At 71.6% G+C, this 113248-nt stretch carries 108 protein-coding genes and 5 tRNA genes (1 of these 113 cut by a window edge); 73 read left to right on the top strand and 40 right to left on the bottom strand.

What is annotated here, in order from left to right; translation table 11 throughout:
• Positions 1–577, top strand: the 3' portion of a protein-coding gene (locus OG435_RS45970; RefSeq protein WP_266887385.1) for an aldo/keto reductase. Its footprint begins 428 nt before the window's first position; only the last 577 of its 1005 coding nucleotides appear in the window; its start codon lies off the left edge, out of view; the stop codon is at positions 575–577.
• 42 nt (positions 578–619) lie between these two features.
• Here the strand turns inward: OG435_RS45970 and OG435_RS45965 are convergent, their stop codons facing one another.
• The 5 genes from OG435_RS45965 to OG435_RS45945 all read right to left on the bottom strand — a co-directional run bounded on the left by OG435_RS45965 (position 620) and on the right by OG435_RS45945 (position 5498).
• Positions 620–1357 (bottom strand): 2'-5' RNA ligase family protein, encoded by a 738-nt coding sequence (locus tag OG435_RS45965; RefSeq protein ID WP_266887383.1) that lies wholly within the window; start codon positions 1355–1357, stop codon positions 620–622.
• Between the two features lie 15 nt (positions 1358–1372).
• Positions 1373–2719 (bottom strand): hypothetical protein, encoded by a 1347-nt coding sequence (locus OG435_RS45960; protein WP_266887381.1) that lies wholly within the window; start codon positions 2717–2719, stop codon positions 1373–1375.
• Positions 2720–2806: 87 nt separating this feature from the next.
• A complete protein-coding gene (locus OG435_RS45955) occupies positions 2807–3271 on the bottom strand; it encodes a PPC domain-containing DNA-binding protein (protein WP_266887379.1) in 465 nt (154 codons plus the stop codon).
• 27 nt (positions 3272–3298) lie between these two features.
• On the bottom strand, positions 3299–4303 hold the full coding sequence (locus tag OG435_RS45950) for an asparaginase (protein WP_266887377.1): 1005 nt from the start codon (positions 4301–4303) through the stop codon (positions 3299–3301).
• A 55-nt stretch (positions 4304–4358) separates the two neighbouring features.
• A complete protein-coding gene (locus OG435_RS45945) occupies positions 4359–5498 on the bottom strand; it encodes a transcriptional regulator, XRE family protein (protein ID WP_266887375.1) in 1140 nt (379 codons plus the stop codon).
• Positions 5499–6047: 549 nt separating this feature from the next.
• Between OG435_RS45945 and OG435_RS45940 the strand changes: the two genes are divergently transcribed.
• The gene (locus tag OG435_RS45940) at positions 6048–6953 is read left to right on the top strand and encodes a helix-turn-helix domain-containing protein (protein WP_266887373.1); all 906 of its coding nucleotides are present in this window, start codon (positions 6048–6050) and stop codon (positions 6951–6953) included.
• A complete protein-coding gene (locus tag OG435_RS45935; RefSeq protein ID WP_266887371.1) occupies positions 6953–7189 on the top strand; it encodes a DUF397 domain-containing protein in 237 nt (78 codons plus the stop codon). The genes OG435_RS45940 and OG435_RS45935 overlap by 1 nt, the downstream gene beginning before the upstream one ends.
• 200 nt (positions 7190–7389) lie before the next feature.
• Here OG435_RS45935 and OG435_RS45930 read toward each other — a convergent pair whose 3' ends face one another.
• From OG435_RS45930 to OG435_RS45915, 4 genes are read right to left on the bottom strand one after another with little or no spacing between them, the layout of a single operon-like run.
• A complete protein-coding gene (locus OG435_RS45930; RefSeq protein WP_266887369.1) occupies positions 7390–8958 on the bottom strand; it encodes an amidase family protein in 1569 nt (522 codons plus the stop codon).
• On the bottom strand, positions 8955–10178 hold the full coding sequence (locus tag OG435_RS45925) for an MAB_1171c family putative transporter (protein ID WP_266887367.1): 1224 nt from the start codon (positions 10176–10178) through the stop codon (positions 8955–8957). Before OG435_RS45925 ends, OG435_RS45930 begins: the two co-directional genes overlap by 4 nt.
• A 13-nt stretch (positions 10179–10191) precedes the next feature.
• Complete coding sequence (locus tag OG435_RS45920; RefSeq protein ID WP_266887365.1) at positions 10192–10749, bottom strand: hypothetical protein; 558 nt, start codon at positions 10747–10749, stop codon at positions 10192–10194.
• A gap of 57 nt (positions 10750–10806) precedes the next feature.
• Positions 10807–11412, bottom strand: coding sequence for a hypothetical protein (locus tag OG435_RS45915; RefSeq protein ID WP_266887363.1), 606 nt, complete (start codon positions 11410–11412; stop codon positions 10807–10809).
• A 1052-nt stretch (positions 11413–12464) separates the two neighbouring features.
• Between OG435_RS45915 and OG435_RS45910 the strand changes: the two genes are divergently transcribed.
• From OG435_RS45910 to OG435_RS45900, 3 genes are all read left to right on the top strand, one after another.
• On the top strand, positions 12465–12992 hold the full coding sequence (locus OG435_RS45910) for a hypothetical protein (protein ID WP_266887362.1): 528 nt from the start codon (positions 12465–12467) through the stop codon (positions 12990–12992).
• Positions 12993–13095: 103 nt separating this feature from the next.
• A complete protein-coding gene (locus OG435_RS45905; RefSeq protein WP_266887360.1) occupies positions 13096–14319 on the top strand; it encodes an MAB_1171c family putative transporter in 1224 nt (407 codons plus the stop codon).
• Positions 14320–14623: 304 nt separating this feature from the next.
• The gene (locus OG435_RS45900; RefSeq protein ID WP_266887358.1) at positions 14624–15274 is read left to right on the top strand and encodes an HAD-IA family hydrolase; all 651 of its coding nucleotides are present in this window, start codon (positions 14624–14626) and stop codon (positions 15272–15274) included.
• A gap of 144 nt (positions 15275–15418) precedes the next feature.
• Here OG435_RS45900 and OG435_RS45895 read toward each other — a convergent pair whose 3' ends face one another.
• Positions 15419–16300: a helix-turn-helix transcriptional regulator gene (locus OG435_RS45895; RefSeq protein WP_266887356.1), complete on the bottom strand. Its 882-nt coding sequence runs from the start codon at positions 16298–16300 to the stop codon at positions 15419–15421.
• Positions 16301–16653: 353 nt separating this feature from the next.
• Between OG435_RS45895 and OG435_RS45890 the strand changes: the two genes are divergently transcribed.
• The 12 genes from OG435_RS45890 to OG435_RS45835 all read left to right on the top strand — a co-directional run bounded on the left by OG435_RS45890 (position 16654) and on the right by OG435_RS45835 (position 25369).
• Positions 16654–17856 carry an MSCRAMM family protein gene (locus OG435_RS45890; protein WP_266887354.1) on the top strand — a complete coding sequence of 401 codons (1203 nt, stop codon included), beginning with the start codon at positions 16654–16656 and terminating at the stop codon, positions 17854–17856.
• A gap of 115 nt (positions 17857–17971) precedes the next feature.
• Entirely contained in the window at positions 17972–18814 is an 843-nt protein-coding gene (locus OG435_RS45885; protein WP_266887352.1) for a sortase, read from the top strand.
• Positions 18814–19380 carry a hypothetical protein gene (locus OG435_RS45880; RefSeq protein ID WP_266887349.1) on the top strand — a complete coding sequence of 189 codons (567 nt, stop codon included), beginning with the start codon at positions 18814–18816 and terminating at the stop codon, positions 19378–19380. Before OG435_RS45885 ends, OG435_RS45880 begins: the two co-directional genes overlap by 1 nt.
• 89 nt (positions 19381–19469) lie before the next feature.
• Positions 19470–20855, top strand: a complete 1386-nt coding sequence (locus OG435_RS45875) for a transcriptional regulator (protein WP_266887347.1) — start codon at positions 19470–19472, stop codon at positions 20853–20855.
• Positions 20852–21655: a DciA family protein gene (locus OG435_RS45870; RefSeq protein ID WP_266887345.1), complete on the top strand. Its 804-nt coding sequence runs from the start codon at positions 20852–20854 to the stop codon at positions 21653–21655. Before OG435_RS45875 ends, OG435_RS45870 begins: the two co-directional genes overlap by 4 nt.
• Positions 21652–21816 (top strand): hypothetical protein, encoded by a 165-nt coding sequence (locus OG435_RS45865; RefSeq protein WP_266887343.1) that lies wholly within the window; start codon positions 21652–21654, stop codon positions 21814–21816. Before OG435_RS45870 ends, OG435_RS45865 begins: the two co-directional genes overlap by 4 nt.
• Positions 21813–22142, top strand: a complete 330-nt coding sequence (locus tag OG435_RS45860) for a WhiB family transcriptional regulator (protein WP_266887341.1) — start codon at positions 21813–21815, stop codon at positions 22140–22142. Before OG435_RS45865 ends, OG435_RS45860 begins: the two co-directional genes overlap by 4 nt.
• An 84-nt stretch (positions 22143–22226) precedes the next feature.
• Positions 22227–22799 (top strand): hypothetical protein, encoded by a 573-nt coding sequence (locus tag OG435_RS45855; RefSeq protein ID WP_266887339.1) that lies wholly within the window; start codon positions 22227–22229, stop codon positions 22797–22799.
• Between the two features lie 132 nt (positions 22800–22931).
• Complete coding sequence (locus tag OG435_RS45850) at positions 22932–23204, top strand: hypothetical protein (RefSeq protein ID WP_266887337.1); 273 nt, start codon at positions 22932–22934, stop codon at positions 23202–23204.
• A complete protein-coding gene (locus tag OG435_RS45845; RefSeq protein ID WP_266887335.1) occupies positions 23201–23512 on the top strand; it encodes a hypothetical protein in 312 nt (103 codons plus the stop codon). Before OG435_RS45850 ends, OG435_RS45845 begins: the two co-directional genes overlap by 4 nt.
• 328 nt (positions 23513–23840) lie before the next feature.
• A complete protein-coding gene (locus tag OG435_RS45840; protein WP_266887333.1) occupies positions 23841–24374 on the top strand; it encodes a GNAT family N-acetyltransferase in 534 nt (177 codons plus the stop codon).
• Positions 24375–24376: 2 nt separating this feature from the next.
• On the top strand, positions 24377–25369 hold the full coding sequence (locus OG435_RS45835; RefSeq protein ID WP_266887331.1) for an alpha/beta fold hydrolase: 993 nt from the start codon (positions 24377–24379) through the stop codon (positions 25367–25369).
• Between the two features lie 108 nt (positions 25370–25477).
• On the opposite strand, the gene OG435_RS45830 is transcribed toward OG435_RS45835, so the two are convergent.
• On the bottom strand, positions 25478–26329 hold the full coding sequence (locus tag OG435_RS45830) for a DNA ligase (protein ID WP_266887329.1): 852 nt from the start codon (positions 26327–26329) through the stop codon (positions 25478–25480).
• A 259-nt stretch (positions 26330–26588) separates the two neighbouring features.
• On the opposite strand from OG435_RS45830, the gene OG435_RS45825 reads away from it, so the two are divergent.
• The 4 genes from OG435_RS45825 to lexA all read left to right on the top strand — a co-directional run bounded on the left by OG435_RS45825 (position 26589) and on the right by lexA (position 32352).
• Positions 26589–30008 (top strand): DNA polymerase III subunit alpha, encoded by a 3420-nt coding sequence (locus OG435_RS45825; RefSeq protein ID WP_266887328.1) that lies wholly within the window; start codon positions 26589–26591, stop codon positions 30006–30008.
• Positions 30009–30013: 5 nt separating this feature from the next.
• Positions 30014–31039, top strand: coding sequence for a DNA polymerase Y family protein (locus tag OG435_RS45820; RefSeq protein WP_266887327.1), 1026 nt, complete (start codon positions 30014–30016; stop codon positions 31037–31039).
• Between the two features lie 37 nt (positions 31040–31076).
• Positions 31077–31538: a hypothetical protein gene (locus tag OG435_RS45815; RefSeq protein ID WP_266887324.1), complete on the top strand. Its 462-nt coding sequence runs from the start codon at positions 31077–31079 to the stop codon at positions 31536–31538.
• Between the two features lie 103 nt (positions 31539–31641).
• Positions 31642–32352, top strand: a complete 711-nt coding sequence (gene lexA / locus OG435_RS45810; protein ID WP_266887323.1) for a transcriptional repressor LexA — start codon at positions 31642–31644, stop codon at positions 32350–32352.
• A 94-nt stretch (positions 32353–32446) separates the two neighbouring features.
• On the opposite strand, the gene OG435_RS45805 is transcribed toward lexA, so the two are convergent.
• Positions 32447–32947 carry a hypothetical protein gene (locus OG435_RS45805; protein WP_266887321.1) on the bottom strand — a complete coding sequence of 167 codons (501 nt, stop codon included), beginning with the start codon at positions 32945–32947 and terminating at the stop codon, positions 32447–32449.
• A 284-nt stretch (positions 32948–33231) separates the two neighbouring features.
• On the opposite strand from OG435_RS45805, the gene OG435_RS45800 reads away from it, so the two are divergent.
• The 6 genes from OG435_RS45800 to OG435_RS45775 all read left to right on the top strand — a co-directional run bounded on the left by OG435_RS45800 (position 33232) and on the right by OG435_RS45775 (position 38514).
• Complete coding sequence (locus tag OG435_RS45800; protein ID WP_266887319.1) at positions 33232–33615, top strand: SH3 domain-containing protein; 384 nt, start codon at positions 33232–33234, stop codon at positions 33613–33615.
• A gap of 240 nt (positions 33616–33855) precedes the next feature.
• Entirely contained in the window at positions 33856–35121 is a 1266-nt protein-coding gene (locus tag OG435_RS45795) for an MFS transporter (protein WP_266887317.1), read from the top strand.
• A 94-nt stretch (positions 35122–35215) separates the two neighbouring features.
• The gene (locus OG435_RS45790; protein WP_266887315.1) at positions 35216–36511 is read left to right on the top strand and encodes a PTS transporter subunit EIIC; all 1296 of its coding nucleotides are present in this window, start codon (positions 35216–35218) and stop codon (positions 36509–36511) included.
• Positions 36508–37257: a hypothetical protein gene (locus OG435_RS45785; protein ID WP_266887313.1), complete on the top strand. Its 750-nt coding sequence runs from the start codon at positions 36508–36510 to the stop codon at positions 37255–37257. Before OG435_RS45790 ends, OG435_RS45785 begins: the two co-directional genes overlap by 4 nt.
• Positions 37258–37316: 59 nt before the next feature.
• Positions 37317–37685 carry a hypothetical protein gene (locus OG435_RS45780; RefSeq protein ID WP_266887311.1) on the top strand — a complete coding sequence of 123 codons (369 nt, stop codon included), beginning with the start codon at positions 37317–37319 and terminating at the stop codon, positions 37683–37685.
• Positions 37686–37719: 34 nt separating this feature from the next.
• Positions 37720–38514, top strand: a complete 795-nt coding sequence (locus tag OG435_RS45775; protein WP_266887309.1) for a glycosyltransferase — start codon at positions 37720–37722, stop codon at positions 38512–38514.
• 450 nt (positions 38515–38964) lie between these two features.
• Here the strand turns inward: OG435_RS45775 and OG435_RS45770 are convergent, their stop codons facing one another.
• On the bottom strand, positions 38965–39753 hold the full coding sequence (locus OG435_RS45770) for a hypothetical protein (protein ID WP_266887307.1): 789 nt from the start codon (positions 39751–39753) through the stop codon (positions 38965–38967).
• Positions 39754–39993: 240 nt separating this feature from the next.
• Between OG435_RS45770 and OG435_RS45765 the strand changes: the two genes are divergently transcribed.
• The 7 genes from OG435_RS45765 to OG435_RS45735 all read left to right on the top strand — a co-directional run bounded on the left by OG435_RS45765 (position 39994) and on the right by OG435_RS45735 (position 45922).
• The gene (locus OG435_RS45765) at positions 39994–40719 is read left to right on the top strand and encodes a hypothetical protein (protein ID WP_266887304.1); all 726 of its coding nucleotides are present in this window, start codon (positions 39994–39996) and stop codon (positions 40717–40719) included.
• A gap of 394 nt (positions 40720–41113) precedes the next feature.
• Positions 41114–41428: a hypothetical protein gene (locus OG435_RS45760; RefSeq protein WP_266887302.1), complete on the top strand. Its 315-nt coding sequence runs from the start codon at positions 41114–41116 to the stop codon at positions 41426–41428.
• 196 nt (positions 41429–41624) lie between these two features.
• Complete coding sequence (locus OG435_RS45755) at positions 41625–42038, top strand: hypothetical protein (RefSeq protein ID WP_266887300.1); 414 nt, start codon at positions 41625–41627, stop codon at positions 42036–42038.
• Between the two features lie 259 nt (positions 42039–42297).
• Positions 42298–42822, top strand: coding sequence for a hypothetical protein (locus OG435_RS45750; RefSeq protein WP_266887298.1), 525 nt, complete (start codon positions 42298–42300; stop codon positions 42820–42822).
• Complete coding sequence (locus OG435_RS45745) at positions 42783–43733, top strand: hypothetical protein (protein WP_266887296.1); 951 nt, start codon at positions 42783–42785, stop codon at positions 43731–43733. The genes OG435_RS45750 and OG435_RS45745 overlap by 40 nt, the downstream gene beginning before the upstream one ends.
• Before the next feature lie 144 nt (positions 43734–43877).
• Entirely contained in the window at positions 43878–44627 is a 750-nt protein-coding gene (locus OG435_RS45740; RefSeq protein ID WP_266887294.1) for a nuclease-related domain-containing protein, read from the top strand.
• A gap of 62 nt (positions 44628–44689) precedes the next feature.
• Positions 44690–45922 (top strand): ATP-grasp domain-containing protein, encoded by a 1233-nt coding sequence (locus OG435_RS45735; protein WP_266887292.1) that lies wholly within the window; start codon positions 44690–44692, stop codon positions 45920–45922.
• Between the two features lie 315 nt (positions 45923–46237).
• On the opposite strand, the gene OG435_RS45730 is transcribed toward OG435_RS45735, so the two are convergent.
• From OG435_RS45730 to OG435_RS45710, 5 genes are all read right to left on the bottom strand, one after another.
• Complete coding sequence (locus OG435_RS45730; protein WP_266887290.1) at positions 46238–47494, bottom strand: hypothetical protein; 1257 nt, start codon at positions 47492–47494, stop codon at positions 46238–46240.
• A gap of 73 nt (positions 47495–47567) precedes the next feature.
• A complete protein-coding gene (locus OG435_RS45725) occupies positions 47568–48023 on the bottom strand; it encodes a hypothetical protein (RefSeq protein WP_266887288.1) in 456 nt (151 codons plus the stop codon).
• 76 nt (positions 48024–48099) lie between these two features.
• On the bottom strand, positions 48100–48705 hold the full coding sequence (locus OG435_RS45720) for a hypothetical protein (RefSeq protein ID WP_266887286.1): 606 nt from the start codon (positions 48703–48705) through the stop codon (positions 48100–48102).
• A 174-nt stretch (positions 48706–48879) separates the two neighbouring features.
• Positions 48880–49740, bottom strand: a complete 861-nt coding sequence (locus OG435_RS45715) for a hypothetical protein (RefSeq protein WP_266887283.1) — start codon at positions 49738–49740, stop codon at positions 48880–48882.
• Between the two features lie 256 nt (positions 49741–49996).
• Positions 49997–50473 carry a hypothetical protein gene (locus tag OG435_RS45710; RefSeq protein ID WP_266887281.1) on the bottom strand — a complete coding sequence of 159 codons (477 nt, stop codon included), beginning with the start codon at positions 50471–50473 and terminating at the stop codon, positions 49997–49999.
• 240 nt (positions 50474–50713) lie between these two features.
• Here OG435_RS45710 and OG435_RS45705 point away from each other — a divergent pair, with 240 nt between their 5' ends.
• The 5 genes from OG435_RS45705 (at position 50714) to OG435_RS45685 (ending at position 55253) form a co-directional block, all read left to right on the top strand.
• The gene (locus OG435_RS45705) at positions 50714–50995 is read left to right on the top strand and encodes an HU family DNA-binding protein (protein ID WP_266887279.1); all 282 of its coding nucleotides are present in this window, start codon (positions 50714–50716) and stop codon (positions 50993–50995) included.
• 177 nt (positions 50996–51172) lie between these two features.
• Positions 51173–51949: a hypothetical protein gene (locus tag OG435_RS45700; protein WP_266887277.1), complete on the top strand. Its 777-nt coding sequence runs from the start codon at positions 51173–51175 to the stop codon at positions 51947–51949.
• A gap of 39 nt (positions 51950–51988) precedes the next feature.
• Entirely contained in the window at positions 51989–54169 is a 2181-nt protein-coding gene (locus tag OG435_RS45695; RefSeq protein ID WP_266887275.1) for a hypothetical protein, read from the top strand.
• Positions 54166–54744 (top strand): hypothetical protein, encoded by a 579-nt coding sequence (locus OG435_RS45690; RefSeq protein WP_266887274.1) that lies wholly within the window; start codon positions 54166–54168, stop codon positions 54742–54744. The genes OG435_RS45695 and OG435_RS45690 overlap by 4 nt, the downstream gene beginning before the upstream one ends.
• 89 nt (positions 54745–54833) lie before the next feature.
• Positions 54834–55253, top strand: a complete 420-nt coding sequence (locus tag OG435_RS45685) for a hypothetical protein (RefSeq protein ID WP_266887273.1) — start codon at positions 54834–54836, stop codon at positions 55251–55253.
• Positions 55254–55344: 91 nt separating this feature from the next.
• On the opposite strand, the gene OG435_RS45680 is transcribed toward OG435_RS45685, so the two are convergent.
• The 7 genes from OG435_RS45680 to OG435_RS45650 form a co-directional block, all read right to left on the bottom strand.
• On the bottom strand, positions 55345–55758 hold the full coding sequence (locus OG435_RS45680) for a hypothetical protein (protein WP_266887272.1): 414 nt from the start codon (positions 55756–55758) through the stop codon (positions 55345–55347).
• Between the two features lie 573 nt (positions 55759–56331).
• Positions 56332–56640: a hypothetical protein gene (locus OG435_RS45675; protein WP_266887269.1), complete on the bottom strand. Its 309-nt coding sequence runs from the start codon at positions 56638–56640 to the stop codon at positions 56332–56334.
• A 205-nt stretch (positions 56641–56845) separates the two neighbouring features.
• Complete coding sequence (locus tag OG435_RS45670; RefSeq protein WP_266887266.1) at positions 56846–57328, bottom strand: GIY-YIG nuclease family protein; 483 nt, start codon at positions 57326–57328, stop codon at positions 56846–56848.
• A 140-nt stretch (positions 57329–57468) separates the two neighbouring features.
• Positions 57469–58134 (bottom strand): hypothetical protein, encoded by a 666-nt coding sequence (locus OG435_RS45665; protein ID WP_266887264.1) that lies wholly within the window; start codon positions 58132–58134, stop codon positions 57469–57471.
• A 105-nt stretch (positions 58135–58239) separates the two neighbouring features.
• Positions 58240–60039: a VWA domain-containing protein gene (locus OG435_RS45660; protein ID WP_266887262.1), complete on the bottom strand. Its 1800-nt coding sequence runs from the start codon at positions 60037–60039 to the stop codon at positions 58240–58242.
• The gene (locus OG435_RS45655; RefSeq protein WP_266887260.1) at positions 60036–61013 is read right to left on the bottom strand and encodes an AAA family ATPase; all 978 of its coding nucleotides are present in this window, start codon (positions 61011–61013) and stop codon (positions 60036–60038) included. Before OG435_RS45655 ends, OG435_RS45660 begins: the two co-directional genes overlap by 4 nt.
• A gap of 29 nt (positions 61014–61042) precedes the next feature.
• Positions 61043–61435, bottom strand: a complete 393-nt coding sequence (locus OG435_RS45650; protein WP_266887258.1) for a hypothetical protein — start codon at positions 61433–61435, stop codon at positions 61043–61045.
• A gap of 266 nt (positions 61436–61701) precedes the next feature.
• On the opposite strand from OG435_RS45650, the gene OG435_RS45645 reads away from it, so the two are divergent.
• Positions 61702–61875 (top strand): hypothetical protein, encoded by a 174-nt coding sequence (locus OG435_RS45645; RefSeq protein ID WP_266887255.1) that lies wholly within the window; start codon positions 61702–61704, stop codon positions 61873–61875.
• 95 nt (positions 61876–61970) lie between these two features.
• Positions 61971–62351 carry a hypothetical protein gene (locus tag OG435_RS45640; protein ID WP_266887253.1) on the top strand — a complete coding sequence of 127 codons (381 nt, stop codon included), beginning with the start codon at positions 61971–61973 and terminating at the stop codon, positions 62349–62351.
• 34 nt (positions 62352–62385) lie between these two features.
• On the opposite strand, the gene OG435_RS45635 is transcribed toward OG435_RS45640, so the two are convergent.
• From OG435_RS45635 to OG435_RS45605, 7 genes are all read right to left on the bottom strand, one after another.
• Positions 62386–62832 carry a hypothetical protein gene (locus tag OG435_RS45635; RefSeq protein ID WP_266887251.1) on the bottom strand — a complete coding sequence of 149 codons (447 nt, stop codon included), beginning with the start codon at positions 62830–62832 and terminating at the stop codon, positions 62386–62388.
• Positions 62833–62900: 68 nt separating this feature from the next.
• Positions 62901–63599: a DNA methylase gene (locus OG435_RS45630; protein ID WP_266887249.1), complete on the bottom strand. Its 699-nt coding sequence runs from the start codon at positions 63597–63599 to the stop codon at positions 62901–62903.
• A gap of 140 nt (positions 63600–63739) precedes the next feature.
• Positions 63740–64252, bottom strand: coding sequence for a hypothetical protein (locus OG435_RS45625; protein WP_266887247.1), 513 nt, complete (start codon positions 64250–64252; stop codon positions 63740–63742).
• 218 nt (positions 64253–64470) lie between these two features.
• On the bottom strand, positions 64471–65232 hold the full coding sequence (locus tag OG435_RS45620; protein WP_266887245.1) for a hypothetical protein: 762 nt from the start codon (positions 65230–65232) through the stop codon (positions 64471–64473).
• A 49-nt stretch (positions 65233–65281) separates the two neighbouring features.
• Positions 65282–65818: a hypothetical protein gene (locus tag OG435_RS45615; RefSeq protein WP_266887243.1), complete on the bottom strand. Its 537-nt coding sequence runs from the start codon at positions 65816–65818 to the stop codon at positions 65282–65284.
• 168 nt (positions 65819–65986) lie between these two features.
• Positions 65987–66409, bottom strand: a complete 423-nt coding sequence (locus OG435_RS45610; protein WP_430625862.1) for a hypothetical protein — start codon at positions 66407–66409, stop codon at positions 65987–65989.
• Positions 66410–66473: 64 nt separating this feature from the next.
• Positions 66474–66881, bottom strand: a complete 408-nt coding sequence (locus OG435_RS45605; RefSeq protein ID WP_266887239.1) for a hypothetical protein — start codon at positions 66879–66881, stop codon at positions 66474–66476.
• Positions 66882–67078: 197 nt separating this feature from the next.
• Between OG435_RS45605 and OG435_RS45600 the strand changes: the two genes are divergently transcribed.
• From OG435_RS45600 to OG435_RS45545, 12 genes are all read left to right on the top strand, one after another.
• On the top strand, positions 67079–67741 hold the full coding sequence (locus OG435_RS45600; RefSeq protein WP_266887237.1) for a hypothetical protein: 663 nt from the start codon (positions 67079–67081) through the stop codon (positions 67739–67741).
• Positions 67742–68133: 392 nt separating this feature from the next.
• Positions 68134–68349 carry a hypothetical protein gene (locus OG435_RS45595; RefSeq protein WP_266887234.1) on the top strand — a complete coding sequence of 72 codons (216 nt, stop codon included), beginning with the start codon at positions 68134–68136 and terminating at the stop codon, positions 68347–68349.
• A 55-nt stretch (positions 68350–68404) separates the two neighbouring features.
• Positions 68405–69679 carry a hypothetical protein gene (locus OG435_RS45590; RefSeq protein WP_266887232.1) on the top strand — a complete coding sequence of 425 codons (1275 nt, stop codon included), beginning with the start codon at positions 68405–68407 and terminating at the stop codon, positions 69677–69679.
• A gap of 448 nt (positions 69680–70127) precedes the next feature.
• Entirely contained in the window at positions 70128–71327 is a 1200-nt protein-coding gene (locus tag OG435_RS45585) for a hypothetical protein (protein WP_266887230.1), read from the top strand.
• 29 nt (positions 71328–71356) lie between these two features.
• Positions 71357–73162 (top strand): hypothetical protein, encoded by a 1806-nt coding sequence (locus OG435_RS45580; RefSeq protein WP_266887229.1) that lies wholly within the window; start codon positions 71357–71359, stop codon positions 73160–73162.
• A gap of 164 nt (positions 73163–73326) precedes the next feature.
• Positions 73327–73965 carry a hypothetical protein gene (locus OG435_RS45575; RefSeq protein WP_266887227.1) on the top strand — a complete coding sequence of 213 codons (639 nt, stop codon included), beginning with the start codon at positions 73327–73329 and terminating at the stop codon, positions 73963–73965.
• Positions 73966–74293: 328 nt separating this feature from the next.
• A tRNA-Ala gene (locus OG435_RS45570) sits at positions 74294–74367 on the top strand.
• Positions 74368–74731: 364 nt separating this feature from the next.
• Positions 74732–74807: transfer RNA gene (locus OG435_RS45565), tRNA-Glu, on the top strand.
• A gap of 227 nt (positions 74808–75034) precedes the next feature.
• Positions 75035–75331, top strand: coding sequence for a hypothetical protein (locus OG435_RS45560; RefSeq protein ID WP_266887225.1), 297 nt, complete (start codon positions 75035–75037; stop codon positions 75329–75331).
• Positions 75332–75407: 76 nt separating this feature from the next.
• Positions 75408–75752 carry a hypothetical protein gene (locus OG435_RS45555; RefSeq protein ID WP_266887223.1) on the top strand — a complete coding sequence of 115 codons (345 nt, stop codon included), beginning with the start codon at positions 75408–75410 and terminating at the stop codon, positions 75750–75752.
• A 60-nt stretch (positions 75753–75812) separates the two neighbouring features.
• The gene (locus OG435_RS45550; RefSeq protein WP_266887221.1) at positions 75813–76184 is read left to right on the top strand and encodes a hypothetical protein; all 372 of its coding nucleotides are present in this window, start codon (positions 75813–75815) and stop codon (positions 76182–76184) included.
• 395 nt (positions 76185–76579) lie between these two features.
• The gene (locus OG435_RS45545; protein WP_266887219.1) at positions 76580–76798 is read left to right on the top strand and encodes a hypothetical protein; all 219 of its coding nucleotides are present in this window, start codon (positions 76580–76582) and stop codon (positions 76796–76798) included.
• 1471 nt (positions 76799–78269) lie between these two features.
• Here the strand turns inward: OG435_RS45545 and OG435_RS45540 are convergent.
• Positions 78270–78407 (bottom strand): hypothetical protein, encoded by a 138-nt coding sequence (locus OG435_RS45540; protein ID WP_266887217.1) that lies wholly within the window; start codon positions 78405–78407, stop codon positions 78270–78272.
• 351 nt (positions 78408–78758) lie between these two features.
• Between OG435_RS45540 and OG435_RS45535 the strand changes: the two genes are divergently transcribed.
• From OG435_RS45535 to OG435_RS45525, 3 genes are all read left to right on the top strand, one after another.
• A complete protein-coding gene (locus tag OG435_RS45535; RefSeq protein WP_266887215.1) occupies positions 78759–79142 on the top strand; it encodes a hypothetical protein in 384 nt (127 codons plus the stop codon).
• A gap of 92 nt (positions 79143–79234) precedes the next feature.
• Entirely contained in the window at positions 79235–82993 is a 3759-nt protein-coding gene (locus OG435_RS45530; protein WP_266887213.1) for a hypothetical protein, read from the top strand.
• Positions 82990–83928, top strand: a complete 939-nt coding sequence (locus tag OG435_RS45525; protein WP_266887211.1) for a hypothetical protein — start codon at positions 82990–82992, stop codon at positions 83926–83928. The genes OG435_RS45530 and OG435_RS45525 overlap by 4 nt, the downstream gene beginning before the upstream one ends.
• A 158-nt stretch (positions 83929–84086) precedes the next feature.
• Here the strand turns inward: OG435_RS45525 and OG435_RS45520 are convergent, their stop codons facing one another.
• Positions 84087–84731, bottom strand: coding sequence for a hypothetical protein (locus OG435_RS45520; protein WP_266887209.1), 645 nt, complete (start codon positions 84729–84731; stop codon positions 84087–84089).
• Between the two features lie 414 nt (positions 84732–85145).
• Between OG435_RS45520 and OG435_RS45515 the strand changes: the two genes are divergently transcribed.
• The 3 genes from OG435_RS45515 (at position 85146) to OG435_RS45505 (ending at position 89232) form a co-directional block, all read left to right on the top strand.
• Complete coding sequence (locus tag OG435_RS45515; protein ID WP_266887207.1) at positions 85146–86510, top strand: hypothetical protein; 1365 nt, start codon at positions 85146–85148, stop codon at positions 86508–86510.
• A gap of 228 nt (positions 86511–86738) precedes the next feature.
• Positions 86739–87659: a hypothetical protein gene (locus OG435_RS45510; protein ID WP_266887205.1), complete on the top strand. Its 921-nt coding sequence runs from the start codon at positions 86739–86741 to the stop codon at positions 87657–87659.
• 229 nt (positions 87660–87888) lie between these two features.
• Positions 87889–89232, top strand: a complete 1344-nt coding sequence (locus OG435_RS45505) for a hypothetical protein (protein ID WP_266887203.1) — start codon at positions 87889–87891, stop codon at positions 89230–89232.
• Between the two features lie 253 nt (positions 89233–89485).
• Here the strand turns inward: OG435_RS45505 and OG435_RS45500 are convergent, their stop codons facing one another.
• Positions 89486–90985 carry an immunity 49 family protein gene (locus OG435_RS45500; protein WP_266887201.1) on the bottom strand — a complete coding sequence of 500 codons (1500 nt, stop codon included), beginning with the start codon at positions 90983–90985 and terminating at the stop codon, positions 89486–89488.
• Between the two features lie 798 nt (positions 90986–91783).
• On the opposite strand from OG435_RS45500, the gene OG435_RS45495 reads away from it, so the two are divergent.
• The 3 genes from OG435_RS45495 to OG435_RS45485 all read left to right on the top strand — a co-directional run bounded on the left by OG435_RS45495 (position 91784) and on the right by OG435_RS45485 (position 94668).
• On the top strand, positions 91784–92701 hold the full coding sequence (locus OG435_RS45495; protein WP_266887199.1) for a radical SAM protein: 918 nt from the start codon (positions 91784–91786) through the stop codon (positions 92699–92701).
• Positions 92702–92716: 15 nt separating this feature from the next.
• Positions 92717–93895: a methyltransferase domain-containing protein gene (locus OG435_RS45490; protein WP_266887197.1), complete on the top strand. Its 1179-nt coding sequence runs from the start codon at positions 92717–92719 to the stop codon at positions 93893–93895.
• A 260-nt stretch (positions 93896–94155) separates the two neighbouring features.
• Entirely contained in the window at positions 94156–94668 is a 513-nt protein-coding gene (locus OG435_RS45485) for a hypothetical protein (RefSeq protein ID WP_266887195.1), read from the top strand.
• A gap of 292 nt (positions 94669–94960) precedes the next feature.
• Here the strand turns inward: OG435_RS45485 and OG435_RS45480 are convergent, their stop codons facing one another.
• Positions 94961–95257: a hypothetical protein gene (locus OG435_RS45480; protein ID WP_266887193.1), complete on the bottom strand. Its 297-nt coding sequence runs from the start codon at positions 95255–95257 to the stop codon at positions 94961–94963.
• 234 nt (positions 95258–95491) lie between these two features.
• Positions 95492–95920, bottom strand: a complete 429-nt coding sequence (locus OG435_RS45475) for a hypothetical protein (protein ID WP_266887191.1) — start codon at positions 95918–95920, stop codon at positions 95492–95494.
• 771 nt (positions 95921–96691) lie between these two features.
• Here OG435_RS45475 and OG435_RS45470 point away from each other — a divergent pair.
• Positions 96692–97600: a hypothetical protein gene (locus tag OG435_RS45470; protein ID WP_266887188.1), complete on the top strand. Its 909-nt coding sequence runs from the start codon at positions 96692–96694 to the stop codon at positions 97598–97600.
• Positions 97601–98137: 537 nt separating this feature from the next.
• On the opposite strand, the gene OG435_RS45465 is transcribed toward OG435_RS45470, so the two are convergent.
• On the bottom strand, positions 98138–98548 hold the full coding sequence (locus tag OG435_RS45465; RefSeq protein ID WP_266887186.1) for a hypothetical protein: 411 nt from the start codon (positions 98546–98548) through the stop codon (positions 98138–98140).
• Between the two features lie 519 nt (positions 98549–99067).
• Between OG435_RS45465 and OG435_RS45460 the strand changes: the two genes are divergently transcribed.
• From OG435_RS45460 to OG435_RS45450, 3 genes are all read left to right on the top strand, one after another.
• Positions 99068–99144 (top strand) — tRNA-Ala (locus OG435_RS45460).
• 362 nt (positions 99145–99506) lie between these two features.
• A tRNA-Glu gene (locus OG435_RS45455) sits at positions 99507–99582 on the top strand.
• 26 nt (positions 99583–99608) lie between these two features.
• Positions 99609–99679, top strand: a tRNA-Asp gene (locus OG435_RS45450).
• Between the two features lie 833 nt (positions 99680–100512).
• Here the strand turns inward: OG435_RS45450 and OG435_RS45445 are convergent.
• The gene (locus OG435_RS45445) at positions 100513–100671 is read right to left on the bottom strand and encodes a hypothetical protein (protein ID WP_266887184.1); all 159 of its coding nucleotides are present in this window, start codon (positions 100669–100671) and stop codon (positions 100513–100515) included.
• A gap of 513 nt (positions 100672–101184) precedes the next feature.
• Here OG435_RS45445 and OG435_RS45440 point away from each other — a divergent pair.
• The 3 genes from OG435_RS45440 to OG435_RS45430 all read left to right on the top strand — a co-directional run bounded on the left by OG435_RS45440 (position 101185) and on the right by OG435_RS45430 (position 106567).
• A complete protein-coding gene (locus tag OG435_RS45440; protein ID WP_266887182.1) occupies positions 101185–104985 on the top strand; it encodes a hypothetical protein in 3801 nt (1266 codons plus the stop codon).
• A gap of 387 nt (positions 104986–105372) precedes the next feature.
• Complete coding sequence (locus tag OG435_RS45435; RefSeq protein ID WP_266887180.1) at positions 105373–105837, top strand: hypothetical protein; 465 nt, start codon at positions 105373–105375, stop codon at positions 105835–105837.
• A gap of 217 nt (positions 105838–106054) precedes the next feature.
• Positions 106055–106567, top strand: a complete 513-nt coding sequence (locus tag OG435_RS45430; protein ID WP_266887178.1) for a hypothetical protein — start codon at positions 106055–106057, stop codon at positions 106565–106567.
• A gap of 109 nt (positions 106568–106676) precedes the next feature.
• On the opposite strand, the gene OG435_RS45425 is transcribed toward OG435_RS45430, so the two are convergent.
• Positions 106677–107279 carry a hypothetical protein gene (locus OG435_RS45425; RefSeq protein ID WP_266887176.1) on the bottom strand — a complete coding sequence of 201 codons (603 nt, stop codon included), beginning with the start codon at positions 107277–107279 and terminating at the stop codon, positions 106677–106679.
• 928 nt (positions 107280–108207) lie between these two features.
• Here OG435_RS45425 and OG435_RS45420 point away from each other — a divergent pair.
• The 3 genes from OG435_RS45420 to OG435_RS45410 all read left to right on the top strand — a co-directional run bounded on the left by OG435_RS45420 (position 108208) and on the right by OG435_RS45410 (position 111842).
• Positions 108208–108918: a SpoIIE family protein phosphatase gene (locus OG435_RS45420; RefSeq protein ID WP_266887174.1), complete on the top strand. Its 711-nt coding sequence runs from the start codon at positions 108208–108210 to the stop codon at positions 108916–108918.
• An 831-nt stretch (positions 108919–109749) separates the two neighbouring features.
• A complete protein-coding gene (gene yidD / locus OG435_RS45415) occupies positions 109750–110187 on the top strand; it encodes a membrane protein insertion efficiency factor YidD (RefSeq protein WP_266887171.1) in 438 nt (145 codons plus the stop codon).
• A gap of 902 nt (positions 110188–111089) precedes the next feature.
• Positions 111090–111842 carry a hypothetical protein gene (locus OG435_RS45410; protein ID WP_266887169.1) on the top strand — a complete coding sequence of 251 codons (753 nt, stop codon included), beginning with the start codon at positions 111090–111092 and terminating at the stop codon, positions 111840–111842.
• Positions 111843–113248: the final 1406 nt, after the last annotated feature.

Below are 113248 nucleotides of genomic sequence, written 5' to 3'. Positions count from 1 at the left end.
CGATCAGATGCACACCCTGCGGGAAGTCGGCGCCATCAAGGCCATCGGAATGCAGGGGCCATACACGCCCGCCGCGGCGACGCCCGCCGAGCGCGCCGCCTGCGCCGAGCGATTCCTCCACCTCTTCCGGCTGATCAGACCGAACGTCCTCTGGACCCGATGCAACGCCCTCACGCCGGTGATCACGCTGGAAGGCGAAGACCTCTTCGCGTTCACGGCACGCCACGGGGTCGGCGTGATCCTCGCGGCGCCGAAAGCCCCGGGTCTTCGGGCCGGTCTCACTCCGTCCGGCGCCGAGACGGTACCCGGCGGGCTGGAGGAGCTGCACACTCGATTCGGTGACGCTCCAGGAACGCTGACCCGCCTCGCGCTGCTGTCCGGGGTCCAGCGCGCCGGCCACTGTGCCACGGTCGTCGGCTTCTCCAGCGAGACTCAGCTCGAAGAGAGCTTCGGGACTCTCTCCGGGCCAGTCCTCACCGCTGGCGAGCTGCGGACGCTCGACGACGCGTACGCCCGGGCCCGCGCGCAGATGCACCCGAAGCCGAAGGAGAGGCTCCCGGCCGGTACCGGCATGTGACGGGAGCGCGACGCCGCGCCGCCGACGTCATCGTGCGATCCATCAAGCAGACGGAGCCCGTGAGGGGCCGACGGAAGGCAGGGGAACCGACCGGATGGTTCGCCAGCGGTAGGCCCGGTCCTGGCGGCGGAGCTCCACGAGATCCACGGCCGTGAAGTGCAGCGGTACCGGCGGGAGAGACCGCAGAGGTGCGACGGCGTCGATGACCGCAGCCGCGGATCGCTCTCGGTTGCTGTAGGCGATGCCCAGATGCGGACGGAACGCCGTCGTCGGAGCGCCGCCGGGGACGCCGGCCTGCTTTCCCACGGCGTGAAGCGCGGCGTGGAGGCGGATCAGCGGCTTCCACGGCGTAAGGCTGTAACGGACAGCGCCCCGTGAGCCGGCCAGAGGGTGAGCGAGGACGTGGAAGGCGGTGACGGGCAGTTCCTGCGTCAGGTCGAGGAGATGCTCCAGCTGCGCGGTCGAAACCTGGTCGGCTGCGCCCACGCGCAGCACGGTCACGTGCAGACCGTCGGCGGGTACGGGGTCCATACCCAGATGCTGCAGTACGTGTTGGCAGTGTTCCGTCCGCTGCAGCAGCTCGCCGGGGTCCGGGAACGTGTGCATCCAGTAGTACGAGCGCTGCTCATCCGACCACCCGGGCCGGTCCCAGTGATTGGTCGTTCGCTCGACCTCCTGGAACGCGCGCCAGTCGTTCTCGACGATCACTTCGGGATCGTCGAGGCTGGCAGGCGGCGCGCTGGGAAACGCGCTGGGATCGGTGTCCAGCTCGGGTGACACGAAACTCCTCGGGGGTCAAGGTGCGAGCGACGGCGAGCCGACGGCGATCAGGCCGACCTGCGGTTGGGCCTGCCAGGTCCGCAGTTCCTCGGCATAGTCCCCCACGTCGGCTTCGTCGTGCCACCGCTCGGCGTTCTGGTAGAGCTCGACGGCCCTCTCCCAGACGGACTTGATCGGCCGGCCTGTACCGGATCTCAGGGCACGACGGCCACGCGCCATGGCGTGCTCGATCTCGGGCGAGCCCTGTTTCAGCAGCGCGGATGCCACATCCAGTCCGACCAGGGCACGGCTCCACTCGGACTGGGAGTGCTCGATCAGCTCTTCGATCTGGTCGGCGTGGGCCAGGACCTCCGCGGTGTCCCCGAGGGAGAGCCGGGTGGTGATGGCGTTGGCGAGGGAGCGTGCCATGGAGTAGGGCTCGAAGCTGATGCACGAGGTCAGGCCGTCAGGGAGTGACGTCTGGCGGTCGGAGAGTTCAAGGGCGTGCCCGATGGCTGTTTCGGCCCCGGCGCGATCGCCGGTGCGTGCGAGCGCCCGGGCGCGGCCGTTGACCAGCAGTCTGATGGCCTGGGGGTGGCTCGGGGCGAGGGCGATGCCGGCAGAAGCGGCGTCATCGGCGTCCGCGTACCGCTTCTGGTAGTACAGGCCGAGTGAGCGGGTGCCGTTCGCCCACATCTCCATCGCCACCTCGCCGACCTCCCGGGCCAAGGTCTCGGCTTCCGAGCAGTAGGCGTCGACCACCTCATAGCGGGCGCCGGCGTTGACGGCCATGTATCCGAGGAGTCCCGAGGCCTGCGATGCGAGCCGGAAGAGCTCCGTCCTCGTACGGGGAGGTTGGTGGCCGGCGAGGATGCCGTGCAGCGTCTCGCGGATGATCCTGGCCTCCCCCGCCAGATGCTGGGGCCCGAGCGTCTCGTAACGGGCCACGATGCTGGCGATCGTGCCCCTCACCATGCCGAGGATGGGGTCGTCGGCGTTGGAGCTGGTCAGCTTGTGCGTCTGGCCCACGATGGTCAGGGGGTCGTCGAATCCGAGGGGATCCGCGGGCACGGCAGGGCTGGCGTTGAGGTGGCCTGAGCTCCAGGAACCGGCATCGATGGGTTCGAAGAGCCGCTCGGGCGACATGTTGAACATGTGCTGAAGGACCAGGGCGGCATCACGGCGGGGGGTGCTCGTGATGGCGCCCTTGCGTCCCATCCAGCGGGCATAGGTGCTGCGGGCGATGTCGGTACGCGCGAGCCGCGGGTTGTTCTCCTTCTCGGCTGCTCGAGTCGCCGCGCTGGCGAAGCGGATACAGAAGACCTCGTAGGAGTCCCAGTGCCGTTCTTGCACCAGGAGAGCGAATCGGGTGGTGGTGTGCACCTGCCTCCCCCCCTTCAGGTGGGTTCCGGATGGATGCTTGTGTCCCGGGCCAGGTCCGGCGGCTCCGGCCGGCGCTGGCCGGGGTGTTCAGTCCGTCGGGCCGAACGTGAGCATGGGCACGTCGTACAGGCCGGGGTCGCGTGGGCGGGTCACCTCCGGGGCGGTCCACTCCTTGATGACGACCTCGGCGAGGAACTGCACGGTCGCGCCCAGCAGGTGGCTGGTGCGTCCGTCGGCGGAGTCCGCCTTGAGCCCTGCGGAGATGTGGATGTGGGGGGTGACTCGCTGCTGCTCGGGGTCCCAGGCGAGCGTCCCGCTCCCGAGGACCTCCAAGGTCTCGACTTCGACCTCTTTCCACAGCGGGCGCTCTGGGTGCTCCAAGGGCTCGCAGGTCCCCACCAGCCGGGCATGACTGAAGCCGCCGATGAAGGTGAGGTGGCCCGCCCGGACGCCGGCCTCGCGACAGAAGCCGTCCAGGGCCTCGTAGAAGTCCTCACCGTGCTCGAAGACGACGGCGAACGTCCGGCCGACGGTGATCTCGGTGGCGCGCATGATGATCCGATCGTGGGTCTCGGTGGGTCAGCGGTGCGCCGCGAACGCGGCCTGGATCGTGGGCTGATCGGCGCCGGAGCGCAGCAGCGCCAGCAGAAGCAGCCGGGCCTTCCGCGGCTCAAGCCGCCCGCCGTTGATCAGGCCACGGCCCAGGAGGTCGGTCTCGGAGCCCGGGCCGAAGTCGTAAGTGCCGGTAAGGACGCTGCCCGCCCCCGTCCTTGAGGTGAGGACGACCGGGAAACGGGATGCCAAGTCGCCCAGCCGCGGAGCCCACGTCCGGGGTACGTGGCCAGCGCCGAAGGCCGCGACGACCAGGCCGTCCAGGGAGCTCGCTGCGTCGAGGAAGGCGCCCTCACTTCCGAGCGTGGCTTCGATCACCTCGACGGAGGCGGGGCGGATCAGGGGCAGCTCGACGCGCGGCTGTCGCGGCAGGGTGAACTGGAACCGCGGCCGGCCTTCGATCAGGAATCCGACCGGGCCGGCACCGGGCGAGGAGAAGGCCGACGGGCTGGTGCTGTGAATCTTCTGGACGTGGCGGGCGGCGTGCAGTTCGTCGGAGAAAGCGACGAGGACACCCATCTCGCGCGCCTGGGGGCTGACGGCGGTGCGCACCGCGGCGAGGACGTTGGCCGGACCGTCGGCCCCCGCCATCTGCGCGTGGCGCATGGCGCCGGTAACCACGACGGGCGCCGCCCCCTCGTACAGCAGGTCGAGAAGGTAGGCAACCTCCTCCAGGGTGTCGGTCCCCTGGGTGATCACGAACCCGGTCGTCCCCGCCGCGGCCTGCTTGTTGAGCAGCTCGGCGACAGCGGCGATGTCGTCGATCTCCAACCACGCTCCGGGGATCTTTCGGAAGTCCCGCAGCTCCAGCTCGGCCTCCTCGGCGAGCTCCGGAACCGCGGCGACGAGGTCCTCGGCGGTCAACCGGGGCGCCACGCCGCCGTGTCCTGCTCCCGGGGCCGCCATCGCGATAGTGCCGCCAAGGGAGAGAACCAGAGCGGAGGGGAGCTGGGCCCGAGGGCTGGGGTCCATGAGGGCAACCTTTCGAAGAAGCGGATCAAGGAGTGCGGAAGCAGCGTCGGACTTCTCAGCGGTCCGGGGCAAGAGAGGCGAGGAAGGCGAACACCTCGTCGAGGGATTCCACGGTCAGGTGCCGGCTGCGCGGGCGGACGATGCTCGCCGTGCCGCATTCGCTCATCTCACGGGACCGCTCGACCAGCCACACCCAGTCGATGTCCAGGTATCCGGCCATGGAGCGGAGCCGGACTTCCGGGTCGGGGCCCTGCATCACGCTGTGCTCCCGCGCTTCGCCGAGGGCCTCGCTGTACTCCCGCAGGGCCGGCCGCCGAGTGACGGTGTCGACAGCCCAGATCTCCTCGTCCGTCCGCGCCCAGTTGGCCACCACGGCTCGCTGCCCGGGGACGAGGACGAAGCCGTCGACGTGGGAGTACTCGGGCTTGGTCAGCACATCCACACGGACCCCGTGCAGTTCCATGAGCGCGATCGCCAGCAGCAAAAGGATCCGCTCGTACCTGCCGCTGCGGCTCACCTCGATCTCGGGGATGCAGAAGGCGCGGGAGAGCGGGGCGGAGCCGGCATAGCGCGCCGAGACGGCCTTGAGGTAGTCAGCCTTGTGCCTGAGCCAGAGCCAGGTGGAGGCCTGCTCGCCCGTTTGCTCACGGGTCCAGAAGGCCGGGGGATCCGTCAGGCCGTCCAGCCGCCGCATGATGTGGCGGGCGCAGTAGGTGGATCCGAGCCACTGGGCGCCTGCCTTCGTGAGGTCAGGAACGGTCCTGCGGCTGGGGGCCGATCGCGGGAGATCGAGGTACGTTTCCAGCACCTTCTGCTCTTGCTCCAGAGCGAAGTCGTCGGCCAGGAGGCCGTCGTCCAACTGGACGAGGGACCACACCAAGCCGTACGTGAGGTCGTCCAGTAAGTGAGCTTTCGGCAGGGCTGACGCACTTTGGCCAGCCGATGCCGCTCTTTCACGGCGGGCGATCGCGGCGTCGACGACGAACAGCTGTGGGGACTCCCGGCCGTCGACGCCGATGAGAAAGCCGCGACGGGCTGGTCGGAGGAACTCATCCAGCGCTCCCGCGTCGCCGGCGTCCAGGTGGGCGAGGCAACCTGCAGCTGTGGCGGCGCGGAAGGCAACAGCCGCTGTCGTGCCGTCCAGGGCCTGCCGACCGGCCAACTCCCACCCGCCGACCGCTTCTCCGGGCCCCATGAAGAACCGGCTCGTAGGCCACTGCTCTGCGACAAGTACGGAGGCGCTCAAGGCTCCGCCCTCGGGAGCGCTTGCCGACGCAGGAGCCGGTGCCGGGCTGAACAGGTCGGCTGCCGGGACCTTGAAGAGATGTTCGAGGATCAGAGCGGTGTCCGGCCAGGGCCGTCCGTACCAGTCGCCCTTCGCCCACCGGTGGAAACTCTTCCGCGACACAGTGACACTGGCCAGCCTCGGTCTGCCCAGCTCCCGCGCCAGATCACGGGCGGCTCGCTCGAACCGAAGGCAGAACGAGCTCCATTGGTCCCACCGGCGCTCCACGAGTAAGACGTGGAACAAGCTGGGGTGGGGCATCAACACGGCCCTCCTCGAACAGCTACGGAGCGCGGCTCTCACGGTGGAGCGGACACATCCCACACGGCGCGACACCAACAACACAGATCGTGACCTCGGTCAGGATGCTCCTCCATCTGTGCCCTGCGCAACACAACCTAGAAATTTTCTTCATAGAATTGGTTGTCGCAAGCCGGACCGACCGCCACACTGGCCACCATGGCGGATGCGAACGAGGCCCCCTGGTCACTCACGCACAGCGAAGTGGGCAGTCGGCTGGAGGAGTTGAGAGAGCGCCGCGACCTGACTCAGGGCGCGACCGTCGAACTCCTCATGCGAGAACGCAGCATCAGGACCAACGTCTCCACGTTGAGCAAGATCGAGAACGGCAGGCAGAAGACACTGCCGAGCGAACTCGTAGAGGCCCTGCTCGACCTGTACGGGGCCGAACCCGAGACGCGACGGTACGTGCTCGGCTTGCTGAGCGTGGACACGACTCCAGCCGGCCGCCGACGTCGGCCGGCGCTTTGGCGACGCCACGCAGCGCTACTCGGACCGATGAAGTTCGAGGGGTACCTCCAACTGGAGAGGCGCGCGTCGCGGATCCGGAACTATCAACCGCACCTGACGCCGGGTCTTGTCCAAACGGATCTCTACGCACGACATGCCATCGCGAGCATGCGCCCCGAACTCAGTGCAGCGGATGTCCGCGGTCTCGTCGACGTCCGGATGGATCGGCAACAGCAGGTCTTCGGCGGGAGTCCGCTTCGCGAGTTCCAGGCATTGCTCGAACAGGGAGCGTTGCGTCGCAAGGTGGGCGACGAAGAGGTCCGGCACGGGCAGCTCGAGCGCCTCCTGCGTGTGTCGCAGGAGGAGAAGATTGAAATCCGCGTGCTGCCGGACAGTATCGGGAGCCACCCAGGCCTTGCTGGGCCGTTCGTTCTAATGGGGTTCGACGAGGCGTCCAGGGACGTTGTCTGGTGCGAGCTCGCGAAGAGGTCGGTCTACTTCGACCAACCCGATGACGTGGCCTACTACGACGAAGTATTCACCGATCTATGGAAGCGGGCTCTGAGCTCTGCTGACACGCGCGTCCTCATCGAGGAAATGATCAAGGAGAAGTAGTGAGCAAGAGCAAGCCCGCCCCCTCCGAGTTCGATCTGTCGGCCGTGGAGTGGGTGGTGTCCTCGCACAGCGGTGGCGGGGGCGACTGCGTCAGGGTCGGCACGCAGGACGGCTTCGTCCTGGTAGGCGATTCGAAGAACCCGGATCGCCTCCCGCACGTCTACACCCCCGGCGAGGCCAAGGCCTGGCTGCTGGGGGTGAAGGACGGCGAGTTCGACTTCGTGCTCGACCTGTGACTCGCGGGGCGACCCGCTGAGCACGAGGCCGCTGCCACGACCGTCTGCGTAGTTCCGCAGTACCTAGCTAGTTAGAGCACTCGGCCCCGTGGTCCTCAGCTGAGGACCACGGGGCCTTGTGTGGCATTTCCAGGCAGGCCGGAAGTATCTGGATGAAGCGCTCGGCAAGTCACTCGACCGCCGTCCGCGAGGTTTGTGCGCTACCTCTTCCGCGCGGGCGTCTGCACGGGAGGAAGCAGCTGGACGATTTGCCGGGCGGCTGCGATAACCGTTCGATCGCCCAGGTACGGGCCGACGATCTGGATGCTCAGCGGCAAGCCGTCCTCGGTCTGGCCGGCGGGGACGACAAGTGAGGGCAGGCCGATGGGACTGGTCAAGTTGAGCCAGCTGGTCTGCTCGTAGTAGCCGCGCTTCTGGCCGTCGACTCGGATCTCGCGCTGCGGCGCGGGGACGCTGGTCTGGTCCGGGACGGCTGCGGTCGGTGTGGCCGGGGTGATGAGGATGTCGTGCTCGGCGAAGTAGCTGGCCCACGCGGCGGCGAGCTGGCGGCGCTTCTCGTCGGCGACGAGCCAGTCGTGGTGGCGCATGGTGCGGGAGTGGAGGTACAGCCCGGCGGGGTCACCGGCGGGGATCTTGTTCGCGGCCTCGACGTCGGCTGCGAACGACTCCTCGGTCGCGGTGGCCGAGGCGGTCGCGTACATGAGCCGGGTGAACAGCAAGTCGCTGTCCTTGAAGTCGACGGGGCGGGACGCGTCGTCGATGCTGGCGCCGGCCTTGCGGAGTGCGGCGGCGACCTGGCCCATGAGGTCGCGGGTGCCGGCGTCGACGCGGCAGTACGCGTCGTCGGACCAGAGGCCGACGCGGTACTGTCCGATTTTCTTCTTCGCGGGGGCCGGCAGGGCGATCTTCCATCCGCTGCGGTCGGCGGGAGCGGGCTGGGCGAGGACGTCCAGGAGGAGGTCGAGGTCGTCGGCGGTGCGGGCGATCGGGCCGAGGGAGAGCATGTCGCTGCTGGTGGCCCAGCCGGGCAGGCGCGGGATGTGGCCGCGGGTCGGCACGATCGGACTGGTGCCGCGGGAGGTCCGCAGGGCGTAGACGCCGCAGTAGGCGGCCGGCAGCCGGAGTGATCCGGCGAGGTCGGATCCGACTTCGAGGGAGGAGAAGCCGGTGGCGACGGAGACGGCCGGGCCGCCGGAGGAGCCGCCTGCGGTCTTCGTGGAGTCGTAGGGGTTGCTGGTCTTACCGAAGAGCGGGTTCGACGTCTGGAGGTCCGCGCACATCGTCGGCACGTTGGTCTTGCCGATGATGATGGCGCCGGCGGCGCGCAGAAGCGCGACGGCGTCAGCGTCCTCGGCGGGGACGTGGTCCTTGAGGTCGGGGGACCCGCAGGTGGTGCGCATCCCCTTCGTCTCCAGGGCGTCCTTCACCGTCATCGGCAGGCCGTGGAGGGGGCCGATGGGCTTGCCGGTGTCGGCGAGATGGCGGTCGGCCTTGTCGGCGGCGGCGCGGGCCCCGGCGGCGTCGAGGGTGATCACGGCGTTCAGGGCCGGGTTGCCTGTCGCGATGTGCTGGAGGTACTGCTCCAGGAGATCACGGCTGCTGATCTTGCCCTGGCGAAGTGCGGCGACCTGCTCGCGCGCGGGCGCCATGTGGAGGGCTCCCAGTCGCTTGGGAGCACCGGTGCGGGATCGGGCCGCGGCGGGGGTAGTCATCACGGTCGCCGCGGCGAGGGCTGTGGAAGCGGCGAGGATGGTGCGGCGGAGGATCACGAACGGGCTCCTGTGGTGGTGGGGGAGTCGGAAGCGGCGGTGGTTTCCAGCCGGGGCGGGGTGAAGAACGTGGCGACCCGCTGGAGATGGCGCAGTTCGTCCTCGGTGGTGGGGAGCGGTAGTTCAGCGTCGGCGTAGGCGGCCGGGATTCCGACGACGGGGCTGTTCGCCCGGTGGCGGAGCAGGGCGTCGCGGATCTGGTCGGCGGTGACGGCCGCGGCCAGGCGCGCATCCGTAAGTCCCTCGGTTCCGCGTCGGCTCTCGGACTCGAGGCGGGTTGCCGGGTCGAGGTAGCGGCGCAGGAGTTTCTGGCCCTGACGAATCTCCGTACGCCGGCGCAGCAGGGGGAACCGGGCGCTGCGGCCGCGCAGGACGTCGGCGCGCTGCGGGGCCGGGCGTCGCAGGGTGATGCCGGGGTCGGCCTGGTCCAGCGCTGCCCAGAGGTGGCGCAGGCGGTGGTAGCGGATGTGTGCTGCTGTCCACTCGCGGAAGCTGGCGGTTCGGCGGGACAGGGTGGGCAGGAAGTACCCGATCTGCGTGAGGGTGGCGCCGATGTCGCCGCAGGCCCACGCGAACGCGTTGAGGTGTTCGACGGAGAACCCGACCTCGGCTCCGATGACGGCGCTGATGCGGATGCTGCTGTAGCCGAGGGTGATGAGGGCGCCGACGGTGATCAGGCGCAGGCCGATCGCGATGGACCGGTTCGTCGCGCTCTTGGCGTACTTCCAGCAGGACCGTGCGAGGTAGATCTCGGCGACGGTGTACGTGCCGAAGTACAGCAGGACGTAGGCCTGGTAGAAGGGGTCGTGCGCGTAGTACGTCGCGAAGTCTGAGGGACGTGTCGTCGCCGGCGTGAGCAGGGCGAACAGGATGGCCATCCCGGCGATGACGACGGCGGCCCCGATGAGGAGGTGCCGTGTTCGGCGTGCGGCTTCGGCCGGTGGCTTCGACCAGTAGGCCAGGACGCTCGCCTGGAGGGCGAAGACCAGGATCACGCAGCTCTGGGCGAGCGGGACGCTGATGTTGATGATCCCGAAGGTCCGGTCGATCAGCAGCCAGACCCAGGTGAGGGAGACGGCGTAGCTGAGGGCGCTGAAGCCGTAGGTGAAGGCCAGGGCGACCAGCGCGTGGTCGCGGCGGCTCTTGCCCAAGTCGCGGAGCAGGAAGAGGAACCCTGTGCCGGCGATCGCGAGGCACAGGGGGTGGAGTATGTCTTTCACGGGCCCTACTCGGTCAACGCAGCAGCGTGCGGGCTATGGGGTCGGATTCCTGGGAGGTGCGGCGTGAGACCGCGGCGCGAGAGGCGCTCACATGCTCCTGGAGGAGGGTGCCGAACATCTCGGCTTCGAACTCGTCGGGTTCGGTGAAGCGGCTCCGGCCGAGAACGAGCCGGACGGTGGACGGGTCGATGTCCGTGATCAGGCCGCCGAGGTTCTCGACGCTGAGCGAGGACTTCCTGTCGCGGTGCAGAAGCATGTGGGCGAACTCGTGGCCGGCGGTGATCTCGCTGTACGCGGGGCTGACGCCGTTGTCGAAGAACAGGAAGTCGGTGTCGTCCGTCGACATCAGCACCCCGCACGGGGACGACGGGTCCAGGGCATCGGGGTCCGAGCGGTCCGGCACGAAGGGCATGAGCTGGATGTCGCGCTGCATCCGCTCCGCCATGAACGGCAGCAGCTCCAGGACACTGTCGACTGGAGGAAGCTCCAGCTCCTTGATGAAGGCCCGGATGCGGCGCTCGACCTCGTCGGCTTCATCGACGGGCCTGCGCTCACGTCGGCTGTGCCACATGCGAGATCCTTTCGGGTGCCGGCTCAGGTGCCGCAGAAGATCGAGCGTAAACGCCGGTCACGGCAGGTCCCTGTCCGGGTCGTCCGGCAGGCCGTCGCGTTTCCGCACGTCATCGATCTTCTTCATAACCTCGCCCAGGCTCTGAGGGGAGAGACCGATCGCACGAAGTGCGATCTGTTTCACACCGGCCTGGCTCAGCTTCCTGAGGAACTCGAACTGAGATGTCACCCTTCGCGTCACTTCGTCCTCGACGAAGTAGCCGCCCTCCACACCGAAGAACCGGGCGAAGAGCGGGACGAGCGGAACCGTCGGGCTCCGCTGCCCCTTCCGCAGCAGGCCGATGTAGGCCGGAGTGACGCTGTCGTCGCCGTACGACGAGATGGTCCGGGCCACGTGGGCGTTGGTGTACTCGTCGGCCCCTGGGGGCCGGACCCGGTCGAAGAGGTAGTTGAGCCTGTCGGCGAACGGGGCCCCTGGGCCAGGTACGGGAACGGTGTGCGGTGGATCCTGCGTCCCGCTGTCCAGTGATTCGCCTGCTTGGGCCACGATGCGCTGCTCCTTGTTGGTGATGACTAAACTATAGTTGACGTTGTTTGATCGAAAAGTTAGGTTCGCGTCGGTAAGGAAGACGTAGAGAAGTGCCTGGACCTGCGCGAAGTCCACGACATGAGCACCGGGAAGCACCTGTGAAGATCACGCTGGCGGACTCGCGAGACCGCCGAGCCGGCCGGGGGAACGCCGGGCGGAGCATCCCGACATGCCGACGCCTCCACGCGGCGGGCGGCCGATCCGATTTCGGCCGTTCGACTACTGAGCGTCTCGGGCAGGCGGCAGGCAGCGGTCCCGGTCCGGACCAGGAGGGAAGTCGGGGTCGCAGCGCGGACCTCCACCTCCGGTGGGCGGGGCTGAGACCGGGACCCTCTGTCGGCGCAGACTCTTTCGGCGGGCCTCGATATGACGGGTCCGTCGCAGGACTCCATGTCGATAGGGCGCATGGAACCCTTCCTCGCGCATGGGTGTTAGTTGACTGCGGCAACAGGCTAAGGCATCCCCGTCATGCCTTATGACCTGCAAGTACTCTCTTTATGCGGCAGTCGGCGCGACGGTCGATAGATTCTCGTCCAGGGGGATCTGTAACCAGATTCGGCGTGATGTCCGAATAGCGCCGGACGGGGAGAAGCTCTGTTCGCGAGGCGGAAATTACCACGTGTGCATGGGCGGCGCGGGTGCGCGTAGTGCGACCCCTGGATGCCTCGTGACCTCGCTGTCCCGCAAGGCTGCGGCGTCGCCTCACGCCAGGCCGCGATCACGGAGGGTGATCAAGCCATGCGCGCCGGCGAACTGACTCGACGCAGTAATAGAACGTGTGTTTGTGTTGAACTGGGGGCGCCTGAAGATCGGCGCGATGGGGGAGGAGGACGGATGAAGTGGTGGGTGCCACGGCTGAACTACGTCGTCGCAGTGGGCGCGGGTGGTGTGGGTATTGCGTTGCGGTGACCTTCGCAGCACGTCCACGCTAGAGGGACTTGTCCTACTACTCAGTAAGATCGGCGGCCGGCGCTTGCGCCTCCTGGCCGGCGTGTACCTCGGGTCCGAGCCGTCGAAGGCTGGTGACCCTCGTGCAGGCGCCCGGTCGGGACACGGACGTCGAACAAGCAGTCCACTTCGAGGGAGCGATTATGCGTTGGCGTGGTGACCCTGCACGACGCGCGCTCATGAAGGAGTGCGAGAGGCTGCTCGCCGACCTGCCCATCCCGGCCCCCTTCAGCGTCGAGGCGCTGGTGCGCAACATGGAACACGCCCTGAGCCGCCAGATCCGCCTGCTGCCGCTGGACGATCCGGACGGGGGGCTCGGCTCGGCTTGCGGCCTTCGGCTCAAGACGCCGGAGTTCACGATCGTGCTCTACCGCCGGCGATCGAGTCGCAACCAGACCGAGCACATCATCCTCCACGAGCTCGCGCACGAGTGGCTGGACCACGGAACCTCGATGACGAGTGCGGAGATCGAGCGGTATGTGCCCGAGCACATTCGTCAGGAAGTGCTGAGGCGCTTCCCCGCAGCCCTGGTCCAAGGGCGGGTCAACTTCGACAGCCCGGAGGAGAAGCAGGCCGAGCTGTCGGCGTCCTTGATCAAGCGGCTGGCCCGGCGTCAGCCGATCGCGGGCGACGACATGGTCAGCCTCCTGGAATCGTCCCTGTCCCACCCCGTCGCCCCACCGCGGCGCGGCTTTCACCGCAGATGAGAAGCGGTCACCAAGGGCGGGGCTGCCAGCTCTGACGCTGTCGCCGCCCACGCCAATCAGCTGCCGACCACGGGTGCATCAACCGTGACCCCCAGGGGACTACGTGCTCGAGTTCTTCCAGTACCTCACCGCGACGGTGATGACCGTCATAGCCGTTTGGCGATTCCCGGCCGTCCGGTACGGCGACGCACACCGCCGAGCCCTCTGGGGCGGGTACGCCGGCTTCGCTGTCGCCCTGTGGCTCTACACGCCCGCAGCAGTGGTTGCAGCGGAGCGAATTCCTGTCGTCGACCTGACGACCCTGTTCCGTCACTTCGCCAGTACCGCCGCCGTCGTGGCGGTGTTGGCCTACGTCGCGATCAGTTATGGAAAAACTTCAGAGCCTGTCGTGCCTCGCCATGTCGCCGTCTCGCGCTGGATCTCCCGCGCTTCGTATAGGGCGGGCGCGATAGGTGTTGTTCTGCTTACGATCCTTTTCTTCACCGTGGTGAATCGGGACACGCCGAGCGAAAACTTCATAATTGATCACTCCGGCGAATGGGGCGCCGCGGTCTACATGACCGTCTTCTATTTCTTCCCATTCACCACGACTGCGGTCTGCGGCTATCAGTGGACGAGGGCCGCACGAACGGCCGAGAGAACCAGCATGCGCGTCGGGCTGGTCCTGATGGCCGTCTCGATGTGGATGGGGTTGGCCCACACCATGGCCCGCGTCGCCATCATCTGGACCGCGGTCGCGTTCCCGCTGCGTCCCTCGCTGATGGAGACGCTGATCAACGCCACGGTGATATGGATGGACGTTCTGTTCCTGATCGTTGCGGTAGGCGCGAGCATTCCCACCACCAGCGCCGCTGCCGCCCGCTGGAGGACCTGGCGCACCCTGTACAAGCTCCACCCGCTCTGGTTCGACCTGGTGGCGGCCTTTCCGGGGACGAGCCTGTACGAGCCCGGATCGCGGCTGACCGAACTCGCCCACATGCGTGTCCCCAGCGACGTCCACCTGGACCGGTGGACTCAGGACATCGCGGACGCCTGCGAACAGCTGCGGTACTACGCTCCGGAGGGGCTGCTGTTCGCTGCGGAGGACACGACTGCTTCACACCCTGATCCCGAGCCGGCGGCAGAGGCGTACTGGATCAAGGCGGCGCTCCGGGCCGCTGCCACCACCAAACCCAGCCAGCACGCTGCAGGGCCGCTGCAGGCGAAACCCTTCGTCGACACCGAAAGCGAAGCAGCCTGGCTCACGCGGGTGAGCGCGGTCTACGCCGGCATCACCACGGATCAGGTTCGCGACCTCCTGAATCAATCTGCAGAGCTGGAAGTTTGACCTGATGCGACAAGTCCCGGCTGCCAGGGAGAGATTTCCAGTCCCTTTAAGCCCGTGCCCGTCAGTAAGACTCGGCTTTCTCGTGATCTCGCTGTCAAGCGCACGGGGAGAGGCGGCGCAGGTGCCGTCTATGTCTTAACCGACTCGGGGCACTTCCGACCCGGCAAAAATGCGGATGATACCGTGTTGGAAGCTACGGGCGGTGCCCCTTGTCCCACCCGCAAGTTCCGCCGAATCCGGCACGCGACGCGCAGAGGATGTCTGATCTGAGCGCCGTCCAAATCCTCATTGATGGAGTTCCTGCATGTCTCAAGAAACCTCCGCCCCGGAAGCTCCCATCGGCCTCCTCCTCGACTTCGGAGGAGTTTTCACCTCGCCGCTCCTGCCTGCAGTGCTGGCTTTCGAGAAGCGCGAAGGACTGCCGAAGGGCGCGTGCATCGCGGCGCTGTACCAGGACGAGGAGGGCGTCCGGCTGACCAGTGATCTGGAGCGCGGCGCGATCAGCCAGACCGAGTGGAACGAGGCCGCGGCCGTGAAGCTCGGAGTCGCCCCGGACAACCTGATGGGCCGGATTTTCGCCGACCTGCGCCCGGAGCCGGTGATGATCGCCGCCGCTGCGGCGGCACAGCGGGCCGGGATCAAGGTCGGCATCCTGTCGAACAGCGTGGGCCTCGCCCCCTGGGACCTCTACGACGGCTACGAGCTCGAGGCGCTCTACGACAGCGTGGTGATCTCTGAGCACCACCGGATGCGCAAGCCGGACTCGGACCTCTTCCGGATCGCGCTGAAGGAGCTGGGCCTGACCGCCGAGGAGTGCGTGTTCGTCGACGACACCGAGGCGTACGTCAAGGCCGCGGAAGCGCTCGGTTTCGCCGGCGTGCACGCGACGGACCCGCAGCAGACCGTCGCCCAGCTCTCGAAGCTGTTCGGCGTGGAGCTCGCAGACGCCCATTGAGAGCGGCCCCCGAGGCGCAACGACGAAGCCCTGCCGGCCCGAAACTAGTTCGGGTCGGCAGGGCTTCGTCGTTGTGCCTGAGCACCGTACTCGGGTCGATGCGCAGGTAGTCGTCACGCCAGCGCGGCATCTCCGAGGCCGGCGTCATTCCCCGCTCTGCACGTCCGGCAGCTTGTGCTTCAGCTCCCCGACGACTTCGTTGATCTTGGCCATCATCCCGGGTGACAGGCCCGTGCTGTTGCCGCGGGCGGCCAGGCCGAGGATCTCCCTGCGGTGAATCGATCCGAGGAAGCGGAGGGCTTCGAGGAACTCGCGCGCCGCGGGGTTCACCTCCGCGTCGTCCTGGAAGAGGGCGGCGTCGACCTGGAGGGCATGGGCCAGTCCGGCCCGCACGGCGTCGGAGGCGTCGGTGACGGCGCCCGTGCGGAGCGCGAGGATGTCGCCGGCCGTGACGATCCTCTCGCTGGCATGTTCGTTGACGGCGCCGGCGATCTCTTCGTCAGAGGGCGGTGTCTGGCCGAGGTACCCGTGCCGGAGGAGATAGTTGATCTTCTCCTCGACGGTACGGGGAGCGGCCGACTGCGCGTCCGGGGCGGAGGGCTGTGACGGGCGGACGCCGAAGGAATGGTCCTGCGCGGTCAGCAACTCGGCTTCGGTCACCCCGTAGGCGTCCGCGAGCGGCTTCACGTAGGCATCGTTGAGCCTGCGACGGCCGGATTCGGCGTTGCTCAGGGGCACGCGGCTGGTGCTGATGACCGCGGCGGCCTGCGCCACGCTCAGGCCGGCGTCGCAGCGTAGGAGTTGCAGGTCCACCGGGCCGTCGTGGGGGAACAGGTCATCCAGCGGCTGGCCGAGCGAGGCGGCGAGCGCGGGGAGCTTCTCGCCCTTGGGGAAGTCCTGGCCGCTCTCCCACCGTGCGACGGCCGGGCCGCTGACGCCGTTCATCTCGCCCAGCTGCTTCTGGCTGAGCTCTTTACCCCGGCGGACAGCTCGGACGCGGCTGCCGTCGAACTGGCGTGGGGGCACATGAACTCCTGCGAGGTGGTGGTCTAGACAACCAGGGGCGGCGACTTGAGCACTGTAATAGACGGGCTTGATCGATTGCCGTATCTACCGTAAGTTTCAGTATCGCACCTGATGAACGGCTTCACCACTCGTCGCTCTGCGGTGTCCGCTTCTCGCCATGCGTACCCGCCAGACCCCGCGCGAAGCATGAACTGCCCGCTCCTGCCAGGGGCGGGTCCACCGGACCCAGCCACATGATGGCCTAGGAACCTGCATGGCCGGGTCCGGTGGGTTTCCCCGATACGGAGATCCGCATGAGTGTTGCAGAAGTTTCCGCCCGTCCGCATGTCCACCACAAATTTCGGTATCCGATCGTGCTTGGCACGGCGGTGGCGCTGGGCGCGGGCATCCTGCTGGCGCCGAACGCGGTCGCTGCGGACAAGTGGGGCCCGGGATACCTGATTCCGGACAGCACCGGCAAGCCGGACACCTCACACATCGGCGCCTACGGGGCGCCCGGCCACACCCTGCCCGGCGTCGACGGCCTGGCCTACTGCGCCGACCCCGAACTGGCCGGCCCCGACGCCGCCTCGGGATACGGGCCCGCCCGGCCGACCAGCACCTGGACGTCCAAGGCCACCGGCAAGACCGCGTCCGCCGAGGACGTCGCCCGAGCCGCCTACGTCCTGGGCAAGTACGGACAGACCACCAGCGACGAGCAGGCGGCCGCGGTCGACGCCGTCGTCTACACCTACCTCGAGGCGGGCTCCACCTACGCCCTGCCCAACGGCAAGCGCGCCCTCGAGCGCCTGGGCTACCCCAACGTCTCTCCGGACGCCAAGAAGTGGGCCACCGGATACCTCAACGAGGCGCAGCTCTTCGCCGGCCCCTACAAGATCAACATCAAGCCGGTCGACCGCCCCCTCAAGGCCGGCGTGAAGGCATCGGTCACCCTCGACGTCACCGCGGCCTCCGGCCGCAAGGTGCCGGGCATCCAGCTCGACCTCGACGTCTCCGGCGCCGCTGCCGGCGCGGCGAGCGTGACCACCAACGCCGACGGCGTCGCCACCGCGACCATCACCCCGGCCAAGGACGGCACGGTCGACTTCAAGGCGCTGGCCAAGTCGCTGCCCGCCACGCAGTTGCGCGCCCTCACCCCCAACGACCCGAAGGCCCAGCGGCTGCTCCTCGCCGGCGGCTCCTCGAGCGCCGAGGCCCGTGTGCAGCTCACGGCCGAGGGCCTCAAGGGCGGTCTGACGGTCACCAAGACGGCCTCGGACACGAAGAAGCCGCTCGCCGGTGTGGAGTTCGACGTCAAGGACACCTCCGGCAAGACGGTCGCCTCCGGGAAGACCGACGCCGAGGGGATCTGGAAGGTCACCGACCTCGCGCCGGGCACGTACACCGTGCACGAGGCGAAGGCCGTGGAGGGCTACCAGCTCGCAGCCGACCAGAAGGCCTCCGTCGCCGACGGCAAGACGGTCTCCGTCGCCGTCACGGACACCAAGATCCCCGAGCAGCCCAAGCCGAAGCCGAGGCCGGTCACCATCCCGGTCCTCCCGCAGACCGGCGCCTGACCCACGTCGCTCGCGGCATCCGCCTCCGCGGATCCGAGGCCGCGGTGGCGGCCCGCTCCCAGCCCGCCGCCACCGCGCCGCCCGGCACTCGCCGCTCTCACTCGCAGGAAAGCCCATGCGCAGCACGACCAGTACACCCGATCCGGACGACGACTTCTCCCGCGAGCCCACCACCTCCCGCCCCAGCCGCCGCCGGCTCGCCACCGCGACCGCAGCCGTAGCGGCGACAGGCCTCACCTTCGCCGCTCTCCTGTTCGTCCAGGCCGGCGCCGACTCCGACCAGCCCGCGGCCGCCACGCCGCGTTCCCACTCATCCGCCTCGGCCGCCCCGACCACGGCGTCCGCTCCGGACCCCCTGACCTCCTCCGCCGCGCCCACCAGCGCCGGCGAAAAGCCCGACGACCACACGGGCAAGGCCCGCACGGACGCCAGCCGTACCCTCGCCGACTGGCAGAGCGGCAACCCCGCCTCCCGCGGCAACCACGCCGTCGGCGGAGACAACGGCAGCGGCGCCGGCGGGCACATCACCGAGGTCCTGCGCATCCCCGCTCTCGGCCAGGACTGGGCACAGCCGGTGTACGACGGCGTCGGCGACCGGCAGCTGCGCGCGGGTGTCGGCCACTTCCCCGACACCGAACAGCCCGGCCAGATCGGGAACTTCGCGCTCGCCGGGCACCGCTCCGGCGTCGCCGACCCGGCCTTCCGCGACGTCGACCGGATCACCCCCGGTGCCGCGATCACGGTGACCACCGCGAACCGCATCACCTACACGTACACCGTCAGCCGAGTCCGTACGGTCGCGCCGACCGATGTGAACGTGATCGCCCAGGTCCCCGGCCAGCCGGACGCCACCCCCACCACGGCCAAGCTCACCCTCGTGACCTGCTGGCCGGCGGACGGCCACTCCAAGCGGGTCGTCGTCGAGGCGGACCTCGTCTCGTCCAGGGGCGGTGCCTGATGGACGACACCGACATCGCCCAGCACAACCAGGAACCGGAGAAGAAGAACACGAAGGTCACCATCCAGCCGGCACGCCCCCGTGCGGTCTACAACGTCCGCCGCCCCCGCGCCGAACTCATCCCGGACGACATCGCCGAGCCCGACGAGGAGCTGGAGGTGTTGGAGGGCCTGGACGAGGAACTGACGGACCCGGAGGACCAGGAGGAGACCAGCAACAAGGTCACCATCCAGCCGGCACGCCCCTGGCCGGTCTACAACGTCAGCCGCGCCCGCGCCGAGATCCTCGCCATCGAGATGCTCACCCAAGGCGCCTCCTACCAGCGGGTCCGGTACTCCACCGGCCTGTCGCCCAAGAACGTCCGCCGCCTGGCCCGCCTCGTAGCCGAAGAAGCGGCGAGCCCGGTCTCCCCCCGCATCGTGTGCCGCACCCCGGCCCGTCCGGGTTCCGCGGCCCGCCCCCGCGTCCGCACCACCCGCGCACCCGCGCCGGCCGCTCCTGAGCGGCCCGCCGCGCCGGGCGACTGCGCCGAGGCGCTGCAGATGACTTTCTCAATCGACTGCTGAGTCCGCGGCGCACCGAGCGCCGCCCCCTTCCCCAGGCCCGTGCCGCCACGGGCCTACTCCGCCACACCCAAATCCACCCAGGAAACACCGTGCCCACGCTCACCACACCACCCGCGGAGGCCCTGCGGGCCGCTCCGGACGGAGAGCTGTTCGTGCCCGAGGCCGCCCAGTGGATCGCCCGCACCACGGGCCGTCTGGCGCCCGACGCCTACTCGTGGATGCAGGCCGTCCACTGGTTTCACGACCACGGCCCCCGCACGCACAACCGCTCCCACGGACCGCTGCGGATCGGACGCACCACGATGCGCCTGGCCGTCGTGCTGGCACGCCTGAAGGAGTGCCGTCCCGGTGTGGACACCCTCGCGGCCTGGCTGAATGTCTCCGAGCGGACGATCCAGTACCACCTGGGCCTCCTGCGCGAGGCGGGCCTGCTCGCCTACCTCTCCAAGGGAACCCGTATCAGCGGAATCGGCGGCCGGGCCTCGGAGTTCGCCCGCACGGTCCCCCTCACCTTCGACGAGGCCCTCGGCCTGCGCACAGGGCCCTCCGAGGACTACATCCGAGCCGTCCACGGCATCGACGAGCCCCACCGCACGCTGATGGCCCGCCTCGGGAAGAAGGCCCGCCGCAGCCTCAAGAAGAATCCGACAAAGCGCACCAACCGCCCGATGAACTCCGTGATTTCGGCACCCGCTTCTTGCACCCCAAGGGGGGTAAGTACTTCTACGTCTTCTCCTACCGGTATCAATTCGCTTCCCCCTGAGAGCAAGCTCGAGGACGGGAAGCACAAGTCCCCCTCCCCGAAGAAGCCCACCACCCGGCGGAAGAAACTCAACGCCGTCGGCCGCCGCCACCAGCTCGCCTACGAGCTCGTCCAGCAGCTGCCCTGGCTGCACCGTGCGGCCGTACCCCGCATCGCCTGGATCGTCCGCCACGTCGCGGACGCCGGATGGACCGCCGCCGAGGTCATCGCCGTCGTCAGCCAGGAAGCCCCCGCCCGACACGTGAGCCGCCCCTCGGGCTTCCTCGCCTCCCGGCTCAACGGCGCCCATCTGCTGTACGACACCGAGACCAAGCGCCAGAAGATCGTGACCTGGTGGCGCGAGTCCCGCCGCGCCGAGCAGGACCGTCACGCCGAGTGGCTGGGCGACTGGCAGGCCCCCGCCAGCCGCGCCGTCGCCCGCCAGGTCGACGAGGTCTTCACCCAGCTGCAGGCGTCGGCTCACGACGGCCACGCCTTCGACGCCTTCGCCGCCGGCGACGACGGGATGGCCGATCTCGAACAGCTCACCCGGGACGAGGTCATCGACCTCCGGGCCGCCGCCCTGAAGGACCCCGGACTCATCCGCACCACCATCGCCGAGTGCGGCGAGCCCTACGCCCGCCGCCTGTTCACCCATCGCCTGGTCGACCAGCTCCAGCGTCTGCGCGGCACCGGCCGCCTGGTGCTGCACACCCAGTGGAGGCACTCATGAGCACCGACGAGCTCTCCGGCATCGACCTCGCCCGGGTCGCGCTCACCGCAGCCAAGGAGCGGGCCAAGCAGCTCGGCACCCGCAGCGGGCCGGCCACCCGCAAGCCCGCCAGGCGCAGCGGCACCGGCCGGCGCGACGGCCGCGACCCCATGGCCCTCGGCTCGGCGCTCGGCCGCCTGATGACCGAGCGCGGCTGGGAGCGGCCCGCGGCCGGCGGATCGGTCCTCAGCAGCTGGGAGCAGATCGCCGGCGGGGACGGATCCGACCTCGTCAACCACGTGCGGGCCGTGAGCTTCGATGAAGCCACCGGACAGCTCGACCTGGCCGCGGACTCCACCGCCTGGGCCACGCAGACCCGCCTCCTGGGACCCCAACTCGTCCAGCGGGCAAACCAGTTCCTCCAGCGGAACCGCCAGCCCGGCCAGCCGGCCGGGCAGGGGGAGGGCGAGCTCCAGGTGGTGCGGAGCATCATGGTCAAGCTTCAGGAGGCGGGTCCAGGCGCGGCCCGCCGCCCACAGGATGCGTCCATCCGGTCCGAACCCCCTCAGCCGCCGGCGAAGCCATACGTACGGGCTGAACCGCCGGCCGGGTACCGGCAGGCCAAAGCCCTCCTGGCCGCCAACAAGCTGCAACAGCACGGCGATCGGGACCTGGCCGAAGCGGCAGAACGCCTGGCAGGCAGCCGCCGCTTCCGTGAGCCCGACCAGGTCTTCGCCGACCTCATGGAACGCCACCGTCCGACCGGCCGGCCCTCACCCGGCGCTGGCACCCTGCCCGAACGAACGGACACCCCCCGATGAATCCGACGCCCACCGACGCCGAGGCGGCACCGACCGAAGAAGCAACCGTCCGCCACACCGCGTCGACCATCACCGACCCGGAACTCGAGAGGCTCTACGCCCAGCGTGACCTCCTCCTGCTCATCCTCGCCGCCGTCCGCTTCCCCGGAGACCCGAAGTGATCAAGCACCTGCCCCACAGGACCGACACCCTCGTGCCCTGCGCCACCACGGACCCCGAGATCTTCCACGGTGACGCAGCCCCCGAGACGGCCAAGAAGCTCTGCGCCGACTGCCCGCTCGCCCCGACGTGCCGCGCCGCCGCCCGCGCCTCCCGCGCGTGGGGGACCTGGGGAGGTGAGACCAGCGCGGAGCGGGCCGCGGCCGGCTTCCCGCCGAGCGCATGGCGCGCCCGGAGCTCCAGGACCGGCAAGGGGACGACTGCCGGCACCCCTCAGCGCCAGAAGTCCTCCCCGCAGGGGCGAAGCGCCTCGTCCTCCAAGCCGTAACCCGCCCACCGGGGCACCGCCGGACCTTCGGTAGGGTCGCGGCCAGATCGGCGGCCCGCGCCGCTGAGAGTGAGAAACGACGACATGCTCTTCAGAAGGCTGGAACCACCGCGTACCGCGGCGGGAGCCCCTGACTACCGACCGCCGGCCATGGTCTTCGCCGCCGTCATGGCGGTGGCGCTCATGGTCACGAGCTTCCACATGGTCCTCGCCTCACAGCTCTTCCACGACCACCGGCGAACGGCCTACGCCCTCGTGTGCGCCGCGACCATGGTTCCGTTCCTCGCGCTGTACGCGGTCGGCCACCGGATACTCGCCCGGTTCGGGCTCTACATGTGGCAGAGCCTCACCGTCGGCCTCCTCGCCCTCTGCATGATGTCCGCGGCTCCGAGCTGGGCCGAGGCGGTCTTCCCCCGCGCCCACGCCCGGTACGAGCGAGAACTCGGCGGCCCCGGACGGTGCCTCTACAACAGCCCCTATCGCCTCGACCGGACGCAGACCACCTACCCGGGGCCGGAGCGCAACCAGATGCTCATCGACCCGATCGAGGACGGCCACCCGAAGCTGCGCCTCGACAACGCGGTCGACGGCGGCCTGCGGCACCTCAAGCCCGCCGACGATTCCTCCCGACAGATTCTGACCGCCTACGGATGCTGACCGGGCGGCGCGATGCCGGGCCTGTCCGAAGGGCAGGCCACCTGACACGCGCCGAGCCCGGTGAGATGATGACCCCGGACGTCCTTCGCCAGCAACGGGCCCTCACGCCCACCGGCCAGAACAGGGAGCCACATGAGCGCCCAACCGAGCGAGCAGCCGACCGGCTACCCGTCCAAGACCCTGCGCGCCATCCGCGCGGCGGTCCCGGACGACCAGCGCGCCGCCTTCGAGGAAGGTCTCAGCTCCCTCGACCTCGGCGACCTGGGCGCCGTGGCCTCCTTCCGCGACAAGTGGTGGGGCCGGGCCGTGGCCGCGCGGGACTCCGAACTGGACTCCGACAGCCACGCCGCCATGGCCGGAGACCTTGAGCTCGGACAGCCCTGGGCCCTTGCGGGACGCCGGTGACCGACGCGACACACGCCGCCCCGGGCCCATGGCCCTGGGCACCGTCGAAGCGGGCGCAGCAGCAGTACGAGGAGCTCGCGAACCACCCGGTCGCCCCGGTCCCGCAGGACGAGGTCGACGCGATGATCCGGCGGATCACCACCGATCCCTACGGCGCCGGCTCCACCCGCGCCGAGCACGGCCCGGAATGGGACCGCGTCGCCGCCTTCGGCTCGACCGTGATTCCCTACCAGATTCACGACCCCGCCCAGAACCCGCAGGCACGACAACGCTTCGTCATCATCCTGCGGATCGTGTGGGCCGACTGACCCCTAGCCGCCGGCAGCTGACACCTTGAGATCCCAGGCCTTGGTCCGTGCATTCCGCACGGACCAAGGCCTTCGGCTTGTCCGGACGCTGGACGCCCTCCATCCGGTGGACGAAGTCCTCGCATCCCTGGTCCTGGTCTTCACCGCCGGGGCCGAAGCATCGTCAGCCCCCTGTCGGTTCCCCTGGCACCCCTTCTGACCCTGCCAAGCCCACAAGTGACCCGCCAGTAGCGGTCACCGGACTCTGTCCACAGGCCCAGAATTCCACCCTTCTCCCACCGGGCCGTCTCGGCCCCGGCGTGCCTTCGACGAGACAAGGAGCAGCGGATTGTTCACCCCGGGAACTGTCACGCACGCCCCGCCGGAACACCCTCCACTGACCACAGCACCGTTCATCACGCGCCGGGCGAATCTGGGCGACCTGGACCAGGTGAACGCCCTGCATCACCGCTGCTCACTCCACTCCCGCTTTGCCCGGTACGCCACCGGACGCCGGGAGTTGAAGGCTTCCGAGTTCGCCCGCCTTGTACATCCCGCGGCCGGCGCCAGCTGGCTCACCACCCTTCAGGACGACCCCGACACCGCAGTCGCCGTCACGCACCTGCTGAAGACCTGCAGCACCGGCATCTTCGAGCTCGCCGTCCTGATCGGTGACCCATGGCAAGGCCGTGGGCTGGGAGCCGAACTCACCGCGCAGGCCCTCGAATCGGCCGCCGACGACCCGAACTGCCGCACCGTCACCGCGATGTTCGGTGCCGGCAACCGACGGGCCCTGGCCATCCTGCGACGCCGCGGCATCACCGTCCCCGCCGCCAGCGACGGCGTCATCGACGTCGTACTTCCCCTGCCCGAAAGGAGCTGATCATGCCCGCGCTGCCCAAACCCCACACCACGCTCCAACGACCGGACGGGGCCCGCCTTGCCCTCTACATCGACGGCCCCAACGACCCCGACCTGGTCCTGATCATGGCCCACGGATGGCAGGCGGCCGCCTCCGTCTGGAACGAACACGTCCGGCAGCTTCCCCGCCCGCGCACCCGCATCGTCCGCTACGACCAGCGAGGGCACGGCAACTCCACCGCCGGCCGAGCTCTGCCCTCGATCCCGCTCCTCGCCGACGACCTCAAGGCCGTCATCACCGCCACCGCCCCCGGCCGGCTGCCCGTTCTCCTCACCGGGCACTCGATGGGGGGCATGGCCTGCCTCGCACTTGCCGCACAGCACCCGCACCTCATCGGCGACAAGGTCACCGCAGCTCTGCTTGCCGCCACCACCAGCGGCGGCCTCGACCTCTGGGGCCTTCAGCACCCGCCGTTGAAACGCCTGATCGGACTCTCCCGACACGCGATGGCCGCCCTGTGCATTCTCGCCCCCCTGCCGGCCCACCACATCCGAGAGATTGTCCGGCCCCGCGCGTACACCCAACCGCCAATCGACCACACCGCACACTGGTTCAAGGCCCTCATGCGGCACGACGTGGCCCAGCAACTCGACGCCCTCGGGCGCATCCCCGTGCACATCCTCGTCGGCGAGAGAGACCAGACCATCCCGCCGATCCACGCGCTGCGGCTCGCCGCGCAGATCCCCACCGCCCGGCTTCACGTCGTCGCCGGCGGCGGCCACCGACTACCCACCCAGCACCCGGAAGAATTCCTTGCCGCACTGGAGCGAGCATGCGCCGACGCCCTCCCGGCCGCCGGCCGCTGGAACCGCCGGCTCAGCCGCCGTGACCGCGGGACTGCACGAGGCAAGTCGGCCCAGGCCGTACTGCGGACCCCTACGTCTGCTGAACACCGTCCCGACCAAGGTGGACCCCCGGGGGTTGTCGGCAGAATCAACGACAGGACTGGCACGTGAACGACGTTGCGGACCGATGGCGCGCGCGGCCCCCGTGAGAGGGTGAACAGCCCGGTGCCTGGACTGCTCTGCAGCGGGCACAGCCGGGGACGCGGACGATGCGGCAGCTCAACGCAGCCGCGCCACCGTGACCGTCGCGTGCCTCGTCGTGCCGGCCAGTACCTCTGCGAGGAGCCCCGTCTCAACCGCCGTGTACGACTGGTCAGAGTCCGTCCGAGCGGTCTGTCCCGGACCCGCGGTGGCCAGACGCGCCGCCGCTTCCGTGGCCACCGGCGCGCTCACTGCCCGGGACAGGACGGTGCGGCCGTCCGGCAGGCGTACGGCGAGCGTCCGCGGCCGCCGTGGGGGACCGGTGTAGCCCACCACGGCCGCATCCACCGTTTCGGCATGCCGGAGCTTGCGCCAGATCCTGCTCGGGCGGTACGTCGACAAGGCCTGCTTCGCGACGAGACCCTCCACCCCCTGCTCCCGCAGCAACTCGTGCCACACCAGGGCGACCTCGCGGTCATCGGTCGCCGGCACCACCTGGAGCGGGGGGCCGAGACCCTCCAGTACCTCAAGCAGCAGTGCTCGTCGCTCGACGTACGGGCGGGCTCGCACGTCGCCCGCATCCGGGTGCGACAGGAGGTCCCACGCCGCGAACGACGCCGGCCACCGGGCGGCCAGCCGCGCCGCACGGGCGGGGGAGGAGGCGGCTCGGCCCTGCGCCGCGGAGAAGTCGATCCGGCCGTCGACGTAGATCACCGCCTCGCCGTCGACCACACTGCCGACGGGCAGCCGCAGGGCCGCGCGGGCGAGATCTGCCCACGCAGAGGTCACGTCGCGTCCAGCCCGGGACTGCAGGCGGACTCCTCCCTCCTCCCGCCACAGCACGGTTCTGTGGCCGTCCAGCTTCGGCTCGAACCACCACCCCTCCCCGCTCGGCAGCACCGAGACGGACTGGGCCAGGGCAACGGACACGGGGAACTCCATGCCCCCAGCCTGCGTCGGCCCCTCCGGCGCCGCGCGGCGGACCGGCGGCCCTGCGCCCGGGCCGGGGAGCTTGATGCCGACCGCAGGCCCGGCGGCGGGAGGCCAGTGCCCGGGACAATCCGGAGCGGATGCCCGGCGGCCCCTTTTCCGATCAGCGCTGCCGCACGCTACTGTGTTCGTACGAATGTTCGATAAGCGGAAGGGGCCGTGAGGAGAGCGATGACCAGGGGCATGATCGGAGGACGCTATGGAGGGCTTCGCCCACCTGCACGTCGCGTCCGGTTACTCGGCTCGCTACGGCGCCTCCGCACCTGACCAGCTCGTCGAAGCCGCGGCCTCCCGCGGCATGCACGCCCTCGCGCTCACCGACCGCGACACCGTCACCGGCTTCACCCGCTTCGCCAAGGCCTGCGAGAAGCACGGCGTGCGCCCCATCCTGGGCGCCGACGTCGCCGTCGCCTCTCTCGTCGCGTCGCGCGACGAACGCCGCCGGGTCCCGGCCCGCGGGGGCGCCCACGTGCGCGAGCCGAACCTGCGCGTCCAGCTGCTCGCCCAGAACCGAACCGGGTGGACGCGGCTGTGCCGACTGCTGTCGACGGCGCACGCCGAGCCGGCCGACGGCTTCCCGGTCGTGTCGTGGTCCTCGCTGCGCGAGCACGCCGGCCAAGACCTGACCGTGCTCCTCGGTCCGAACTCCGAGCCCGTCCGCGCCCTGACCGCCGGTCGCCCCGACCTCGCCGAGCAGCTGCTGCGCCCCTGGCGGGAAGACGTCGGCGCGGGCCTGCGCCTCGCGGCCCTCTGGCACGGGCAGTCCGGCACCGGGCCCGGCTCCCTGCGGCTGGCCGCCCGCACTGTCGGGCTCGCCGATCGGCTCGGCATCCCTGCGGTGCTCACCAACGCCGTCCGGTACGCGCATCCTGGCCAGCACCGGCTCGCCGACGTCCTCGACGCCGCACGACTCCTGCGCCCGATCGACCGGCGCCGCCTGGACTCCGGGGAGCGCTGGCTCAAGGGACCGCAGGAGATGACGGCGGCGGCCGAGCAGATCGCCCTCGCCGCGGGCGCCGGCCCGCGCCGCGCCCGCCAGCTGCTCGCGCAGACCGAAGCCGCCGCGCAGCAGTGCACGCTGGACCCGCGCGCCGACCTGGGACTGGGCCGGCCTCACCTGCCCGAGCCTCAGACGGCCGGTGCCGCGGACGCCGCCGACGCCGCCCGGGTGCTGCGTGAGCGGTGCGAGGCCGGCCTCATCCGCCGCGGCCTGGACCGCAGCGAAGACGCCCGCCACAGGCTCGACCACGAGCTCGCCATCATCCGGCGCCTGGAGTACGACACCTACTTCCTCACCGTGGCCCAGGTCGTCGACGACGTACGGGAGCTGGGCATCCGTGTCGCCGCCCGCGGCTCCGGGGCCGGCTCGATGACCAACCACCTGCTGGGCATCGCCGCCGCCAACCCCCTGGACCACCACCTCGTCTTCGAACGGTTCCTCTCGCTGCGCCGCACCGACCTGCCCGACATCGACCTGGACGTCGAGGCCGACCGCCGACTTGAGGTCTACGACAAGATCTTCGAGCGGTACGGCACCGGCCGGGTCGCAGTCGCCGCGATGCCTGAGACCTACCGGGCCCGGCACGCCCTGCGCGACACCGGCCTCGCCCTCGGCATCGCCCCGGGGGAGATCGACCGCGTCGCCAAGTCCTTCCCTCACATCCGCGCGTGCGACATCCGCTCCGCCCTGCACGAACTGCCCGAACTCAAGCCGCTCGCCGCCCAGCAGCACCGCTACGGGGCCCTGTTCGAGCTCGCTGAAGGCCTGGACGCCCTCCCACGCGGCATCGCCATGCACCCCTGCGGGGTCGTGATCTCCGACGCGTCGCTGCGCACCCGCCTGCCCGTACAGCCCACCCCCGGCAGGGGATTCGACATGCTCATGGCGGACAAAGAGGACATCGAGGACCTGGGCCTGATCAAGCTGGACGTCCTCGGCGTGCGGATGCAGAGCTCCATGGCCCACGCCGTGCACGAGATCAAGCGGACCACGGGCCAGGACCTCGACCTCGACACCGTCCCCCTCGACGACTACTTCAGCTTCAAGCTGCTGATGGACAGCGACACCATCGGCCTCTTCCAGCTCGAAAGCCCAGGTCAGATGGATCTGCTGGGCAGACTGCAGCCACGGAACGTCCAGGACGTCATCGCCGACATCTCCCTCTTCCGGCCGGGTCCGGTCGCCGGCGGCATGCCGGCGCAGTACATCGCTGCCCGGCACGGTGAGCCCCCGGTCTACCCACACCCGGACCTGGAGCCGATCCTGTCCGACACCCACGGCGTCCTCATCTGGCACGAGCAGATCATCAAGATCATCGCCCGTCTGACCGGTTGCGACGACGCGCTCGCCGAGCTCGCCCGCCGGGCGCTGGGCGACGCCGAGCGTGCGCTGCGAGTCCGGGACTGGTTCCGCCGCGCCGGCCGGTCCCGCGGCTACGACGACACGATGCTGGCCCAGGTGTGGGAGCAGCTCCAGGCCTTCGGGGCCTACGGATTCTGCCGGGCCCACGCGGTGGCATTTGCCGTTCCCGCCCTGCAATCTGCCTATTTGAAGGCGCACTTCCCGGCAGCCCTGTACGCCGGCCTCCTTCAGCACGACCCCGGTATGTGGGAAAAGCGGATCATCGTCGCGGACGCGCGCCGGCACGGCATCGAGGTCCGCAACGTCGACGTCAACCACTCCGCAGCCGCCCACCGCGTCGAGCCCGCCGGCGACGGCACCTGGGCCGTGCGCCTGTCCCTGGCCGAAGTCCGCGGCATCACCGACGAGCAGACCGAGCGGATCGTCGCCGGCCAGCCCTACGCCAGCCTCCAGGATCTGTGGCAGCGCGCCCGCCCCGCCCGCCCGGTCGCCGAGCACCTCGTGAACATCGGCGCCCTCGACACCCTGCGCGGCACCGCCAGCCGCCGCGACCTGCTCCTCCAGGTCGCCGAGCTGCACCGCCAGACCAGGGGCCGTCCCGTCGGCGACGGACAACTGCCGCTGGACCACGACACCTTCGCCGCCGCCCCCTCCGGCCTGCCGGAAATGACCTCACGCGAACGCCTCTCCGCCGAACTCGACGTCTTGGCCATCGACGTCTCCCAGCACCTCATGGAGCACCACCACCAGCTGCTGCGCGAACTCGGCGTGACCAGCGCCCGCCGCCTGCACACCCTGCGCCCCGGCCAGCCGGTCCTCGTCGCAGGGGTCCGCGCCGCCACGCAGACTCCCCCGATCCCCAGCGGCAAGCGGATCATCTTCACCTCACTCGACGACGGCAGCGGACTCGTCGACGTCGCCTTCTTCGACTCCAGCCACGAGAGGGCCGCCCGTACGGTCTTCCACAGCGCGCTCCTCCTGGTCCGCGGCAAGGTCCAGCGCCGGGGGCAGCGCGCGAGCGTGGTCGCCGAGATGGCCTGGGACCTCGAAGCCCTCGCCGTCACCCGCCGCGACCACGGTCCCGACGCCGTCCACCAGCTCCTGGGCCGAACGGCCGCCGCAGCCACCCCGTCGCCGCCGCCCCGGGTGCTGGAACTGCCCAACGGCGCCAAGCTCCACGCGTGGGCTGACCTGGCCCCCGCCGGTGACAGGACCGCAAACCTCCGGGCATACGCCAGCCCCGGATCGGCCGGGTGACCCTCATGCGCCAGCCCTACGTCCTGCGCGTCCACGCCCACCTTCCCCCCGGCGCCGGCGCGGAGCTCTACCCGGAGTTCCTCGAACTCCTGGAGACCATCACCCCCACCGTCCAGGCCCTCGACCCCGACGCCGCCGACGCCGAGATCAGCGGCGCCCTGCGCTTCTTCGACCGCAACGCCCACGAACTCGCCCAACTCCTGCGCCTGCGCGCCGCCGCCCTGCTGGGCCTGCGGCTGACCATCGGCGGCGGACGCTCGCGCATGATCGCCGCCATGGCCGCCGATGCCACCGCCGCCGGAGCGGTCACCTGCATCGACCCCGCCGACACGGCAGTCGCCGCGTTCCTGCGCCCGCGCCCGATCCCCGCCCTGTACGGCATCGGTCCTGCCACCGCCGCGACGCTCACCCGCTACGGACTCACCACCGTCGGCCAGCTCGCCGACACCCCACTGCTCACCGCCCAGCGGATCCTCGGCACCGCGACCGGCCGGCTCCTGCACGAACGCGCCAACGGGATCGACCACCGCCCGGTACTGCGCCAGCAGCCCGAACAGTCCTGCTCCGCCGCCCACGACTTCCCCCGTGACGAACTCGACCCCAGCCGGCACCGGCAGAGCATCCTCCACCTCGCCGAACAACTCGGCTTCCGCATGCGCGGCGAGGGCCGGGTCTGCCGCCGGCTGTCCCTGACCGTCCGTTACGCAGATCGCTCCACCACCCAGCGCAACCGCACCCTGACCGAGGCCACCAACCACACCCTGCAGCTCGCCCGGACCGCCCACGACCTGTACGAATCCCTCGGACTTCAGCGCGCCCGCGTCCGGGGCTTCGCACTCCGGGCCGAGGCACTCGGACCGGCCGAAGACGCCCACCGCCAGCTCACCTTCGACCCCTGCGACCACAACGCCCGCCGCCTGGAGGCCGCCGCGGACAAGGCGCGAAACCGCTTCGGCGCCGACGCCGTCCGCCCCGCCAGCCTCGCGGGCCTCGAGGCCGGGCGCGGCCGCCGTGTCAGACCCCCCGCCTAGTCTGCTCAGACACACGTTCGAAATAGAGGTGGAAACGGTGAGCCCAGAGCGGGTGCGGGAACTGTGCGTCGAGAACCTGACCAAGGGCCCCGACATCACGTCGGCGGAGGGCTGGGACGACAGCTCCCGTCCCTGCGGGCTGCTGATCGGATTCAGCAGTGGCGCACGCCTGTGGGTGGCCATCACCACGGCCGCCTCTGCCGCGAGCGCCGACCCCGCCCGGGCGGCCACCACCGCGAGCGCGCCGCTGCCGCAGCTCTTCGACCGCAACGGCAGGATCACCCCGCAGCGCGCGGAGTCATACCTGGCCGCCGTGCTCATGGACGCGCGAACTCCGCACATCGCCGCCGCGTACGCCTATTCGGCCTCGGCCGCGAAGCACCCGGGCATCGGACTCCACCTGACCGACGGCGGCCGCGCGTTCCTGCCCTTCGTCTACGCCGCCGCAGCCGGAAGCGCGCCGGCCCGGCGCCCGTTCTCCCTCGCCGACACCTTCTGACCGTTGCTCTCGTACTTTGCAAAGCACGAGAAGCAATATCGAATATCAGTACGCACCTGCCGGTATCAGCAGATACCGTCGGGAGATCACGAAAGGGGGCGCCATGGAGGCTGTCACGAGAGAAGGCCGCAGCGTGCGTCCGCCGGGGATCAGAACCGGTGGCGACGGACTCACCGACCGCCAGCGAGGCATCGTCGCCTGTATCGCCGAGTCGATAGCGGCCAGAGGATATCCGCCGTCGATGCGTGAGATCGGTAAGGCCGTGGGACTGGCCAGCACCTCCTCGGTCGCCCACCAGCTGCTCGCGCTCGAGAGGAAGGGCGCTGTCCGCCGGGACCCTCACCGCCCGCGTGCGTACGTCCTCGCCGGCGCCGGAGCGCACGAGCGCGACGGTGCGCCGGAGATGACGGACCCGAACATCGTGCACGCTCCGCTGCTCGGCCGGATCGCCGCCGGCACCCCGATCACCGCGGAACCGCACGTCGACGACGTACTTGCACTGCCCCGCGCCATCGTCGGGAGCGGCGACCTGTTCGTCCTGACCGTGATCGGCGACTCCATGATCGGCGCCCACATCACCACCGGCGACCAGGTCGTGGTCCGGGCCCAGCCCGACGCGGAGACCGGGGACATCGTCGCCGCGATGATCGACGGGGCGGCGACGGTCAAGCGATTCAAGCGAACCGACACCGGAGTGTGGCTGCTGCCGGAGAATGCCAACTATCAGCCGATCTGCGCCAACGAAGCCACGATCCTCGGCAAGGTCACCGCGGTCATGCGCCGCATCCAGGGCGGTCCGGCACCGCGCACCTGAACTCCGGGGCGGGAGGACAGATCCGTGACGGTCCCGCCCCGGCCCCACCGCCGCCAGAGCCGGCGCCCGTCCGCGCGAGACGGGCGCCGGCGGGCTAGTCCCTCGTGCCGGCCAGGTCCTGGACCACGCGCAGGATCGAAGGGCTCAGGCCCTCGGCTCGCGCCTCGTGGTGGACCTGGCGGGCGAAGCCGAGGGCGGCCCGGCGCGGGAGAATCCTCGTGTTGAACGCGGTGTAGGCGGAGAGCAATGCGGTGGTGAAGTCGTCGGCCCTGTCCTCCAGCTGCCGGCAAGTCCCGCCCCCGGAGACCAACACGAGGGCGCGGGCGCTGTCGGTGAGCCGCTGAAGTCCTGCCCGGACCTCGGACACCGCCTGCCAACCCTGATAGGCCACCAACGCGCCGACCGGCATCAGGGCGGCGATCCATTCATCGCTCCGCATCGACCTCGGATCGAGATCGAGCACCCACATGACGAGCGGGGACAGCGCGAGGACTATCAGGGGATATCCGGCCGCCGAGCCCCAGATTGCTGCGGAGAACCAGCGGCGTATGGAGCGCGCGGTCAGAGGTGGCAGAGTAACGACTTCCGTGGCCATATCCACCATCTTCTCCGCACCCGCTCGGCCTGCCGCACACCGGCGGCCCCCGCCTCAGCACCGGAAAGTCGGAATGCGCCTTTCGTGCGCTGATGTCCAGCGATGATCCGCGGCTGAGCCGGAATGCCGCAGGGGTCCGCCAAAATGCGCGGAACTTATCCACAGGGCAATTCTTCTAGCTTTTCGGACGTGCGCTTTCGCAGCCAGGCGGGAGATGTGTGTCCACCCCGCCTGCGCTGATGAAGGCCATTCAGAAATGGAGCCCAGAGCACAGGAGCTGAACAATGCAGAGCAAGTTGATAAGCCGCGCCGGCGTCACCGTCGCCACGATCGCGATGGGCGCAGCGGCCTCGCTGGCTGCGGCACCGACCGCGTTCGCCGCCAGCACGGGCGCGCCCACCCAGGCCCCGACCGTTCTCGCGGCAGCGAACACGTGCCCCACCTGGACCGTGACGGGCAACGGAGTCAACTTCCGCTCCGGGGCGGGAACGAAGTACCGGGCGATCGGCCAGCTGTACCGCAACGACTACGGCACGAAGATCGCGAGCAGCGGCTCCTGGATCAAGCTCAAGCTCGACAAGAAGTCCAAGAGCGGCCTCAAGGCCGGCACCACCGGCTGGGTGAGCAAGTCCTACCTCGACCAGTGCGTCTACATGAACCTGGACTGACCCCGGCCGCGGCGTAAGCCGCCCGCAGCGACACCACGAACCTCCCGGCCGAGCATCCCCCCGCCCGGCCGGGACCGGCCGGGAGTGCGCCCTTCACCCCCGAAGCGGCGCCCGGCCCGCTCCCCGTCCCCCCGAGAGCGGGCCCTCCCGGTCCCGGGGCGCCGCCCACCCTCCGGCGGCGCCCCCTCCCCCTTCTGCACGGCGCACGCCCACGGCGCCCGCACCCCAGCTGGAGTCTGTGTGTCCACCACTGCCGTGCCGGTCGGCCGACCGGACCAGGCTGCGAAGGGAACCCCGCGGCGATGGCCGACCGCGATCTGGACGCTGATGGCCGGCACCTTCCTCGTCAGGGGTCTCGGCTTCACGTACCCGTTCCTGCCGTACCACCTCACCGACCTGAACCTGAGCACCCGCAGCATCGGCACCTTCCTCGCCGTCTTCGGCGCCGGCTGGCTGCTCGGCTCAATCCTGAGCGGCTGGCTCGCCGACCGGATCGGCCACCGCACCACCCTCATCGCGGCCATGCTGCTCGCCACGGCCGTCCTCCCGCTGCTCGCGCAAGTTCCCACCGGGCCCGCTCTGTTCGCCGCGACCTTCACCGGCGGCATCGTCTACGACGCCTCCCGCCCGGTGTTCACCGCCGCGATCGCCCAGACCTTCCCCGACGACGCGGTCCGCGCCACGGTCAACGCGTGGCGGCACTTCGCCGTCAACTCCGGTGCGGCCGTGGCCGGGACCGCCGGCGGCATGCTCGCCGGCCCGTTCGGGATCCGCGCGCTCATCTGGACCAACGCCGCAGCCTGCCTCCTGTTCGCCCTCCTCGTGTGGCGTTTCATCCCTGCGAACGAGCGCCGCGCCCTAGGAACAGCCCCTCCTCGCAGCAACTACCGTGCCGCGGTGCGCGATCAAGGGCTGTGGCTGCTCCTGGCCGCCAGCCTCGCCGCGCTGACCTGCTGCGCGAGCTTGTTCTCATCCCTGCCGATGCTGATGGCCGACGACGGACTCCAGGCCGCGGACTACGGCTGGACGCAAACCGCGAACGCGGGCGCCGTACTCCTGCTGTCGCCGTTCCTGAACCACTGGCTCAGCCGGCGCGCCAAGCACCCGATGACGGGCCTGTTCGCCGTCAGCTCCCTCGTGCTCGGCACCAGCATGGGAGCCGCCGGGTTCGCCTCCACGACCCTCGGCTACAGCGCGGCCGCGGCCCTCGCCGTGCCCGGCGAGATCGTGGTCTTCGTCGCCGCCTCCGACATCCTCAACCGCATCTCGCCCCAGGACGCGCGCGGACTGTACGCGGGGGTCTGGGGCACGACGCTGGCCGGCGCCATCATCATCGCCCCCACCCTCGCCGGCTGGGCCCTCACCCACGGCGGAGACCTCCTGGCCGCCGCCACCACCTTCGCCGTCGGACTCCTCGGCGCCGCACTGTGCTGGCCGCTCGCCGCGTTCATCCGCCGTACGCACCCCGCCCCCGCTCGCCACCGACCGGAAGCCTCGCCGTCATGACCCAGCCCGACCACCCAACCCTCCTCGACCCGGGCCCCGGCACGTACGCCCCCGGGCGGGCAGAGCTCGGCACCGCACGTAAGAGGTCGATCACGTGGTGACTCTGCCCTTCGCGCGCTCCCGGGAGAAGGCGCCCCTCACCGAGACGGCGCCGCCCGAGGACCCGACCACGCTCATGGCGAGGCTGCGCCGCATGGGCCAGGGCCTCGCATTGCCGATCGCGGCCCTCCCCGCGGCCGGCCTCCTGCTCCGCCTGGGCCAGCCCGACCTCCTGGGCCGCTTCGAGGCGCTCCACCAGATTCCGGCGGTCATCTCCGGCGCGGGCGCGGCCATCCTCGACTACCTGCCGGCCCTCTTCGCGGTCGGGATCGCCCTGGGTCTCAACCGCGCCAAGGACGCCGCAGGGCCGGTCATCGCCTGCCTCACCTCGTACTTGATCCTGGCCAGGGTCGTCCTGGTCCTCAACCCGCTTCCCGACAGCCAACTGGACACCCCGCCGGCACGCTGGCCCTACGGCGCGCTCGCGGGCATCATCGGCGGCCTGCTGGCCATGGCGATCTGGAAGCGCGTCGCCGGTCGGCGCGGCATCCCCGCCTTCGCCGCGTACGGGATCATCGCCGTCGCCGCGATCCTCGCCGGCTCCCTCCTCGGAATCGCCTACCCGGCTGTCGACCGGGCGCTCACCGCCTCAGCGGCCACCGTCGCCGACCACGCCGTCATCGGCGGCGGCGCCTTCGGCTTCCTCAACCGCCTGTTGACCCCGATCGGGCTCCATCAGCCCTTGAACGCCGTTGTCTGGTACCTCACCGGGGACTGCGGAAACGGCATCAAGGGCGACATGCCCTGCTTCATCCAGGCGCACGACCCCGACGCCGGCGTCTTCATGGGGGGCTTCTTCCCCGTGTCCATGGCGGGCCTGCCGGCCGCCGCCCTCGCGATGTGGCGCAGCGCGCTGCCCGACCAGCGCCGACGTGTCGCGGCCCTGCTCCTCCCCGCAGCCGCGATCTCAGCCCTCGCTGGAGTCACCGAGCCCATCGAGCTGACCTTCGCCTTCATCGCGTTCCCGCTGTACCTGGTCCACGCCGTCCTCACCGGCCTCAGCCTGGCGCTGGTCAACCTGCTCGACATCCACGCGGGCTTCGTCTTCAGCGCCGGCGCCCTCGACTACGTCTTCAACTACTCCATCTCCACCAGACCGTTGCTGCTGCTGCCCATCGCCCTCGCCTACGGGGCGATCTACTACGCCCTCTTTCGCTTCGCGATCGTCCGCTTCAACCTCCGCACGCCCGGCCGTGAGCCGGCACCGGCAGGCCAGGACGAGGCGACGGCGCCCACGGCGCCCCCTGACCGCCACCCGCCCAGCCCGGCCACCAGGAGAACCGCACCATGAACCCCCGCTCCGCCACCCTGCGTGTGCCACTCGCTGCTCTCGCCTGCACCGCTGCCCTCATCGTGGTGACCGCCTGCGACAACGCCTCCACCTCCAGGGCGAAGTCCGGCGAGACCAAGCAGAACCGCTCCCAGAACCGCAGTGCCGCCCAGAAGCCGACGAACGGCATCGGTAAGGCACCGGGCCGCGAGATCTACGACAAGGCCATGCTCGCGAACGCCGCCGCGGGCTCCTTCCGCGAACGCATGGACCGCTCCGACACCACGACCGACCTTCGCCTGTCGGCCACCGAATGCGCCGGCACGGTCGACAAGAAGGACCACGGCTCGTTCGAGATCCGCGTCAGGGGCAACGACGTCTGGGCGAGCATCGACACGACGCTCGCCGAGGAACTCGGAAACCGGGTCCCCGCGAAGCAGTGGGTCCACGGCGCCCGCGACCACCCCCTGATGAACGCCCTGGCCAGCTACTGCCACATGGAACAGCTCACCCACCCCGACACCGCCCGGACCGCGCCGGACAAAGGCGCGCTCACGGAGAGGGACGGACGGCAGGCCATCCCGCTCCGGATGACCACCGGCGCCACCACGCTGACCTACCTGGTCGCGGCCACCGGCACACCCCACCTCCTCGCCGTGGACAGCTCCGACCACGCCGAAGCGGGGGCCATCACCTACTCCGACTTCGGCCGGCCCGTCGGCGCGCGGACACCGACGGCCGACGTCCTCGAAGTCCAGGGCCGCTGACCACCCCGCGCGGGACCGCCGCGCAGCAACCGACACACCACCCCGGAAAGGAGACCGAGTTGACGCTCAACGATGTCCAGGCCGCCAGCTACGGATTCGGAGCGATCTATCCCGTCGTGATCCTCGACGACGTCCACCGATGGCACCGGCCCACCCACCCCGGCCTGCCCGAGCAGCAGGGCGACGACGGCCACGGCATGCTCGTCCTGCGCTGGACGGGCCCGCACAACGAGAGAGCCCCAGCCCTCCTGGCCGCCGCGGCGGCGCGAGCTCCCGTATCCCCGCCCACCCGCCAGGCGCTCGAGACCTACCGGGCCACCCTGCCCGCCGGCCTGTACCTGATCACGCTTCGGTCCGAGAACGTGCTCGGGCCGTGGTCGCAACGGCCAGGCGCCGACAGCTCCGCCCCTGCTCGACATGCCGCGTGAGATCACCCCCCGCTCGTCCCCCCGGAAGGTCCTTGTGCCCCGTCACCCCGACGCCCAGGTCGCCGTCATCACCCCGACCCAACTCGACCCCCGCCGCCGCCACTACCTCACCGACCTGTACCGCAGCCTCACCCTGCAGAGCATCCCGTTCGAGTGGGTGATCGCGCCCAACGGGCCAGACGCAGACCCCGCGGTCATCCCCTCCCTCATCGCCAACGACCCGAGGGTCCGGATCCGGCCCCGACCGAGGCCTGGCGCGGCGCCTGCCCGCAACCTCGCCCTCAACGACGTGACCGCCCCGTACACATGCTTCGTCGACGACGACGACCTGCTGCCCCCCGATTCGCTGGCCGTCCGCTACCACCGCGCGGTGGAGACCGGCCTGGGGTGGGTGGCCGGATGGTCCGCCGATCTGCACCTGGACGGCACCCTCAGCACGTGGGTCTGCCCCACCCCGGTGGGGAGGCATGAGCCGGGCGACGTCTGGACGTACTGGCCCTCGCCCGCAAGTAAGCCGCCGCTCGGGCACACGATGCTGCTCGCTCGTACGGAACTCGCGCGGGCCTGCGGCGGACACGGAGGGCTCTGGAAGGGGGAGGACTACGTGTACGTAATGTCCATATCAGGCCGCAGTGCCGGCGAGCTGCTGCCGGTCGTCACGTACCACTACCGCGACCACGAACATCAGATGACCGAGGACACCGCGTACAGGGACGTGGACGAGCTCGCGGCGAGGACATTCGCGTTCCTGCAGGGAGAATCCGAGCGGGCGCTGCGACGCGCCGGGGCGAACGCCACGGAGGGACTCGCCTCAGCGGGCCGTTCCTGAACGAGGCGCCTGGGCACATGGGAAGGCCCCCGCGGCATCTCTTGCCGCAGGGGCTTCCCCTTCGCGAGCAGTGGGCGCCGACTACTCCGTGGGGGAGGGGCGCGGTTGACTTCGGGGCGGCCAGTGGTCCAGCTGGCCCTGGCGGTCGTAGTCCACGCCGAGCACCCGCGGGTCCCTGACGGCGTACTCCGGCGCGAGCGGTTGCGGGATCCCGTCCCAGCGCACGGGTTGGCCGCCACTGGTGATTCCATAGACGACTGGTGGGAACACGAAGCTGCCTACGAGGGCGGCTTCACCACCCCTCGCGCTGTCGGTCGGCGTCTGTACCTCGTTCGGGTCCGGCATAGGGTGCCTCCATCGGGGCGAGGGTGTGCGTTTCTATTGTCGCAAGCGGTGGACCGCTGGGTCGGTGTACCAGCGGAGTCGGGGTGCGGGTCGCCGGGAGTACGGCTACCGGGTCAGCGGGCGCTGGCGGTGTAGGGCGCTGCGGATTGTGACGCCGAAGTGCGTTCGCAGGCGCCGGAGTTCCCATACGGACAGCGCCGTCACCGAGAGCGGCGGGCCGATGAGGAAGAGGATGCGGACGGACGGCGGTGCGGCGACGGGTGAGCTGTCGAAGTACTGGACGCCGAACATCGCCCAGACCAGCAAGGGCGATATCAGGGGCGGCAGGACCTCGTGCACGTCCGCGGTGCGAAAGACGTAGTGGACGCAGAGCACTGCGGCTGTCAGTCCGAAGGGGACCACGAAGAGCACGGTCAGCAGGGCGAGGAGAAGGAAGACGATCTGGAAGGCGCCGAACTGCGCGGCGATTCGGGCTCCGCCGCTGTCCTGCAGCAGGAGGAACAGGGCGAGGACCGAGACGAACAGCGCGCCGAACCCGGTCAGGGGGCCCTTGAGCCGGCGTAGGTAGACGGCGCGAGCCGGGGTTCTCGCAGCGAGGACGAAGAGCGCCAGGATCAGCGGACCCGCGACGACCAGGACGCCGGCACTGATGAGGATCTCGGCGAACTTGTCCTTGGCGATCGCGGACGCCGATTCCTGCATGGGGTACGCGTAGATCATCCAGGCCGTGGCGGCGATCCCCACCGTCGTCCGAGCGATCTGAGCCGCCTCGATGGCCCCGTCGGTGATCCGCCCCGGGCGGGCCGGCCTGAACGCCCGGGAGGCCAGGACGAAGGGTGCGGCGAAGAAGCCGGGACGGGCACGCCGCGGTGCGTAGCGCGTGGTGGAAGTCATGTCATCCCCGTGGGTTCTGCCGGCTCCTGCCGGCGCGTCAGTGGAGTGGTGCTCTGCGATGTGCCCTCGAACGTGCATGGCGTCAGGCAGGTACGCCGGGTGCCGGAGAGGACCGCGAAGCAGGTCAATCTCCCAGACGTAGTGACGCGTAAAACTTGCCATGAGGTGGGATTGTAGCGTAAGCTATACGCGTAGGACGAGGGGGGTTATCCCGCTCGCCACCCGAACACCTGGAGCTTCATGACCCTGCCGCAGCTGCCGCTCGCCCAGGAAGTCGACAAGACCCCCTACAGCCCCCACGAATTCCACAACCGCGTGCGCAAGGCACTGCTGATCGCCGCCGGACTGCGGCTCTGGCAGTTCAGCGGCGTCCTCACCGCACGCGGAATCAACAGCCTCACGCGCGAGCAGATGGCCACCACGGCGCGCTCCATCGGCGAACGCGCCCCGGGCGTGACGGCCGCGGGCAGCCCGACCGAGGACCTGATCTCGCTGCTGCTCCACGCCATCCGGTCCGAGCAGCCGACGGGACGGACCCACAACCTCCAGAAGACCCAGTGGGTTCCGCAGTTCAACGACGAGCTCCACCAGGCGATCGCCATCGCCTTCGAGGCGTTCTGGAACAAGTTCGACGGGCGCCCCACTCAGGCCCTGATCGAAGGCCTGTCGGACAGGGAGCTCACCCAGCTCGCGCGCCGCGTCCAGCCCACGGGCCCGCCGATGCGGGTGACCCAGCGGACCGCTTCCCTGACCCGGCGGATCCTGGGTGCCATCTGGTCGGCACAGCCCGGCGGTCAGTTCACCGCCGACCAGACCCTCGCATCCCCGCACGCCTCGGCACCCGCGCTCGTCCACGCCCCCGCCCTCACCGACGAGGCAACCCTGACGAGTGCACTGACCGCAGCGGTGGCCGCCGCCAGGACCTCGGACAGCCCGACCATCGTCGTCCTGCATTTCCCGCAGTAGCCCCGGCAGGCCAGGTACGGCCCCCAGGCTGCACCCGGCCGACCCGCGGCGCGCACCGCGCGACCACCACCGCCTGGCGGCGAGGTGCGGGACGGACTTCTAGTCCCGCACCTCGCCGCCCGCACCGCGGCCCAGCGTCACGAGCGGGCGGAAGCCGCCCGCGAACCCGAGAAAGGCCCGAACCGTTCGCACGATCGCCCGCAACCACACCAGGATCCTCGCCCAGCTGCGCCAGGACCTGACCCTGGCCTCCCGCCACAGCGGGGCCCACGACATCACCGGGACCCCGGTCCCCGCTCTGGAGGCGTGGAACCACTACGACCACGGACCCGAACGCGGCCGATGGCCCCTCCTGCGCGAACTCGACCCGCGCGCCGGGACCTACGAGATCCGCGTGAGCGGCAAGCTCCGCTACGAGCTGCGCCGCCCCGTCGAGCAGCCCACCCAGCGGATCGACGTCGTCGTCGACCGTGACCCCGACAACGAGACCGGCGTCACCGTCTACCTGAACGGCACCAAGACCACCGGCGCGGCGATCGCCGTGCACATCATCGACCCCGGCGCCAGCGGCGCCCCCCACGAATGGCTCGAAGCGAGCACCGAGCACGACGAGGACGTCCCCGAAGCGGTATCCGCCGAGATCAACGGCCTCGTCAGCGACTATCACGCGCGACTCAACCACTGCCGCCGCAACACCTGCGACGGCTGACCACACCGGCACCCCGGCCGACACACGCCGACGGCACCGGGCGCACTGTCGCCCACGTCCAGGAGGCCTCGCCGCCCACCCGGACGTCTCAACCCGCCCACCCGAGCACCGTCATGACCCCGATGCAGCGCAGGTCGAACCGCCCTACGGCGATCCCAGACTCCACCCCGCCAGCACCGGCCGAAGGGACACCCCTATGAGCGCCACCGGCACCGAAGCCGCCATCCGTACCGCCCTGCACGAGGCACTGACCGCCTACCGCGCCACCAGCAGCGCAGCCGCCGACCACGCCCTTGCCGTGTACTCGTGCTCGCTCGCCGCCCACATCGTGCTGCGACACGACCCGCACGCCGTAGCCCTCGTGATCGGCGAGGGCGACTCCCCGAACTGGCGCAGCGCCCGCGGCGTCGTCGGCGCCGACGGCACCGTTCGCCCCCTGACCGACGACGAGGACGAAGACGTGGACCACGCCGAAGCCGTGCACCACCTGGTCGACGACAACGACGTGGTGTGGCGCCCGCTGTGCAGCAGCTTCGACCGCAGGTCCGGCGTCTACCACCTGGACCTCGTCAAGGCCCGCGACGCGGGAACCACCCTGCTCGCGAAGTAGCCCACCCCAGCCTCGGCCCGACTGCTCGGCCGGGCTGCGCGTGGCATTCACCCCTGAAGCGCCAACCCACGAGCACAGCTCCGCCGAGCACCCCGTGCTCCAGGAGACTCCGCCACCGGCAGCGTATGCGCGCTGCGGCCCCACACCGGGCCGCGGCGGCACGGCCCGCCGGCCGGCAGGCCCCGGATCACCCGATGCGCTACCTCCTGGCGGACGGCGCCCAGCCCCCGAATCTGTCGCCTTCGAAGGAACTTCACCTATGACGAACGACCTCACGGCCGCAATGGCCGGTCTCACCGTCGGCAGCCACATCACCGTCCACGGCGGTGACACCCGCGGATACGACGTCATCCGCGCCGGCTACCTCCTCGCGCCGCCCGACGCCAAGAAGATCACCTACAACGGCGCCTCCATCGCCGGATGGCGGGTACGTGTCGGCGCCCACGGCGCGGACCCTGATGACCGCGCAACCTGGGTCAGCCTGACCCCCGAGCGTGGCATCATCCGCCACACCCCTGAACCCGACATGAGCCAGTGGCAGCAGGGCCCGGTCACGACCGCCGGCGCTCGACGGGACCGCCACGACCTGCACATCGTGTTCGGCGGACAGGTCTACCGCGGCGCCACCGAACCCATCGAGGAGACGCCCGTGCTGGTCGTCTACACCGGGGAGAGCGTCTACGAATTCATCGACCCCAACACCCGGGAGCTGCACTTCAAGTGCCGCTCGGGTAAGGACATCTGGTGGCGCCCGCTGCGCCCGGCGCCGACCCCGAGCAACTGATGAAGACCGCCGTCCAGGAAACGCTGCCCCTGCTCGACCTGCCCGAGGTCCCTACCGCATCGGACTGGTGCCGCCGCTGGACGCACTTCAAGCCGTCCTGGAGGCACCGCAGTGACGGAGGCTTCGACGCCCGCCGCTTCGAGGTCCACCCGCTGCCGGAGAAGCCCGCCAAGGACTTCGTCCTCGCACACCACTACTCCGCCTCCTACCCGTCGGCCACACGGAGATACGGCCTGTACGACAACCTGGAGGGCGAACTGCGGCTGTGCGGGGTCGCCGTCTTCGGTGTTCCGGCTGGCTCGAAGGTGCTCACCAGCACCCTGCCCGACCTCCAGCCCAATACCGAATCCCTCCTCTGCTCGCGGTTCGTACTCACCGACGCCTGCCCGGGGAACTCCGAATCGTGGTTCCTGGCGCGCTGCTTCGAAGACCTGCTGGCGGCTGGCGTACGAGGGGTCGTGTCCTTCGCCGACCCCGTTCCCCGCCAGGACGCCTCCGGCACCTTGATCGCCGTTGGACACGTCGGCACGATCTACAAAGCGTCCAATGCCATCTACACCGGCCGGGCCCCAGCCCGGACCATCAAACTGCTGCCCGACGGCACCGTTCTCCACGACCGCGCAGCCCAGAAGGTCCGACGACAGGAACAGGGCCACCGCTACGTGGAGAACATGCTCATCTCGCTCGGAGCTCCCGCACCTCGCGCGGGCAGCGATCCTGGCACATGGCTGCGCGAGGCCCTGGCCGCGATCGGAACACGCGACCTCCGCCACCGCGGCGCCCACCGCTATGTCTTCCCGCTCGGCAAGAACCGCCGCGAGCGCGAGCTCATCCGGCTTGGCCGGCCACAGATCAGCCCGCCGCCCCGGCAACCGGACCAGCCCCAGCCAGCACACCCCAACTGCCGCTGACCGAGGGTCTCTCAGGGCCGCCGCTCGCCGCAGGACGGCCGGCCCAGCTCCCCCGGCGTGCCGACCCGCGGGCACCGGACTCTGTCCACAGGCTCAAGCCTCCACGCTGCCGATCTCCGTACGCACACCCTGAAGGAGATAGGGATGCCCACCAAGCGATCGAAACGCCGTGCCGGTGCGGGCGCGAGCGCCCAGGCCATGGCCGACACGATCCGCGCGGCCGAACGCCGCAAGCAACACCTCACCGCAGCCTGGGCCATCCCGCTGACCGTGATCCCGGCTTCCGCGGCCGGATACCTGGCGACGATCTACCTGGACTGGTACGGCGGCGCCGTCGTCCTCGCCGTCCTGCTCACCATCGCTCTGCGCCGCATCTACCGCAGCAAGGGCAGCTCCTGGGCCACCGGCGCGGCCGGCGAGCGGCGCACCGGACGCATCCTCATCCCGCTCGTCCTGTTCGGGCTCGGCCGGTGGGCGGTCCTCCACGACCGACAGATCCCAAGATCATCAGCGAACCTCGATCACCTGATCATCGGACGGTGCGGGCCCGCCTACGTGGATACCAAGACCTGGCGATCCAAGACCTCCAAGGTGCGCGTCGACGCTCGGGGGCAGCTCTGGTACGGCCGCTACTCCCAGCAGCGCGCCGTGGAGACCGTGATCTGGGAAGCCCAGCGAGCAGCCGAGGCGCTCGGCCACCCCGTCCGGCCCATCATCGCCGTTCACCACGCCGCCATACCGCCCGGAGGACTCGTCAGCGGCGGCGTCACCATCGTCCAGGCCACCGAACTGCGACGGCACCTGCGCTCGCTCCCGAAGGAGCCCGGCTGGAACCGGGTCCGGATCCGCCAAGCAGCGCACCTCGCAAACCAACGGCTGCGCCCAGCGGTCTGACCCCGACAGCCCTCCCTCTCCGACGGGCCCCGCGGCCCCTCGCCCGATACAAGGAACGAACGATGACAATCGCGATCGTCGACGGTTACTCGACCGGCGCCGCCCTGGCCCGGCGCCTCCAGAAGCAGGGCGCGCAATGCGTCCACCTTCAGAGCCGTCCCGAGGTCAACGCCTTCCTGGGCCAGTCCTTCGAGGCCGGCGCGTACAGCATCGACCTCGGATACATAGCCGACCTGCGCACCGTCACGGACCGGCTCACCGAGCTCGGCGTCACCCGGGTTACGGCCGGCTCGGAATCCGGCGTCACCCTGGCCGAGACCCTCGCCCACCGCCTCGGCCTTCCCACCAACTCCGCCACTCAGCGCGGCGCCCGCCGCGACAAACACCTGATGGCCCAGGCCGTGGCCTCCGCTGGCCTCGCCACCCCGCTGGCCACCCTGGCGCACACCCCTGACAGCGCCGCTACCTGGTTCGAGACGTCCAAGGTGCGGGAGGCGGTGGTCAAACCCATCGCCTCGGCCGGCACCGACAACGTCCGGTTCTGCCGCAACCCCCACGAAGTGAAGGCCGCCGCTGCCGCCATCCTGGGCGCCCGGACCGTCTTCGGGGAGGCCAACCACGCCGTCTTGGTCCAAGAGCGGCTGCACGGCACCGAGTTCTACATCAACACCGTCTCCCACGAAGGCCACCACCGCGTCGCAGAGATGTGGCGCTACACCAAGCAGCTCGGCGAGAAGTCCATCCCGGTGTACGACTACGAGGAGCCAGTCGCGACCACCACCGAGGAAGGCCGCACCCTGCGGCAATTCACGGTCGCTGTTCTCGACGCGCTCGGCATCCGATCGTCTCCCGCTCACACCGAGGTCATGCTCACGGACAGCGGGCCCGTGCTCATCGAATCGGGAGCACGACTCGGCGGAGCCACCGACCCGGACGTCGTCGAGCGGTACTGCGGCATCTCCCAGACCGGCCTCGCCGCTCAAGCCCTGATCGACCCGCAGGCCCTGGTGGACTTCGACGACACCCAGACCACGTGGACCGGCACCGTACGCAACGTCGAGTTCGTCAACCACCGAAGCGGCCGTGCCGACGGCACTGCCCCAGCCCGGGTAAACGACCTCCCCAGCGCCGTATCGGTCCACTTCGCCGTCGCCCCCGGCGAACTCCTTCCACCCACCGGCGACCTGCTCAGCTCACCGGGATACGCCTACCTCGCGGCCAGCGACCGGTGCGTGGTCGAGCGCGACTACGAGCTGCTGCGCATCTGGGAACGCGAAGGGCTCCACACGGTCTGAGGTCGCCACCGCGAGTGCCCTGCGAAGATCGTCGTGGCGAAAAGTCACTGGCCATCGGGCCCGGCAGGGCAATACGCTGAAGGAGTACGCCCCGGGTAGCAGTCACTGCAACCCCCCGCACACTGTCCGGGGCACAGCCTGCGAGCCCCGGTGTCCGCCTCTTCCCTTCGGGAAGGCGGCCCGGGGCTCCGCCGTGTGCCCCGCCCGACCGCCCGCCGTTGCCGCCGGAGGCACAGGCCGGCGCCGGACCGGCCCGCAACGGGTGGCGCCAAGCGGAGCTCCCGCCAGCGGCGGGCCAGAGCGGGCGTGCCAGGCTCAGGCGAGAAGCGCGCAGTACTGCCGCTGCCGGCGCCGATGCCGGGCGGCACGGGACTCCTTCTCCCGCTGGAGGGAGCGCAGTTCCCTCAGCCGCTCCCGGCACTGGCCCTGCTGGGCCGCTGCTTCCCCCTTGGCCGCGGCGAGCTGCAGCGCCTCGACGTCGGGCCGGGCCAGATAGCGAAGCGCCAGTGCGCGCAGGACCCCGGACGCGCGCCGCTCAGTGGCCCAGGACGCGGAGATTCCCGCCCTGACGCCGGTACGCGCCCGGGCCGAAAGAGAGGCCGGGGCCGTCGGGGTGATGCCCCCGGTCGTTCCGGTGTCCCAGAGCCCGGAGATCCGCACGCCGTTGACGGTCGGCTCGTCCTCGTGCTCGTAGTCGTACGGGCTGGTTGAGCGAACGTGTCCGAAGGTCGTACGCAGGCCCACGGGCAAGGGCAGCGGGCGGAACCGGTCTCGGCCGACCGTGACCCGGCCGTGGACCCGGGCGCCCTCCACTTCGTACACGACGGTCCCGGGAAGCGCCTCGTTCACGGCGACTTCCCGGACGGTCAGGACCCCCATTGACTCGCCCTTGTCGTCGACGATCGGGACGCTCACGGGCGCAGGGTCGGCCGCCCGGATGGGCAGGGGGCGCCGCCGGACCACGCCGAGGACGGCATTGAGGCGGGCGCGTGCCTGCCGGCGCTGCTCCTTGAGCTCGGCGGCCTCGGCCTCGAGGGCGGAGGCCTTCTCGTCCTCGTGCTCAGCCAGGGACACCGCCTTGTGGCGCGCCGCGGCCGTGATGAGTTCGAGACGCTGATCGAGGGCGGCCCAGTGCGCGACGATCGCCCGGAGCACCGTTTCGGTCCGGCGTCGTACTCCGGTGCTCAGTTCGCGGTTGACGCCGTTGTCGCGCAGGCAGGTTGCGTACCGGCCGAGGAAGTAGCCCGAGGGCGGGTCGTCGGGGTTGATATCGCTGGTCCACCCGTGCAGGCGGACGTTGTAGATGACCGGTTCGTCGGGCCGGTGCGTCGAGTAGTAGGTCATGTCGTTGTCGCTCGGGTCGGCATCGTCGCCGTACTGCACCCTCACCGTGCTCGGCAGGACCGTGCCGTCGTGCAGGGCCTCGGGGATGACGACGAAGGTGCCGCGAATGTGCGGTCCGCGGACGATGTAGCGGACGTGTCCCCGTTCCAGGACCGTCACGCGCATCGCCAGGGGACCGGTGCCCGGGACGTCCAGGTCATGGCGGGAGGTGGTGCGACGGGCAGTCAAGGGCACCTCCTGTGAGGGTGGGTGGGTGTGGGCTGGCTTTCTGGCGGGGTGGGTGCTCGGTACGCGGGGGCGGTCAGGACAGGTCGGGGTCGTGGGCGTGGATCGTGCGGGTGCGCCCCACGGCGTCGGTCACCGTCCAGATCGACTCGGTGATGCCGGGGTCGAGCTGACGGCCCCGGGCTTCGCCGGCGGCCTCCTCGGCGTCGGCGACGTCGTCGATGGCGATACGCCAGGTCGCGATGTACTCACCCGGAGCGGTCGTCGCCGGGGGGACGTCGGGGATGAGGACCAGAGCGGTGAGATCCAATGCGTTAACCCAGCCGGCCCGGCGGAGGGTCTCGGCGAAGGCGGTGGATCGCTCTTCTTCCAGGTGCCAGGTGTCGGAGCTGTACGGGTTGAACCGGACGACGATGTGGTCTGCACCCGGATCAGGGCGGAAGACCCTCAGCTCGCCGAGTTCATGGCCGGCGGAGTCGAGGGCGGTACGGATCGCGGAGACGGCCGGATCGGCCTGTGAGTTCGTGGGCATGGCGTGTCGGCTCCCTTGGGCATGCCGCGGTCTGCACCGCGGGGGTGATGGGCGGGTGGGGGCGGGGGAGCGAGGTCTAGGCGCTGATCAGGTCGCGCAGTTCGAGGACACGTCGCTCGGCGTCGGCCACGGCCGTGCGGGCGAGAATCAGGCGTTCGCGGCGACCTTCGAGCTGGGAGTTGTAGGTGTCCAGGAAGCTCAGCGCTGCCTGTCGACGGGCGGCGGTCGTGAGCGCGTCGATGTCGCAGTGTTTGAGCCAGTGCCTGACGACCACGTCGAGAACGGCCAGGGCGTGAACGTGAGTACGGCGTGGGAGCCATTCGTGGCGCCCCGTCTTGCCCTTGCGCAGCGGCCGGAAGGCGGCCATCTCGCCCGGGGCCGTGCGTACCGGACCGGTCAGGCGGATGTTGTTGATGGACAGCGGACGCGGGTCGAGGGCGGCGAAGGACGGTGCGAACTTGTCGGGGCTAACGAGCAGGTCGTCAGGCCCCTCGACGGGCTTGGTGGGGTCGTCGCCGACGGCGGCAGGGGTCAGCATCACGCAGCCGCGTACGTGGGGTGCGTCGAGGCGGTAGAGGGCGCTCCCCGAGTGGCTGTCGGTGAAGGTGACAATGTTCAGCCGGCCGTAGCAGCCGAGATCGCGGGCGGTCCGGTCCTCGTGCAATCCGGGGAACGCAGGCAAAACGGCTCCTTTCGCCAGTCATGGGGCGACGGGCCCGCCCGGGGGGATGGGCGGGCCCGTCGGAGGAAGCCGCCCGGCGGTGCAGGGGCACCGGGCGGCGGGTATCGGCAGCAAGGCCGGGGGAGGGAGCCCCCTAACGCCTTCTGACGCTATTAGCTTACCGAATGGCGGGCTCTATGGCAAGTTATACGCGCCAAAGGGGCGCGCCACCTCTCCCCGCAGCGCCGCAGACAGGCGGCCGAGCTGCGGCGGCGCCGTCACGAGCTCCCCAGGGCCGCCGGCAACGGGCGTGGTCGTGGCCACCACCTCGCCGGGGATCGTGCGTACGGCGGGTCCCAGCTCCCTGCGCGCAGGACCGACCTCGCGAGGCGCGATCGTTCCCTCCAGAACCCTGTGCGGGTCGAGCAAGGCCAGGATCTGGAGCGCGAGTCCCGCGGGCACGTTGGAGAGCTTCACGTCCATCGTCTGCGCGTTGTGGTTGAGGGTTACCTGCCCGGAGGCGATCGCAGGCAGCGGCGCCAGGCTGTCGAGGCCGCCGGACCAGTAGGTGGTCCGGCGTCCGCTGGCCTCGTGAGGAGAGACGGGGCCATGAGAAATGTTGGGCAGCACCCGTGCGATGCGACGGTTCATCGCGATCCGCGCCTGCTCCTCCCGCTCCGCGTCCGCGGCCGCCGCGAGCGCCTCGCCGATTTTGGCGAGGTAGCCGGGGAGGAATCGGCGGACAATGTCCTTGGCCATCAGCGCCGGAGGACGATGCAGGCCAACCGTGATGCCCTCCGGCCGCAGTCCGGCATATCCGTGAGGGAACACGCCCTCCACGGTCAACCGCTTTCCCGCCTCTCCCTTCCGGTAGGCGTAGCGCTGCCACAACCCGATCCCGAGACCTGAGGGATGCAGCAGCTTCAGCTTGCCGTAGGCGGCCCGTTCCGTTTCGTGGGTCCAGCCCCCTCCCTCGACGTTCTCGGCGTTGAACGATTCGGCCAGGGCGCGGCCCAGGCCGTCGAACTGGGCCTGTCGGGATTCCAGTTCAGACATGAGGTTTCCTCCTCGGCGGGGGGTGGGGTCGATGACTGTCGCGAGCGTCGTCCCGGCGAGTGGCCGGGGGCGGGGTGGGGCGCCGCATGCACAACCTGGTCGACCGGAGTCACGGCGCCGCGACGCCCCAGGCCGACGTCACTCTGCTGCGCGGGGCGCCCGGATTCCGGTGACCAGCGTGCTGCGCTTCGTCCGATCCGGCGGGCGCAGGGAGGCCGGAGGTGCTCACGTGCCGCCTCCTGGCGTTCGGTCGGGCTCAGGCCGCGGTCCGGTAGAACTGCCGGTCCCGCCGGAACCGCTGAAGCAGGGGAAGTGTGGCGTCGAGCTGGAAGAGAGGGGGGAGCTTCGCCGACGCCGGATCGCCGTCGGCGATCGTCCGGGCGTACTTGATGGCCTCCTGGAATGCCTCGAAGTACGGCTTCAGGTCGCCGACTTCGCGCCGACGGCGCCCGCGGTCGCGTCGGCTCAGCGCCTCGTCGATGTAACGCTCGTTGCGCTCGTGGAGCCGCTGGAGCAGGAAGTGCCCCGCCACCAGGGATGCAGCCGCGCGGTGGCCGGCGGCGATGCCGGGCAGGCCCCGCACGCTCAGCGGGAGCACCTCCGCGTCCGCGGAGTCGACACCGGAGGCGATCACCTTCCAGACGTCGTCCTCGGGAGCCCTCCGGTCGGCTACGGGGAAGCGGGGTGACCGGAAGAGCCGGGAGGAGAGACTGGATAGCGCGGACGAGTTCATGGGATCCCTTTCTGGGGCAGACCGGCGGCCGGGAGGTGGGTAGCCGTCGTGGGAGGGCGAGGTGAGGAAGGCCGACCAAGGGCGACGCGTAAAACTTATTCACGCCGGGCTTGCGCGTCAAGTTTCACGCGGCTATGGTTCGGGTGTCGCTCACCGGGTCGCCGACCCAGGACTGTCAGTGGGAACTGGCAGCATGGTGTGACATCAGCCGAACAGGCACAAAGAAGACGGAGTGCACATATGAACCGCAGCGAGCTGGTGGCCGCGCTGGCCGACCGCGCCGAAGTGACCCGGAAGGACGCGGACGCCGTACTTTCCGCCCTGGCCGAGACGATCGGCGAGGTCGTCGCCAAGGGGGATGAGAAGGTGACCATCCCGGGCTTCCTCGCGTTCCAGCGCACCCCCCGCGCCGCGCGCACCGCACGTAATCCGAAGACCGGTGCCACGATCGAGGTCGCGGCGGGCTACGGCGTGAAGGTGTCCGCCGGCAGCAAGCTCAAGGAAGCCGCCAAGGGCAACTGACCACCACCCCTCCAGCCGCGTCAACGTGGTGAGGAGGAACGCCCCGTGGGGGCGGATGCCGGTAGAGGCATCCGCCCCCACGGGCTTGTCGCACCCTCGGGTCGTACTTCATTCCACTCATTTGGAAAACCATGGAAAACCATGGAAAACCATGGAGGAGTGCGGTAAGTTGGCGTCGTGGACAACGCCCTGAAAGCGATCGAGGACGAGATCTCACGGCTTCGCCGCGAGATGCGCGGCGCTGCGGCAGGCGACGATCCCACCCAGGTCGACGAACTCCGCCTGCAACTGCAGCAAGCCGAGAAGGCCTGGGACGCACTGTTCGAGGGCCGCGAAGAGCCCCGTGCACCCCAGGCGGCCGCGCAGCGGGCCATGAAGCCGGCTCGGGAAATGACCCTGCAGACGCTGGACCTGATCGGCGCTCCAGCCTCCGGGCAGTACATCCGCGCCGTCCACAACGCCTTCTTCGGCGCCACCCTGGAGGCATCCCGGATGGCGAGTCTGCGCCGCGACGAAGAGCGCAGCTACCAGATCAGGGGCGACGGGCGCATCTACGTGTGCCCCGCCTTGACCGCAGGGTCCTTCCGCCCGGCACGCTCCGTCCTCGCCTCCTCCGCATGGCCCCTGGAACGCCGGCTGCTGGCCTCCGGCTCGGGGCAGGTGAACTACCTGATCATGGCGGCGCGCCTTGCTGAAGCAGCAGCACAAGCCGACGCAGGCGACGGTGCGGACCGCTCTGCGGTGGAGGACCTGCTGCACCGCCTGGCCCTCAACATCCCCGGCCTCGCGGGCGATCGACGGGTGGCCCCCGACCGGATACACCGCGCCGCGAGCACCGCGCTCGACCGGCTCCTTCCCGACGACCGGGCCGCTCGTACCGCCGCAGCACGGGCCTGCCAGCTTGACACCGTTCACCAGCTGTTCGGCGCGCCCGTGGCCCGCCAGGACCGCTGAGGCAACCGCAGCAACGACGAGTACGAAGGGCAGGACACGATGACGGAAGTACGCCTGGCCGGCTGCGCCAGCTGCATCGGCTGGGACCGCCCCGGATACGTCGTCGAGTGGTACGAGGACGGCGCCGTCATGCGCTCGCGGTACAAGCGCTGCCCGGAGAGGTGCACCCCGGCCTCCCGGGCCGCGACGATCGAACGGCAGAAGCGCCGGCAGGCCGAGCAGCAGACCCTCGCTGCTCAGCCGGCCACCGCCGACAGCTCACCCCCGCCCGTACAGCCCGCGGCACCCACACGTCCCGCCCCGGCTCAGGAGCCGCCCGTGCGCCACCCCGCCAGCCCCAGGCCCACACCCGCCTACCGCGGCCGTTCCGAAGGAGGAGCCGCGCGCCCGGCATCACGGCGCCCCCCGGCAGCCGCCGCTCAACCCGCCAACTCCGCGACCAGCGGCCCGCGCCGGTGGCCAGCGGTGGCGCTCGAGAGCGGACCCGACGGCTGGAGCCTCGACGTCGAACAGGTCCCCCGCCCCGCCGGCCCCAAGACCACCGACTGGTTCGCATGGCTCGGCACCGGCCTGCCCCTGCGCATCGACCGCATCCACGACGCGGGCCGGACCAGCGACGGGATGGTGTGCCTGTCCTCCTCCGCCCTGCAGACCCTCGGCCTGCCCGCAGCCCTCCCGACCACCGACAAGGCGCTGGCCGCGCTCAAGAAGAAGCTGACGACCGCAGCGGCGAGCGTCGGCATGGAACTCTCCGAGGAGATCGGCCCCATCTTCCACGCCTTCCGCCGCGCGGGAGCGCCCGGAGGCCCCAAGACCTCGGTGCGCGTCGTGGTCACCCCCTGGCTCGGCCAGGGCAACGAGAAGCAGCAGACCACGGGCGAAATGATCGCCCAGCTCGCCACCACGCTCGACGGCCAGCTGGACGCGACCACGCTCGCCCGCCGCATCCGGATCTACGTCACCGACCTCGGCATCGCCCCGGGCATCACCCCGGCCACCACCAGCAAGCTGCTGCTGGACGCCGTCCGCCCCCGGTTCGAACCGTTCCAGGACGAGCAGGGCAACTGGCGCTCGCGCCCGCGCGAAGGCGCTCTGCCCGACGGCGACACCGCCGTCCCCCCGGCCGCCGGCGCCCGCCACCCCCTCACACGGGAACTCATCGAGCGCAAGGAGGCCGTGTGCGAAGAAGAGGACTACAAGTGGTGGGCGCGGCCCCTCACCGCAGCTGAATCGGCCATGCCCTACGCCGTCGCCTGCGACGTCTGCGCCTCCTACCTCTCGGTGACCATGTCCCTGCGGCTGCCCGTCGGCCCGCTGGAGCACGTCACCGAACCCGCATGGGACACCAAGGCCGCCCCGGCAGGCCTGTGGTGGTGCGACTTCACGGGTCTCGAAGTCAACCCGCTGCTGCCGCACCCGGCGACCTTCCACGGCATGGCACCCGCCGGCCCCGGCTGGTACGCCACCCCGACCGTCGCCTTCATGGTCACCGAGTACGACTTCGACCCCACCACGATCACCGAGGCCTACCTCTCCACCCTCACCGTGCCGATCCTCAAGGAATGGACGACCCGGCTCCGCGAGGCCTACAAGCGCGTCTACAGCGTGCTCGGGCTCCGCGACGGCCAGGACCCGGAGGAGTTCCTCGCCGCGTACGCCACCCACGAGCAGCTCGACGACGGCGACATCGAACGCGGAGACGCCCTGGCACTCGCCCCCCTCTACAAGGCGAACTACAAGGGCGGCATCGGAAAGTGGGCCGACTCCGCACGCCACCTGGACGACGAGACCTGGCTGGAGAGGATCGTCACGGACTGGTCCTACCGGCCCGAGATGCGCTTCACCATCATCTCCGCAGCCCGGATCGGCAACCACCGGCGCATGCTCAAGACCCTCAACAAGTCCGGACGGGCGCCCTTCGCCGTGAACGTCGACTCCTTCATGTACGCCACCGAAGAGCCGTCCCCGCTGGAGCTCCTGACGCCTCCGGAGAACGGCAAGCCAGTGCTCGGCGTCCTGCGGCTGGGCATCGGCCCGGGCCAGTTCAAGCATGAGGCGAGCATCCCGATGAGCCGTGTGAAGGAGCTGATGGACGCGGAGAAGCCCGAGGACAGGAAGCACCCGTCCCGCCTCACCGACCACTTCGGCACCGACGGCACCGCCCTTCCCGACGAAGACGCCAGCGGCGGCACCAAGGAGCAGGAGGACGCGCGCGCATGAGCGCCGACGATGAGACCTCGGACCCTGGGGTCAACGCAAGGGTCAAGGAGATCCTGTTCCCCTCCCGCAAGGCACCGGCCAGGAGCACCACGCAGGCCGAGCACGTCCGCGACCGCAAGTACGGGGGGAACACCGGGGCCATGGCCGCCGCCTACAACGTCTCACCCCGTACGGTGCAGCGGTGGATCGACGGCACCCGCAAGCCCACCAAGCACGCGGGCCAGCTGAAGCGGGAAGCAACCGAAGTGCAGACCACGGAACGTGGGCGCGAGCGACGCGCACGCGAGATGGAGAAGCGGGCCAGCGAGGGCATCGCCTCCGGCGTCGATGCCACGGTCAGCCGGGTCAGCACCTTCGAGATCCGCGGATCCAACGCGACACGCAGCCGGGACATCCCGATCTCACTGTCCAGCGGCCAGGTGGCCAGGCTGGCCCGCACCATGGACGAACGAGAGATCGAGGGAATCATCGCCGAGGGCATCGCGGCCTACATGAACGGGGGCAGCGTCTACGGCGGATTCGCCGCCGGGGACTTCAACTTCAACATCGGCGACGTCACCTTCAAGAGCAGGTGACCACGGCTGGCGCCCACGCTGGCGGCTGCCCGCCCCCGGCGTCGGGCCCGAGGGTGCTCGATGTCAGTGACCCCCGGCAGACTGACGCCATGGAGACTGCTCCGGCTGCGCACGGGCCGATACCGAGGATCCTGCCGGCGCTGCCCGAAACCGATCCGGACGTAGGAACGATCCGATGGGATCCCTGGGAACCGGCCCTCCAGATCACCCACCTTGACCCGTCCTGCCCGACCTGCGCCTTCCCCGGACCGCTGTCGACGGCCTGCGGATCGACCTGGTACACCCCCGAGCCGACCCTGGCCCGAGTCGCACGTTCCCGTCCCGGCGAGCGGTCGAAGTGGATACGGACGCAGGCCAAACCCTACTGGTGCAACACCCACTGGGCGGTGCGATGCCCGCAGTGCGACGAGATGCACGTCTACCGGCGCAGCGACTGGGAGCAGATCCACTACCGGCCGCCCACCACCGAACGCGCCGTGCCGCCGACCGACGACAACGTCTTGTTCTGACGCGGGGTCGCCCCCACCTACACCGCCGCGGCGGCCCGTCCGGTCTGTCCGGCGGCGTGGTCCTCCTTGCCGCCGGCTCAACTAGGCGTCCTCAGTCCGCGATACCCGCCGTGAGGTCGGACGCATGCCGGAGACCGCGCCTCAGACCCGCACGGTAGATCTCCCCGACGGTGGTCACGCTCGCGGCGAGACGCTCGTACTCCGCCAAGGGGCCCGTCCACTCGCCGGGCCTGCCCGGGACCTGACGCGGGACCTCGATGTCAGGATGCTCGTCCCGCCAGTCGCGAAGCCCGCGGATGGACTCGGCCGACGTATGCCAGCAAGCGGCCAGCACCCGGTCCGCGAGCTCGCTCGGCAGCCGCAGAGGGATGCTCTCCGGGTACCCGCCGTCCCTCGACCCCGGCCACCTGCCGCCCAGGCTCCGCGCTTCCTCAGGCACCTCCGGCCATACCCCGTCCCAGCCGCGGGCCCCGAGTTCGGCCTTGATCCCGTGCGTAGCGAGCACATCGACGGTGTCGAGGAGCTCACCGCCCTCACGCAGCCGACAGACCTCCCGCCTCCATCGGACTCGGACATCAGCAGCGGCACTCCGAGACAATCCGTGACACTGCCACTCATCCGCCGAGGACAGGATGCGGCGCCGTCGCTTCTCCTGCTCGAGTACGTCCGTCATCCGTTGCCTCGTGCCGGGTGGCACCCAGGCCGTCGCCGCCGTCGTGCCCATGGTCGCCAACTCGCCCTCCCATAACCTCGTACTTTGCATAGAACAGTGCGTCACGCTACTGGCGTCGAGACGGCAGGGGCCCGTCAGGACCGGCAAGGCGCTGCGGGATCTCAACTACCCGCAAACCGGAGAGCTGTGAACCGAAGGACCGCGTTCGCCGTGCGACCTGGGAGTCGACACATGACCAGCAGCGCCGGCGTTCGGCGACGAGTCATCACGGAGGTGCGCGACCCTCCGGCCCGCGACGACCACGACGGGGCCCAAGGTCCGACAGCCAGGTCACCTCAACGGCAGCGGCCCTGTGCCGGAGCTGCACGCAGCACCGGCACGGGGCCTTCCTGTTTTCGGGGATCGTCAGCACACCCGGCGCTGGCGGACCTTGTCCGCGACGGTGCGTACGACGACTCCGATCAGCATGCCGATCCCGAGGACGACGAGGACCCCGAACAGCCGCTCGACGAGCAACTGCGAGCCCACCAGCGGCTGCCAGACCAGCGGAACACCGAGCATCAGGACACGGACCGGACGCAACCTCATTCGGGGCGCGCCCAACCGAGTCGCCGGCCGCATGATGAGCCCCTCCTTCGGGGTCTCGTAGGTGATCGAGGCGCCCGTCAGCAGCGGAACGAGGACGGTCAGGAAGAGGTCGAGGACGGCGAGCACCGAAGCACGCTCCTTGTGGTCAGCGGTGGATCACGATGGAAGGAGCCCCGCACTCGGCTGCGAGGCCGCGGTCGCCCGATCGCGGGCAGCATGACCAGCGTTCGGGGACTCCACGGAGCTTCGACCCTCGGACCTGTGGACAGAGTCCGGACCCGTGGCGCACTGCTACCGAGGCCCGCGGCTCGCCCGGCCGACCGGCGGGAACTTAAGCGCGGTCACCGCTCCGCCACAGCTCCTGCGCCCAGAGCTGCGCGCGCTCGCGCAGGCTGGCCTTCTTGGCTTCCCAGCCCACGGCCGGCGGGGCGCTGCCCGTCTGGACACGGTGCCATTCGATCAGCCGACGCTCGAGCGCCCTGGCGTCAGCCAGGTCTACAGCCTCCACCCACCAGACCTCTGACGTGTGGCTCTTGAGCATGTGGATCACGCTGACGGCCCATGTCTCCGCCGGCTCGTACTGGGTAACCCAGGCACGCTCAGACCCCAACCGGCGGCGGAGACTGGCGGCTGAGCCGATGTAGATGACGGCGCCGCGCGGATCTGCCCACACGTATACGCCGGGAGCACCCGGAGGGACCGGGCATCGACTGAATTCCGGTGTACAGGCCTGGGGAGGTGCGGCGAAGTGAGCGTTCAGTGCCGGGGTGAGTTCGGGGACGGTGAGGACGGCGATGGTCAGGTCTATCGGCATGAGAATGAGGGATACCTGCTGCTCGCCGCCCGCGCCAGCAGTCAGTGGCTTGGCCGGCTCACCGCGCCCCTGCGGTGGCCCGATGCAGGCCCACTTGGTCGTTGGGGCCGTCACTAGCAGGGATCCGGTTGCCGCCTTCCTTACAGTCCGTCGTGATCGGCCGACGCGGTGCAGTTCTTGCGGCTGCCGAGTGCGTCGGCGACCGCGCGGACGCACGCCTGGGTGTCGTCGTAGTAGTCGTTGACCGGCGTCTGCGGGTAGCCGGGCGACTCGTATACCGGCTGCATGCCGTCGGGCGTGACCAGCCGGGCCCGCCAGCCACGGTGAAGGCGGACGGCGTGTTCGATGTTGTTCAGGTGGTCGATACGTACGTACAGCGCCGTGTCCGGCGTGTAGCTGTCGTAGTGGCCGGCCAGGACGCACACCGGCCGCTTCAGCTTCTGCGACACGCTCGTCTGCTGGGGAACCCGCGCCTCGGAGAGCAGGTGCCGAAGGAGCCGGTCGGCCCGGCAGTCGCACACCGAGGGAGCACAGCGCTGGACGTCCACCCATGCGCCCAGGTCCCGAAGCGAACGGCTGATCTCGGCCATCTCGTGCTGCCCCCTCTCCATGAGAGCGTCGGCCGGGCCGTCCTCCATGTGGAGCATGGCCTCGGTCGCCTGGCTCTCCCGCAGCAGTGCCTGGATGCGGAGGCGGAGCCGCGCGAAGCAGTCGGGTACGCGTCCGACGGCGAGATCGCCGAGCGGACCGGCCTTGTCGAAGCCGAGAGCGGCGGCCGCGGCCTGTTCCTGGGTGGCGATGGGCAAGGGGATCTCCGTGAGGATGCGTCGTCGTGCCGGCCGGTGGCCGGTTCGTGTGGAAGCGGTTGGGCGGGACGCGCGGGCAGGCGCCCTGCCCGGTCGCGGGGAGGATCAGGAGTGGCGCAGGGCCGTGATGAGGGCACCGCTCAGGGCCGTGGGGATGTCCGCGACGCTGCGGATGGACAGCCGCTGCGCTCCGGGCAGGACTTCCGATCGCGGATCGAGGCAGAACCACAGCACATGCACTCCGGCGGTCACCAGCCTCTTGACCAGCCGCTCGCCGCCGCGCCGCTCGGCAGGCTCCCAGTGGCCGTCGGAGACGATCACCAGGACACGTGCTCCGACAGGGCGCGCCAGCCCCAGGGCGCCGTCCAGGGCATTGACCGCCTCCGTGAACCGGTGCGAGGCGTCGTCAGCCGTGAACGTGCTGACCTGGGTGGGCGGCCGCCCGGGGGAGACGACCGGGGTGACCGCCGAGCCGAAGGCCACCGTGGCAGCAGTCCCGGAGATCTCCTGCGTTCCGTGGGCGAATGTCCACGCGGTCGAGGCGAGGACCGACGTGTATGCCTTCATCGACCCGGAGACGTCCACGGCCACTCCCACGGCAACCGGCGGCTCCTCGCTGTGCTGGCGCACCGTGGCCCGGAAGGGGCGAGCCGTCACGGGGAGGCCCATGGAACGCTGGGCGGCGCCGAGCATCGCATCGCGGCCGGACAGGCGCCCCGGAGGCGCGAACGAGGGGACACGGGTCCGGGTGGGATCGCGGAACTGCGCCTTGAGCAGCGCGGCACCCAACCGCCGCGCCGCGACCCGTTCCTGCGGCGTCGGATGCCGGTGCCCGGAAACGGGGTTCCGTGCCCGCGCCCGCGCGGAGGACGGTGCTGGCGCGAACACGCGGCGCGCGGAAGCCTCGGCGGCACTGCGCGCGGACTCCTCCGCACGGGCGCGGCTGTTCCGGAGAGCAGCCTCCTCCTCGTTGCGGCGAGTCTCCTCCGGATCGATCAGCGCGCCCGTGGAGATCTGCGCCGCGATCGAGACGGCAGCGGTGACCGACGAGACCGCCACGCCGAGCGGATCGGCGTCCGCTCCGCCGGGCGCTGAAGCGCCCTCACCGGCGGGTTCCGGAGTTCCGGCGGCGCAGCCGACTCCCGGAAAGTCGTCGTCCTCCTGCGCTCCCACGAGCTCGACCCACCGACGTGCTACATCCAGCAGGCCGTCCTGGTCGCCGTCGGCCAGCGCCAGAACCTCCAGCCACAGCTTCCGTGCCTTGGCCAGGTCCAGAGCGCCGAGAACGGCCTTGACGGCCACGCGTACCGGCTCCGCGTCAGCGGGCGTCAGGACCCCCGCATCGACGCGGCCCAGAACGAGAGCGGCGGCGGCTGCGGCACGCCAGCGCTGGGCGACCGCCGAGGGGGCGCTCTGCGGGGGCAGGACGATGTTCCGGGCGCAGGCCCGGAGGAATACCCGGTCTCCTGGGCGTTCCTGGAGGTGGCGTGCCTCGATGCGCGGCTCCTCCAGCAGGACGGCCGCCTTGATCACGGCGGGTCCGGCGGCTGAGCGCCAGGCGTTCCACCGGGTGCTCCGGGCGTGGGCGGCCTCGTGGGCGGACATGCCGATGATGACGGGATGGCGCAGCCGCCCGGAGACGGTGAGCGGGTCGACGTCGTCGGGGTGGGTGTCCTGGTCCAGTGCGACGGCTCCGTTGACGGTGACGGCGATGAGCTCTGAGTCGAACCAGGCGGCGTCGGCGCTGTCGGAGCGGTCCCACACCATGTCGAGGAGCACGTCGGTGCGATCCGCGAGGGAGTTGATGATGGTGGCCAGACGGCGCCCGAGGGCGTCCCGGGCCTCGGCCAGATCGGCGTCCGCCAACTCGTCGCGGCTGTCGTCCGCGGTCGTCGTGGAGTTCATCGGCGCACCATGCGGACCCGCGCGCCCAGTGCCAGCGGCTTGGCCTCCTTGAGCGAGGTCTTCTTCAGAGCGGCCGAGAACTCATGCCGGTCCTGGGGCGGGCACTTGCGCATCAGGTTGGCCACGGCGAACGGCTCCCCGTAGCGGGCGGCGGATTCCGCGAAGGCGAGCGCGTCACGCAGCTGGGGAATCCATCCGTCGTAGGTCGGGGTCGGCAGAAGCCGGCGGGTCTCCAGGTTCTGGGCGAGCGTGATGAGTCCCATCGGCACACCGAGGTCGGCGGCCAGGTCCCAGTCGGTGGTCACCTCGACGTGGTGGTGGAAGCGGCTGAGGAGGGCCTCGCTGAGGCGCGCGCCGGGCGCGTCCGGGTTGCAGGCGCCGATCAGGGCCCAGCCGGAGCCAACCTTGAGCGGCGGCAGCAACGGGTTCATCGGGATGTGGAGCTCGCCACGTCCGTCCATCAGCGGGTACAGCACGGTCAGCACCCCGGGGCTGATCACGGCGATCTCGTCGACGAGGAGGGGAACGTCGTGCAGGACGCTGCGCATCAGCGGGCCGGGCGCCCACTCGAAGGCCTTGCTGACCGGGTCCTGGACCCAGGTGCCGACGAAGTCGCCCACCTCGGTGTCGGCGGTGCCCACGATGGTCTCCAGGCCGGTGTGCCGGGCCGTGGCGTCCGAGACGAAGGCCGCCTCGCACAGCGCCGTCTTGCCGGTGCCCGGGGGGCCGGTGAGCAGGACGTGCTCGCCGTGCGCACGGGCGTCGCGGAGGAAGGCGAGATCTTCGAGATCGTCCAGGAGGCGCGGGTGGTAGGACTGCCCGTTCGGGCGGGTCTGCATACCGAGCGGGGTGAGGCGGGCGGAGGCGGGTCCCGGGGCGCTGCGCGCTGACGTGGAGGGCTGCGGGCGGGGCGCCGCGAGCTTGGCCAGTTCCTCGTTCAGGTGGTCGTTCATCTGCTCGGCAGGGGTGCTCAAGGGTCTCCCGATCTTGGAAGTCGGAGTGGTCAGAGAGTCTGCGGAATGCGCGAGGCGGTGGGTTCCTCGGTGCTCTGGCGAGCGGCGGCCTGGCCGAAGTAGGCGCCGATGGTGTGGGCGTTGGCCCTCAGGACGCCGGGTTCCGAGAGGGCGGTGGGGACTTCGAAGGAGGTGAAGCGGCGGCTGAGGGAGTAGCGCTTCTGCTTGTCCCGGGTCTTGCTGATCGCGGCGCGGATGACGGTCTTCGGGTCGTCGTCGGCGGTCAGGAGACCGATGCTGCCGTTCTTGCCGCTGGCGCCGTGGATGCCGATAACGGCAGGTGAGGGCGTGAGGGTGACGAGGAGGCGGTAGAACTTGTCGCTGTTGCCGTCGAAGCAGTGGAGCTCCCAGCCGAACCACTGGACGTTGTCTGGCGCAGGCAATGGGAACCCTCTCAGTAGGTACAGTTTTACGCGTCAGGCGTGCCGGGTGGCACCCCTGGGTGAAGGTGGTGGGCATTCGCGGCGGTCCGAGCTGGCCGCGGCGCAGTCACTAATTTACCTCCGAAGCCGCTTGGAGTCAAGTTATACGCGCCATGTGTGGGAGCTGTGTTCCGCCTGCGTCATGGGCCTGTCGGGGGGCGTGCTGGCGTTCTTCCCGGCCCCGTACACTCACAAGCCGTTTCCATCACAGGGGGAGTGAACAGGCCATGACCGAGCAGACGGCCGCCGGCGCGACGGCGCTGAGTGACGCCCCGATCTACGCAGACCTCGTTCAGGAACGCGGCGATGTCCTGGCAGCTGTTCGCCGTACGGCGGAACAGACCCACCGAACCGCGGACCGGGCACTCAACTTCGGATTCCCGCACACCAAGGCTGCCTGACCCGGCCTTGTGGCCGGCCCCTCAGGCAGATGCCGGCACCGACTGCGGGGGCCGTGCCAACGGCCAGGCTCTGCCGGCAGGCCTAGGATTTGCGCATGACCGCCGCCGTGACCGGATGCCCTGATCCCGACCCGCGCGTACGCCTGACTCGGCTCGCCGACCGGGCCGAGCTGCTGGTCGACGTCGAGGAGAAGACCGAGGAGGTAGCGCACCGCCTTGAGGGAGTGCTGTACCCGGGGCCCGGGCCCGAGGTCGTCGCCGCTCGGGAAGCGGCTCGCGGGCTGACGCGCCTGGCCGCTCTGCACGCTGACGATGAACTGACCGACCCCGACGCCCTGGCCGAGCTCGAGGAGTCGCTGACGACGGCGACGACGGTAGTGCAAGCGATCGAGACGATGAGCGAGCTGGCTGACGCGCGAGCAGCCGGCGATGCCCGCGCGGACGCCGCTTCGGGCCCGGGCGTCCTCCCCACCTGATAGCCGAGTCGGGGCCGGAGCCGGGGCAGGCGATCTACGTCGTCAGCTCCGCATCGGGGCTCCCGGCGTTCGGCGAGCACTGCGGGGAGGTACCGGAGAGACAGATGGTCTCGATCAGAAGCATCTGCCCAGACGCCTTCTCGTCCCATTCGCATCGGCGTTCCTCGCTGACCCGATTCAGATCGCGGCCGACAGGGATGAACGGGGAGCCGGCGCCGCCCGGCCATCGGTTCCCGCTCACGGGGTCGTAGTTCATGTTCCGGTAGCCGACCCAGTGTTCGTGGTGCAGGGCGCACAGCTCCCTCGGCGGCCGTACCGAGTAGCGCTGGTCGGGCGGGAAGAGGTTGTTGGTGCCCATGTGCCTCATGCGGCGCCACTCGGCGCCCTCCCACCGGAACCAGAGGTCCTGGATGCGCTCCGGCACTTTGACGTCCAGGTAGAGGTCGGGCACGTGCGCCCTGGAGGATGCGGACTTCGTCAAGATGCTCCAATACGTGGGTGGTGGGCAGCGGCCCCGCGCTGCCGGGAAGGCAGCAGCAGAGCGACTGGTCAGACGAGGATGAGACGCCCCTCGGGACTGTGCTTCAGGTAAGGGCGGATGATCTCCGGGATGGGCGCGGTGTCGGGCTCACCGCGCGCGGCCGCTCCCCAGCCCCCGGTCGTCTGGAACTCCCGGCCGATGTACTCGGTGTACGCGGGCGGGATCGCCTCGGTGAGCTCCTCGTGCACGTCGGTCCACGTGATGTCCATGGCGGCCTGCATTTCGCGCACGCTGCCCTTGCCGCCGCCCTTCCCGTACGCGGCGATGTACGGGCCGTCACGCCACACGCCGTGCCGCAGTCCGCGGACGTATCCGCGGTGCGGCTGGTGCGGACGCTGATTGGCCGGCCAGTAGTCGATCTCGAAGTAGCGGTGGCGCAGGACACCGAGGCCGAACATCTCTCCGCACAAGGTGAGATCCCGCCTCAGGGAGGACCCTTGGACGTTCTCGATGACGGACGGCACGCCGTACCAGGCGAACAGCTCCCGCGTCTGCGGGATCAGGTCGATGTACTCGCGTCCCTGATTGGTTCCCTTGGTGAGAGTGCAGGAGTGTTGGCAGGGCGGAGAGGCGTGCACCAGGTCGAATTCCTGGACGTGCTCGTGCGCGAACTGCAAGGCGTCCGCCTGGTGGAACTCGAACGGGTAGTTGGGCCTCGGCCGTATGTCGACACCCACGACGTCGAATCCGGCCCGGTGATAACCCATCCCGGCACCACCGGCGCAGCAGAAGAGGTCCAGGACCCGGGGGCGGCGGAGCAGGGGCCCTTCCCTCGGGAACGAGCACGGCTCTCGCCGGCCCGGCACTCGGGCGCGGGCCGGCGAAGAGGTCACGTGCTGGGGGCTGGTCACTGGGACGCCGCGCGTCGACGGCGGTCCGCCTCACGCTGGTGGTCGTCGAACCGCTCGTCGGCGTCCGGCCGCTGCCAGAACTCCTCCACGGCCCCCTGGCGGCTATCGACCAGAGCCTCCATCGCCAAGGGATCCGCGGCCAGGGCGCGAGCGTCCGGGCTCTCGAACCTCGGCCCGTACTCCCTCCACGCGTACCAGAACTCCTCGTTGTTGCACTTGGTGGTGAACGCGACGAGTTCCAGGAAGTCGAAGTCGGACAGGACCAGGGGTTCCTGCTCCTTCACTGCCTCGCCGTACGCGGGCGGGTCGAGGTGACGGAGAGCCCCGCTGATGGCGTTCAGCAGGTCGGAGTTGATGAACAGCTCTTCGGAGAAGACGCTGAGCACGGCGGCCGGAGGCATCTCGTCCACCTGATCGAGGAGCTGATGCTCATCCTCGCTCGTGGCATTCCGGCGCGCCTCGTCGACCAGCGCGAAGTACAGGGTGCGGGCCAGAAGTTCGGGATTCACAGTCAAGAGGGAGAGGTCCCATCGGTATGCACCCGGGGTGCGGGCGGCGGATATCGGGGAGGGAGTCGCAAACCGCGACGACACCCACTAATTTACTCGTTGCCTTCTATTGCGTCAAGTTTTACGCGTCACTCTGTGCAAGAGGGGCCCGGCGTTCCTCATTCCCGGCGGCCGCCGGACCCGCACCCGGCGTGGCGGAGGCCGAAGCCCCGACCGAGTCAGCGCCGTACGCGCAGCGTCTGACCGCCCGGCCCGTACTCCACCCACCCCTCCGCCCCCGACTCCAGCGAACGACACCACAGCCGGCGCATGGAACGCCCGAAGCGGTCGGCGAACTCCGCCGGCTCGCCCAGCACCACCGCACGGCGCCCGTCCCCGTAGCCACGCACCACGACGTCGCCGACCGCGAGGTCCTCGAACGGCACGAACTCGGTGTCTGCCAGCTCCTGATCACAGTGAGCGTCCTCGGCCGCGCGAGCCGCAGCCTCGGCCGCGCGCTCGGCAGGGCTCTTGTACGGCGCAAGCACGATCGCGGTGCTCTCACGCCGCAGCACCAGGCCCTCCTCCTCCCAGGCGTGGGAAGCGCCTCCGGTCAACTCGGAAGCAACGAGCTCCACAGCGGCACTGCGCCCGATCGGCGCTCCCTCCGCGGGAGGCGCGCCCAGGCGCTCCCACTGGCCGAACGCCGCCGGTACCAACTCCTGCGCGAGCACCAGGGCGCGAGCGGACTCGATCTCCTGTGTGCAGCGGAGCTCGGCGAAGCTTTCACGGGGAGCGCGCTGGCGGCACTCGCGGCACTCGTACAGCCTGGTCGTGGTCGTGGTCGTGGTCGTGGTCGTGGTCGAGCTCGGCCCGGCCGCCCCGACGATGGTGGATCCGGCCGCCCGTACGGCGTGTGCCCCTGCCCGCAGAACTTCGACGGGTCGCTCGGCGGCGCGCAGATTGCGTGCCGCGGAACCATGGGGGGAGTGCGTCTGCATGAGGGAGGCCTCCCGTTGTCGCGATAGAAGGAACCGTGTCCTGTCGAAGTCAGGGCCGGTCGAATCGGGCGCTCAGCAGCTTGAGCGCGGCCTTGCGCTGTGCCGAGGTGTAGTCGTTCTCGTATGCGAGTTCAGCGGCTGAGGGCGTCACCCAGAGCGGGCCGACGACGGCGGCGATCTCGCGGGCGGCGGCCAGCCAGTGGAAGTCGGCGTCCTCGGGCATCTCGAAGATCGGCAGGCTGGGACTCGGCGGATACGGATCGCCGTTCAGATCGCCGGGTGCCGCAGCGAGTTCTTCTGCGCGGGGGCGAAGAGCCTCGGCCGGGCAGGTGCCGGTCAGCCGCTCCGAGGGCAGCTCGACTCCGAGGGACGTGTACAGCTCGACTTCCTCCGGAGTGGCCCGCCGTCGCAGGTGCGCCTCGGCGCAAGTGCGGTCGTCGGGAGCGCGGTGGACCAGAAGGCCGCCCCGCCACTCCATGCCGTTGCCCAGGACGATCAGGGCCTGGTGGAGCGCCTGGGTGCGATTGCGGAAGAGGCAGGGGTACGCACGGATCTTTTCGGCCAGGAGGGCGTCTACCGGGCTCATCGTTTCCACTCTTCTAGGCAGTAGGGCGAGGGTCTGGACCCCTCGCCGTCGCTCACTAATTTACTCGACACAGACCTCTTGGTCAAGTTTTACGCGCCGTTGATGAGGTGCCCGCACACATGGGTGCACGGCGTCGATCCGCTTCCCGAAGGCCGAGTGGCAGATTACTCAGATGGACTGGGCCGCGCCGTGGACCGGCAGGAGTGCCTCGGAGGCCGGGCGCTCTGACGGACTCGTCGGCTCTAGCGTCACGATCCGTGGGGCAAGTCGATGAGCCACCTGGTGAATCCGGCGCTCGAACGCCCATTCCTCCACGGTCAGCGCCGGCTCGTCGCCGACCGCTTCCGGCGGCACCGGAACCTCGAAGCGACTGCAACTCGCGCACCCCGGGACAGGGCCCGGGTTCGCCTCGTGTGCGTCGATCTGGTGCTCGCACCAGTTGACCAGGGCCACCAGCACCGACGCGTAGGTGGTGCGCGCCTCTCCGGACACCTTCAGCGCGACCTCGTGGCGGCTCCTGGCCCGCGCGAAGGCCATCTGGACCACCAGGCCCATCGCGCAACACGGGGCCATCACCTCGGACTGGTACATGAACACCTACCGAGCGTACGGAGCGCACCCCGGCAGTGTCCGTGCCTCCGCAAACTCTTCAGCGTCAGCCGGAGCGACGACCGATGCCCCCGCCAGTCTCCTGGCGTGCCACGGCGCTCCGCACCCGGCGGTAGCGGGAGATCAGCCCGGACAGCTCATCGTCGAACCCCTCAGCTTCCTGCAGCGCGGCTTCAGGCAGTACGTCCTCGGGACCGAAGCCTGGTGCCGGCTGCCCATCAAGGTGCCCGACCAGCATCGTCAGGTGCTCCAGAAGCATCGCCTGCCGGGCCTGACCAGCGTTCAAGGACTGCCACCAGACGAAACGGGCGTGAGCACCGTCCGGGTGCTGCGGGAGCGTGCCGCGCAAACCCTCGGCGCGATCACTCAACTTGTTCCGGACCAGAAGAAGGAGCGGACCCTGCAGGCTGCTGAGCAGCGGGTCCGGCGCGGTCGCGGTCATGGTGACGGCCATGGCACCCACTGTGCCAGCGCCCACTGACACCCCCCGGAAGGTCACGTGACAGGAGCGCGTGTCGCAGGAGCATCCCCGCGGGAATCGCTGGCCTCTGTCCACAGGGCTATCGCCCGAGCATCCCTGTACGGCTCAGCGCCGTACCGGCGCGCCTGCTCGTCCTACGAGGCGGGGGTGCAACCAACTGGGAGGTTCGAATGGGCAGGTTCAAGGCGAAGAGGCAGCGGCAGCAGAGCGGCCGCTTCAACATCGATGGCCATGTCGTGAACGAAGCGGCGATGCACAGTGAGTTCGCTGCGATTGCCGGCACGGTCGATGATCACGGACGAGTGGCGTTCTGGAACGACCCTGCGCTGCAGCTCGGCGAGATCGCCTCTGGGGTGGACCCGGTCACCGGCCAGGTGACCGCCGAGCGCGGCGCCAGCGGGCAACTGCCGGTCGCCCTCTTCGAGCCCGCCCGCGCCCTGATGACGAGGATGCCCGGCCAGCCCCCGCGCGAACAGCAAGCCGACCAGGCCATCGCCCTTGGCTTGTCCAGGTTCGGGCGAGGATTCGCACAGCTCGGACCGGCCGACGGCTGGCAGCTGCACCGCCTCGTCGACGACCGGCTCGAACTGCGCACGCCCGACGGCGGCGTGTACTCACGGATAGCAGTCCCCTTCGACCCGGCCTGGATCTCCGCTGTCGTGTCCACCGGGTTCGCTCTGTGCCTGTACGGCATTCAGCTCGGCGTGCGCACCCCGCCGGGTGTGCCCGACGACGAGTACACCGACCGGGCGCGGCTCGATGAGTTCCGCCGAGGCCGCGCGCTGGGCTTCACCGCGGCCGGCCTCGTGCCGTACGTCAACAACCGCGGGTGAACTCACGCGGACGGGAACGTCGCAGAACCCGTCAATGAAGTTGCCCAGCCGATGCAGCCGATGCCCCCCGCAGGCTGCTTCGCACGCCTGGCGGCGCCCGCGTCCGCGCGGGCGCTCCTGCGTGCAGGCAGGCCCCGGAGGACCCCCTGGGCGAAGAAGCGGCGTCGAGATGGGCGCGTATAACTTGACGCAGAGGGTCAAGGTGGGCTAACTTTTACGTGTAGGCCGAGAGTGTCCGCGGGTCGCTGGAGGCCCCTTCGGCGGCGAAGGCGCGAGGGCACGAGAACCACCCCCGCCACCGGCAACGGTGAACGGACACGACCCACCAGGCCTGCCACATCCATCTCTTCCCCGCGCCGGCAGACCGGCGCCGTCACGACGAGGGACTCCTCATGGCTCAGTACAGCGTGCCGCTGACAACGGCAGCGAACACCGCGGTCATCGTCGAGACCGACGAGACCGACCCCGACAAGATCGCAGCCCTTGCCGTCGAAGTGGCGGAGGCAGAACGGGAACTGTGCCGTCAGTGCGGCGACGAGGTCGACCTCGGCGATGACTGGCGGCCGGTCCTCATCGACAGCACTCCGACGATGACCAAGCTCACGTAGAGGCGAGGCCAGCTTGAGGAGCCGCCAGAGGGCCGTCGACGAGGACACCACAACCATGCTCCCGAGGAGCTCCGAAGCACTGCAGCTCACGGTGGCCGGCCTCCCAGCCATCTCCGTCACCACACAGGTCCTCCAGCACGGACAGACTCGGTACATCGTGAGCGGCCGCAGACTGCGCGGCACGTTCGTCGTGGTGCCCGTCTTTCCCCTCGATGCTCCCCTCGGCAGCCACATGATTCGTGTCCACCTCGGCGACGGCCCCGACCAGGTCCGACCGTTCACCCCCCGCCCCGACGAGCCAGTAGTCAACGGCGTCCGCATCCACGGCGCCAGCGAGCTCTTCGACCCCGACCGGCCACCTGCCCACGTCTTGGCCTCCCGCATATCCGTGCTCCTGAGCGACTTCGCCACCCGCCGCATTCCCGACGGTGCGCGCACGGTGCTCGAGGCCGTGATCCCGGCCATCGTCCGCCACTGGAGCAAGCGTCCCGACCGAAACGCCCTCGTACGAGCAGCGAGGGCACGTGACGCCGAGAGCCACATCGCCCATGAGACCCGTGCGATCGAGAAGCTGGAGGGGAAGCTCGCCGCCGCACGCATCGAGCGCACCGACAAGCGCCGACGCAGCGCGCAGATCAACGGTCTCATCCGGCGCCACCAGCCCCCGGTGCGGCCTGTGCTGGGCGAGCCCGTGCAGCTGCCGATGACCGCGAGCGACGGAAGGGGACTCGGTCTGCTCACCGTGCGCGAGGTAGAGGTCAACACCCACCCCGGGCGCGTCGTCTACGCCGTGAACGGACCGCGAGTCCGTGGGCTCTTCACGGTCGGCCCCGACCGGTACGGCAGCCAGGTCATTCCCCAGGGCCTGTACGTTTCGTACGGGCGCTCCACCACCAGCGACCCCTACCGCCGACACCGAGAGGGAATGCCGCAGATCAACGGGGTCACCGTGCACGGTGGCTGGAACCATGCCGGCACCACCGTGATCACTCCGACGGAGCCGCCACGCCTTCCGGCCCGAGTGCCCGTCGCGCGAGACCAGTTCGCCTCGGCACCATCAGCCACAACGGAGCGGGCCTCCGCCGTGCTCCGCGCCGTTGCCCTGTACTACTTGGACCGGCCCGACCTCGATGCCCTGCGCATCGCAGTCGGCAAGCAGACGGCCGCCGCGCGACGCCAGACCGTACGCGACGACCTGGCGAAACTCCGCGGCGTCGAAGCCGCCCTCCAGAGCTCGCTGTCCAGCCACCTCAAGCGCCTCCACTACTTCGCCAGCTCGGTCCCTCCAGTCCCTCCGGCTCATCGCGCCGAAACGCCCCACGCCGGCTGAGCCACGAACGGGCTCGTCGCCCCCGCGCGCCGAGGAGAGGACCTCACGGACGTCTCCCGCCCGCCACCCGCCCCACGACCACCTCCGTGCCCGACCGCGAGTCTGGACACCGGGGGCGCCGGGTTCGCAGAAGTCGCCTGACACCTCGACGAAGGGCCCTCCACGCACTCGGCAGCCCCGCTCGCCCGATGCGGCGTTCGGGCGACACTCACGACCGCGACCCCGACGCCCGCCCTACCACGGGCCGGGGTTTCACCGGAGCCGGTTGCCCGGCACGGGACCCGCACGCTACGGTCAGTGCGGCGTTTGTGACCGCCTGAATCCGATGCTGTAGGCCCCCACGTGGCCAGCGGCGCCGGCGGACAAGGTTCTGTCGAATCTCACTGTGACCACCTGCGCTTGGACTCCGAAGTGCGGGACGTGGGACCGCACGGGATGACGAGCACCCATGACCCGAAACCGTAAGAAGAAGCTGGCCGTGCGCGCCGAGGCAGGCGAAGGCAGCCACGCCCGCGCTGCCCGGATCCACGCGTCCGAGCCCAGGGACATCTTGACGGCCGATATCCAGCAAGGACTGGTCCGGTCCTTCGGGGCCGCTGGTTGGCCGGTGGAGCATGACGGTTTCCCCGAAGGCGGTGTCTGGACCGGCTGGCTCGGCCCGGTGCAGTCCCTGCTCTCCCGCCCAGGAGCAGCGGACAGCGAAGCGGATCCCGACGACGCGGACCAGTACGACCTCACGGTCGTGCCTGAGCTGTGCTTCATCTCCCCCAAGATCCCCACCTCGCGGGAAGCGATGGTCCTCGAGCTCCCCGGCACCACCCCTGGCGCCGACCTGGTCCGCCAGGTGAGCGAGCAGCTCGCGCTGGCCCGCGCTGCCGAGGTCTCCAAGCTGATCAACAGCGCGACGTGCGCACTGTGTGGTGACAGCTACCCCTCGGCCCACCTGCTTCCGCCGACCGAGTCCGACCGCCTCCTGGTCTGTCCCTTCTGCGTCTTCGACGGCGACATCCTCGGCGGCCACCCCCTGCGCCTGGCCTACGCCATCGACGCGATGACCGACAACGACCTCGCCGCGCCCGCCGGCTGGTCGGCGGTGACGGCCCTCCTGGCCTGCGCGGGGGGCCCGGCACTCGAAGAGCGCCTCAAGGGCGCAGGCGGCTTCCGCTGGCCGCTACCGCACTGGTCCGACCCGGATCAGGTGTGGGTGTGGCTTCCCCCCGGCGACCTGCCTCCGGCGCTTGAGGGCCTCGCGCCCGGCACCAGCTTGGCCACGCTCGTAGCAGCCGTGGAACGGGCCCATCCCGACCTGCGCGACCACTACCGCACGGAGTTGGCCGCCAGCCTGGAGCTGGACGAGGACGAGGGGGAAGAGGAAGGGGCCACCAGGGGCCACCGGGATTACCTGGTGGAGCAGTTGTGGCCGGCGGCGATCTGCTATGCCGTCACCGCAGCCACCCAGGAACGCGAGCGCCCCGCGGGCCGCTCGCCGTGGAACCTCCTGGAAGACGGCTTCGAAGAGGGCACCCTGGCCGACCACTTCGACCAGGTGGGCAGCACCCTGGACGCCGACGCCCTGGGCCCGGTGTTCACCCTGTCGATCGGTGTACCGGTCATCGCCAGGGCGCTCGGCTGGAACCCCACTCCGTGAACACGCACCACCGGACGAGGAGAGCCGCCGTGGCCACCGACGACGACCAGGCCCCTCGCAGGGCCCCCGGAGAGAACGACGACTCGTTCACCGGCGGACTCCTCGGCATCTTGAAGGAGGTGGCGACCAAGTACGCGCGCGAGGACCAGGGCCCTGCCCTGGCTCCGCTCGGCGGCATCGGCCGGTTCGAGGGAGAGGTCTTCGTCGACCTGGCCGAGACCCGGTTCGGCCGGCCGCTGCGGGTGACCCGCGACCTTCTCAAACGCGGCGACTCCTGGGGGCTGCAGGTACGGGACGTCGAACGCCTCGCACAGGTCAGCACGATCGACGCCGAGCACTACCTCAAGCAGATGGTGCGCGCGGGATACCTCACCTCTCCCGGCAGGCGCGACGCCTGCTACGAGTGCGGGGACCTCGAGTGCTATCACCGGGACGACCGGCGCTGGGAACTGACGCCGAAGGGACGCAGCCTCGGACACGCCTCCGGACGACGACCATCCACCCGAAAGCGCGCGGACGCCCTCGTGGCCAAGGTCGTCAAGGCCGCGGCCGCCATCAATGCCGACCCCGACGCCCACCTCTGGTGGGTCAAGGAGATCCGAACAGCAGGCGACTACGCGGACCCGCAGCGAGACCCCCTCCTCCACGTGGATCTCGCAGTCGTCCTGTGCCCCCGGCTCGATGACCCGGCCGAGCAGCACAAGGCCGAACTGCGCCTGCGTGACGCGGCTGACGACCGTCGCGAACGCGATCGCGCCTGGGACCTCCGGGGTTACGGGCACTTCCAGACCCGCATGGCGCTCGCCGGCCGCAGCAAAGTCCTGCGGCTCTTCCAGTCGCACGGCGGCGCCCAAGGCACCGTGCTGTTCAGCGAGAAGCGAGACCTGACCCGCGCAGCCCCGCCCACCGGCCCGTACGAGGAGCCGACGGATCCGGAGCCGCTGGAACACTGCTCCTGGTGTCAGCGCGCCGAGCCGAGCGAGCGCGTCGCCCCGCGGGGGGAAGCAGCCAGCCAGTCCCGCATCGGCCTGTGCCGGCTGTGCTCGCAGCTGGGGCGCAGCGACAACGAATCGTTCGGCTGGTACCAGCCGCTGCGCTGGACGCTCCGGGAGACCAGGGCCGCACTCGCGCAGCAGCCTCACCATTCGTCCGGCTGCTCACTCTGCGGTCGGCCCGCCGGGGAAGCCCGACAGTGGTGGCCCGAGCGCGAGGACAGCGCGAAGTCCGATCCGCTGAGCCTGCGCCTGTGTTCCGTGTGTCCCGGGCTCCTGGAGCTGGCCGACCGGCCCGACCGGGAGCGCGGGTGGCACTGGCGTTACCAGGACGCCTGCGTAAGCGGCATGCACCAGGTGATGCGCGGGGCCGTCAACCTGCCCCCGCTTCCTGCTGAGCCGCGGTCCCGCAAGCGGCCGCGGCTGACCGATCTCCATCACGAGCTGCTCGGGCAGGTCCGACGCCGGGGCGCGCTGTCGGCGCTGGACATGGCACGGGACGCCTCCAGCCTCGACCATCAGAACTCCCAGTGGTGGACCGTGCGCATCGTCCACCTTCTGGGCAACGGCCTGGTCACACCACTGGGGGCTAAGGACGTCGTCGACCTGCACAGCGGAACCCCGGTGCGCGCGACCAGCGAGGAAGAACGAGAGCTGCGGGAGCAGATGCACACCGTCTTCACACCTGGCCCGATCTGGGACGGCGACGCGGTCCGCGAACCCGAACCGCCCCCGGCGTGGCAGGCCCTGCACGACCGCCACCAGACGCTGGCCGAGAACCTCGACCGGGAGGCCTCCACCCTCCGGGACGCCGGTGCCACAGAATCAGGTGCCGAACGGTGACCGGTCAACTCGCTGACCCTGCTTCGCCCTCAGGCCAGGGGACCTCCCGTGCGGGTTCTGCCGGCTGGCGACGGGCCGTGAGCGACGACGCCCCCCGGAGCGCTCCAGATCTCCCCGTCCAGACCGGATGACAGGATGTCCGTACGGCGAATTAGGGTGTGCTCATGTCACGCACACGAGCTACCGCCGCCGTCGCTGTCGTCCTGGGCCTGGGCATCGCCACGCTTTCCGCCTGCTCGTCCGACACCTCGCAGGACGCGGCAGCGAAGCCGATAACAAAGGCGCTCGATCAGGGTGAGATCACGCAGGCCCTCCCGGGCGCGGGCGAAGTACTCTCGGGCTGGGAGCCGTACAAGGGCAAGCGCGTGGCCTCGGACGGCACGGTCTGCGCCGGGTCGCAAAGCAAGTCCTCACCCACGGGGTGGGTACGCGCCGGCAGCGCATGGTTCACCTACGAGGGCTCGACCAACAACATGATGGACGTCGACATCTGCCTCTACGACACGCCAGAGAACTCCAAGGCCGCCTACGCGGCTTGGAAGGGCGCAGAGTCGTCGAAGGAAAAGGCTCCCGAAGAGCCGGTCGGTGAGGACTCCGCCTTCGTCGTGAACCCCGGAAAGAGCGAGGACACGATCTACGCGTTCAGCCGCTCGGGCAACGTCAACCTCCGGGTGAAGATCGAAGGCGCGGGGGCGGACACCACAGGCGTCCACGATGTACTGGCCGCGACCCTCAAGCGGTTGCAGCAGGTGCAGGACGGCGACCGCGCCACAGCCACGGCTGCTGATCAGGCTAAGAAGTAGCCGTCCGCCCAGGTCGCGAGACCTGGGCGGACGCCGAGAACGCGTCGCTCGCCGCTGCCGTGGTGCTCGGCGCTCTTATGGCGTGTGGTGGGCTGGCTGTTCCGCGGCGTCCCCTCGGGGCTCTCCGCGCCAGCCGCGCCCGCCCGTCTATCCGAGAGGGTTTCCGGCTGGCTGCGGCAGCCCGATGCGAGTTGGGGGCATCCTCAATGCGTGGCGCGTAAAACTTGACGCAACCAGTATGGTTGTGTATAGTTAGAAACGTCAAAGGGGGTCGATCGGTCCTCTTCGGCGCTGGACGGTACGGAGCGGCCGATTCGTTCCGTCCGGCAGGTCCGTAGCTCAGTCCGGTAGAGCGGCCCCCACGCCGGGGGAGGGTCAGGGGTTCAAGTCCCCTCGGATCGCTATGTGTTGGTACGCGCCCCTCCAGAGGCGACGTCCCCGTTGAGAGGGCGCGCACCAGCACACCAGAACGAACCTGCCCGGTTGATCCCCGGCGCGGGTTGAAGGAGGGAAAGCGCGCCCTCTGGGACTCGTGGTGTCAGCAGCACGCCCCCGTGTGGGGGAGGAGCGGGAGCAGTACCCGCAGAGTTCACGACGTGCCAGCGGGAAGGTGATGCTTCCCCCGGCGGACCCGGTCCGCTGGCACGCGTCGCTCGCGGTCCCTGGGGAGGGGCCAAAGGCGGCCCCGCCCCGGCCGGGGAAGGTGACGAGCAAGCCCCTCGTGGGCCCTATCCGATCTGGTCCCCGGTCGCCGGCGGGAAGCCACGCCCTCGTGGAGTAGTCCGGCTCATCTCGCCCCACTCTCCATGGGGAGGCCGCGGGTTCGAATCCCGCCGAGGGTACGCACCACGTCTCAACACAGCTCCCCGCGAGCGGTGGCCCGACCCCTGCCACTGCGGGACAGGCGACCCGCCCGGTCTGAGACGACCGCGCCCCGACTCGCTTCCCGCCCCGTCGCCCGCCGAAGCGGTCGTCACGCCCTTCCGCATCCCGAGCGGCTCTACGGGGACTTGTCCCGCCGCCCTTCCGGGCGGCCGTATCACGGCGCTGCCGGAGAGGAGCATGAACCATGGGGGCCTACGACTTCATCACCACCGGCGAGGGCGAGAACGTCGAAACGGCGTTCTTCAGCGCCAGGGAGGACGCGGCCTGGGAGTTCGGGCACGGCGGGTACACCGGGACGATCGCCGAGAAGCGCGACTTCGTGCTGATCACGGAGAGCCCCATGTCTCAGGACGCCGCCGAGACGTGCGCCCAGAACCTCCTGGAAACCGATGACGAGCGCATCCGTGACAAGTGGGGGCCCGCCGGTGCGATCCCGGTGGATGACGGCACTTGGCTGTTCGTGGGCTACGCCTCTTCGTGATTCCCCGATTCGAGTCCCCGCAGGAGCACCCGCTCGACGTTCCGGCCCCGCCGTCCACTACCCAAGGAGCGCACAGATGGCCCGCTACCGCTGCCGGCCGAACGCCATGCTCGCCGCGCCGATCGTCACCCTGCCCACCGCGATCGCCCGCCATCTGTGCGCCGACCTTCTCGGCCGACCGGATCCGGCCTGGCACTGCCTGGCCCACCTCGTCACCGCCCAGCTCTTTCCCGGCAGCGCCCGCCACACCCTGACCCTGCCCCCGCGCGACCTCCACGACCTGCTGGGCGTTCTGCTGGACATCTCCATCGACTTCTCCAGCGCCACGCTCTCGCCCAAGTCGTGCGGCTTCACCGAAGCCGACATTCACGAAGCCATCGACCTGCACCAGCACCACTACGGCCCTCTCCTGGACGACTGACCAACAGCGTCCGGCTCACGCCTACCGCAGAAGATGCCACCATCACGAACGGAAGACCGCATGGAACTGCGTCAACTCCGCGCCCCCGCCGACCCGGGATTCCGTCTCGACCTCGACGGCACCGCCCAATTCGTCCACGAGGGCTACACCGTCGCGCTCCAGGTACGCCGGGCCACGCCCGAGGACGCCCTGTACTACTACCAGCCGGCGGAGCACGATTCCGACGACGTCGTCATGACCGGCACCGTGACGCTGGAAGGCACCGAGGTGGGCGCGGCCCGCGCGGTCGCCAACGAGCGCGAGGGCCACAGCATGAGGGAGGCGCTGGAGGAGGTCCTGCGCGATGCGGTCGCCGACGTCCGCCGTACCGTCGCCCGCCTGAGTGCCTGCGTGGAGCAGACCGACCGCAAGCACAGCGCGGATCACCCGTAACTCCTCATCACCGTCCTCGCCAGCCCGTCCGGCGGTCCACCCTCGCTGCGTTGCCAGGCGGCCCGCCGCGCCGAGCGCGGCCCTCCCGCCCCATCGTCGCTCGCCTTGCCCCGGGGCCCCGTTGGATCCGCGGCCAGGGCTCAGGCCGGCTGTTCGGGGCGCGTCCGATTCTGTCCGGCGAACTTCGGCGGACGTCGAGGGCCGGCCCGGGGAAAGCGTGGGGTCCGGGTGCGGTCACTACCCAGTGCCTGCCCCGCCGGGCCACGTGTACGTGGCCGCCCTAAGGCCCTTCACTCGCCCGAGTGAAGGGCCTTGCTGTTGACGAAGCGGCTTCTCTACAGTTCAGAAAGTGGCCGGACGTAGCCGCCGCCCGCAACGCAAGCAGGGGGCCGAAGGTGCCCTGCATCAGCGTCGCTTGCCGCCCCTGTGTCAGGGGATATGGCCGCACCCCGCACGGGAGACCCGCGCGGGGTGTCGGCTCTTCTACCAGCCTCTTCGAGGTCCTGGACCCGGAGCGGCTGGACCAGGAGGCCCTCAAGGTCGTTAAGTCCGTCGAACAGGAGCTCGCCGGCCGGGCGGTGGCCGCCTACGAGGATCTCGCCAGCGGACGGTGAGACCTGGGGCACGCCCACGGCTGCCGGCAGGGAAGAAGCGGACGGCCCGCCCGCGCAACGTGCGAGGAGCGCGGACGGGCTCCGGTCCGGATTCTCCCCTGGCCGACCGTGCGGACGGACACCGACAGGCCGCAGGACCTCGTCCTGGCGCCCACCGTCCCCAAGCCCGCTCGTCGATGCTGCCGGGGCCCCGCGCGCCGCCGGCGAGGAGCAGGCCCGGCACGCCGACGCGGACGCCGACAAGGACGCCGCAGGGGCGGACGCCGGGTCAAAGACCGTCCAGGACACCCCCGCGGACGACGGCACGGCGACGCGCACCGACGCGGACCCGGACCCCGACCGCGCCACGGACCCGGACGCCGACACCGGCACGGACCCGGATGCCAGCACGGACCCTGCGCGACCACCTCGGACCCCACCCATCCGTCCCGCCTTCCACGGGCGTCTGGCCGGCCGGGGTCATCCACTGCTCCGGATCCGCGACCGGGACTCGGGCCAGCGCCGTCCACCGCTGTCCGGTGGTGTCCGAGACCGTCCGATTCTGTCCGGTGAACGTCGGCGCCCGGTTCGCAGCGCTCGGGACCTGAGTCCAGCCTCCTTGCGGTGTTCCCCCTCGGACCTGCTCGTCCGGGGGGTTCCACCGTGGTCGGTCCGCCTGTTGAGCGCCGAGGTCCGCCGCCGCGCACCGCGCTCCCGTCACCTGCCGACGGCGCCGTACGGCTCCCGATCACGGTTGCGAGCCCGGAGTTGCAGGCCCCGCAACACCCCAGACCGCGCGTCGAGGACGGCGGCCCACCGGCGACCCCCTCGGATGTCACAGGGGCTCGCTGTCACGCTGTAATGTCACGGCCGTCGGAGAATGGCTCTGACCTGCACAGACGTTGGGTTTCCGGTTACCTGCACGGCGGGCGTGACAGCGTGACACCTGATGCCCGCCCGCGGGCGGGCATGGCCGCTCGCGGCTCTCTCCCGGGGAGCGGGGGCTGAAGGTTGGGCCCCGGAGGTGTGCGGCCACGGCATAGACCGGCGGCTGCGACGTTGGCGTCGTCTCCGGGCGGCGGCGGGACCGGGCGCGTTCCTCATGCCAGCCCTCTCGCGGTTCCCGGCGCCGGACCGGGAGACCCGTACGACGGACGCGCTCCTCCCGCTTCTCGTCACCGGGGTTGCAGCGCTGCTGCCCCCACGTCCCGAACCCCGGAGGACGCCGTGCAGCAGGCCGGACGGCACGAGCCGGCTGCGCCTGTGCTGCAACGCGGCGCCCACCCCGGTGCTGCTGCCCCTGCGGGCCTGCGGCCGGGTGCTGCACCAGACGCCGAAGGGCAGCCGCTGCAGCCGCGAGACGCCTGCTGCTGCCCCTCACACCCCGGGCAGCACCTGCTGCTCGCCGCCGCTGCACCCGCTGGCGCCCCGGTCGCGGCTGCGCGGAGTACGGCGGGCCGTGCTGCACGCCGCGCCGAAGGGGCCGCTGCTGCTACCCGATGTGCGGGACTTCGTCGTCGCCTGTGCCGGTGAACAGCATGAACAAGTCCACCCGGCCCGCGGTGTTCCTGGCTTTGCCGTACGCCTCCAGGGCGGTTCCAAGGCGGCGCCTGACGTCGTCGTCGACCAAGGCTTCGCTGAAAGCCGGTCCTGGCGGGAAGAGCCGGTGGGCGTCCGCGTCCTCCCGCCGCAGCAGGGCGAGGGTGGCGTCGTGGATGCGGGCCGTCCCCGCTCCAGTTCGCCGGCTTCGCGCGCAGGGCTCCGCGTTTGCCGGCCGCTCGGGTTGTCCACCCGCTCTCCGTTGCGGGCCCCGCTCCGGGCTGGCTGTCCAGTCTGGGGGTCGCCCTCGGGCTCAAGTGCACCGTCCACCCGGTCCCAAGATCCGCAGCACGTGTGCGCGTATCCCGGAGGCTCCTTGTGGCGTTGGGCGGCACGGACCCGGTGTCACGCAGACTCCGGCCGCGGACGGAAGGTGAGCGGCATGGGCGCAGTACAGGCGGAAGACATCGTCCTGGACCCGGCGGAGGCCGAGGGGGAGGGGTACCGGCGCGTGCTCCTGACGCACCTGACGAGCTGGGTGCAGGAGACCACGGGGGTGGTGACGGACCCAGACCGGTGTGACAGCGCGAGCCTGGAGCAGGCGCTGAACGAGGTCAACGGCGTGGTCTTCGAGATCGAGATGGAGACGGAACGCAAGCCGCTCGGCTTGGAGGCCGAACAGCTTCTCGTGACGGCGGAGCTGATGATGCGCCGGGCCGCGGGATACACCGGACGCGACGCGAAGGCGCAGATGCGGTGTTCGCGGGCTGCGGCGGAGATCGCCAACGAGGCCCACGAGTTCTACAAGACCCGCGACGAGGAGTGACCCGGCCGCGCCCGCCCCGCACCCGCCGGGCCGGGGGGCCGGGGTGTCCGGTTCCGGCCCGCGCGCGGGCCCGCCGGCTCTACGGTGCACCGGTGAGCGACGAGACGATGAGGCTGGCCGGTGGGGACGAACTGCCGGTGGTCGGTGAGGTCCTGGCTGCGGTGCTGACCGCGCAGGGCGTACCGGGGTTGCGTGCGCTGGAACTCTTGGAGGACGCGCGGCGGGTTCTGACAGGCGGTTTCCTGCGGCGGCCGGCGGAGGTCGCGGAGTCGTGTCTGCGTGGCGCCGCCGATGCGCTGCTTAGCCTGCCGGGCGCCCCGGAAGCGGTGGGCCTGAAGGCCGCGGCCGCCGCTCTGCTTGACGCGATCGACGCCCGCCCCGGCCTCGGCCCGTCCCGCGTTCCGGTCGGGGCGGCGGATGACGGGCCCCTTGCCGCGCCGAACCGCCCGGTGCCGACGGGCGAGACTGGCGCCGCCGGCCGCGGCCCGGCTGCCGGGCCCCGGGAACCCGCCGCCGCATCGCGGCAGTCCGCCGTCCCGCCTGCGGCCACCTCCGCCGGTGGCGCGGGCATGAACGGCGCCGAGGAGTGCGTCCGCCTGCGGGAGGCGGCTGACGTCCTGCGCGGGCAACTGGCCCGGCCTGGCGGCTACCACCGGGCCCGGGCCGCGGGGATCGCCGAGCGTCTGATGGGCGTCCCACTCGGCGCCGCTCAGGAGGAGGCCCTGGGCGTGTGGCCCGAGCTGTACGCGAAGACCTCGGGCACCCTGCACGGCGGCGTTGCCGACCCGGCCCGCGCCGCCGCTCTCTACCGGCAACTCCTCGCCGCCACCCGCCAACTGCTGGTGCCGCTGCCCGGCCGCGCCGCGCGGGTCCTCGAGCTGGCCGCCCTGAAGGAGCCGGGCGAGGCGGAGGCGCGGGAACTGGCCGGCTGGGCGGACCCGCGCGCCACCCGGTTCTTCTTCCGCTCCGGCCCGGCCGCGGCCTGGCTCCCGCTCCTTCACCAGCACGCCCCGTACCTGCTCCTGGCCGACGAGACAGCCGGCGTCTGGCCGGCCGCCCCGTTCCTCGAGCACCTCGCCATCGCATCCCCCGAGGCCGCCCGGCCGTGGCTGGCCGCCCACGCCGTCCCACTTGCAGCCGCCGGCCCGTTGGTGCTGGGCGCGCTGCTGCGCCTGGCCGACGCCGGCACCCTCACCCCCGCCGATATCCAGCGGCTGCTCCCGCACGTCACCGCCCGGCCCCCCGCCGGGGCCCCGGCCGAGGAGGCGAGCCTGGAGCGCCGGCTCGTGGCCGGCTGGGCGGGCAATCTCCCGATGGCCGTGCGCGACGGGGACTGGCTCCTCGTCGTCGAGGAGTTGCTGAAGGACACCGTCGACCTCGGGCACGCCGGCTTCCTGGCCTATGCCACCGCGCGCCGGCGCGCGCACGCCGGCCACGAGCCGCTCCCCGAGCTGACCGAGGTGCTCCGCCGGGAGTGGGCCGCCCGCCTGCCCGACCACGACGTCACGGGCCTGCTGCGGGAGCTGGTGGTGACCGTCCACGCCGGCGCTGGCGAGCCGTTCCGCTGGGCCCGCGCGGTCCGGGGCGCTCTGGCGGGCCTGCTGCGCCGCGACATCGAGGCGCCCGTCAGACAGTCCTGGCCCGCCTCCGTCGACCTGGACGAGGTCCACGTCCTGGACGCCAGGGTCTTCCTGGGCCCGGTCCTCGACATGGGCCCGCTCCTGGCCCGCGCGGTCCTCGACCTCGCCGCGGCGGACGCCGCGGCCGGCCTCCCCCTTGCCGAGCGGATGCGGGCCTGGCCGCGGATCGCCGCCGCGGATGCGCACCTGCACGACCGGGTGCTCGCCGCCCACCTGGCCGCGCACCCACCGGCCCCGGGCACCGACACCGCGGGCGAGGGGGAGTGGTGGGACCGGGCGGTCGAGGTCACCGCGCGGCTGCTGGCCGGCCGCCCGATACCGGAAGGCGCCCGGCTGGCCGCCCTGGTGCTGAACACCTGCCCGCCCGGCCGGGCCGCCGACCTGAACCTGCGGGCACGCGCGGCACTCGGCCCGGCCCCTGCCGCCGACGAGATCGACCAGGCCCTGCCCGCCGCCCCCGACGCGGCCCAGGCCAGTGGCCGGACCGAGCCGCTCGCCTCCTGGCTGCGCATCTGGGCCTGGTCGCCGGTCCTGCCCGCACCGCTGCTCACCGGCTTCGCCTCGCTGCTGGCCGCGCTGCGCCGGCAGGGGCCGGCCGGCCCGCCCGACCCGCGAATCGCAGCCCGCCCGCCCTCGCGCCATGACACCGTCGTCGCCTTGGAGGACCTGCTGGAGCTGGCCGCCGCGGCCGGCCCGCTCGCGGCCGCCGCCGCCCTCGCAGGTGCTCCGGACGCGGGCGCCGACGGCTACGCCCGCGTGCTGCAGCGCCTGGTGGGGGCCGCTCCCGCCGCCTGGACCGCCGACGTCCCCCAGGTTCTCGCCGCCCTGGCCCGGCCGGAGCTCGGCGCGTTCTACCTCGCCGCCACCGCGAGGGCCGCGCGCCACCCTGACGCCTTCCCCACGGGCCCGGCCGAGGCCGTCCTCGCCGCTCTTAAGCTGAGCCGCGCCCTGCCCGCCCCCGCCAGCCCGCATGTCCCCGACGCCGCGGAGTTCGCCGGCCGGGCGTGGCTGGCTCTGCTCGACTTCGCGTGGCGCACCGGTGGCGACCTCGGCGGTGACCTGCCGGCCGTCCTCGACCACCTGCACACCCTCGCCGAGCCCCTCACCCGCCCCGCCGCCCCGCCACCGCCCGCGGGAGCCCCGGCAACACCCGCTCCCCGCGCCGCCGGCCCGGCCGGCGACAGGACAGCCGGGGATGAGGAGAAACTGCCCGCCGGCCTGCTGGACACCCACCCGGCGGTGCGCGCGCTGGACTGCCTCCTCGACTACGCCGCCGGCCACGCCACCGAGGACGGCGCGATGCCCGGCGACGTCCTCCGCCTCGTCGCCGACGTCCTGGCCGCCCGCCCCGACGACGAGGCCGTCGCCACCGTGATCGGCGCGCACCTGCCACTCCTCCACCGCCGCGCCACCGCCTTCACCGCCGACCACCCCGAGCTGTACGCCCTCGACCCCCAACGCCCCTCACCGGCCGCCGCGTGGCTGGACCGGGGCAAAACCGATCCGCTGCTGCTCGCCGCCCTGGACCGCGGCCAGCTCCTGGCCGCAGTGCGCGCGAACGTGTACGGCGCGGCTTCCCGCGTCGCGTTCGCTCTCCTGCTGGAGGAGCCGCCCAACCTGCTCGGCGACCCCGCGGACACCTGGCGCGAGTTGGCTGCCGGCCCGGACGGCGCCGCGGCCGTCTCCCCTCTGTTCATGCCGCTCGCCTTTCCCCTGCAGGGACGCCCGCGTGCCGGTGACGCCGCGGGGGACCCGGCCGCCCGAGCCCCCAAGGACATCGCGCGCGCGTGGTGGACGGCGGCGCTGGAGGCCGACCTTCCGCCCGGAGCGCTCGCCGGTGCCGGCTGGTTCACCCTTTCCGCCTTCACGGACGAGGTATGGCTGCCCCTGGCCCGGCGCAGCGCCGAGCACACCCCCGCCCAGGACAATGCCGACAAGGTCGCCGAACGCGCCGCCGGCCACCCGCGCAGCCCCGATGCCCTGCTCCTGGCCGCGCACCTGCTCACCCGCCCCGCCCCCGGCCCCTTGTACGACGCCGACGTCCGCCGGCACGCTCGGGCCCTGCTCCGGGCCGCCACCGCGCTGCCCGAGGCCGAGCGTCCCGCCGAAGCGGAACAGCTGCGCCGGGCCCTGGTCGAAGCAGGCGAGGTGGACCTCGCGCAGACGACTGACCGGCCAGGCGCCGCCGCGTCGGGAATGATCGAGGGATGACCGACGACCTCCCCGCCAGCCCGGCCCCCCAACCGGCGCCGCGTCCCCACGACCAGGACGAGCTGGGATCCCTGCGGGCTCCGCGCCAGCTCAGCGTGGACGACCACATGTTCACTGCCCCCATGCTGCCGGGGACGTTCCGGCTGCAGCTGTTCACTGCTCCCGGGACCCGCCCGGTCGCGGTGGCGACCCAGATCGCCCTCGCGGAGGGCATGGGGCTGATGAACGGGGCCGAGAGGTTCGCGGGCGCGGTGTGGGAGCGGCACTGCCCCGACCAAGACTTGCCGCCGGTGTGGGTGGAGCGGCAGATCTGGCCGGAGGGCTCCCGTCAGCAGACCCGCTTCCGGCGCGTGGTGTTCGCTGGCGCCGACCGCTACCGCCCGCACGGCCCGCGCTGGTCAGTGATCACAGAAGAGGAACTGCAGGATCTACTCGGCGCAACCGTCGCCACCGACCGCGGTGCCGACTACGTGCCGCGGCCCGCCGAGCCGGGACCGCGGCTGGTGTTCGCCGAGTTCGCTGTTGCCCACCTCGCCCGGCCGCGTCCGTTCCGCGAGCCGGCGTGCATGCCGGTCGGGGTGCCCGCGTGGCGGCGCTGGGCACGTCAGATCCTGCCGCGCCGCACCGCCCGTACCTGCTGCTGGTACCACGGCGGCGACTGGCACACGGTCAACGCGATGGCGCGGGAGGTCCTGCAGCGGGCCCGCGCGCTGTCCGTGGAGGCCGACGACATGGAGGAGTTCGCTGTCGCCCACGCGACGACGGCCGGTGCCACCCGGTGGGAGACGGAGGCGCTGGCCACCCTGTTCAACACGGCGGACGCGATCCAACCCTCCAGCGACACTGGCTACATCAACGGCCAGCACCGCGCCCAGGCCATGCTGGAGGCCGGCGTCCGGCGCACCGTCGTCCTGCACCTCGTCGACGAGACGTAGCCCTGACCGCCGCCCGTACCGCCCCCGCCCGGGAGCCGCGCCGGCGGGCTCGACGCCCCCGCACCTGCTCCTGGGCCGGTTGGGGGCGGCGGGCTGGCGCCGGTCTCCTGTCGATCCTGGCCAGAGCGCCGAGGAGACGGCCCGGTGAAGGAGCCAGCTCAACCTACGCAGGCTTCGCGAGTCCGGTGTCCGCATTGCAACTTCGGGTAGACCAGACCGACTTCGATCGGCATGGGCTTTCCTGCCTTCCCGCCCACCACCGTCTGGCAGCTGTAGCCGGATATGCCGAGCATCGGGACCAGGACGGCCTTCGGGATGTTGCTGCAGCGCACAAGATCGGGCCCGCCATAGTTGTTGTAGACCTGGTTGGCGGCACCGTCCCGCGTGAGAATGCCCTTGCGGGGTTCAGCGCTCCACTGGACCGGCCTTCCGTGCGCGTCTGTGGCCTTGCCTACGATGACGTCCCACTCGACCTCCAGGCCCTCGAATGTGCTCACGCACACAGCCTCGCCGCCGTCCTTCAGGACCAGGTCGGCAGGGCATCGGGCGGTGGTCTCCCCGTCGGTGTTGGCCATGTCGAGAGTCTTCCCCCGCAAGCCGACGGCGACGACCTCGTGGAAGACGTCCCCGGGCTGCGCCAACGGCATCAGAAGGTCGGACGGCTGCCGGACCGGACTGGCGACGGCCTGGGGCAGCTCGGGGAAGGAGTAGTCCTGCGCGCTGTAGTCCTTCGAACCGACCCCGCAGGCCGTGAGGAACAGGGTCAGGCCCCCTATCGCCGCAATGATCCTCTTCGTACGCATGCCCGAACCCTAGTCGGCCTCTACCCACCCTCAGTGCTCTTGCGGCGGCCGCCGAGGGGCCTGGCCTGCAGTTCAGGCAAGTGCCCGATCGCCGCGCCGGCAGCATGCAAGGCCCTGCGTTCCGCCCGGGATGCGGGCCGGGCCCCTGCACGGATCCAACCTCCTCCCACCTCGTACGCCGGTCCCCAAGAAGAGGTGTCCGTTCGCAGAGTGCGGTGTTCAGTCACATCCCCTGCGCGGCTTCCACGGCTCCTCACGCGCCCCTTCGGCCTGCTGATTCGACCCATGGTCGTCCGATCAGATCCGTACGGTGGTGGGGTGACATTCAAAATCCCATCGCCAACCCCGGATCCCTCGCGAATCCGGGCCGCAGCAGCGGCGCTGGACTGCCCGGCTGAGCTGCTCCCTGCGGCGGTGGCCGCGTTCACCGGCGCCCCGACGCCGGAACCCGGCCCTGCCCGGGACCTGTTGCGCGCGGCGTTCGCGGTCGTGGACCGGGTGCCGCGGCACGAGATCGGCACCGGTGACCTCACGATCGCGGCCCAGGACTGGCCGGCGTTGTCGGTCACCGTGCCGGTGACCCCATGGCAGGCGGCGACGCTGGTGGACCGGTTCGTGGACCTGCTGCGCCCGCTGACCGTGCACCGACTGCGCGAAGTAGCGGCCGGGCTGGGGGTTGAAGCCGGCGCGCTCGTGCACCGCCTGCAGAATGCCGAAGATCAGGATAGTCGGGGCGAACCGGACGTATCGGCAGGGTGGGCGGGTCGCACGCTGCACGAGGCCTTGGCCGCAGGCCCGGACTGGACCGCCGCCCTTCGGGTGTGGACGCTGGCGGTACCCGAACTGGCCGCCGAGGACCCGGCCAACTGGCCGCTGGTATTCGAGGACGCGCTGCGCGGCGCCGTCCTGGAGATGTTGGCGCAGGCCGCCGACGGTCTGCTGAGGGCCTCCCGCTTCACCCCGGCGTCGCTGGAATGGGTCGCTGACGGCAAGGGCTTCACCGCCCACCAGCCCGTGTCCGCCTCCTCCCACGGCCTCCAAGCCCGCCTGCAGCCCGCTCACCCGAAGGGTCCGCTGCTCCCGGGCTGGGACCGGCCAGTATGGCCCGCCGACGGCACCAGCTGGACGCCGCCCAGGGAGGCTTGGCGATGGGAGGTCGGATGGCCGCTGCCCGACGGCACCTTCCAGGGACAGGCCGGGTACTGCGCGACCGAGCCCTCCCGAGCGCTCGCCCGGTTCGCAGCCGAACAGACCATCGCCGAACTCCTGCCAGGCGCCCGAGGGCTGCGGCAGAGCTTCACCGGCCGTCTGCTGGTTCCGCGCCGGCAACCGTTGACCGGAGACGACCCGGCCATGCGAGTGGTCACCCTGCGCTCGCTGCTTCTGGGCGCCAGCAGGGCCGACCCGGACGACGCGGCGCCCACCCGGGCCCAGGCATGGCAGCGGATCGCGGAGAACATCAGCCTGCCCGCCCCCTGCCCTCCGGAGTCCGCCGCGGCGGACGAGCGCACCCTGCAGCAACTGCTGCACTTCCTCGCCGTCCAGGCCGTGGTACTGACCCCGCCCGCACACCGCTACCTGTCCGGACTGGACCACCATGCGGCCCCGCTGTCCATGGACCACCGGCACGCCCGCGGACTGCGCCGCGCGATGGAGCCGGCTACCGCCCAGGAGGCTGAGCAACTCGAAGCAGACCTGGGGCCGCTACCCCCGGGCACCGAGTGGACCGACCTGCTGGACCCGGCTCTGCTCGAGGCCTTCCTGGATGCGAGACCGTAGTCGGCGGTGCCCGAGACCGGCCTCGGCCCGGCATGACCGGGCGCGACCGCTGCAAGCCAGCTGCGAGCTTCGGGCCGGGGCCGAACGCGGGGGCCCGAGCGGCCGAGGTGTCTGGACAGTGCGATGCGCTGGGCTTCGCCCACCCTGGAGGGGCACGTAGTTCCATCCCGGGCTGTCAGTGCGCTTTGGCAGACTCCCCTTGCCCGATCTACTACAGGATGGACGACTATGCGCAGCGAGTACGTGAACCCCGACACCAAGGCGGCGATGGCGAGGGCCGGGTATCACGGGGTGCCCGGCCGCACCTACCACTCGCCGCTCCCTGACGAGCTGGCCCCCTGGTACCTCTACGAGCCGTCCTCGGGACACTCCCTCGCCGTCATGATCGAGTCACTGTGGGAGCCGGAAGCGGACCCGAACCAGGAGTTGGCGCTCGCACCAGTGAAACTCATCCTGCGCTGCCCGTGGCGGATCGAGGGGGGTTGGATCGTCGCGGACATTCCGTACGACGAGGTGTTGGGTGTGATCTCGGAAGACGAGGACGACGAGTACTCCGACGGCGTCACGGAAGGCGCCCGGGGCGGCTCGGAGCAGGCCAGCACGGCGATGGTCGTAGGCCAGCCCTACCCGGGTGCCCTGGTGTTCCCCATTCCCGACAACTCGCAACTGCTCTTGACGCCGACCGCGGGCACCCTGCAGGTGTTCCTGGGCGGGCCGGGGGAGGCGACGACCAACGCGTTCCGGGACGGAAAGGCGAACTTCGCGCTCGTCCACTCCGACCACGCTCTGCTCCTCATGTTCCGCTTCGACTTCCCCGACGGCCGTCCAGCGCGGTGGTCGGATGCAGAGTGGGTGGCCGACCCCCAGGAGAAGGCGGGCTACAAGGCCGGGGTGCCGGGGGCGCCGGGCGGCCCCTTCACGTTGGCGGTCCACCTGACCGATGCGCAGAGCGGCATCGTGTCGGTGAACAGGTTGATCACGGTCCCGGCCCGGTTCGCGGACCAGTTGCGCAGTGCGGTCGCCGCCCAGCTGAAGGCAGGCCCCAATCCGGCAGCGTCACTGAACGACCTGGACGGCTGGTACCGGTTTACACAGCGCGATCTACGCAACCGGGCGGTGGCGGACTTCCGGTCCACGAAGTCGGGCTGATCCGCAGCAGGTGCGGAGCACCGCGCCGGCTCGGGCCACTGGGATGCCCATCCCGTAGGTAAGGGGTGGGGAACCTGCCCGAGCGGGCGAAGAGCCGCGGGCAGGGGCCACCCCAGTCCCGACCACGCCCCTCCAACGACCACCCTGCCGTACTGAACGGTCCTGGGCTGATCAGGCGCTGGTGTCAGTGGCCCCCGTCATCCTGATGACAAGCCCGAGGAGGAACGACATGGTGGAGATCGTGGTGCCGAAGGTGCCAGGGGACGAAGGCGCGGACGTACACCGCAGCGCACGGTGGATCGTCACCGGCATCCGCGAGCAGGGCGAGGCCCGGGAGCGGTTGGAAGGGACCGAAGTCGGGCACGGTGCCCGTATCGAGACCCCCGCCGGGTCGTTACTGCTCGTCATGGACAAGCGCCCCACCGGCTACAAGGACGGCCGCCACAAGCGCTACATGACCTACAACGCGACGCTGACACTGCTGCTGGTGGAGGAGACCGGGCTGCGGGACAAGCCTCTTTGGACCCGTCAGTTCGCCTCCGAGAAGGGCGCGTTCGGCTCCTCTGGAGCCGGACAGATCACCAAGCACCTGGTCACCCACCCACCCGTAGCGGACTTGAACGTGCGCGAGGTCGAGCCGGGCCCAGGGCGGCCGAACTGGGCGGCCGGGCCGTGCCGCTGGTGCGGCGTACAGGTGGCCCAGGGCGCCGGACGAGTCGTCGGCCACGGCAAGGAGGCTGAGGTCGAGCACCCGCTCCGCTTGTGCCGCCAGCCCGCCCAGCTCGTGACAGGGCAGGACTGCGCGCTCTGCGGGATCGCCTGCGTGCAGGGGTCCGCCGAGTGGGTCCAGGTCCGCGACTCGGAGTATGGGCAAAGGTGGGAGGCCCGTCACCGCGGCGACTGCGCGCGGTGGCCGAGCCCCGAGGAGGAGGCGCAGCGCCAGGAGGAACTGCGCCTGCAGCGCGAGGAGCAGCAGGAGGCTGAGCAGAAGCGAGAGGCGAAACGGAAGGCGGACCGCGAGGCGCGGGAGGCCAAGCGCCGGGCCGCCGAGGAGGAAGAGCGCCGGGCTGCCCGGGACGTTCAGGAACGGGTGCAGCGTCTCGGGATCAAGGGGTCGGTCGACGTGGCCACCCCGTTCGACAAGGGGGTGGACCCCTCCACCCGACTCCGACTGGTGGAGCGCCGGCTGACCCTCAGCGACGACACCACCGTCACCGTCTGGGACGTCGAGACCTACGGCGACGGCCGCCCCACGGGGGTGTACGAGGACGACGGCGGGTACGAGCCAGACGACCGGGGCGGCCGGTACTACCGCCTGTCCGACGCCCGTGGCGAGTACCAGCGCCACAAGTGGGCGCCGCTGCCGTACACGCCGCCCAAGCGCCTCCGCTTTGAGCCCGCAGCCTGTCCCTCCGACCCGTCGGTGAAGCACTGCGACCACTGCGGCACAACCTCCGCGCCGGGTGGCTGGATGATTGCGAGTCTGGGCCTGTCCTGCGATGACGCCGACTGCTACGACGCCATGGCCAATGAGCGTGGAGCCCATGCCCGCCGCTACCACCGCGCGGCCTAGTCCGGATGGTCGGGTTCCCGGCCCAGCATGGCCGCGTGCCGGCCGCGGGCGGATTCTGCGGTACGCCTTCCGCGATCTTCCCGCCTGGTGCGCTTCCGCCGTTCGCTGCCGCGCAGCCTGCTCCCCCGCGCGCTGCTTGGCTGCCGCGGTCCTGCGCCTCGCCGTCTCGTTCCGCGCCCGGTGCCCGCTAGTCGTCCGACTCCGGCACGGCGAGCCGATGCCGCTCACAGGCACCGGCGGGCCGGGGCCGGGGTCAGGGCCTGGGGATCTCCTCGATGCGTTCACGGTTGAGCAGGTACAGGGGCAGGTACGGCTGGTCCGGAGCGATGGGGAACCCATGGTCGAACGCGAGGCATGCCATGGCCAGCGGCCCCAGAGCCACCCGCGCACGTGGCGCCGACGACTCGCCCCAGTAAGTGCCGTGCTCCGTCAGGGCTTCGCCGAGCGTCTTGGCGAAGGTGTCGTGGTCCCGCGCGACGAGACGGTGGAAGAGCGCGATTGGCTGGTAGTCGATCCCATTCACGAACTCCATGGGCGCATGGAACGCTTCACCGGGCCCGGACGCCTTCATGGTGGCGACCAGCTTCTCCACGACCTCGTCCATGGAGCCGTGCTCGGAGAAGTACGTCTGCAGCGTGTCGATCCAGTGCAGCACGTACGCGTCGACGCTGTCGTCCCGCCGCAGCGTCTCCAGCGGCACCCGGCACAGCCGGCGGATCCGCTCCCCCTGCCGGCACACGATCGCCACGTAAAGGGCGTCGAGCCAGGCACGGCCATCCGCGGGTGGCACGGCGGGTATGGCTGGCAACCGCTGGGCGAGGTCATCGCCCAGGTGGCAGTTCTGCGGCTGCGCGCCGGTGAACAGGGCGGCGCCGAGTTGTACGGCGGCGGCCCAGGCATCCCAAGTCTCGACCTGCGACGCCCTTGGGTCGGTGGCGCAGCGGGCGTGCGCGAGGGTGAGAACGGAGGCGAATGCGTCTCCCACCCCGTCGCCCGGATCCTGGGCGAGACCCGCTATCGCCTCCGCTGCGGCGCGGGTGATCCCGTCCGGATCGGGAGCGGCCCGCTCGGCGGCGGTACGGGTGGCGAGGCGGCCGTCGCGGCTGAGACGGACCAGCCCCTTCAGCAGGCCGAGCAGCGGCTGAGGCGGTTGGATGGAGAAGGATCGGGTGTCCGTGTCGATGACCGTGAGCGACGTAAGTCCACCGCGGTGCCACCAGTAGACCTGCGGTGAAAGGGCCCCCGGCCCGTCCTCGAAGGCGCCAAGTGCGTAGCTGGCCAGGGAGTTGAGGGCGTCGATCACCGTGCCGTCGGCGATCGGGTGGTACACCAGATTGTGGCGGCTGGGCATGACGACCAGGGCGCCGGCCTGCGGAAGCGACTCGCCGGTGACCCGCAGGACGGCTGCGGACAGGTACAGAGCCAGGCTCCCGACGAAGGGCGAGTCACCATAGAAGGAGTGCAGAATCGTCCCCTCGACGGGGATCTCCTCGTGCGTGACGGGAACGCGCATCAGGTTCTCGTACGCAGCCCGCCCCAGCTCTTCCAGGCCGACGCGCTCCACGTCCGGGTCGGTGAGGACCCGCACGTCGGTGGGCCGGTCGAGGGCGTAGGCGAAGACGAGGCCGTCGGCCACCAGGCGCGCGTAGCGCAGGGAGCCGGCGATCTCACGGGTGATCGAGTTGACGGGCAGCAGTCGGGCGTACGTGCCGCGCAGGAGTTCGTCGTTGTCGGGAGTGTGGTTCGGGATCATTCGTCCGACTCTACGAAGACAACGTGCAGGTGACATAGCCCGGGGCGATCTCCGCGGGTCGGCCCCCTGGCGTCCGGCGTCCTGCCGCACGTCCACGGCCCCGCCGTCCGCCGCCCGCCAGGCCCGCCGCCGTTTGACCGCTGCGCCCCGCCTCGTCTGCTGGCCACCTGGTCGCCGCCGGGGTCGCCTTCAAGCGCGAACTGCGGTCACTGCAAACGCCATACTGGGTTTCTGCCTGCTCGAGTTCAAGGTCGCCGTGAACGGCACCACCACGACCACTGTCCTCGATGCCGGCGTGCGGTAAGTCTCGCCTCTGACGGATCACCGTCCGCTACTCATGAAGGAGACGCATGCCCCCCGTCCCACCCCAGATCCAGGTCGATACCCGCGACATCGAGGTGGTGTCCGTTATCGGCGACGACGTCGCTTCACTACTCACCGCCGCTGGCCGGTGGGTTGCCGAGCATGAGGGGGTGTGCGTGACGTCGATCAACCTCGTTCCCTTTTACCTTTGCCCGGACCAGTGCGCACCGACGGAAGACCAACCCGGCGTCCGACTAGATCTCACCCTCGACGTCTCCGGCAGGCGGCCGTAGCGCTGGTCGCCGCAGTCGGCCGTCACGGCCGGGGCCCGGGCGACGGCGACTGAGGAGAGGCCGACGTGTTGGGGATGTGGCGGCGGCGCCTCCTCTGGGCGTACGACGAGCCGGTCCCGGTCCGAGATTGGGAAAGGGCTCCTTTCGGCCGAAGTGGCCACATCGCAGGACGGGTTGAGGGGCCGCGGCCTACGATCGCGTCATGACGATCGTCCGGGAGGCCCTCACCAGGCTGCGGTTCCTGTCGCTGGAAATCACCGGCCGCTGCCAGCTTTCCTGCCCGTCGCTGTGTTACGCCGCCTCCGGGCCGACGCGGAGCCACGGCACCATGAGCGATGACGACTGGCTCCGGATCATCGACCAGGCCGTCGCGCTCGGCGTCGAGGAGATCCAGCTGATCGGCGGCGAGCCTACTCTCCATCCCGGTTTCGTCCCCATCGCCCGGCGCGCGGTGGACGCCAGCCTGCGAGTGCGGGTCTACAGCAACCTCTTCCGTATCCGCGACGAGCACTGGCGCCTGTTGAAACACCCCGGCGTCCGACTGGCGACGACATACCACAGCAGCGTTGCGGCCGAGCACGACGAGGTCACCGGCCGAGAAGGCTCGCACAAGGCGACGCGCGCCAACATCGTCGAGGCCATCAGGCGCGGCATCCCGTTGAACGTCGCGGTCCTCGACGGAGGCGACCACGAGCGCGCAGAGCGGGCCCGCGCGGAGCTGCAGACTCTCGGTGTTCACGACGTCCACGTCGGGAAGGTGCGGGCCGTCGGCAACGCCGCAGGCACTACGCTGCCGTCCACCGCCGAGCTGTGCGGACGGTGCGGGGACCAGAGGGCCACGGTCCTGCCGAGCGGTGATGTGGCGGTCTGCGAGATCGGCCGCTTCCTGACCGCAGGCAGCGTCCTGAACGCCGGCCTGGCCTCGGTCCTGTCCAGCCCGCGCTGGGCCGAGGCGAGCGCGAGCATCCCGCGGCGGACGGACCTGACGGCCTGCCACCCCGACTGCCAGCCCTCCAACAGCGACTCCTGCGACCCGGGCAAGAACGATCCCTGCGACCCGATGGGCTACGCACCCGCGATGACGGGCCAGCCCGCGGCCGCCGTGCCCGCGCTCCTCTGAAAGGGCCCCCTCCTCATGGACCGGACGCCAGCGGGCTGGAACACCCGTGCCGCCCAGATGGCCGATGCGACCGTACGACCCGAGTCCCGCTGGCACCGGCCCCTGGCCGCCACGCCCCGGCACCTGTTCGTGCCCCGGTGGTGGACGCCGGCCGAGCAGGACGGGACATGGGTCTACGAACTGCGAGACGGGGCCAGCGCCCCCGCCGCGTGGATGAGCAGCGCCTACGACAACAGCCTCAGCCTGATCACCCGCGTCGGCCCTCATCACGCCGATCACGCCGCGCCCGCAGCCGTGGTCCCGGAGGCGTGGCCGACCTCGTCGGCCACGCTGCCTGCGCTGGTCGTGAAGATGTACCAGCACGCCTTCCTCGCCGACGACTCCCGCCTTCTGGTGACCTGCGGCAGCGGCTACGGGACCGCCCTGGCGTGCCAGCGCCTCGGCGGCGACCGGGTCACGAGCGTGGATGTGGACCCGTATCTGGTCCAGGCGGCGCGGGAGCGCCTGGCCACGGCGGGGCACCGGCCGCGGCTGGAGGTTTGCGACGTGACCGGCGAACTGCCTGGCACCTACGACCGCATCGTGTCTACCGTCTCGATGCCGGCCATCCCTGCCTCCTGGCTCATGGCGCTCAACCCCGGCGGCCGGATGGTGACTACCTTGTCCGGAACAGGGCTGATCATCGTCGCGGACAAGACCGACGATGGCGGCGCCACCGGCAAGGTCGCCCCCGAGCCCGCCGGGTTCATGAGCACCCGGCACGGCGACGACTACCCCCCCACCCCCGACACCACCGATCTGTGGGCCACCGCGCAGAAAGCCGACGGCGACAGCATCACCACCGGCCGCTACCCGGTGATGCGGGTCAGCAGCACCTGGGACGTGCGCTCCACCCTGGAACTCACCGTCCCCGGCATCGAGCACCGCATGGAGACGGCCAGGGACGGTAGCCGCACTGCCTACATGCTGCACCCGGACGGCTCCTGGGCCCGGGCCACGGCACCAGGATCCCGGGAACTGCCCACCGTCCACCAGAGCGGCCCACGCAAGCTGTGGGACGAACTGGACCGCATCCGCACCTGGCTCGTCATCGACGGCGACCTGCCCGTCTCGGGCGCAGCGGTGCGTATCGACCCGGAGGGCACCTGCCACCTCAGCCGCAGCGGCTGGTCGGCAACCATCGGCGCACGGTAAGCGGCGAGATCGCCGCCCGGCACGGTCGTTCCGCCCGCCCCGCCCGGCCCCGCGTCCGTCCCTGCCCGGCCTCCGCCGCTCGCTCCGCCCGCCGGGCCCACGCTCGCGGCAGCTGCGCTCCGGTTGCTCCGCCCACTGGACACGCGGTATGAGGCCGGATGGCCGGATGCGAGGTACGGGGGGCGCGGACCGGCAGGACAGGCGCTAGGTGTGGCCGGTATCGGGACACCGGGGCCGCGGGCGTCGCTAGGGTGCGGTTCATGACCAGTAGTCCTGAGCCGCCCCGTACCCTGCACGATGCTCTGCGCGTATTGGGCCTGACCGCCGATCCGGATAGCGCGCTCGGTAGGGCTGCCGACGAGCAGTTCATGGCTGACAGCGCCGCAGACAGCATCCCGGCGGCCCACTGGCACCCGGGGATCATCCCCCTGGATCCCGGTGCCGAGCCGCCGACGCCTGGCGACCCGAGCGTCGATCCGCGGACCGCGACCAAGTTCATCTTCGTCGACGGCTGCTCACGCCGGGAGGCGCGCGACACGATCACGGCCGTGCTCACCGAGGTCTACGGATTCGATCCGGTGTCGAAGCAACTGGTCTTCAACCGGGAGCTCCACGACTGGCGCGACAACCCCGCCCTCACGGTCTACGTGACCGCTTTCGGGGGGTACTTCGCCCTGCCCTGTGACGGCGACTGCGCGGCTACCAGGGAGGCATTCCTCCACGCGTGGAAGGAGAAGGCCGCGGCGGGCTTCGACGACGTCGACGAGGTCTGAGCCGGGGCAGCCCCGCCGCCGCCCGCCTTCGCCCGTTTATCCCGCCGCCTCCGTCGCCCTGCCCACCGCCGTCGTCCGCCGGTGTTCGGCGTTGCTCGTCCTGCGGCCGCGGGGCTCCCTGCCGCGCGCCGCCTTCCGGCCCCGGCCAACCTCCCCGGCGAAACGCCGTTTACGAGATGCCGCCCGGGCCGCCCCCGCGCTTCGCCCCCACCGGGCGGCCAAAGCGCTGGCCGCCTACATGGGACCACTCGGGGCCGGTAGAGCTGAGTCGGAGCCTGTCCGACGGGTTCGGCTACCAGCGGGGGCCGGTGAAGGTGATAGCGGGGGCCTCGCCCTCGCGCGGTGGGCATTCGCCGTAGGGCTGCTGACACAGGCCCCGGCAGTGCCGGCAGTCTCCCGACACGTGCTCGCAGGGGGTGCCGCACGGGTTGCCGGTACGTTCGCGGACGAGCTCGACCTGGTCGGGCCAGATGCCGCCGTCGACACCGGGGAAGAACAGGAGGCCGTCCAACTTGCAGGAGACGGGGAGGACTTCCCCGTGATGCTGGGGATGCAGAATACGGACGGTGTCGCCGGCGCGGTAGCGCATGCTGATTGTGCCTCCGAGAGGTGCGATGGGTGGCTGCTGGGTTGGTGCTCGCGGCAGGTTGCCCCGGGCCGTCTGCGGCTGGCGCTCTCGTACTGGTCTCGGCTTCTGCGAGCCTCGACGCACGCCCCGCCAGTTCCCGAACTGTTCGAGGTTCCGCTCCGCACTGCAGAGGTCGGGGTGAGCGGGCTCGGCCGACACTTGTTTCGGGCAGGAGGCGGCGGGGGCGACCGCAGGCTACTCGGCCGGGGGCTTTCGGAGGTTCTGCATGAAGGACTCGGCGAGAGCCTTCCACATGTCGTCCTCGGTGTCCTGGGCGACGTGTTCGCCGCCGTGTTCGACCACCAGGGCGCGGGCCAGGTCCACGGGGAGCGGGCAGAACAGTCCCGCCGTGGGGTTGTCGTCGGCGTTATACGGCGCCCACTCGGCGGGCGCGGTAAGGGGTTCGACGACGTATACCTCCAGTGCGGAGTAGGGGCCCGGGTAGTCGGCGGGCACAGTGCCTGCCCCTCCTTCGTGGACCATGCGGTCGCGAGGGCGGGGTGTGGAGTATGCGCCGTTCCCGGCGTGGACGGAGATCGTCGTGTCATCGGCGAGGCGGATCGTGCGGGGCAGGCGGCCGGTGCCGTGAGCAGAGATGTAGTCGATGCGGTCGGTGTGGATCATGGTTACTAATTTACCCGCCAAGTGCGGAAGAGTCAAGTTATACGCGTCTAGTTACTGCCCCACCACCCAGTCCGCCGGTGGTCGGTGGTGTTCGGCGCGTGGCCCCCGTCCTCCGCCGTCCGCCCGTCGCGCCGCCCGCCAGCCCCGCCCGGTGCTGTCCGCCGGTGTTCGCGCCGTCGTCCGTGTCCGTTCGGCGTTCGGCGTTGTTCGGCACCCGCCGCCGGGCCTGCCGCCACCCCGGTCGCCACGGTCGCCGTCCGTCGGCCTGTCCCGCCGGGGCCCCGCGCGCCCGCCGTGCCCCTCCGCCGCCCGTTCCGGCCGCGTCCTCCCGCCGTCCCGTACCGCCGTGCCGCCGTGCCGTCCGGTGTTGTCCGCCGGTGTTCGGCGTTGTTCGGTGGTGTTCGGCGCGCGTCTGCGCCCGGCCGTGCCGCCGCCCCGGCGCGCCCCGGCCGCTCCGGTCCGTCCCGCCGTCCGCCCGGCCGCCCGTTCACCGTCGCTGGCCGCGCCGCGCCGGGCCCGCCGGTGTTGCCCGCCGCGCGCCGGCTCCGGCCTCGCCATCGGCCCCGGCCGCCCGCAGTTCCGGCCCCGGCCGCGCGCGCCCCGGCGCCGTCCGCCGCCCCGCCTGCGCGGCCCACCGCAGGCTGATGGCCCAGTTCAGCCGCGGACGCGACGTGCCCACGCACCAGGGGTATATCGCCAGGTCAGCAGGCTCTTGAGTGAAAGGACGCCAGGGCGGACTCTGGAGGCGGGGGGACGGGAGGCGCAGCTGAGATGCCGAACAAGCGGCCCCGCGGGCCGCAGCCCCTCTGGCGGCCCAAGCGGGAAACCGTCCGGGTGCTGACAGCGGTCGACTGCGTCCTCGACCGCTACCGGGACCACCTTCCCGTCTCCCTGCGACAGCTGTTCTACGTCCTCCTCGGCGACGGCGTGCTGGAGAAGACGGAGTGCGACTACAAGCGGATGTGCGAGTACGTCGGCATGGCCCGCCGCTCAGGCCGGATTCCCTGGAGTGTGATCCGCGACGACACCCAGATCGCCGTGGATGCCCCGACCGCCTTCGCCAGCCCCGCGGACTTCTGGGCGGCCGTCGCGTCGGCCGCCGACGACTACCGCGTCGACCGCCAAGCCGGCCAACCGATCCGGCTCGAACTATGGTGCGAAACAGCGGGCATGGTCCCTCAACTGGTCCGGATCGGAGCGGAGTTCGGTATCTCCTGCTTCTCCGGTGGCGGCTTCGATGGCCTGGCCGGCAAGCATGCAGCAGCCGTCCGGGCGGCGGCAGGGGACCTCAGAACCAGGGTGCTGCACATCGGCGACTACGACCAGAGTGGCGAGCACATGTTCACGGCACTGGCCGAGGACGTGGTCGCGTTCGCCGAGGCCGCAGGCGTTGAGGTGGAGTTCGAGCGCGTCGCGGTCACCGGTGAACAGGTCGTGGCCCACAACCTGCCGACCGCACCACCCAAGGCGACAGACCGCAGGTCGTTCTCCGGAACGGCCACCACCCAGGCCGAGGCCCTGCCACCCGACATCCTCGCCGCGATCGTGCGCGAGGCCATCGAGGCCCACCGCAACCCCGAGATCCACCGGCAGACCCTCGTGCGCGAGGAAGTCGAGCGCCGCGCCCTGGCCGACTTCCTGGATGGCTGGGGCTCGACGGGCGGTAGCGCGCCGACATAGCCCCGCCCCGCCCGGCCGCGCCGCCCCGCCAGCTGCGCCGCGCTCTGCCGTGCCGTCCGCGCCCGGCTCCCGGTCGTCGCCTTCGCCGTGCCACCCCGCCGCCCGGCTGGCCCTCCCGGCCCGCCGCACCCCGCCGCTTCGGCCGTCGCCTCGCCGCCCCGGCTGCCCGCGCCCGCTGCGCCCCGCTGTCCGCCGTACCCCGGCGTCCGGTCGTCGTCGGCGCCGGTCGTCCGGCTGCGTCCGCCTGTGGCCGTTCCGGCTCGTCGCTGCTCCGGGCCCAGTCCGCCGCCGTGGCCCCGGCCGATGCATTCCGGCGCCCGCGTCACTTCCCGTGGCCCCGCCGTCCCGCTTGTCCCGCCTGGTGTCCTGTCGCCGTAGTCCGCGTGCTGGTTCGTCGAGGTGGTGGTCACCCGTCGTGGCCCGCGCGGTCGCGACCTGGTTGCGGCTGCACGACGTCGCGAGGCGGCGTAGCCGCGCTCTCCGAAGCGGCGGTGCCGCCCGTCCCGGCGCCGGGCCACGACCAGTCAGACTCGAGTGTCAGCTTGTGGGCATGAAGAGGAACTCACTGGCTTCCGCGCGCGCGGTGTCGTGCCGTGAGAGGGCGCTGACGACTTCGGGGGCGGACATGGCGGCGTCTACCGCCTGTTCGAACGGGACCGCTGGAGTGATCTGCTCCCGTTCCTCGTCGCTCACGTCAGGTGGTATGTCCATGATTTGGTGCGTTCGTTCGTACACGGCGACTCCAACGTCGAGGGTCGCTTCATAGAGACGGCGTACGGGACCCGGCAGTCGACCGTGGCATGCAGCGCAAGCGATCCGGCTCGGTTGGTCCAACGGATACACGAAGACGTGCAGCTCACCATCGTGCTCCGTCGGGACGCCGCAGTACCTGCACGGCAGGGGCGTCTCGTCCTCCTCCCACTGCAAGGCGTACAGCTCGGGTTTCATCGTGTCTCCTCCAGCTCGGGAACTCCGGGAACTTCTGCTCAACCCGTAGGGGTCAGTGCAGATGACAGAGCCTGGCGCGGTCCGCCTGTGGACAGAGCCCTTCGCTTCGCTCCGGGCTGGCGCCTTCGCCGCGTCGCCCGTCGTCCGGCCGGCGTTGTTCGGCGTTGTTCGGCGGGCGGCCGTGCCCCGGCCTGCTGCCTGCCGGGCCGCCCGGCCCCTGCCGGTCCTCCCCGGGCCCACCGGCCGCCCCACCGGCCGCCTGCCGTACCCCGCCTCCGTGCCTGCTGCCCGTCCCGGCGCCGTCCTGCCTTCGGGGTGTTCCGCGCTGGCCGGCCCGTCTGTCCGGCATGTCTTTCCGGCCGGCCGCAGCGGCTCTGATGGCGGCGTGGACGCCCCCAATTGATGGCGCGTAAAACTTGACGTAAGTCGGGAGAGGTGTGTAAAGTTAGAGACGTCAAAGGGGGTCGATCGGTCCTCTTCGATGCTGGGCGGTACGGAGCGGCCGATTCGTTCCGTCTGGCAGGTCTGTAGCTCAGTTTGGTAGAGCGGCCCCCACGCCGGGGGAGGGTCAGGGGTTCAAGTCCCCTCGGATCGCGATGTGTTGGTGTGCGCCCCTCCAGAGGCGACGTCCCCGTTGAGAGGGCGCGCACCAGCGCAGCAGAACGGGCCTGCCCGGCTGATCCCCGGGCGGGTTGAAGGAGGGAAAGCGCGCTCTCTGGGACTCGTGGTGTCAGCAGCACGCCCCCGTTTGGGGGAGGAGCGGGAGCAGTACCCGCAGAGTTCACGACGTGCCAGCGGGAAGGTGATGCTTCCCCCGGCGGACCCGGTCCGCTGGCACGCGTCGCCCGAGGCCCCTGGGGAGGAGTCGACGGCGGCCCCGCCCCGGCCGGGGAAGGTGACGAGCAAGCCCCTCGCGGGCCCTATCTGATCCGGTCCCCGGCCGTCGGCGGGAAGCCACGCCCTCGTGGAGTAGTCCGGCTCATCTCGCCCCACTCTCCATGGGGAGGCCGCGGGTTCGAATCCCGCCGAGGGTACGCAGCAACGCAGCACGTTCACGCAGGCTCTTGTCGTCCATAGGTAGGGCACCGGGTTGTCGACCCGGGAAACGGGGTTCGAGTCCCCGCAGGAGCGCTCACCGCTCACCTCACCCCGTGCGGTGCCCCCCGCTCTGCCGGGACGGGACATGCGACCCGTACGGATTTCCCCATGCCGTGCACCGACTCGCTTCCCGTCCCGGCAGGGCCCCCGCCCGGCCGGTCCTCCCGGCCCGCCGTGTCCCGGGGGTCCGGCCGTCGCCTCGCCGCCCCCCTGCCCGCCCCGCGCCTTCGGCCGCTGCCCGCGCGGGCCGTCCTGCCGGTCCGCCGCCTCCCGCGCCTGCCCGCCGCGCGCCGCCGCCGCCGGTCCGGCCGCCGCCGGTCCGGCCGCCGCCGGTCCGGCCCCCGCCGGTCCGGCCCCCGGCGTCCGGCCCCCGGCGTCCGGCGCCCGCGCGCCCGCCGTTCCGTCCGGGCGCGGCCGCTTCCACCGCGCTCCCCGCGGCCCGGCTGGGCCTCGTTCTCCCGTGCCGTCCGGGGCGCGGTCCTCCGCCCCCGGCCCGTTGGCCGCTCCGCAGCTCCGGGCACCCTCACCACGTGGCCCGTCCCCCCTGTGCGGGGCCCGTGCGTCCGCCGGCGTGGCCGCGGCGTGCCGTTCGTGTCCGTACGCCGCGCCGCCTGGGCGCGCTGGCGGGCCCGGACCGCTCGGCCCCCGCTCGCCCCGGCGCCTGCAACACCTCCTCCCCGTTCGGCCGCGCGGCGCATGCGGCCCCGCCCGGTTTCGGTGCCGCTTCGTTCCCGCCCTGGCCGAGCCGGCCGCACCTCCCGCCGCTGCGCCGCGCCGCGTCACCCTGCCCGGCTGCGCCCCGTTCTCCCGTGCCGCCCGCCGGGCTGCCCCGCCCCGGGGGGCCCGGCGGTTACTCGTCCCGGGTTTTACCGTCGGTTGGCGGTCCGGCGGGCGGTGGGGGTCATCAGTCGTCGGTCGGTGGCCCGGCGGGCTGTGGCGATCGTCATCAGCGCGACCGAGGTGATCCACAGGGTGAAGCGGTTCCCTGGTGTCCAGCGTGTGCGCGTGCCGGGGGTGTGGAACATGCGTGGGCTCCTTCGTGGTCGGTGGCGGGTGTGCTCTGTACCGTCCTTGGCCTACGCGTGGAACACCTCTCCAAGGGGGCTCGGCGTGAGTATGAGCCCCGTCACATGCCGGAGATCAGGTCCGCACCCGCAGCGTCAGCGAGATGGCCGCCGCCGCCCCGTCGGCCACCCTGCCGCCCGCCCCCTGCCTGCCGCCGCGCCGTGCCCCCGTCCCGTGGCCGCTCCGCGCTCCTCGCCCGCCGCCCCGCTGCCGCTGCTGCTCTGCTGCTGCTGCGCCGTTGCTCCGCGGCCGCCGCCCGCCCGCCGTCTGCCGCGCCTCCTCCGCCGCCCCGCTGCTGCTGCTCCGCCACTGCGCCGGCGGTCCGCGGCGTTCCGCTGGTGGTCCGGTGGTGGTCCTCGGTCGCCCGCGTCCGGTTGTTGTGGGATTGGTGCGCGTCGGGTGGCTGGGTGGTCGGGTGGTCGGGCTGTCGGGTTTCGCCCCGGGCGCGGGCCCGCGGGCTCTACGGTGCACCGGTGAGCAACCAGACGCCGCCGGCTGGCGAGGACGTACTGCCCGAGGTCGACGAGGTTCTTGCCCGGGCTCTGCTGGACCAGGGGGCCCAAGGGGTGCGGGCGTTGGGGCTGGTGCGGGACGCGCACCGGATCCTGTCCGGGGCCGGCGGCCTGGAGCGGCCCGGGGAGATCGTCGAGGCGTGTGTGCGCAGCGCGGCCGATGCCCTGTTGAAGCTGCCCGGGGCCCCGAAGGACGCGGCCGGCCTGCAGTCCGCGGCGAAGGGCCTGCTGCACGAGGTGGACGCCCTTCCCGCTCCGGCGGCCCAGTCCGCCGGGGCGGCGGAAGCGGATGGAGCGCAGTGGGAGCGGATGCGGGGCGCGGCTGAGGTGCTGCGCAACGAGATCGCCATCCCGGGCGGCCACCGGCGCCGTCAGGCGCGGGGGATCGCCGAGCGGCTGATGGGCCTGCGGCTCGGTGCCGCGCAGGACAAGGCCCTGGGCGCGTGGGGAGACCTGTACTCGAAGGCGTCGGGGACCCTGCACGGCGCCGGCGCCGAGGAAGACCGGCCGGCCCGCCTGTACACCGCTCTCCTGGCGGCGGCCCGGGAGCTGCTGGTGCCGCTGCCCGGCCGTGCCGCCCGCGTCCTGGAGCTGGCCGCGCTCACCGGCCCGGGCGGGAAGGAAGCGGCGGAGCTGGCCGGCTGGGCGGATCCGCGCGCCGAGGCGTACTTCTTCCGCTCCGGCCCGGCCGCAACCTGGCTCGAGGTCCTGGACGACCACGCGCCGCACCTGCTGCTGGCCGACAAGGAGACCGGGATCTGGCCGGCTGCCCCGTTCCTCGAGCACCTCGCCGCCCACGCCCCGCACGCCGCCCGGACATGGCTGGCCGGCCGCGCCGTTGAGCTCGCCGCCGCCGGCCCGGGCGTGCTGGACGCGCTGCTGCGCCTGGCCCTGGACGGCGCTCTCACCCCCGCGGACGTGCGTCTGCTGCTGCCCGAGGTCACCGCGCCGCCCCGGCCCGGGGCCCCGGCCGGGCAGGCGGGATGGTCGCGCCGGCTGGCGGCCCGCTGGGCGCGCACCTTGCCGGTCGCGGAACGCAACGGGGACTGGCTGGTCGTGGCCGAGGGGCTGCTGAAGGACGCGGTGGACGCCGAACACGCCGGCCGTGGGGCTCTGCTGGCCGTGGCCGCGCCCCCGCCCGCCGCCGGCGAGGCGGTCGCGGACGGCGCGGGCCCGGACGGCGCGGGCCCGGACGGCGCCAGCGGGCGCCCCGGGGGCGAGCGGGAAGCGGCCGCGGCGGGCGCGTACCCGGATGACACCGCCGGGCGCGCCCGCGAGGAGGCGCTGATTGATCTGCAACTGGAGGAGGAGATCGCCCGGTTGACAGCGGAGCGGCTGCCCGGCCACGACGTCGCGGTCCTGCTGCGGGAGATGGTCACCACGGTCCACCGCGGCGCCGCCGGCGGTGAGCCGTTCGGCTGGGACCGCGCGGCCCGCAACGCAACGGCGGGCCTGCTGCGCCGTGACCTCGACGCGACACCCGGCGCCGCCCGGCACGTGGTCTTCGACGTCGACCTGGACGAGGTCCGCCTCGGCGATCCGGTCTTCGCCTTCATGGGGCCGCAGCTGGCCCGGGCGGTGCTGGACCTGGCCGCCGCGGACGCCGCGGCCGGTGTCCGGCTCGGCGAGCGGCTGCGGGGATGGCCGCGGATCGCCGCCGAGGACCCGCGGTTGCACGACCGACTGCTCGCCGCCCACCTGGCCGCGCACCCGCCCACCCCCGGCACCGGTGGCGCGGCCGAGGCCGCGGACGTGGGGGAGTGGTGGGACCGGGCGGTCGAGGTCACCGTCCGGCTGCTGGCTGGCCGCCCGCCGGCGGAAGGCGCCCGGCTGGCCGCCCTGGTGCTGCGCGACTGCCCGGCCGAGCGGGCCGCCGCCCTTCAGCAGCGGGCGCGCGCGGCGCTCGGCCCGGCCCCTACCGCCCAGGAAGCCGACCGGCTCCTGCCCGCCGGCGCCGACGAGGTCGACGGCTGTGTCGAGCCGCTCGCCTCCTGGCTGCGGGTGTGGGACTGGTCGCCGGTCCTGCCCGCCCCGCTGCTCACCGCCTTCGCTGCGCTCCTGGCCGCGCTGCGCAGGCTCCAGCCGGCCGGGCCGTCCGACCCGCGCGCCACCGCCCGTCCGGAGCCGGTCAGGCAGTCCGTCGCCCTGCAGACGGAAGACCTGCTGCAGCTGGCCGCCACGGCCGGCCCGCTCGCGGTGGCCGCCGCCCTGGCCGCGGCCCAGGACGCGGGCGCCGACGGCTACGCCATCGAGCTCCACCGCCTGGTCCAGGCGGCGCCGGACGCCTGGACCGCGGATGTCCCCCAGCTGCTTGCCGCCCTGGCCCGTCCGGACCTCGGCGCGTTCTACCTCGCTGCGGCCGCCACCGCCGCGGGCACCCCCGGCGCCTTCCCGGCCGGCCCGGCAGCGGCCGCGCTCGCCGCCCTCACGCTGCGCCGCGCCCTGCCCGCCGCGGCTGGCCACCAGCCCTCCACCGCGGTGCTGTTCGCCGATCAGGCGCTGTTCGACCTGCTCGGCGTGGTGTGGCGCACGGGCGCCGATCTCGGCGCGGAACTCCCGGCCGTCCTGGACCACCTGCGCGACCTCGCCGAGCCCCTCACCCGCGCCGCCGCGCCGGCGACCGCCGCCGGCCCCCCGCACGACACCCCCTGCGCGCCCGAGCCCGACTCCGCGCAGGCCGGCCCCGCCGATGCCGTCCTGCGCGGCGAAGAAGCGGGCCCCGAAGAGGGGCCGGGCGGGGAACTGCTGGGCTCGCACCCGGCGGTCCGCGCGCTGGGCTCCCTCATCGAGTACGCCGCCCACCAGGCGCACGCCGGGGGCGAGATGCCCGCCGACGTCCTCGACCTGGTCGCTGCCGTGCTCGCCGCCCGCGTCGGCGACGAGGCGGTCGCCACCGCGATCGGCGTGCACCTGCCGGCCCTGCACCGGCGCGCGCCCGCCTTCACCGCCGCCCACCCCGAGCTCTACGCCCTCGACCCCGGCCGGCACTCGCCGGCCACCGCGTGGCTGCGCTGGGGCGGCCACGACCCGCTGCTCCTCGGAGCCCTGGACCGCGGCCGGCTCCTGGCCGCCGTGCGCGAGGACCTGCCCGGCGCGCTCGCGCAGGTGGCGCGCGCGCTGACGGGCGGCCACCTGGGCCTGCTCGGCGACCCCGCGGCTGCCTGGGCCGAGTTGGCGGCCGGCCCCGGGGGCGCCGCGGCGGCCTCCCGCTTGCTTGCGGCCCTCGCCCTGCACGCGCCGCACCGCCCGTACACCGGTGGCGGCGTGCCGGCCCCGGCGCCCCGAGCCGCCGTTGCCCCCGCAGCCGTGGACGCCGTCCTCGTGTGGTGGACGGCCGCGCTGGACGCCGGCCTGCCGCCCGGCGCGCTCGCCGGCGCCGGCAACTTCGCCGACCTCGCCGTCCCGGATGAGGTGTGGCTGCCCCTGGCCCGGGCCAGCGCCGCCCACACCCCGGCCCAGAGCGAAGCCGGCGACGTCGCCGAACGCGCCGCCGGCCACCCGCGCAGCCCCGACGCCCTGCTTCTGGCCGCCCGGCTGCTCACCCGCCCCGCTCCTGACCCCTGGTACGACGCCCAGGTCCGCCGGCACGCCCGGGCCCTGCTGCGGGCCGCCGACGTCGGGCCCGCCGCCGAGCGGCCCGCGCAGGCCGAGCAGCTGCGCCTGGCCTTGGTCGAAGCCGGGGAGGTCGACGTCGCCCAGCCGGCGCCGGAAGGGCTCCCCGGCCGGGGCCCGGGCACCGGCTCGGGAGTGATCGGGGGCTGACCGACGCCGCCCGGCCGCGTGGTCCCCTCCGGTGCCCGGCTGCCCCGCCGCCAGGGTCCGGCCCGGTGGCCCCGGCTGCTGCGTACGGTGCCTCGGTCGCCGGGCTGCGCTGTGCGGTCCGGGTTGCTGCTCGGCCCGGGGGAGTCGGGTGGTGTCAGCCGGCGGGGGTGCCGCTGCACCGGCCGGGCCGGGGCCGTCTCCGTGGCCGCGGTGTTCCGGTCGCGTTCCTCGCGCTTGAGGTGCTGCCCCTTCGGCCGGCTCCGGCGTCGGGCCCGTTCCCAGAGCGGGGCCGAACCACCGAAAGCGGCGCGTAAAACTTGACCTGATGCGGGCGTGTGGGTAATTTAGTGAGTGCTGGCGGAGGGGCCGCCGACTGAGGAGAATCACGTGATCGAGTACGCCGCTGCCGAGCTCGCGCCGACAGGGACTTCCGAGGCCGCCGTCACTCGGGCGGAGGTTCTGGCCGGTGAGCACTGCCCCCGCTGCGACCGGAACGCGTTGTACGGCCTCGAGTGCGCGTACTGCGGCCACATCATCATCACGGCCCTGCTGATGATGGCCAAGCCGTGCCATCCTCCGGCGTGGTCGAAGGGGTGCTGCCCCGTCTGCTTCACCACCGATCCGGAGGTGTGGGAGGTGAACGGCCGGCTGCTGTGCACGGTGTGCGCGCAGGGCCGTAGCCGGTGGGGGGACCGGGTGAAGGCGGCACAGGGGTGGCGTGAGCGTGCGCGCCGTGTCGTTGCGTGGGCCGACAACCCGGGCGAGCCGTCGTACGCCACCGCATACGCGGACGGTCCCGGCGGGGAGCTGGACGCCTTGGCCGACGAGTCTGGGGCGGCGCAGGCCTCCTGACAGAACGGCCGCGCCCCGGGTGCTGTCGGGGGCGACCACTATGCTCGGCGCAGCGCACCTCGCCTGTGCGTGCCGTTCCGGGCCCACCCCCGGATACCGGTGAACCGTGCTGCCGCGCGGGTGCGAGCGACGACCGGTGCCCTCTTCCGAACCGCGCACCCTGGCCATGCTCGTGGTGGGACGAACCGCAACGCCAGAACGCGACGAAGGAGAAGTTATGGCCCCGTCCTCCCACAACACCACCAACCAGGAGCGGATTGCCCGCGGGTTGAACCGCTTGACCGGCTGTGGCTACCAGAAGGCCCTGCAGCGCGTGAAAGCCGCAGCCGACACGGGGCAGCTGCCCGCCAAGCTCGACCAGGCCGGCCGTGAGGAAGCCGTGCGGATGCTCGCCGAGGACCAGACCCGGCCCGCCCCGGCCGCGATCGCCGTGGCGAGCGGGCCGCCCGCCGACGCTGGCGCACTGGCTCAGCAGGACCACCAGGAGTTGCCGGTCGACCAGGGAGAGCTGCCCAAGTCGTTCACCGAGCTGATGGTCGAGGCGCACAGGGCGATGGAGGTGCGCCGGACCTTGCGGGACAAGGAGCGGTACGTCGACGCCATGCGCGCGCAGCGGGATCAGGGGCTGGACCCGTACGGTCGCCCCAGTCTGCCGCGGGAACTGGTGCAGCAGGTGGAACTGCTGCTGGAGCAGACCCGCCGGCTGCCGCGGAGCGACGACCCGCAGTGAACCGCCGCCCCGGCTCCGCCCCGGGCCGTCCCGGCGCCCGCCCGGCCGCCGCCGAACATCGCCGAACAGGAGGCGCGGCTGTCCGTGAGGGCCGGGGCGGTCGCGGGTGTCAGCCGGTGGGGGTGCTGGTCTCCCCGGCCGGGACAGCCGTCTCCGTGGCTGCGGCGTTCTGGTCGCGTTCCTCGCGCTTGAGGCGCAACCACTTCAGCCGGCTCACTCCGTCGGGCCGTTCCCGTTCCCACTGGGCTTCCTCGGCGGCGGTGGCGGCGCGGCGCGTGGCTTCCGCGGTCGCGATACGGGCGTGCTCGAGGGCCCGTGCGACGGTGGCCAGGACGGCGCTGGCGAATCGGGGGTCACCGGTGTCCGCGGCGGCCGCGCTGGAGGCGGCGGGGAAGACCAGCTCGGGGCGGGTGTTCGCGAGGTCCCACTCGACATGGCCCGGGGTGGTGGCGCCCTGCACGTCGAGGACGACGAGGGTGGCCACCGCGCGGACCTGGCGCTGCAGCGAAGTGTCCTCGACGTCCTCGCGGTTGAGGTGTTCCGGGGGGCCGACGTGGACGTCGACCTCGTAGCCGTGCCAGCTGTAGCGGGTGGTGAGCCGGTGGTCCAGCTCGACCTCGGTCAGGGGCGCTCCGGGGCGGAGCGGGGAGGTACGGCGCAGCCCGGGGTACGCGGCGGTGACGGTGGCGGCGGTCTGCTCGGCAGGGTTCACGACGAGGGCCTCTCGATGGCGGGGCAGGGGGCGATGCACCCGGGACGGGACCGGGTGTCGTCCCTGCGCCGAGCAGGGAGGCAGTCGTACGGCGGGAGGCCGTAACCCCGCGACGGCGGGGAGGAGATGAGCGGCTGCGGGCCGAGGGCCGGCAGGAGCTCGCCGTCCCAACCTAGCGGCTGGTGGGGCCGGCCGGGGCGGGATTCGCCGACACGGGGACTGCCCGTACGCCTCGCCGCCCGCGGCCGCCGCTCCGCCCCCGTGCCGTCCCGCCCGGCCGCGCCGCGCGGTGCCCGCCGCCTTGGCCGCCGCGCCCAGCTCGTCCTGCCGCCGGCCCGGCACCGCCGTCGAAGTTCTGCTCCGCTGGTCGTCGGCAGACGGGGCCGGCCCTGCCCCAGTGCCGCGCCCCGCCCCCGCCGCCCGCTGCTCCGGCGTCCGCCCGGCGCCGGGACGCCGTCCGAGCTCGGCGCCCGGTCCCGCGCCGGGCCCCTGCCGCTGCGGGCCAGCTGCCGCCCGTCCGCGCCGTCCGCCCCCAACCGATCGCCGGCCCGCGGCCGCTCCGGCTCGTCGCTGCTCCACGCCGGCAACACCTCCTGCCCGCGGTCAAGGCCCCGGTCCCGCGCCGCCCGCCTCCGGCCCGGCGCCGCCGTACTCCGGCGTCCGGCCCGATACCGGTCCGCCGGCGCGCCCCGGCCGCCCGCCGCCGCCGACCGCGCGCCCTGTCCGGCGTGCTCCCTGCCCGCCTGCTCGCGGGGCCGCCGCCGCTACGCGGTCGTCTCGCCGTGTTGTCGCCGTTCGGGTCTGGTCCCGCTGCGTACGGCCGTTCTGTGTCGTTTGGCGTCATCGAGTGGTATCGAGCGCGTTCTTCTTCTCGGTCGGGCCTGTAGGGGCGGGGCCGATCGGCTCCCGGACGAAGGAGGACATGGTGATGGAAGCGATCAAGAACCCGGTGGTCGTGGTGGGGCTGGCGCAGCGGGCGGGGACGGAGCCGCCGTGCGCGGACGGCGTGGACGTGCAGCGGTGCGGGGGCAGGGTGTCCGCGGCGGTGGTCGACGGCGCCGGCCACCACCCGGACACCGTGCGGTACTCCGCGATCGCCCCGGCGGTGATCACGCACATCGGCACGGCGCTGGGCGGGCTGGCCGGGCTGATGACGGCCGGGCAGATGGCCGCGGCCTACGACCAGCCGCCACACGCGTCGGCCGTGTACGCCTGCGTGGAGCCGGGGCAGCCGGCGTCCGTGCACTGGATCGGGGACTGCCGGGCGTACGGCTGGCGGGAGGGCGCCGGGCTCACCCTGTGGTCCGACGACCAGACCATGGGCCAGTGGCTGCGCCGGAACGGAGGGGCGGCCGTGCAGCTCGAGGCGGCGAGGCACGACAACTGGTCCCGCCTGGGGCTCGCGCAGGCCAGCGCGGCGACGTGCCGGCAGGTGCAGATCCCCGAGGAGGCCGCCGCCCTGGTGCTGCTGGTGTCCGACGGGGTGTCCGACCAGGTCGACCGGGAGACGTTCGTACGGCTGTGCCGCGCGTACGCGACCGAGCCGCAGGCCCTCGCCGACGCCCTGGTGGCCGCGGCGGAGCCCGACGCAGACGGCTACCGGGACGACGCCACCGTGGTGGTCCTGCTCTGCGGCTGACCGAGGCCCGCCCGCCCCGCGCCCCGGACTTCACCGCCCGACGCGCGGGGCGGGGGGCCGGTCCTCGTTCTGGTCCCGGGCCGGCCTCGCGGTCCGGCGCGATGCCGCGCCCCGACCGGGCGCGAGGCGGGGCGAGGACACCGTGCTGCGCCTGCCCCTGGCCGCGGGGGAGCTCCCGCCGGTGCCCGGTCCCGCGCCGGCCGCCCGCGGGAGCTCCCGGCGTCCGCCGCTGGCCGCGGCCGCAGTTCATCGACGTGGTGCCTGCCGATCTGCCCGCCCGGGCCCTGGGTGACCGCTTGCCTGGTGCCGGGCCGCCGCTGCTCCCTGTCCGCTTGCCGGGCCCCGGCCACGGGCACCCGGTTCGACGGCCGTCTGCCGGGGATCCGGCTGGTTCGGTGGGGTGTTGCGGCGTCCGCAACATTCCACGTCGCCGGGTAGTCCGGCAGCTGCGGCCGTACGCCGCCCGCGTCCGCCTGGCCGCCGTGGAGCAGGTCCGTCGCCTGCCGGCTGCCCCGCTGGTTCGTCGAGGTGGTGGCGGCCGCCCGTACGCCGGCCGTGCTGCTGCGCCCGCCCGCCCGCCCGCGCCGCCGTCCCGTCCCGCGCCCGGGCCGGGCCGGGGCCGCCCGGCGGTCGTCCTGGTGGCCGGACTCCGGCCGCTCGGTGGGGTGTTGCGGCACCGGCAACACCTCCGGGACCGTCCGTGCCGCACGTCCGGCTGCCCGTAAACGGTTCCGGCCCGCCGCCCGGCTGTCGCCTTCGCGGTGACGCGCTCGCCGGCCCGGTGGACCGCCATCCGTACGATCATGACCGAACCGAGGTGAGGGGGACCGGGTGGCACGGCAGCGCGGGAACACGAGGCACGGCGCAAACGGCGCGGGCAGGGCGAACCGCAAGGAGAACTGCGCCGAGGCGTGCGCGGATAGCTGCTACTGGAACCGGACGTGCTGCCCCGAGATGTGGCTGGCCTCTCTCGCCCTGCTCGCCGTGCGGCCCGGCCCCGCCAGCCCGGCAAGCACCGATCCAGCGGCGCCCCGTCCGGCCGGCCGGGCCGCGGGCGTGCTGTACGGGGCGGTGCGGCGCTACCGGACGACAGTCAGCCCCGTCCGGCCCGCCTGCTGCCCGTACACGCCGAGCTGCTCGACGTACGCGGTCAAGGCTCTGCACCGACACGGCGCGCTGCGCGGCGGCCGGCTGGCCCTGGCACGCCTGCTGCGGTGTCGGCCGGGGGCAGCTCGGCGGCGCGGGTTCCATGACCCGGTGCCGGACTGACGGCGCACCGACCCACATCGACCTGCTGACCGCCGCCCGTGTGGCGGCCGTGCTGCTGCGCCCGTCCCGCCCCCGGGGCCAGGCCGCCCGGCGATCGTCCCGGGGGCCGGACTCCGGCCGCTCGGTGGGGTGTTGCGGCACCGGCAACACCTCCGGGACCGCCCGGGCCTCGCCGCTCCGCCGGCCCCTGGCCCGTTGTCGAACCGGTCCGGCCGCCCCGAGCCGCCGTCCGCTGCGGTCGCCTCGCTGCGCCGGAGCGGGGGTGGTCGGGTTGGCCGCCCGGCACCCGCCGCCGTCGAGTCCGCCCGCCACCGTCGCTGCTCCTCGGGCCGGGAGTCCGCCGGCGCCGCTCCTGCCGCCGGCTGGCCGTGGCCGCGGTCGTCGAGCCGGGGCCGGGCGGCCGATACCTGGTCGCTGCCGTTCGGCCGCGTGTCGGCTGTCCGTTGCTGCTGCCCGGGCTGCCGGCCATCGCGCTGGATGGTCGTGCCCGGTGGACGGTGTGGTCTGGCGTGCGGGCCGGTCCGGCACCCGGGACCGGCCCGGTGGCGTGATATGGGTGCGTGCCGGTGAAGCATGACCGGTTGCCGCCCGGTGGTGCGTGTTGCCTGGTCATGCAGGACGGGCGCGCTGTGACAGCGCGCTGTTCGTACGCGCTGACGTGCACGCTGTCAGGGCGTGCAAGCGGGGCGTGTTGTAGGTGCGCGCTGGTCATTCTCGATCGTGGAGTGGTCGGCTCTGGTCGCGTTGTGGGCGGTTGTGGTCCGGGTGTGGTGTTCGTGACCTGGGGCGGGGCCGGGGCCGGTACGTTGCCGCGCATGACGGTGACGAGGAAAGCGCGGTTGATCCCGACGGGGGACTGTTTCTGTGGGTGCGGGGGTGAGGCGGGGATTGGGCGGTGGTTCGTGCGGGGGCACGACATCACGGCGGCCGCGGCGCTGCGGGCGGTGTCGGGGCTGAGCCTGCCGGAGCGGCTGGTGCAGGCGGGGTTCGGGCCGCAGGTGTCGGTGGTGGGGGCGGCGGTCGGTGAGGCGGGGTGGGTGCGGTGTGCGGGCTGCGCGTACGCGGGGCCGCCGGCGGGGCTGGCCGCGCATGTCCGGGGGAGCGGGTGCGCCGGGGCGCCCGCGGCCGCGGAAGGAGCTCAGGAGGCCGCCGAGGAGGCCGGCGGGGGAGCGGCGCCGGCCGCAGGCGCCGGGCGGGGGGACACCGAGGGCGTGGAGCCGGCCGCCGCGGTGGCGGAGCGCTCCGGGAAACCGGCCGGGCCGCCGGTGCGGGCGGCGGCGGGGGCGGCGGAAGGGCTGCTGCTCCCCGCCACGGACGATCCGCTGTGGGGGGACCTCGCGCCGACGCTGCGCCAGAAGTTGACGATGGCGGCGCACCGGTTGGTGACGCCGCCCCGGGGGCCGCTGCAGGAGAAGGCGCAGCGCCGGCTGGTGTTCGCGCTGAGGGCGGCCGGCCGGGGCCGGATGAGCGGGCAGCACTGGCAGGCGCTGCTGAGCGCGCCGAGGGAGGTTCTGGGCAGCGCGCGCAGTACCCGGGCGGCCGCGGTGTACGAGGTGCTGGAGGAGGTCGTGGCCGGCCACCTGGCGCCCGCCGACGACGATGCGGCGCCCACCGGGCCGGCTGTACCCGAGGGCCCCGGGACCGCCCCCGGCTGAGCCGCCGGCGGACCCTGCCCGCCGCGGCGCCGTACTCCCGCCGTGCCCTGCTGCACCCGGGTGCCGGGTTCCTGGGCGATGTCGCTGCTCCCCGTCGACGGCCGCCTCGGAAAGCCGGAGAGCGTCGCCGCCGCTGGCCCCGCCGCCCGCCACCGCTTTGCCGGCCGGAGCTGCTCTCCCGGCCCGGCCGGCCAGTTCGCCGGCGGTCCCCGCTCCAGGGGCTGCCGGACGACGTACGCCCCGGCCGGCGCTCGGAGTGCGACGCCGGCCCGCGGCTCCCGCCGCTGCCGGCCGGGGGTGCCCAGCTCCTCGTCGGCGCCGTACGCCGCGGCCAGCCTGCCGCGTCCTGGCGGACGGATTCCCAGGGCGCGCCGCCGGCACCCGGGGGGTACTCGGTGGCCGCGCACTGCTGCGCCCGGCTTCCGGTCGAGGCCGGCCGCTCCCGGGGCACGGTGGGGCCCCGGTTTGAGTCCTCGGTGCCGCCGCCGGGCCGGGGCGCCGAGTTGCTCGTCGACGTCGACGTCGTGCGCTCTGCGCTGCGGCGCGCCTGCCGGCCCGGGGTGCGCCGTGTTCCGCCGGCCGTGCCCGTCGCTGCGCCCCGCCGGCTCACGTGCTGACGCCCCGCGCCCGCCCGCCGGCCCATGTCCGGCGGCGTCCGCCTGGTGGTGGGGCACCGAGCGCTGGCCTGGCCCTCGCCCGCGGCCGGGCACCGGGCTCCGGGCCGCGGCGTCCAGGACGGTCGTGCCGCCGGCCCTCGGGCCGGCCGTGATCCGGCGCAGGCCCTTCGCCCGCCCGTCGAGCTCCTGTGCCGCGGGGGGCCCCTTGCGGGGCGCTGCGCCCGTCTCGCCCCGGGCGGCTCCCGTTGGGTTTCCTGGGCGCCGTGCGGGCTCTCTGCGGCGCCCGCGTCCGACGCGGAGCGGCGCCAGCCTGTTCGTCGCCGGCAGGGCGCCGTACGGCCGCTGCGCCCGCCCGGCGGCTGTCTCGCTGTTCCGCCGGCGCCGCGGAGTTGGGCCCGGCCGCCGAGCTCCGGTGCCGAGGTTCGTCCGCCGGCTGCCGAGCTCCCGAGCGGGGGCCGTGCTGGGCCGGGGCCGGCCGGGCTCCGGCTGTTCCCGGTGGGGGAGCCGTCTGGCGGAGATCCATGGTGTCCCCGCACGGCCGGGGGGTACCGGGCCCGCGTCCGGTGCGGTGCCGGCGGCTCCTGGCCGGCCGGCGCGGGGCCCGCGGCCGGGGATTCGGGTTTCTCCTTCTGTCCCGCCGGTGCCGGCCGCCGTTCGTCGCGCCGTCTGCCGGCCCGCGCCGCGCGGGCATCCGCTGATCGCTGTGGTGGCTGGTGGCCGCACGGGCGCCCGCACGGCTCCTCTCGGCGCGCCCCGCCCGCCGCCCGCACTGTGCCGGCCGCCCGGCGC

This window comes from Streptomyces sp. NBC_01264 (genome assembly GCF_026340675.1).
GTDB lineage: Bacteria > Actinomycetota > Actinomycetes > Streptomycetales > Streptomycetaceae > Streptomyces.
The sequence above is the reverse complement of the archived record's forward strand: the minus strand, read 5'-3'. Positions and strand labels throughout refer to the sequence as shown.

What these genes read in the sequence shown, in the direction of transcription:
- OG435_RS45955 (WP_266887379.1), bottom strand. Translation starts at nt 3,271, where the DNA reads ATGCGCGCCACCGAGATCACCGTCGGCCGGACGTTCGCCGTCGTCTTC.
- OG435_RS45950 (WP_266887377.1), bottom strand. Translation starts at nt 4,303, where the DNA reads ATGGACCCCAGCCCTCGGGCCCAGCTCCCCTCCGCTCTGGTTCTCTCC.
- OG435_RS45945 (WP_266887375.1), bottom strand. Translation starts at nt 5,498, where the DNA reads ATGGGGCCCGGAGAAGCGGTCGGCGGGTGGGAGTTGGCCGGTCGGCAG.
- OG435_RS45940 (WP_266887373.1), top strand. Translation starts at nt 6,048, where the DNA reads ATGGCGGATGCGAACGAGGCCCCCTGGTCACTCACGCACAGCGAAGTG.
- OG435_RS45920 (WP_266887365.1), bottom strand. Translation starts at nt 10,749, where the DNA reads ATGTGGCACAGCCGACGTGAGCGCAGGCCCGTCGATGAAGCCGACGAG.
- OG435_RS45910 (WP_266887362.1), top strand. Translation starts at nt 12,465, where the DNA reads ATGAAGGAGTGCGAGAGGCTGCTCGCCGACCTGCCCATCCCGGCCCCC.
- OG435_RS45900 (WP_266887358.1), top strand. Translation starts at nt 14,624, where the DNA reads ATGTCTCAAGAAACCTCCGCCCCGGAAGCTCCCATCGGCCTCCTCCTC.
- OG435_RS45885 (WP_266887352.1), top strand. Translation starts at nt 17,972, where the DNA reads ATGCGCAGCACGACCAGTACACCCGATCCGGACGACGACTTCTCCCGC.
- OG435_RS45880 (WP_266887349.1), top strand. Translation starts at nt 18,814, where the DNA reads ATGGACGACACCGACATCGCCCAGCACAACCAGGAACCGGAGAAGAAG.
- OG435_RS45870 (WP_266887345.1), top strand. Translation starts at nt 20,852, where the DNA reads ATGAGCACCGACGAGCTCTCCGGCATCGACCTCGCCCGGGTCGCGCTC.
- OG435_RS45865 (WP_266887343.1), top strand. Translation starts at nt 21,652, where the DNA reads ATGAATCCGACGCCCACCGACGCCGAGGCGGCACCGACCGAAGAAGCA.
- OG435_RS45855 (WP_266887339.1), top strand. Translation starts at nt 22,227, where the DNA reads ATGCTCTTCAGAAGGCTGGAACCACCGCGTACCGCGGCGGGAGCCCCT.
- OG435_RS45850 (WP_266887337.1), top strand. Translation starts at nt 22,932, where the DNA reads ATGAGCGCCCAACCGAGCGAGCAGCCGACCGGCTACCCGTCCAAGACC.
- OG435_RS45835 (WP_266887331.1), top strand. Translation starts at nt 24,377, where the DNA reads ATGCCCGCGCTGCCCAAACCCCACACCACGCTCCAACGACCGGACGGG.
- OG435_RS45825 (WP_266887328.1), top strand. Translation starts at nt 26,589, where the DNA reads ATGGAGGGCTTCGCCCACCTGCACGTCGCGTCCGGTTACTCGGCTCGC.
- OG435_RS45820 (WP_266887327.1), top strand. Translation starts at nt 30,014, where the DNA reads ATGCGCCAGCCCTACGTCCTGCGCGTCCACGCCCACCTTCCCCCCGGC.
- lexA (WP_266887323.1), top strand. Translation starts at nt 31,642, where the DNA reads ATGGAGGCTGTCACGAGAGAAGGCCGCAGCGTGCGTCCGCCGGGGATC.
- OG435_RS45805 (WP_266887321.1), bottom strand. Translation starts at nt 32,947, where the DNA reads ATGGCCACGGAAGTCGTTACTCTGCCACCTCTGACCGCGCGCTCCATA.
- OG435_RS45800 (WP_266887319.1), top strand. Translation starts at nt 33,232, where the DNA reads ATGCAGAGCAAGTTGATAAGCCGCGCCGGCGTCACCGTCGCCACGATC.
- OG435_RS45785 (WP_266887313.1), top strand. Translation starts at nt 36,508, where the DNA reads ATGAACCCCCGCTCCGCCACCCTGCGTGTGCCACTCGCTGCTCTCGCC.
- OG435_RS45770 (WP_266887307.1), bottom strand. Translation starts at nt 39,753, where the DNA reads ATGACTTCCACCACGCGCTACGCACCGCGGCGTGCCCGTCCCGGCTTC.
- OG435_RS45765 (WP_266887304.1), top strand. Translation starts at nt 39,994, where the DNA reads ATGACCCTGCCGCAGCTGCCGCTCGCCCAGGAAGTCGACAAGACCCCC.
- OG435_RS45755 (WP_266887300.1), top strand. Translation starts at nt 41,625, where the DNA reads ATGAGCGCCACCGGCACCGAAGCCGCCATCCGTACCGCCCTGCACGAG.
- OG435_RS45750 (WP_266887298.1), top strand. Translation starts at nt 42,298, where the DNA reads ATGACGAACGACCTCACGGCCGCAATGGCCGGTCTCACCGTCGGCAGC.
- OG435_RS45740 (WP_266887294.1), top strand. Translation starts at nt 43,878, where the DNA reads ATGCCCACCAAGCGATCGAAACGCCGTGCCGGTGCGGGCGCGAGCGCC.
- OG435_RS45735 (WP_266887292.1), top strand. Translation starts at nt 44,690, where the DNA reads ATGACAATCGCGATCGTCGACGGTTACTCGACCGGCGCCGCCCTGGCC.
- OG435_RS45725 (WP_266887288.1), bottom strand. Translation starts at nt 48,023, where the DNA reads ATGCCCACGAACTCACAGGCCGATCCGGCCGTCTCCGCGATCCGTACC.
- OG435_RS45715 (WP_266887283.1), bottom strand. Translation starts at nt 49,740, where the DNA reads ATGTCTGAACTGGAATCCCGACAGGCCCAGTTCGACGGCCTGGGCCGC.
- OG435_RS45710 (WP_266887281.1), bottom strand. Translation starts at nt 50,473, where the DNA reads ATGAACTCGTCCGCGCTATCCAGTCTCTCCTCCCGGCTCTTCCGGTCA.
- OG435_RS45705 (WP_266887279.1), top strand. Translation starts at nt 50,714, where the DNA reads ATGAACCGCAGCGAGCTGGTGGCCGCGCTGGCCGACCGCGCCGAAGTG.
- OG435_RS45695 (WP_266887275.1), top strand. Translation starts at nt 51,989, where the DNA reads ATGACGGAAGTACGCCTGGCCGGCTGCGCCAGCTGCATCGGCTGGGAC.
- OG435_RS45690 (WP_266887274.1), top strand. Translation starts at nt 54,166, where the DNA reads ATGAGCGCCGACGATGAGACCTCGGACCCTGGGGTCAACGCAAGGGTC.
- OG435_RS45685 (WP_266887273.1), top strand. Translation starts at nt 54,834, where the DNA reads ATGGAGACTGCTCCGGCTGCGCACGGGCCGATACCGAGGATCCTGCCG.
- OG435_RS45670 (WP_266887266.1), bottom strand. Translation starts at nt 57,328, where the DNA reads ATGCCGATAGACCTGACCATCGCCGTCCTCACCGTCCCCGAACTCACC.
- OG435_RS45660 (WP_266887262.1), bottom strand. Translation starts at nt 60,039, where the DNA reads ATGAACTCCACGACGACCGCGGACGACAGCCGCGACGAGTTGGCGGAC.
- OG435_RS45645 (WP_266887255.1), top strand. Translation starts at nt 61,702, where the DNA reads ATGACCGAGCAGACGGCCGCCGGCGCGACGGCGCTGAGTGACGCCCCG.
- OG435_RS45640 (WP_266887253.1), top strand. Translation starts at nt 61,971, where the DNA reads ATGACCGCCGCCGTGACCGGATGCCCTGATCCCGACCCGCGCGTACGC.
- OG435_RS45630 (WP_266887249.1), bottom strand. Translation starts at nt 63,599, where the DNA reads ATGGGTTATCACCGGGCCGGATTCGACGTCGTGGGTGTCGACATACGG.
- OG435_RS45620 (WP_266887245.1), bottom strand. Translation starts at nt 65,232, where the DNA reads ATGCAGACGCACTCCCCCCATGGTTCCGCGGCACGCAATCTGCGCGCC.
- OG435_RS45615 (WP_266887243.1), bottom strand. Translation starts at nt 65,818, where the DNA reads ATGAGCCCGGTAGACGCCCTCCTGGCCGAAAAGATCCGTGCGTACCCC.
- OG435_RS45610 (WP_430625862.1), bottom strand. Translation starts at nt 66,409, where the DNA reads ATGTACCAGTCCGAGGTGATGGCCCCGTGTTGCGCGATGGGCCTGGTG.
- OG435_RS45605 (WP_266887239.1), bottom strand. Translation starts at nt 66,881, where the DNA reads ATGGCCGTCACCATGACCGCGACCGCGCCGGACCCGCTGCTCAGCAGC.
- OG435_RS45600 (WP_266887237.1), top strand. Translation starts at nt 67,079, where the DNA reads ATGGGCAGGTTCAAGGCGAAGAGGCAGCGGCAGCAGAGCGGCCGCTTC.
- OG435_RS45595 (WP_266887234.1), top strand. Translation starts at nt 68,134, where the DNA reads ATGGCTCAGTACAGCGTGCCGCTGACAACGGCAGCGAACACCGCGGTC.
- OG435_RS45590 (WP_266887232.1), top strand. Translation starts at nt 68,405, where the DNA reads ATGCTCCCGAGGAGCTCCGAAGCACTGCAGCTCACGGTGGCCGGCCTC.
- OG435_RS45585 (WP_266887230.1), top strand. Translation starts at nt 70,128, where the DNA reads ATGACCCGAAACCGTAAGAAGAAGCTGGCCGTGCGCGCCGAGGCAGGC.
- OG435_RS45575 (WP_266887227.1), top strand. Translation starts at nt 73,327, where the DNA reads ATGTCACGCACACGAGCTACCGCCGCCGTCGCTGTCGTCCTGGGCCTG.
- OG435_RS45560 (WP_266887225.1), top strand. Translation starts at nt 75,035, where the DNA reads ATGGGGGCCTACGACTTCATCACCACCGGCGAGGGCGAGAACGTCGAA.
- OG435_RS45555 (WP_266887223.1), top strand. Translation starts at nt 75,408, where the DNA reads ATGGCCCGCTACCGCTGCCGGCCGAACGCCATGCTCGCCGCGCCGATC.
- OG435_RS45550 (WP_266887221.1), top strand. Translation starts at nt 75,813, where the DNA reads ATGGAACTGCGTCAACTCCGCGCCCCCGCCGACCCGGGATTCCGTCTC.
- OG435_RS45535 (WP_266887215.1), top strand. Translation starts at nt 78,759, where the DNA reads ATGGGCGCAGTACAGGCGGAAGACATCGTCCTGGACCCGGCGGAGGCC.
- OG435_RS45525 (WP_266887211.1), top strand. Translation starts at nt 82,990, where the DNA reads ATGACCGACGACCTCCCCGCCAGCCCGGCCCCCCAACCGGCGCCGCGT.
- OG435_RS45520 (WP_266887209.1), bottom strand. Translation starts at nt 84,731, where the DNA reads ATGCGTACGAAGAGGATCATTGCGGCGATAGGGGGCCTGACCCTGTTC.
- OG435_RS45510 (WP_266887205.1), top strand. Translation starts at nt 86,739, where the DNA reads ATGCGCAGCGAGTACGTGAACCCCGACACCAAGGCGGCGATGGCGAGG.
- OG435_RS45505 (WP_266887203.1), top strand. Translation starts at nt 87,889, where the DNA reads ATGGTGGAGATCGTGGTGCCGAAGGTGCCAGGGGACGAAGGCGCGGAC.
- OG435_RS45500 (WP_266887201.1), bottom strand. Translation starts at nt 90,985, where the DNA reads ATGATCCCGAACCACACTCCCGACAACGACGAACTCCTGCGCGGCACG.
- OG435_RS45495 (WP_266887199.1), top strand. Translation starts at nt 91,784, where the DNA reads ATGACGATCGTCCGGGAGGCCCTCACCAGGCTGCGGTTCCTGTCGCTG.
- OG435_RS45490 (WP_266887197.1), top strand. Translation starts at nt 92,717, where the DNA reads ATGGACCGGACGCCAGCGGGCTGGAACACCCGTGCCGCCCAGATGGCC.
- OG435_RS45485 (WP_266887195.1), top strand. Translation starts at nt 94,156, where the DNA reads ATGACCAGTAGTCCTGAGCCGCCCCGTACCCTGCACGATGCTCTGCGC.
- OG435_RS45480 (WP_266887193.1), bottom strand. Translation starts at nt 95,257, where the DNA reads ATGCGCTACCGCGCCGGCGACACCGTCCGTATTCTGCATCCCCAGCAT.
- OG435_RS45475 (WP_266887191.1), bottom strand. Translation starts at nt 95,920, where the DNA reads ATGATCCACACCGACCGCATCGACTACATCTCTGCTCACGGCACCGGC.
- OG435_RS45470 (WP_266887188.1), top strand. Translation starts at nt 96,692, where the DNA reads ATGCCGAACAAGCGGCCCCGCGGGCCGCAGCCCCTCTGGCGGCCCAAG.
- OG435_RS45465 (WP_266887186.1), bottom strand. Translation starts at nt 98,548, where the DNA reads ATGAAACCCGAGCTGTACGCCTTGCAGTGGGAGGAGGACGAGACGCCC.
- OG435_RS45445 (WP_266887184.1), bottom strand. Translation starts at nt 100,671, where the DNA reads ATGTTCCACACCCCCGGCACGCGCACACGCTGGACACCAGGGAACCGC.
- OG435_RS45430 (WP_266887178.1), top strand. Translation starts at nt 106,055, where the DNA reads ATGGCCCCGTCCTCCCACAACACCACCAACCAGGAGCGGATTGCCCGC.
- OG435_RS45420 (WP_266887174.1), top strand. Translation starts at nt 108,208, where the DNA reads ATGGAAGCGATCAAGAACCCGGTGGTCGTGGTGGGGCTGGCGCAGCGG.